This is a genomic window from Polaromonas sp. P1_F6 (genome assembly GCF_056405695.1).
Genome location: NZ_JBFUBQ010000005.1, coordinates 114,742 through 225,194 on the forward strand (window position 1 = coordinate 114,742; position 110,453 = coordinate 225,194).

Genomic DNA, 110,453 nt, shown 5'->3' on the forward strand with positions numbered 1-110,453 from the left:
GGCGTGATGCAGTGGTTTATGGCCAGCTATCTCGGCAAGCAGGCCGGTGCGGACAAGCATCCTGACTTTGCCTTGCTGGACTCAGGGGGCCTGGCGAACCTTCCCGCCACCTGGGTGGCCACCATGGGCCACGACCCGTTGCGTGACGAAGGCCATGCCCTCGCACTGCGCGTGGCCTCGACCGGGGTGGAGGTGGCGCACCGGCACTACCCGGAGGCGATTCATGCCTGTATCCATTTCACTGCCGTATCGCCTGTCGGTTTGCGGGTCATGACGGACCTGGCGCAGTGGTTGCGCGCGCGGGTGTGAACCGCCTGCTCAATCCCGTCGATCACCTGCGGCACGCTTTTGCGCGAAAGCCACGTACCAGTCCAGGCAACCGGGGTTGGCCATCGCGTCGCGGTTCACCACCTTCTCCAGCGGCTGGCCCAGCAGCAGTTTCTTGATCGGCAATTCCTGCTTCTTTCCCGAGAGCGTGCGCGGAATTTCCGGCACGGCGAAGATGTCGTTGGGCACAAAGCGCGGCGACAGCGCGGTCTTGACGGCCTGGTTGAGTTTGGCTTTCATCGCGTCATCCAGCTCGTGGCCGGGACGCAGTACAACGAAGAGCGGCATGTAACTTTCACGGCCCAGGTATTCAAGGTCGACCACCATGGAGTCCAGCACTTCGGGCAGCGCCTCAATCGCGCTGTAAAGCTCGCTGGTGCCCATGCGCAGGCCGTGGCGGTTGATAGTGGCATCGCTGCGGCCATAGATGATGCAGCTGCCCGAGGGCGTAACCTTGAGCCAGTCGCCATGCCGCCACACGCCGGGGTAGGTGTCGAAGTAGCTCGCGAGGTAGCGTTGGTTGTCCTTGTCGCCAACGAAGTAAAGCGGCATGGACGGCAGCGGCTGCGTGCAGACCAGCTCACCGACTTCATCGACGACGGACTCGCCCTTGTCGTTCCAGGCCTCGACCGCGCAGCCGAGGATGCGGCATTGCATTTCGCCGGGAACCACGGGCAGTTCGCGGTTGCCGCCTATAAACGCACCGGCGAAATCAGTCCCGCCGGAAATATTGCACCACCATATCGGTGCCCCCACGCTTTTCACTTCGTGTAATACGCTGCCCCCCGAGGGGGCTGCCTGGCCTTGGGGCGGCCCGGCGGTCAGGCGTCTTCGGTTTTCCCGATCACGTAGCTTCTCGAACTGCGCGGTTCCCCATCGCTGCGTGTCCTCACTCAGCGGTGATCCCGTCGTGCCCAGCGTGCGCAGCCGGCTCAGGTCTCCGCACTGTGCGAGGTCAATGCCCGCCTTCATGCAGTTGGCAAAGAAGGCCGCGCCCGCTCCGAAGAAGGTAGCGCGGGTGTTGGCGACAAAGCGCCACAGTGTGGTCCAGTCAGGTGCGTCCTTGTTCGTGCCCGCCGGGTTGCCGTCGTAGATGCAACAGGTCGTGCCGTTAAGCAGGCTGGCGGCCTGCACGTTCCACATGATCCAGCCGGTGGAGCTGTACCAGTGAAATCGTTCCGGATTGGCCGGGTCGGCATAACTGGGTGCCAGGTCGTTGTGCAGGCGCAGCAGCGCCAGCCCCACCAAGGCCACGCCACCATGGCCGTGGACGATGGGTTTGGGCAAGCCGGTGGTGCCGCTGGAATAGACGATCCACAATGGGTGGTCAAACGGCAGCCAGAGTGGCTCGAAGGCCGCTGTTTGTGCATCGTTTCGGGCTGTGGCGCTTTGCAGGTATGCGCAACCAGCTATCAAATCAATAGCATTTGAATTGCCGGGCAGCACCTCGTGAAGGATCACGTGCGTGACGCTGGGCAACGCCGCAACCAGCTCCGCCACCACGCTGCGGCGGTCGATGTCCTTTCCGCCGTAGTGCACGCCGTTACAGGCAATCAGCACCTTGGGCTCAATCTGGCGAAAACGGTCCAGCACAGCGGGCGTGCCCATGTCGGGCGCGCACACGCTCCACACGGCGCCTATGCTGACCGTCGCGAGGAAGGCGACCATGGTCTCGGGCGTGTTGGGCAAGTAGGCGGCCACGCGGTCGCCGGGCTGTACGCCCTGCGCCTTCAGGTGCAAGGCCAGCGACGCCGACTGCCGGCGCATCTCGGCCCAACCCAGTTCCCGCGCTGCTTCGCCGTTCGCCAGGCTGGCTTCACCGTGACTGACGATGGCAGGCACGCCCGCCGCGTCGGCCGCGGCCGTGTGGCGGAACACCTGCTGCGCGTAGTTGCCCTGCGCACCGGGAAACCACTCAGCCCCCGGCATGCTGCGCCGGCCCAGCACGGCCGTGTGCGCGGTGGGCGACTGCAGTTCGAAGTAATCCCAGATGCTTTGCCAGAAGGCGTCGAGGTCGGTGACCGACCAGCGCCACAGCGCGTCATAGTTGTCGAATGACAGGCCGCGTGTGGCCTGCAGCCAGTTTTGGTACTTGCGTATCTGGAACATGGCCGTAACCATAAACCAGGACGAGGCGGATGCGACCCGGTGGTATCCCCGCCATGGCCTATATTGGCTGACTCCGCATGAAAGAAGTGCTCATTGAATAGCGCCCCCTGGATCATCTACTGCGACGGCAGCGCCGTGCCGAACCCTGGCCGTATGGGCCTGGGTGCAGTCGTTACCGGGCCGGACGGCAGCCGGCATCCGCTGTCTATCACCGCGGAAGGCCGAGGCTGCAACAACGAAGCGGAGTTGCGTGCGCTGATGGCGGCCATGCAGTACGCCGGGCAGCAGGGTGCAACGGCGCTGCTTGTTCACTGCGACAACAGCGTGGTGGTCCAGCAGCTGGCGGGAACTGCCACGGAGCCATTCCTGCGCCTGGCTCCGCTGTTCGAAGAGGTGCGCGCCGTGCTGCACTCCTTCGCGAGCGCGCGGCTGGTGTGGATACCTCGCCACCGCAACCGGGAGGCCGATACGCTGGCCCGGGCGGCGGTGGGGCTGATGCCCAAAGGCCCGACGCCAACGATCAGGCGTCGCCGTTAGCCGCAGGTGTGAATGCTTCGTTCCCGCGCGAAGCAAAGAAGTGCCGTAGCCGCGTACAAATGTGGATGTACCCGCATCACCCCGCACACCCTGCCCAGGAGCAACGCATGGCCAAAGAGATTATTCGCGTCGAGCCCCTTTCAACCTGGCTCGAGCGGTGGAAGGCGCCCACTTCGGTCATGACGCGCCATGGCGATACGGTCTATGTCTCTGGCCTTCCGCCGTTTGATCCCGCCACGGGTGAGGTCATCAATGCAAGCCTCGAACGCCAGACCGAGCTGGTGCTGGAGCAGATGAAGCTCTGCCTGGAAACAGCGGGTTCGTCGCTGGACCAGGTGCTGAAGTGCAACATCTATTGCACATCGGTCGAGAAATTTGCAACGGTCAATGCTATTTACGCCCGCTACTTTCCCCAGGATCCACCGGCCCGGATTTTCATCTGCGTGCCGGCATGGCCAGGGCACTTTGACATCGAGATCGATTGCGTCGCCGCCTGCTAGCCCTGCGCGGAAGATCCGAAACCCGTGACGCGGTGAGGGGATTGCACTTTCGCACAATCGTGCTAATATTCGCCGCATGGACGCCAAAACCCAGAAAAGCGAAATGACCCGCGCCGCCATCATCGGCGCAGGCATTGACCTGGCTGCGGCGGAAGGTCTGGAAGCCATCACCTTGCAGGCTGTGGCCGACCGCATCAGTATTTCCAAGAGCGGCGTGTTTTCACGCATCGGCTCGCGCGAGGCTTTGCAGAAGGCCGTGATCGAAGAGTTCGGCCGGCGCTTCATTGCCGACGTGTTCGTGCCCGCCATGCAGCAGCCCAAGGGCCTGCCGCGGCTGGAAGCCATCGTGCAGCGCTGGATTGTGCGCACGCGCGATGTGGAAGCCAAGTCAGGCTGTATTTACACGGCGGGCGCCTTTGAGCTGGACGACCGCGAAGGCGAGCTGCGCGACCTGCTGTTCAGCGAGGTCACCCGCTGGCGCGCCACGTTGCGGCGCACCGTGCTGCAGGCCATGGAGGCCGGTCAACTGAAGGCCGACACCGATGCGGAACAGCTGGTCATGGAAATCAGCAGCATTGCCATGGGGATGTTTCACGATGCCCGTTTTCTACGCGATGCACGCGCGGCTGAACGGGCCCAGGCAGCCTGGGAGCGCCTGATCAAGAGCTACCAGACCGAGACAGTCACCAAAAAGTAAGAGACAAACTGGGCGGAAAGGGCAGCCATGCCATTTTCGATGTGTTGGCAAGTTTTAATTTCGCACGACTGTGCGGAGAAATGAGGAAATCATGTTGATCCTGATCATTGGCTTTGGCATTTATTTTGGCGTTCGCGCCGTGATGGCGGTGCAGGCTTCGCTGCGCACACTGCCGCGCAGCAATGAAGACTGGGTCTGGTACTGAAAACCGCGGAGACAGCAGACCATGACACGCACATCGCTCCAGGCCACCGCGGCCTTTTATAACGCCAGCCCCCTGACACGCATTTTCCGCTGGGGGCTGGGCGCTTCGCAGCAGCTCTGGCCGGCGCTGGCTGTGCGGGCGGCTTACCGCCTGTTCGGCACACCGCTGCCGCCCAAGTGGGTGAGTCGCCGCAGAAAGTGGAGCCCCGACTGGCACATTGAGCAATGGCCTTTTGAAGACGCCAGCGTGACGATGTACAGCCGCCCCGTCGCGCCTGCCGGCCCGGTGGTGCTGTTGGTGCACGGCTGGGGCGGACACGCCGGGCAGATGCTGGCGCTGGCGGAGGTCTTGAGCGCGCAAGGCTTGCGGCCCGTGATTGTTGAGATGCCGGCGCATGGCCGCAGCAGCGGCTCGGTCACCAACCTGCCGCAGTTTGCGCGCGTGCTCGAGTACGTGACCGCACGGCTGCAGCAACAGGGCCATACGCTGCGCGCGGTGGTGGCGCATTCGCTGTCGGCGAACGCCGGCGCTTATGCCGCCAGCCGCGGGCTGGCGGCCGGCCGGCTGGTGTTGCTGGCGCCGCCTGCCTCGCCGCTCGAATACACGCGGCTGTTCGCCCACGTATTCGGCCTGCGCGAATCCACGCGCGCGGCCATGCAGCGGCGCATCGAGGCGCGCGAAGGCATTTTGATGCCGCAGTTCGAGCCGGCGATGGTCGGCCCGCGCATCGCCCTGCCCACGCTGGTGGTGCATGACCGGCAGGACAGCATCAACCGCTTTGCCGACGGCGTGGCCTATAGCGAGGCGATCGCCGGCGCACGCCTGGTGGCCACCGAAGGCCTGGGCCATCGCAAAATCCTCAAGGATGATGAGGTGCTGCGCGAGGTGGCCGCCTTCCTGGCCTGAGAACCTGTTTATCTCCATACGGCACCGCTCTTGTGCGGCGCGCGCATTCCCCCTAGCATTGCCTCACTTTTATAACAAGGAGACATGATGGGAATGCTGGACTGGACAGAAAAAAGCAGCGCGGTATTGCAGCAGGGCGGCGTCATCGGGCCCGACGAGCGCCTGCCGTGGCCGCAGACCGCGGTGATGGGCGTGCAGCACGTGATCGCGATGTTCGGCGCCACGGTGCTCGCACCCATCCTCATGGGCTTTGACCCCAACATCGCCATCCTGATGAGCGGCATCGGCACGCTGATTTTCTTCGTCATCACCGGCGGAAAGGTGCCCAGCTACCTGGGTTCGAGTTTTGCCTTCATCGGTGTGGTGATTGCCGCCACGGCCTACGCCGGCAAGGGGCCGAATGCCAACCTGGGCGTGGCCCTGGGCGGCATCATTGCCTGCGGCGTGGTGTATACGCTGATCGGCTTCATCGTGCAGTCCATCGGCACCGGCTGGATAGAACGTTTCATGCCGCCCGTGGTCACCGGCGCCGTGGTGGCGGTGATCGGCCTGAACCTGGCCAGCATTCCCATCAAGAATATGGCGGCCGGCAATTTCGATTCATGGATGCAGGTGGTGACGTTTGTGAGCGTCGCCCTGGTGGCCGTGATGACACGCGGCATGGTGCAGCGGCTGCTGATCCTGGTCGGCCTGATCGTGGCGAGCGTGATTTATGCAGTGCTGACCAACGGACTGGGTCTGGGCAAGCCGATGGACCTGTCGGGCATTGCCAATGCCGCCTGGGTCGGCCTGCCGGGCTTCACAGCACCGGTGTTCAGCGCCAATGCCATGCTGCTGATTGCGCCCGTCGCCATCATCCTGGTGGCGGAAAACCTCGGCCACATCAAGGCGGTGACGGCCATGACGGGCAAGAACCTCGATGTCTACATGGGCCGCGCCTTCATCGGCGACGGCGTGGCGACCATCGTCTCGGGCAGCGCGGGCGGCACCGGCGTGACGACTTACGCCGAGAACATCGGCGTGATGGCGGCGACCAAGATCTATTCCACCGCCGTCTTCGTGGTGGCGGCGCTGATCGCCGTGGTGCTGGGCTTCAGCCCCAAGTTCGGCGCGCTGATCCAGGCGATTCCGCTGCCGGTGATGGGCGGCGTGAGCATCGTGGTGTTCGGCCTCATCGCCGTGGCCGGCGCCAAGATCTGGGTCGACAACAAGGTGGACTTTTCGGACAACCGCAATTTGATTGTTGCCGCCATCACGCTGGTGCTCGGCACCGGTGACTTCACGCTGAAGTTCGGCCAGTTCGCACTGGGTGGCATCGGCACCGCGACCTTCGGCGCCATCCTGTTGTACGCCTTGCTGAGCCGCAAACCCTGATCAACGAATCGCTATCTATTTGATAGCTGCTAGCGCAAGTGCTGATTGGGCTTCAGCTTCTTTTTAATGCCAAGAGCCCCGGTTGACCCAACAACCGGGGCTTTTTTCTGGCTGGCGGCAACAGGCGCTGCCAGCCAGGATCAATGGTCCATCAGCCCAGGAAACGTCCACCTGCGCCGAGAACACCCAGTTCGACAAATTTCGAACCCGCGAACGGCGGCGCGGCATAGTCGACACTGAAACCGCCGAGGTCGAACTTCTGCAGGCCGGCCAGTGCGGTGCGCAGCTTGGCGCGCGTCAGGTCGCGGCCGGCGCGCTCCAGACCCGCGGCCATCACGTGGGTGTTGATGTAACTCTCCAGGCTGCCGAGCGAGAACTCCTGCTGGCCGATGGCGCGCATGGCGGCCTGGTACTCACGCACCACCTCGAGCCTGGCGCGATACGGGTCGGGGAACACCATGGTCAGCGCCAGGCCGGAACCGGCCGCGCCCAGCGCCTTGATGCCTTCGCCTGACAGCGTGACACTCAGGCCCGCGATGGGCAGCATGGGCGAAACTTTCTTCAGCGCGGCAATCACGCCGACCGAAGCCGAGCCGGCGGTCCCCAGCAGCACGGCGCCGGGCTTGCCCGCGACGACCTGGCTGACGACGTCGTTGAGGTTCTTGCCGTCGACGGCGAGCGCCACCTGCGCAGCGGCCTTCGCGCCCTGCGCCTGGAGTGCGCGATTGACGTCGGCCAGCACTTCCTTGCCGTAGTCGTTGTCCAGATAAACGACGGTAAGGTCCTTCATGCCCATGCTCACGAGCCGCTGCACCAGACGCTGGGTTTCGTCGGTGAAGCTGGCGCGCACGTGGAACACGTTGCGCATTCCGGGCTTGCGCAGCGACGAGGCGCCCGAGCGCGGCCCGACGTAAGGCAGGTTGGACTCTTCAATCACCGGCATGATGGCGGCGTTGTTGGGCGTGCCGACGCAGGACATCAGCGCAAAAATGCTGCCGTCACCGATCATCTTCTTGACGTTGTCGGCGCTGCGCTGCGGCACATAGGCGTCGTCCATCATCTGGAACTGCAGCATGCGGCCATTCACGCCGCCCTTGGCGTTGATCTCGCCCATGGCGGCATCGACGCCCTGCTTCAACTCGGCGCCCACACCGGCCAGCGGGCCGCTGGTCGCGCCCGTGCTGCCGATGGTGATGGCCTTGGCCGTCAGGCCTTCCTGGGCGTAGGCGTTGCGGATGAAGGCAGGGGCGGCGGCAAGGGCAGCCATTTGAGGGGCAAACGAAAGGAAGCGGCGGCGAAGCATCGCAAATCTCCAAAAGGTGGGGTAGCCGTGAAGGCCAAAAGACAAGGCCGAGTGACCTTGCAGGGTAAAAACCGCTCGCCAACCGGCGCACAGCAGCGCGCCAGAAGGGCAAAGCAAATCATTTAGGATTAAATGATTCTAGGGGTAAACCCTTACCAATTGATGACAAAGCGCAGGCAGCTGTGAAATTGCCGGGGCATGGCCCGGCTTATCGCCGGCAAAGCCGGTTTAGCCGGTTTAGCCGGGATTACTTGGCCTGGGGTTGGCCGGTAGCCCTGGCAAGGGCCGCCTTGGTTCTGGCGAGTTCGCGTTCCAGGTCGGCACGCTCGCCGATTTCCTGTTCCAGGGTTTCATTGACCTGCGCGAGGTCTTCAGCGGATTCCTGGATGCGGGTTTCGAGGGCGTCGGTTTTCTGCAGGGCCTGAGCCACTTCGCCGGCTTGCACATGCGGCGGGAGTTCCTGCTTGAGCACCGTATTGATCACCAGCAGCTCGGCGGCCGATTGCTCCACGGTGTCCTTGACGGCTTCGTTTTGCCCGAGCGCGCGCTCCAGGGGAGTCGATGCGGTGGTGGAAGCGGCAGACTGCTGCTGTGGCATATCGATGGCCTTATGGTCGGTTGATGCGGGTCGTTGAAACGTGGGTATCCGCAAAAAATGATGGTGTTGGCTTGCGCTGCTTCAGCGGGATTTTAACCACCTGCGGCAAATTCAGAGGGCCAGAAGCTCAGCATCGGATGTGGGTATTGACGGCAACCGGACCCGCCGGGCGCAGTTGATGGATCGGACCCTCAGCGCGATTTGGGCGGTGCGGCGGGTGCCTTGCCGCTGCGCGCCGCGCTGGCAGGCTGCGCCGGGCCCGGGCTGAAAATCTTGCCCAGTGTGGAGCCGATGCGGGCCCCAATGGCCGTGCCAACACCCGGCAGTACCGCAGTGCCCACCACGGCGCCCGCAATGGCGCCGCCCGACACGGAGAATTTGACGTTGTCGAGCGGGCCGCTGACCGTCAGCGGGATGCCCACTATGCCGTCCACCAGGTCAACGGCAAACTCGCCCGCGATCTGCCGGTTGGCAATTTTGGCGTCACCCGAGGCGGTGAGCGCACCGGAGCTGGCCCTCACGCCGGTGTAGGTCACCACCATACCCTCGGGCGTGTTCTGCGTGTCGAGCTGACCCGTGATGGTGTCCAGCGGTGTCTGGCCGGCGTGTTCCTTGCCGGCCGTGCGCACGGCCTTTTCCAGGTCAAAGCGCAGCAGCATGGACTTGCCCACCGTAAAGGGGGTTTTGGTGTGCAACGACTGCGCCAGCTCGGCCACCGTGTCGCCGTTGGCCGACAGTGTGGTTTCGCCAGAGGCCCGACCTGCAACGACAGACCGGCGATTGAAAGCAGCCAATGCACTTTCAACTTCGATATCGCGGGGCTGCAGGGTGCCTTCGAGATGCATGCGCCCGTTGGCGCGAAACTCGAGCCGGACTTCCCCATCGGCCGTGCCGCCGCCCACCCGAATGCGTGTATCCCAGCGGTCTTCCTGGCCCTGGCGTGTCAGGCTCAGCTGGGTGGTGGGCTCGACATTGGGACGCCTCAGCGCGGCCTTGCGCGGACGCCAGCCGGGGTCAAAATCAACCTCGCCGTCATACACCACAGAGATGCCGCGGCGCGAGATCCAGGTCACGTCGTGAAACACAAAGCGCGCCAGCGGCAGTTCATCGCCGGCCATCTCGTCTTTTTTTTCACGCTGTTTCCCCAATCCGCGCAGCGACAGCTGGGGCACCACGGCACCTTCCAGATCGGCGCGGTCAATTTTCACGCGGCGTTGCCACAGGGCGAAGAGGTCCGGATAGACGGTGAGTTTTTTAATCAGGATCGGCTGGGGCTGTTCCGTGCTGGCCTCTTCAATCACCACCGCCGGCGAAGGCAGCAAACGCCAGTGCAATGCACCGACACGGACCTTGACGCCCAATTGCGCCTCAAGCTCGGTGGCAGCACGCTGCGCGAGTTCCTCGTCACTCGGCAACAGCCGGAGTGCGGCGAACCACAGCAAGCCGAGGGCCAGTGCGACACCCAGCAGCCCTGCCAGCCATTTGTGCGAACGTGTCATCGGCCCGATGGAGCCGGGCAGCCCCGGTCCCGGTAATCCAGGTTCATGTATTCCGTGTGTCTCATACGGCCAGCTTAAGCCCGGCCGCCGCTGCAGCCTACGCGACAAGGTGCCCAAGCGCTGTAGGCCGCAACCTTATAGTGAGGGGGTATCAGCCCTGTGAGAACCCTCATGCGCATCTGGAAACAGCCCATCTCCGTCGAACTGCTCACGCACCACAATGCCGACAGTGCGGTCACCCATCTGGGCATCGAATTCCTGGAGGTGGGTGACGACTTCATCCGTGCCCGCGTGCCGGTGGACCGCCGCACGGTGCAACCCTATGGCTTGCTGCATGGCGGCGTATCGGTGGTGCTGGCGGAGACCCTGGGCTCTTGCGGCGCGGCCTATGCGGCACCCGAAGGGCACCGCGCTGTCGGGCTGGACATCAATGCCAACCACCTCAAGGGCGTCACCAGCGGCTGGGTCACCGGCACCACGCGGCCCGTGCACATAGGGCGCAGTACGCAGGTTTGGCAAATCGAGCTCACCAATGACGCGGGCGAACTGACCTGTGTCTCGCGCATCACGATGGCGATGCTGCGGCCGGGGTGAGGCGATTCGAAGGGTGATAGGTGTAATGGCGCACCCACCCTTGATGGCTACGCACAAGCTGCATATTTACAAATAGCAACAATTCTCCCGCGCCAGATATCCACCCTGCACTTTGCCTGGCCAGGCGCACATTCACGGCCACGGTTATCGGTGTTTTCAGGGGCTGTGATGAGGCCTTCCCTCCGAAAGCCGCGCCAGAGGCCAAATCTGCTCATAACGACAGGGGTCAGCTCCATATTTTTTTCGTCTCAAGAGATGGTTTGAATCGTATTTGATCTTATAGATGCGCATTTGTATCGTTCGCCGACAAGAAGACGAAAGGTAACAAATGGACACAAAAACTGTAAGTCGATGGGCCACAGCGCTGCTGGCAGCCGTCCTGTGCGGCGCGGGACACGCACAGATTTTGATCGGCCAGACAGCCGGTTTCACGGGTCCCGTGGCCGCGGGCGTCAAGGAAAACACCGACGGCGCACGACTGTGGCTGGACGCGGTGAACGCGCGGGGCGGGATCGCGGGCCGGCAGCTGGAGCTGGTGTCACTGGACGACAAGTTCGACCCCAAGCTCGCCGGCGAGAACGCGCAAAAGCTGGCCGAGCGCGGCGCCGTCGCCTTGTTCCTGACGCGCGGCACGCCCCCCACCGAAGCCGTGTTGCCCGTACTGCTAGCCAACCACATGCCGCTGGTCGGCCCCTCCACGGGCGCGATGATCCTGCACCAGCCGGTCAACCGCTATGTCTTCAACGTGCGCGCAACCTACCAGCGCGAGGCCGAGAAGGCCATCGAGCACCTGCACACGCTGGGCATCCAGCGTATCGCTGTGGTGCATGCGGACGACTCCTTTGGCCGTGACGGGCTGGAAGGGGCCAACAAGGGCTTTACGCAGGCGAAGCTGAAGCCCACCAATATCCTGAAAGCGGACCGCAGCAAGCCCGACTACAACCAGCTTGTTCCACCCATTCTGGCAAGCGATGCACAAGCCGTGCTCTGGATCGGCTCGAGCAACGCCGTGGCGGAAGGGGTGCGGGCCCTGCGCGCCACCAAGTCGTCCGTGCGCGTGGTCACCTTGTCCAACAATGCATCGACGGGCTTTATCAAGGCGCTGGGGGAGTATTCACGCGGCGTCATCGTCACGCAGGTCTACCCGGCGGAGCGCTCCTACGCCTACACGATGGTGCAGGAAGCCAACGACCTGGCCAAAGCCAAGGGGATAGCGCTGTCGCCGGCGATGCTGGAAGGCTATGCCGCTGCCAAGGTGCTGGTGGAGGGCCTGCGGCGCGCGGGCAAGAACCCGACGCGGGAGACGCTGCAGGCGGCCCTGGAAGGCATGAAACGCTTCGACCTGGGCGGGCTGGAAGTGAGCTTCAGCCCCGACGACCACACGGGCCTGGACTTCGCGGACCTCTCCATCGTGAGCCTCGAGGGCCGCTTTGTGCGCTGACGCCCAGCTGTATCGAGGCCCTCCACATGAGAAGACCGCCATGGCATGGATGAAGTCGCTGCACAGCCGGCCGCATGAAAGTGCCCTGGAGCCATCGACGCTGGACCTGGACCAGCTGCGCCATCAGCTCCACGATACGCTGCAACGATGCGAAGGGCCCATGTGCGAACGCATGCACTGGCGCATCGACGAGGCGCACACCGCACAGCACCTTTGGCAGCTGCGGGGAGAGATCTTCCAGCTGGTCGCCCGCCAGTTCTATCAGGAGGAGGCAGCGCGGCGCATCAATGCGCTGCTGCCCGCCTTCTCCGGCTGGCTGCCGGCGCACATGCTGACGCGGGTCTAGAAGCGCCATTTTTTTGGCCAGAACCCGACGGCAACTTGAGATCAAGATGTTTTAGTGCTGCAACGCTTGATGATCGCGCGCAATACGCTATCTTATTGATAGCAGAACCGCCAGCTCCAACCGCACCCGAACGGGACCTGTTTACAGACAACGGCTGGCAGGCATGGCTGCAGTTCACGCGGAGAACACCGCGCAGGCCGTTGTTGTTATTTCGTACCGGCGGCCTGTGCCATGCGTTCGCTCTTCCAGTACACGTCGTCACCGCCGTTCATGCGGTTGAGTACGCGCGACAAAACGAAGAGCAGATCGCTCAGGCGGTTAAGGTAGTGGCGCGGCGACTCCTTGACCGGTTCGGCCGCACCCAGCGCGACCACCGATCGTTCGGCACGGCGCGCCACCGTGCGGCACACATGCGCAAGCGACGCGGCACGCGAGCCCGCCGGCAAGATAAATTCCGCCAGGCGCGGCAGCTTCGCATTGTGTTGGGCCAGCGCGTCGTCGAGCAGCGCCACGGCTTCGGGCTTGAGCAGTTCAAAGCCGGGAATGGAGAGTTCGCCGCCCAGGTTGAAGAGCTGGTGCTGCACCTCCACCAGCAATTCGCGCACGCCCGGCGGCAGCTCTTCGCACAACAACACGCCAATGTGCGAATTCAGTTCATCGACATCGCCCATGGCATGCACACGCAGGCTGTCCTTGGACACACGCGTGTTGTCGCCCAAGCCGGTGGTGCCGTTATCGCCGGTGCGCGTTGCGATCTGTGAGAGTCTGTTGGCCATGGTCTGAGACGCGGTGAAGCGCGGTGAAAGTGCATGAAGCTCCAAGCGTTACGCCGGGCAAGAAAATGTGTCGTCGTACGCCATCATGTGAGTGAGGAAACACCCTGCAAAACTGCTGGCCGCAACGGACAGGCTGGGTTGCAATGGTTGCTTGTTCACTCCTTGAAAGACTCTTCGCATGACCATGCACACGACAGCAACACAGCATACAAAACATTCTATTCCCGGCTTCGAGTTGCGCAGCGTGCTCCTGGTGGCCGCACTGGCCGTGGGTGCAGCCGGCGCCGCACGGGCGCAAACTGCAACGCCCTCGCCCGCCAGCCCCAACAGCCCTCCTGCGCAGGTGGCGCCTTCATCCCCGGGTACGGGCGGCGCAGCCGGCGCCGTGCCGCAAAACCGTGTGACCAGTAAAGACATTGAAGCGGCTTTCAACCGTGCGGACGCCAACAAGGACGGCAAGCTGGACCGCCAGGAAGCCGAGCACTTTCCCGCCGTGGCACAGCGCTTCGAGCAAATCGACACCAACCACGACACCTTTATCTCGCTGGGCGAGCTGATCAAGGCAGCAAGTTCCTGACCGGCGCCGCGCCGTCACCAAGGGGGTTTTCACCGGGTCAATGGCTGGCAGGAACGACGGACACGTCGTAAACTGTGCCACCGACCCGGAGACACCATGAACGCCCCCCTGCCCACGCACCTGCTTCCCGAAATCTGCCAGCGCGAAACCCCTGCCGCGCTGATCGACGCGCTGAAAGCCCGCTTTGCCGAGCGCTGCTCCACCGCCCTGGTGGTGCGCGAGCAGCATGGCCGCGATGAGTCCTCCTTCGCCGCGCCGCCGCCTTCGGCCGTGGTGTTTGCCGAAAGCACGCAAGACGTGGCAGATGCGGTGAAGCTGGCCGCCCGGCACAACGTACCGGTGATTCCTTTCGGCGTGGGCACATCGCTGGAAGGCCACCTGCTGGCCGTGCAGGGCGGCATCAGCATCGACGTGAGCCGCATGAACAAGGTGCTGTCCATCAATGCCGAAGACCTGACCGTTACCGTGCAGGCGGGCGTGACGCGCAAGCAGCTCAATGAAGAGGTCAAAAGCACCGGCCTCTTCTTCCCCATCGACCCGGGCGCCGATGCGACCCTGGGCGGCATGAGCGCCACGCGCGCCAGCGGCACGAATGCGGTGCGCTACGGCACCATGCGCGAGAACGCGCTGGCACTGGAGGTCGTCACCGCAGACGGCAGCGTCATCCGCACCGGCACGCGCGCCAAGAAATCATCGGCGGGCTACGACCTCACGCGCCTGATGGTGGGTAGCGAAGGCACGCTGGGCGTGATCACCGAAGTCACCGTCAGGCTGTACCCCCTGCCTGAAGCCATCTCCGCTGCGGTGTGCTCCTTTCCGAGTATCGAAGCCGCCGTGCGCACCACCATCGAAATCATCCAGCTGGGTGTTCCGATTGCGCGCGTGGAGCTGATCGACCACAACACGGTGCGCATGGTGAATGCGCACTCCAAGCTCACGCTGCGCGAAGAGCCCATGCTGCTGATGGAGTTTCACGGCTCACCCGCCAGCGTGAAAGAGCAGGCCGAGCTGGTGCAGGAGCTCGCCAGCGGCCACGGCGGCAACGCGTTTGAATGGGCCAGCACACCGGAAGAGCGCACGCGCCTGTGGACGGCACGGCACAACGCCTACTTCGCGGCCATCCAGTCGCGTCCCGGCTGCCGCGCGATTTCCACCGACACCTGCGTGCCGATTTCGCGCCTGGCCGATTGCCTGCTGGAGTCGGTGGCCGAAGTCGATGCCAGCGGCATTCCCTACTTCCTCGTCGGCCATGTCGGCGACGGCAACTTCCACTTCGGCTATTTGATCGACCCGACGATTCCCAAGGAGCGCGAAGTGGCCGAAGCGCTGAACCACAAGCTGGTCACCCGCGCGCTGGCGCTCGAAGGCACCTGCACCGGCGAGCACGGCGTGGGCCTGCACAAGATGGACTTTCTGGTAACCGAAGCCGGTGACGGCGCAGTCAACATGATGCGCACCATCAAGCGCGCGCTCGACCCGAAGAACATCATGAACCCGGGCAAGATTTTCTCGCTGTGAAGCGAGCTCTACTGCGCGTTTGCAGTGGATGTGAAAAGCCCGCTAAAAAGCGGGCTGTTGAACTGAGGCCCTCTTCACCAGCTCGTGCCGTGCGATCTATAACCACCCCCGTCCGGGCTCACTTCGTGTAGCCCGTTCCCCCTCGAGGGGGCGGCGCCTGCGGTCTGGCAAAGCCAGTCCCGCGGCCCCCGCTTGATAGTGCCCAAAGAATTCTTCAACCCAGCATGAGCCCCGGAACCGGCTTTGCCGGGCCGGAGGGCGGGCGGCCCCCTCGGGGGGCAGCGACCCACACGCAGTGGGGGAGCGTGGGGGCTCAATTATTTCTGGATATCGCTCATCTTGCAGCCTTTGGCCAGGAACACGCCAGTGAGATGTTCCTTGCGGCCCTGCGCCTGCTGGCTCTGCAGGGCAATGGCCTGTTGCTGCGCGGTTGCGGCCTGCTGCTGGGCGACGCCACTGTTGGCGGCCTGTTGGGCCGTATTGCCTGCCAGCTGCTGCACGATGCCGCCAAACATGCCGCCCAGGCCGCCGCCGAATCCGCCAAAGCCGCCGGCGTTTTGCGCCGCCGTATTGGCCGCTGCGGTGGCCAGCGCAGTTTGCACCACCGCTCCGGCAACCTGACTACCTGCATCTGTGGGAGCCGCAGTGGCCGGTGCCGCGGTGTACTGGGCGGCGCGCGTGACCACGCTGTCCATCTGTCCGATCTCGCCATAGATCTGCTGGCACGTGAGGTCGTTGTCCGTCATCCTTACGCGCTCGATGGTTTGCGCAGATGCGGTGGCAGCCACCAGGGAAAGCGCCAGCGCGGCGGCAAGGGAGTGTTGTTTCATGACCGGTCCTGCAGTAGGTAAGGTTGATGGAGGTTGGGGGAAACGGGGGTAAAAAATTGGGGGCTACTTCTGCATTTCCGAGAGCTTGCAGCCCCTGGACAGGAACAAGCCAGTCAGGTGATCCTTGCGCGCCCTGGCCTGGGCCCCCAGACCAGCACCAGCCGCCTGAACTGGCGCCGGTACGGTGGCGGTGGCGGCAGCTGCGGCACCGGTGCGCGCCAGCAAGGAGCCCAACATCCCTGCGCCCAGCGCACCGGCCAGGCCGCTGGGCTGCGCGGGCGATGGCGCAGCGGAATTGCGCCCGTTTTGCTGGGCCGCCGCCATGTTGTTGGCGATTTGTTGCTGGTACTGGGTCGAAAGCCCCTGCTGCGTGGCCAGCGCGGCGGTCGGCGCATGCATTTGCGCCAGCGTGAGCGCGCCACCGGGCACGACGGCAACGGGCGTGGCAGTGGCCGCGGGCGCTGCGCTGACAACCGCCAGGGCCGGGCCCGCCAGGGCCATGGTGGTGTCCATCTGCTGCGCCTCGGCGTACATCTGCTGGCAGCTGAGGTCGTTGTCCGTGAGCTTGACGCGCTCAATGGTTTGCTGCGCCTTTGCGGCCTGAGGCGCCAAGGCCATCACCACCGCAAGGGTGGCGCAGGCGCCAAGGCCGGCAAACCCTTCTCGCCAGCCTGGCTTGATCCAGTCTGTCATGTCGGAGACGGTGGTGACGCCGAACCGGGCCAGGTGAGCGCTACGGAAAGAACGATTCGCCAGGTAATTCATACGCAAACACACAAATAATTACATGTAGTAACAATAAGCATGTGGGCGCCAGCCGTCACCCGCTTTCTGGAGAAAGCCTTGTAAGAGTCACAAAAGTCGTGAATTAGTTCACATTTTAACTATCACCACCCGATTCATCGGCGAAAAATAACCCAAACAGTCTATTTATTGCCACGCAAGCGTTCGATCAGGCCGTTGAGTTCGTCCATCGATGAGAACTGGATCGCCACCTCGCCCATGTCTTCGCGCCGGCCGTTGCGCTTGACCTGTTTTTTGATGCGCACTTCCACATTGGCCATCAGCAGGTCGGCGAGTTCTTCCTCCACGCGGCGGGTGTCGCGGGACTTTTCCTTGGTGGCTTTTTGCGGCTTCAGTGAAAACTCAGCGCTGAGTTTTTTGACCAGGCTTTCGGCCTCGCGCACCGACATTTTTTTGGCCGATATCTGGTTGGCCGCGGTGATCTGTGCCGCACGGTCCAGGCCCAGCAAGGCGCGCGCGTGACCCATGTCCAGGTCGCCCGCCATCAGCATCGTTTGCACCGGATCAGCCAAATTCAAAAGCCGCAGCAGGTTGGAAGCAGCACTGCGCGAGCGGCCGACGGCCTGCGCGGCGAGCTCGTGCGTGAGGCCGAATTCCTTGACCAGGCGCTGCAGGCCGTGGGCCTCTTCGAGCGGGTTCAGGTCTTCGCGCTGGATGTTTTCGATCAGCGACATCGCGGCGGCCGACTCGTCGGGCACGTCGCGCACCAGCACCGGCACCTCGTCCAGCCCGGCCAGCCTGGCCGCGCGAAAGCGCCGCTCGCCGGCGATGATTTCGTACTTGCCGTCGTTGGCGCCGCTGGTCAGCCGGCGAACCAGGATGGGCTGCATGATGCCCTGCACCTTGATGGACTCGGCCAGCTCATAGAGCGCGCCTTCATCCATGCGGGTGCGCGGCTGGTACTGGCCCGGGACCATATCGGACAGGCGCAGCGACGCCGGCAAGCCGGGGCTGTTGGCCGTGCTGCTGGCGTTTTCCGCGTCGGTGGCGGTCTCGCTGACCTTGGGGCCGAGCAGTGCTTCGAGCCCGCGGCCCAGGCCCTTGGGTTTTTTGGTGACCATGGTTTTTTTCTTTCTTTCAATTCGTCATTGCGAGCCGGGCGTGAGGTCCCCGCCCAGTGATTGCAGCACGCCGCGCCAAAGGGCGTCGCGCTCTTCATAAGGTTGCGCATCCTGTTTGCCGCCGGCCTGTTCCCACACCGAGGTGAGCACCATCACAATGCCGGTGGACGGCTGCACATATACCGTCTGGCCGTGGATGCCCTGCATGGCAAAAGTGCGTGCCCGCAGCGGCATGAGCCAGAACTGGTAGCCATAACCAAAGTAAGGCGTGGCCTTGCGCGGCTTGAACGCGGGCGGCTGGCGCGCCGGATCCGTGGCGTCCAGCAGGTAGTCCAGCGGCAAGACCTGCAATGCGCCGGGTTTGCCGGTGGCCTTGTCGATGGCACGGCCGTCATTGGCCAGCAACTGGCCCAGCCGCGCCCAGTCGCGCAGGGTGGCGTTGAAGGCTCCGTAGGATTGCTCCTGCCCGTCGGCGGAGACACGCCAGAAGGCATCATGTTCGGCGCCCATGGGCTTCCACAGCCACTCCGTGGTGAGCTCGGACATGTTCCTGCCGGTGGCGGCCACCACCACGCGGCCCAGCACGTCGGTCTCGGAGCCGGCGTAGACAAACTTTTCGCCGGGGGGTGAATGCCGGTCGGTGATGGACTTGAGCACATCCAGCGGCATGCCCGCACCAGGCGTCCCGAACGAGGCGCGCGACAGGCGCGCGATGTCGTCCTTGCCATCGTAACGTTCGGTAAACGTCAGCCCTGAACTCATGCGAAGCAGCTGGCGAATCGTAGTGGCGCCATAGGGGCTGCCGGCAAGGTCTCTTGCGTATTTTTCGGTGGGGTCGTCGAGCGAGGCAATCAACCCGAGCGAGAGTGCCTTGCCGACCAGCAGCGAGGTCACGCTCTTGGCCATGGAAAAAGATAAAAACCGCGCGTCGTCCTTACGGCCGTAGCGGTAGTGCTCGGCGACGATCTCGCCGTTTTTCAGGATCAGCAGGCCAGTGGCGCGCTGGCGGTCCAGGTAGTCGGCCAGCGTGTAGTTCGTGTTCTTGTAGCGGTAGCTGACCGCCGCCGGGCTGGCTGCGCGCGGCAAGGGGCTGGCCTCGGCCGGGTGCCCGACCACGCGGATCCGCACCCCGGGCACTTTGTCGAGCGCCGACCAGGAGCCAACGCGAAAAGGGTTGAGCTGCCAGTTGTTCACGTTGCCCAGCGGATAATTTTGCGATTTTCCAAGCAACTCTTCATCAGGCTCGGCATGCAGAGAGGCACTCGCCCCTGTCGCCAGCACTATCAGGGCGAGTTGCAGGTAGCGCGCGCGCGTGCGTTGATAAAAAAATGAGGTCATAGGCCAGGGGTGATGCCGGGTGAAGGTTCAATGGCCGGCGAGGTCAGGTCCTTGAGCTGCAGCAGCCGCAGGTACGCTTCGGGCCAGCCGCCCAGGCCGCTCTCGGCATTCAGGTGCCCGCAAGGTCCGGTGTCCACAAAGGTAGAGCCCCACGCGGCCGCGAATTGCCGCGCCCGCTGGATCGCGCAGAAAGGATCGTCAATGCTGGCAAACAGCGCGCTCTCAAACGGCAGTTTGTTCAGCGGCACTGGCGACCAGCTGGGCAGCAGCTCACGCACGTCTTCGCGGTCGACGTCAGGCGGGGCCACCAGCAGCGCACCTTTGACGCGGTGAATGTTCCTGGAGTGGCTGGCCCAGGCCGCCACCAGCATGCAGCCCAGGCTGTGCGCCACCAGCACCGCAGGTTCGTCGCAGGACAACAGCACCTCTTCCAGGCGCGCCGTCCAGTCGCCGCGCAGTGGGTGCATCCAGCTGTGCTGCTCCACGCGGGTGTAGCCGTCGACCTCCTCCCACAGCGTTTGCCAATGGCCGGGGCCGCTGTTTTTCCAGCCGGGAAGAATGAGGACGTTGTCGGGTTTCATGAAAAGAAGAATCAGCTTGCTATGATTTTAATAGCTGCTTGCGCCCGTGCTTATTGGTCTGCAGGCATTTTTGCTTACAGAACAGCACTTGTGCGGTTCACATCGCCTTGATGCGCCCCACCATTTCTTCGGCAAACGTGACGAAAGCCTGCGCGCCCCTGGAGGCCGGGTCAAACACGACGCCCGGCAAGCCGTAGCTGGGCGCTTCGGCCAGGCGCACGTTGCGCGGGATCACGGTGTTGAACACCTTGTCGGCAAAGTGTTCCTTGAGCTGGTCGCTCACCTGCTGCTGCAATGTGATGCGCGGGTCGAACATCACGCGCAAGAGCCCAATGATCTGCAGGTCCTTGTTGAGGTTGGCGTGCACCTGCTTGATGGTGTTGACCAGGTCGGTCAGGCCTTCGAGCGCAAAGTATTCACACTGCATGGGCACGATCACGCCGTGCGCGCAGCACAGGCCGTTGAGCGTCAGCATGCTGAGCGACGGCGGGCAGTCGATCAGCACGAAGTCGTACTGGCTGTCGACCTCGGCCAGCGCCAGCTTGAGGCGCTTTTCGCGGCGCTCGACATCGACCAGTTCGACCTCTGCGCCGGCCAGTTCGCGATTCGCGCCCAACACGTCGTAGCCGCACTTCTCGCTGTGCACGCGTGCCTCGGCCACCGAGGCCGATTCCAGCAGCACGTCGTACACCGTCATTTCCAGCTTGCGTTTGTCGACGCCTGAACCCATGGTGGCATTGCCCTGCGGATCCAGGTCAATCATCAGCACACGCTGGCCGACTTTGGCCAGGCCTGCGGCCAGGTTCACCGTCGTTGTTGTCTTCCCTACCCCACCCTTTTGGTTGGCTATGCAGAATATTTTGGCCATCAAAGAGCCCCCACGCTTTTCACTGCGTGTAAGGCGCTGCCCCCCGAGGGGGCTAATTTTTCTAGGGGCGGCCCGTCGAAAAATTGCATTTTGTTATTCATGTGATTTTTGTTATTCATTTGGAGACCGCGAGCTTGAGGCCGAAGCCGATCAGGAAAACGCCGGCCAGCTTGTTGAGGGCCGCCGTGATTTTCGGGTTGGCGCGTATGCGCTCAGCCAGGTGGTAGGTGATCATGACCGAGGTCAGGCCATACAGGAAAGTCAGGCCCGCAATCGTGGCCGCCATCACGGCAAAAGTCTTCAGCCCCTGGTGCAGGGCCGGGTCGACAAACAGCGGGAAAAAAGCCATATAGAACACGATGGCCTTGGGGTTCAGCAAGGTGATCATCATCGCCTGCTGAAAGTAGTGGCGCGGCTTGATATTGAGCAAGGGCGCGTCACCGGGCTTGGCCATCAACATCTTGATGCCCAGCCAGGCCAGGTAAATGGCACCCGCCCACTGGACGATATGAAAAGCCGTCGGGTAGGCCGCCATGATGGCCGACACCCCCGCGACCGCCGCCCAGAGCAAAACCTGGTCGCCAGCAATCACGCCAAAGGTTGCACCCAGGCCGCCCGCGATGCCACCCTTGCTGGTCGAGGTGATCAGCGCCAGGTTGCCCGGACCGGGAATCAGCAAAAAGACAATGATGGCGACGACAAAAGCGCCGTAGTCGGCCACACCAGTAGTAGCGACGAATGAGCCCAACATGGAGGTTCTCCAGAAAGTAGAGAGAAGTGAGGCTGTGAGTTTACGACAGGGGTGTGCCGCAGAAATGCCAAACCAGCCCGATCAGGGCTGATTCAGTGTCCGCAGAGGTTTCTTTTTGTGCCCGAACAACGGGCTGAGGCGCTCGGCCCCGGTTTTCAGGCCGGGCTGGCGGCGGCTTTCGCCTGCATCCAGACAATGCAGCGCTCGGCGTCCAGCCCCGGAACTTGCAGTTGTTCCACGTGAAACACTTCAGCGCCGGCTGGCAGGGCGGCAATTTCGTCGGCCGGGTGTTTGCCCTTCATGGCCATCCACACACCTTGCGGTGCCAGCGCGTCGGTCGACCAGTTGGTGAAATCGACCAAGGACGCAAAGGCCCGGGAGCAAATCACGTCAAAAGGGGCGGTGATGGTTTCGACCCGGGCGTGCAGGCCGGAGAGGTTGGGTAGCTTCAAAGCCAGCGCCGCTTGCTTGATAAACGCGGCTTTTTTGGCCACCGTATCCACGCAAGTCACCGCTACATTGGAGCAGCAAATCGCAATAACGACACCCGGAAGGCCGGCGCCGGAACCCACATCCAGCAAGCGAGCACCCTGCTCCAGCCCGGCTTTTTTCAGTTGCCGGCGCAGCGGAAGCACCGCCGCCAGGCTGTCCAGCAAATGGTGGGTCAGCATTTCAGCCGGGTCGCGCACGGCCGTGAGGTTGTAAACCTTGGTCCATTTGCCGATCAGGTCCTGATAATCCAGCAACTGGCCGACTTGTGCATCGCTCAAGTCCAGCTGCAGCGCCTTGAGGCCGGCGCGCAAATCCTGTTCACCGCCCCGCATCAGGCTTGGGCTTTTTCGGTGGAAGCCCCGGCCGCCTGGAGCGGCGTCGTGTTTTTCCAGAGGTTTTTCTTCAGGTGCACCAGTAGCAGGGAAATGGTGGCGGGCGTGATGCCGGAAATCCGGGAGGCCAAACCCAGAGTTTCGGGCCGGTGTTTGGCCAGGGTCTGGCGCGCCTCAAAGCTCAGGGCGGGCACCTGCAGGTAATCCAGATCCGTCGGGAGTTTCAGGTTTTCGTAGTGCGCGGCCCGCTCGACCTCGGTCTTTTGCAGGTCGATATAGCCGGCGTACTTGGCCGTGATCTCGATCTGCTCGATCACGCTTTTGGCCATGTCGTCGCTGGCCGCTGCTTCGGCGGCCAGTTCGGGGTTGGCGTACTTGCCCTCCTCCAGTGACATCAGTCCGGCGTAGTTCACATCCGGGCGGCGCAGCAAGTCGAGCAGGTTGTACTCCCGCTCGATGGACTTGCCCAGAACCCGCTCAGCTTCGGCCACCGGCAGGTTGTTGGGGTTGACCCAGATTGCCCGAAGCCGGGCTGTTTCACGTGAAACAGTGTCGCGCTTGCGGTTGAAAGCATCCCAGCGGACGTCGTCTACCAGACCCAGTTCCCGGCCCTTTTCGGTCAGGCGCATGTCGGCGTTGTCCTCGCGCAGCATCAGGCGGAACTCGGCCCGGCTGGTGAACATGCGGTAAGGCTCGGTCACGCCCTTGGTGATCAGGTCGTCGACCAGTACGCCCAGGTAGGCTTCGTCGCGCCGCGGCAACCAGGCTTCTTTCTCCTGGCATTGCAGTGCGGCGTTGATACCGGCGAACATGCCCTGGGCCGCCGCCTCTTCATAACCGGTGGTGCCATTGATCTGGCCGGCAAAAAACAGCCCGCCAATGGCGCGCGTTTCAAAGCTGGATTTCAGCGCCCGCGGGTCAAAGTAGTCGTACTCGATGGCGTAGCCGGGTCGCAGGATATGGGCGTTTTCCATCCCCGCCATGGAACGGACCAGGTCGTACTGGATGTCAAAAGGCAGGCTGGTCGAAATACCGTTGGGGTAGATCTCGTGCGTGGTCAGGCCTTCCGGCTCCAGGAAAATCTGGTGGCTGTCCTTGTCGGCGAAGCGGTTGATCTTGTCTTCCACACTCGGGCAATAGCGCGGGCCGACGCCGTCGATCTTGCCGGTGAACATGGGGCTGCGGTCAAAACCGGAGCGGATGATCTCGTGGGTGCGCTCGTTGGTATGGGTGATCCAGCACGGCATTTGCCGCGGATGGGCAATGCCGCCACCCATAAAGCTGAACACCGGCACCGGGCCTTCAGTGCCGCCCGGCATGCCGTCGCCGGGTTGTTCGGTGCATTTGCTGAAGTCGATGGTGCGGCCGTCGATGCGCGGAGGCGTGCCGGTTTTGAGCCGGCCTTGCGGCAGCTTGAGTTCCTTGAGCCGGGCCGAAAGCGATACCGCCGGCGGGTCGCCCGCCCTGCCCGCCGAATAGTTATTGAGCCCAACATGGATCTTGCCGTCCAGGAAAGTGCCGGCCGTCAGCACCACGGTGCGCGAACGAAAGCGAATGCCGACCTGCGTCACCGCCCCGACAACCCGGTCGCCCTCGACCATCAGGTCGTCGACCGCCTGCTGGAAGAGCCACAGGTTGGGCTGGTTCTCAAGCTTGCGGCGAATCGCCGCCTTGTACAGAATGCGGTCGGCCTGCGCGCGGGTGGCCCGCACGGCCGGGCCCTTGGAGCTGTTCAGGATGCGGAACTGGATGCCGCCTTCGTCGGTGGCCAGTGCCATCGCGCCGCCCATGGCGTCCACCTCCTTGACCAGGTGGCCCTTGCCGATCCCGCCGATGGACGGGTTGCAGCTCATCTGGCCCAGGGTCTCGATGTTGTGGGTCAGCAGCAAAGTCTTGCAGCCCATGCGTGCGGAAGCCAGCGCGGCCTCGGTGCCGGCATGGCCGCCACCGACCACGATCACGTCAAATTCTTGCGGGTAAACATAAGGCGAGTGCATCACGCCTCCTTCGGGTAAAGCGGCTTTCAGGCTGGGGCGCCTGCATGCCATGGAGCGGTCCGGTGTCGATGGTGGCCAGGCCTGCCGCAGCCGCACGGCACGCCATGCGGTGCCCTGGCCCATCGGTCCCCACAGGACGAAGGCGTGATTTTATCAGGCGAGGCCTGATTTGTGCGGCCCGCCGGAGGGCATGGCCTTGCTTGGCCTCAGGGTTTAGCTATCAAATTAATAGCTGCCCGCGCTTTCCCTGCTTGGGCTGCAGACCCAAAAGACTTCTGAAAGACGATTGTGTGCGGCAGAGGGCCCAAAGCCGGCACCCTAACGGCCACAATAGCGGGCATGAAACTACTCGTCTTTGCTGGCAGCACCCGCCAAAACTCCTTCAACCGCAAACTCGCCCAGGTGACCGCCACACTGGCGCGCGCCAGCGGCGCCGAAGTCACCCACATCGAGCTGGCCGACTTCGACATCCCCATGTACAACGCCGACCTGGAGGCGCAGGGCACGCCGCCCGACGTGATGAAACTCAAGCAGCTCATGTTTGAACACCCGGCGTGGATCATCTGCTCGCCCGAGTACAACGGCAGCTACACCGCGCTGCTCAAGAACACCATCGACTGGGTCTCCAGCCCCGTCAAGAGCGACCCGGCCTGGCACGAAGGCTTCAAGTCTTTCACTGGCAAAGTCGTGGGCGTTCTCAGCGCCTCGCCCGGTGCGCTGGGCGGCCTGCGTTCGCAAAGCCATCTGGTGCCGTTGCTGCTCAACGCGCAGTGCTGGGTCGCGCCCAAGGCTTTTGCCCTGGGCCGCGCCGGCACCGCTTTTGACGCGGACGGCAAGCTGCTCGATGATGCGCACCTCAAAAATGTGCAGGCGGTGATCGACCAGGTGCTGTTTGCCAGCGCCCGGCTGGCGACATAACTTAACGGGTTGAGGCCAAGGTGCGGGCGCGTTCCATCGCACCGGCCCTGGTCGCCGCCAGTTCTTCGGGCGGCACCAGCGTCGGTGCGGCGCTGATTTCCGCCGTCACCGCAATGTCCAGGAAACGCAGCCAGCGCCGCATGTATGGTTTCTGGAAATCGGATTCATCTTCCTCGGGCCGCAGCAGATACGCGCCTGCGCTTGAATACACCAGCGTCGCACTCTTGCCTGGCAGCAGCGCCTTATAACCGGCCTCTCTTGACCAGCTCCAGTTCTGCCCCGGCAAGGTCACTACATCGATGAAATGCTTGAGCCGATAGGGAATGCCGAAATTCCACATCGGCAGGCTGAAGAGATACCGGTCCGCCGCATTGAAGCGCTGCGACACCTCCACTGCCCGCGCCCACAGCGCCTGCTGCGGCGCTGTCGCATTCTGCGCGCGCAACACGGCAAACTTGGCTGCGATCATGTCGGCGTCAAAAGGCGGCAGGTCGATGTCCCACACGTTGATCGTGTCCACGGTGACGTCTGGATGCGCCTGGCGATAGACGTCCAGCCAGGCGGTGGCGACGGAAGTTGAAGTGGATGCCGCCTGCATCGGCGAGGCTTCGATATAAACCAGATGGGTCATGCGTTTCTCCGTGCGATGGGTTGATCAAACAGTGCCATCCAGCAAGCGCAGGCCCACCATGCCGGCCACGACCAACGCCACGCAGGTCAGGCGCAGTGCCGAGGCGCTTTCGCCCATCCAGAGAATGCCAATCAGCGTCACGCCGACCGAGCCGATGCCCGTCCAGATCGCGTAGGCCGTACCCACCGGCAAGGTCTTGACGGCATGCGTCAAAAAGAAAATGCTGGCGCCGGCCGCGGCCACCCCCAGCACGCTGGGCCACAGGCGCGTCCAGCCTTCGGAAGATTTCAGGAACAAAGCCATTGCGATTTCGACAATGCTTGCAGCGAGTAAATAGAGCCAGGCCATCAGGGGACTTCTTTCAGGAACAGGGTTAATCGGTTGAAGAGCCACCAGCTTAGGTTTACGATTACCCATAGGCAAGTACGCACCTTCTGGTAACCATGACAATTCCCGGCGACCCACCCACCGACGCTTCAAATGTGTTTAGCCAGGCCTGCCCGTCGCGGCAAGCGCTGGAGCTGGTGGCCAGCAAGTGGGCTTTGCTGGTGATCCCGGCGCTGGCTGACGGCCCGGTGCGCAACAACGAACTGATGCGCCGCATCGAAGGCATCTCGCAAAAGATGCTGACGCAGACACTCAAGGAGCTGGTGCGCAATGGCCTGGTGCTGCGCTTTGACCGCCAGACCGTGCCGCCCCATGTGGAATACCAGCTCAGCGCGCTGGGCCAGTCGCTCAGCGAAACATTGATCCCGCTGGACAACTGGGCCGAGCGCAACCACCAGAACCTGAAGGCCGCGCGCGAACGTTTCGACGCATCCTTCATCTAGCGCATGGGGGTTAGCCTCATTAGCGGAATCACGTAGCGCCGCACCTCATGTTCGGTCCTATATTGGACCGACACGCCGGCGATGAAAACGGCGGCGACCACAACATGGAGACACATCAGATGAAACACCTCAACACGCGCCGCGGCGCATTGCAGTTTGGCCTCAAGGCCGGCAGCGCCGCAGCCGCTGTCTCGGCCTTCCCCGGCCTTCTTCTCGGCAGCGCGCACGCGCAAAGCACCTGGCCCAGCAAACCCATACGCCTGCTCGTACCCTTCGCGCCCGGCGGCAGCTCGGAAATCGTTGCGCGCTCAGCGGCCAACGAACTCACCAAGAGCCTGGGCCAAACCGTGTTTGTGGAAAACAAGCCCGGCGCCAGCGGCAACATCGCCATGCAGGAGTGCGCAGCCTCCACCGACGGCCACACCATCATCCTGGGCCACATCGGGACCATGGCGGTCAACCCCTTCATCTTCGACAAGCTGCCCTTCGACACCAACAAGGACTTCAAGCCCATCTCGCTGCTGGCCAAGGTGCCCAGCCTGTATGTCGTCAATTCCAGCGTGCCTGCGAACAACCTGAAAGAATTCATCGCGCTGGCCAAGGCCAAGCCCGGCCAGCTCAACTACGGCTCGGCCGGCAACGGCAGTGCCGGCCATCTGGCGTTTGAATATTTGAAGATGGCCACCGGCATTTTTGTGCTGCACGTGCCCTACCGCGGCACCGGCCCGCAGCTGACCGACCTGCTGGCCGGGCGGCTCGAAGCGGCGAGCGTAGGTGCGCCAGCCATATTGGCGCACATCAAGTCAGGCAAGCTGCGCTGCATTGCCACCGGCACCAAGGAGCGCCTGCCCCAGCTGCCCGACGTGCCTACCGTGGCGGAAAGCGGCTACCCCGGTTTTGAAATGACGCAGTGGTATGGCCTCAATGCGCCGGCCAACATGCCGCAGGCCAACATCGACCGCATCGCCGAAGCCTGCAACAAGGCCATGCGCAATCCGCAGGCCACCGAACGCCTGCGCGGCGACACCGCCCAGCCGATCGGCGACACCCCGGCGCAGTACGGCGCTTTCATCAAGACCGAGCAGGTGCGCTGGAAGGAAGTGGCGGCACGGGCAAAAATCAAACCCGACTGATTTTTGCCCCACAAACGGCCCCACAGGCCTTTTTTGAGCATCAAATACGGCTCCAGCCCAATAGAAATCTGCGCGAGCAGCTATATTTTTCATAGCAAACCACCAGCCATGAACTGCCGTCCCGGCTGCGGCGCCTGCTGCATCGCGCCCTCCATCAGCTCCGCCATACCCGGCATGCCGCACGGCAAGCCGGCCGGCGTGCGCTGCGCGCAGCTGGACGATGCCAACCGCTGCCTGATTTTCGGCCAGCCCGAACGGCCTGCGGTGTGCGGGCAGCTCATGGCGTCTGCCGAGATGTGTGGCGCCGACGCGGGAAGCGCGATGGTCTGGCTGACCCGGCTGGAAAACGACACGCGGCCCGGCCGGCATTGAACCCGCCCTAGCGCGATACGTTGCCCAACGCCTCCAGCCGCGCAGGCGAAACAATTTCAATGCAGCGGTAACCGAGCGCGATGGCGCCACGCTGCACCATCACCTTGAGTTCCACCGACAGCGTCTGCCGCGAGATGCCCAGCATCATGGCCAGCGCCTCCTGCGAAACCCGCACCACCGGCCGCGCCTTCAATGCCATCGTGGCATCGCCGCGCGCCAGCAACAGCAGGCGGCGCGCCACCCGGGCGCGCGTCGAACGCAGCGCGGCGTCTTCCACCATGCCGTAGAGCGAGCGCACGCGCGCGGCCAGCAAGCCAGCAATGGCCCGCGCAAACGGCGCACCCTGCATCAGCAGGGTAAAAGCGGCCTGCGGCACCACCAGCACCTCCACCGCCGACAAGGCCGTGGCATCGTGCGTGCGCGGCTCGCCGTCCATCAGCGAGATCTCGCCGATCCAGTTGCCCGCCTCCAGCACCACCAGAATCGCCTCGCGCCCATCCTCCCGCAGCGAGGAGATCTTCAGCAGGCCGCCGAGCAGGCCATAAAAGCCGCCGGGTGCATCCCCCTGGCGAAACAGCATTTCGCCGGGCCGCAGGCGCAGCACCTCGGACGACGCCAGCAGCGCCTGACGGTCCGCCGCCGGCAGCGCACCGAACCACGGGTTGGCCGACATGCGGGCAAGCAAGGATGGCGGTGAGAGCGGTGAAAGGGGCGAAGGTGTCTTCGGAACGACAGGCATGCGGTCAATTGTCAAATTTTTGACAGTTCCCCGTCAAGCACCCACGTATCGTGGGCAGTTCATGCCGCAGAGCACCTTTATTCATACACACCACGGAGACAACCCTCATGCACATCCCCTCCCTCAAGGAAGTCGTCAGCGCCGAAGAATGGCAACTGCGCTGCGACCTCGCCGCCTGTTATCGCCTCGTCGCGCTCTACGGCTGGAGCGACCTCGTCTTCACCCACATCAGCGCCAAGCTGCCTGAGACCATTTCCGGCGCCGGCAATCACCATTTCCTGATCAACCCCTACGGCCTGATGTTCGACGAGATCACGGCCTCCAGCCTGGTCAAGGTCGACGGCCAGTGCAACAAGATCATTGATACGCCCTTCCCGGTAAACCCGGCCGGTTTTGTGATCCACAGTGCGGTCCACGACGCGCGCGCCGACGCCGGCTGCGTGCTGCACACCCACACGCGTGCCGGCGTGGCCGTGAGCGCGCAAAAGTGCGGCGTGCTGCCCATCAGCCAGCAGTCCACCTTCGTGCTGGCGTCCCTCGCGTACCACGCGTACGAAGGCGTGGCCTTCCGCGACGATGAAAAGCCGCGCCTACAGGCCGACCTGGGGCAAGCCAACTTCCTGATGCTGCGCAACCACGGCCTGCTGGTAGTGGGCAAAACGATTGCCGACGCTTTCCTGAGCATGTACACCTTCGAGAACACCTGCCGCATCCAGCTCGACGCCCAGGCCGGCGGCGAACTCACCGAAGTCAACCCGCTCATCGTCAAGGGTGTGGCCGAGGCCATGCGCGTGCAGACCGGCGGCCTGGGTGGTGCTTTTGTCTGGCCCTCGCTGATTCGCAAGCTCGACAAGCTCGACGAAAGCTACAAGTCATGAGCGGCGGCTCACCTGTCGTCGCGCAGCTGCTGATCGCGGCACTCGCGCTGGTCATGCTCGGCCTGGGCATGACCCTGAAGGTCGAGGACTTCACCCGCCTGCTCAAATACCCCAAGGCCGTGGCGGTGGCACTGGTGCTGCAGGTCATCGTGCTGCCCGTTGCCTGCTACGCGATCATCGTCCTGCTGAATGTGCCGCCGCTCTTTGCGGTGGGGCTGATGCTGCTGGCCGCCTCACCCGGCGGTATTTCGGCCAACCTGTTCAGCCACCTCTTCGGCGGCAACGTGGCCATGAACATCTCGCTGACCGCCATCAACACGCTGCTGTCCATCGTCACCATGCCGATCATTGCCAACTGGGCCATCAACACCTTCGCCAAAACAGGCCAGGTGGTGCCGCTGCAGTTTGGCAAGGTGGTGGAGGTGATCGTCATCGTGCTGGTGCCGGTGGCCATCGGCATGTGGCTGCGCACGCGCAAACCCGCCTGGGCCGCGCGTAGCGAAAACCCGACCAAGGTCTTCAGCATCATCGTGCTGGCCGTGGTGGCCGTAGGCGCAGTCGTCAAGGAGTGGCAGGCGCTTGCCAGCACCTTTGCGGCCGTCGGCCCGGCGGTATTGGCTTTCAACCTCGTGAGCCTGCTGGCCGGTTACTACGTCTCGCGGGCCACGGGGCTGGACAAGCCCATCTCAACCGCCATCAGCTATGAGATCGGCATTCACAACGCAACGCTGGCCATTTTCATCGCGCTGGCCGTGCTGAACAACTTCCAGCTGGCCCTGCCGGCGGCGATTTACTCCTTCAGCATGTACATCACGGCCACGCTGTTCGGGCTGCTGGTGCTGAAGCGCCGCAACGCGCCAGCCATAGCGGCGCCCGCTGGCTAGACCGTGACCACGGTCAGCGCGGGGGAATGCACGCCGGTCGAAACGCCGGGCAGGATGTCTCCCTCGGTGATCGAGAGTTCCTTGCGCAGCATCTGCACACCGCCAAAAATGGTGGCAAAAGCCACGTCCTTGGCGTCGCGGCCTGTGCCCACGCGCACCAGGCGGTCGATAGGCGCCATGCGTGTCGGGTCGAAGATCACCCATCGCCCCTCCAGCCAGGCTTCAAACACGGCATGGAAATCTTCCGGCGGCTCGTCAAAATGCACATACCCCACCACCAGCCGCGCGGGAATGTTCAAGGCCCGGCACAGCGTGATGCCCAGGTGTGCAAAGTCGCGGCAGACACCGGCGCGCTGCACAAACACCTCCTGCGCGGTCGTCGTGGAATTGCTGAAACCCGGCAGGTAGCCAATCGAGTCGTGAATCCAGGCCTCGATGGCACGCACCCTGCCAATACCCGGCGGCAAGTGGCCAAACAGCTGCTGCGCGGCCCGGCTCATGACGTCGGATTCGCAATAGCGGCTGGGCATCAGGTAGCGCAGCACTTCATCCGGCACCGCCGTCACGGGGGTTTCGTCCAGGTGCAGGGGCACCGGGGCCGGGTGCAGCTCCACGCGCGCATGGTAGTTCACCGAAAGCACGCCCTTGGGAGCGTCCAGGCGGATAAAGCGGTTGCCGCTGCGCTCATCCGAAAAGTTCCGCACCTTCATGCTGGGCGTGATGGTCAGCCGCTCTTCCACAACATGATGGCCTTCGTGAAAAGCCGCCTCGATGTGAAACAGGAAATGGGCAGGATGAGTGACCTCGTATTCCAGCAGCAGGTCAATAAGGGTGGTGTGCATAAGCCTGAACCGGTGAAAAGAAACCTTGTGGATGCGTGACGTGCAGTAGCGGCACGGTTTGCAGGAATGTGCGTCAGGCGGCCGCGCAGTCAGAGACGTGTGCGGTGGCTGACTTCCCGGTTCTCGGCCGGTGCAAACCAGTTTTTGCAGGTCACAAACACAATGCGGGCCGCGCGCTCCAGCACATCGGCAGACGGTGCAGCCGGCCGGCGCGCACGCAAGCGGTTGATCAGTAAAAACTCGGCAATGCTGGCCTGGAAACCCAGCGGCCGTTTGGGCGCCACACCGGCAGGCGACGCAGGCAAGCGCGCAGCCTCATTGCCCGGCTGTCGCCACGGGTGGAACAGCCGCTGCCGGAACCGCGCGGCCATGGTGCTGGCCGGCATGTCGGTGCTCGCAGCCATCTACTTCAGCGCTTTCTTTGCAGCGCCTACACCCAGCGCAGCCAGCACGATGAAGATAACCGCGAGGATCAGGAACAGGCCGAACAGGATTTTGGCAATGCCTGCTGCGCCCGCTGCCACACCACCGAAACCGAGGGCAGCGGCAACCAATGAAATCAGCGCAAAAATAATCGCGTACTTGAGCATGATGGCCTCCAGAAAGTGGCCTCTTGCGCGAATGCGCAGGATGAGGCGTTACGGCGTTACGCACGTCATGGGCATCAAAGTGTGAAGTCAAGGTGAGTCAACGCAGCCCATGACCCATAAGCCCATGCTAAAAGCAGGCGACGATTTTCCGAATCAGCAGCGCCCGCATGGCCCTGTAGGACAAGGACGCAGCGGCTCAGCACAATTTCAGGATCGCTATGCCTTTAGGAGCAGTCAAGCGCCTGTTGACGCGCCCAACCGGAGAGTGCCGGGCCTACTTGCCAAAGATGCCCCGCAGGCTTTTACCGACCTTTTCGCCCACACCAGCGCCGGCCCCGGTGCCCACGCCAGGCAGCAGCACGGTGCCGATGGCGGCCCCCAGCAGCGCCGCGCGTGACAGCGTGACTTCCGGGTTGTCCAGCGTGCCGCCCACCACCAGCGGCACCCCCACGGCGCCACCAATGGCACTGCCGATCTTGCTGTCGCCGGCCAGGGTCACACTGACCTGCCCGCTCAGGGCTTTCGCGGATGAGACCGCCACATTGCCGGTGGCGCTCAATGCCCCGGAGCTCGCCACCAGGTTGGTCAATTGCGCCGACCGCCCCAGGGTGCTGACCTGCCCGGCCAAGGTATCCAGCCGGGTCTGGCCACCACGGCTCAGCCCCACCGTCTTGACCGCCTTGGCCAGGTCCAGCCCGTTCACCACTGCATCGCGCACCGTGAAGGTGGTGTGGCTCTGCAGCGCATCCACCAGCGCAGCCGTGGTGGCGGCGCGCGCATTGAGCGTGGTCGTGGCGTCAAGCTGGCCGGTCAGGGCCTTGGCGGGCGCCGTCAGTGCGGACACCTCGACACCGCTGGTTTTCAGCTGGCCCTGCAGCACCAGTTCTTCCGCCGAACGCGCCACCGGCGGCGCCTTGGCGCCCGGCTTGGCGGCGGCCGTTGCTGCTGCGGCCGCCACAAAACCGCGCTGCAGGCCCAGGCGGCCTTCCAGCTTGCCGCCGCCCACCTTCACAAGCAAGTCCCACTGTGCGGCACCGCCGGCCTCGCCGGCTTGCGCTTCCACGCGTTGCAGCGTTGCCTCCAGACCCTGGAGGTTGCCTTCTGTCAATTTGATCGAAGCGTTCTCCGGCAGGCCATCGGCGCCCAGGCTGGCCTCGCCCTTGACCGTGGTGCGTGCGCCGGTGGTGTTCACCCAGGTAACCTCGTCCAGCACCGTGCGGCGCGGCAACCAGTCAAGCCGGTTCATTTCCGGGCCCGTGTTGGCTGCAGACGCCGGTGCGCCCGGTTTGACAGGCACCGCCTGCTTCTTCTTTTGCAGCAGCAGGAGCAGCGCGTCAATGCCCTGCTGCGGCAACACCGCCCGGCGCACCCGCAGGGTGGCCACTTCCAGGCGCCCCTGCAACAGCGGGCGCCATTCGGGCCGCACTTCCACGCGCTCCAGCGTCAGCGGCGGCTTGCTTTGCACGGAAATACCGCTCAGCGCCACAGCGGGCAAAGGCCAGATGTCCACCGCCACCCGGTCCAGGGTCAGGGGAACGCCCAGCGCGGCCGACGCCTCCCGCTCAACGCGCTGGCGGAAGTCGTCCGTGCTGACCCAGCGGTGCAAGGTGTAGGCCACCACGGCCAGAAGCACCATCAAGCCGAGGGCCAGGAACACCAGCCATTTGAAAAGTTTTGCCATGCGGCTATTGTGGCGCGCCCGGCCAGCAATAATCCGCTGTTCCGGCTAGCATGAGGGGCTGTGCGACATTCCCGCCACACTCCCACCGCACTCCGCTACCCCACAAAGGACAAGACACCATGAAACTTTACTACTCCCCCGGCGCCTGCTCCCTGTCACCCCACATCACGCTGCACGAGTCGGGCCTGAAGTTCGAGCATGTGCTGGCGCCCACCAAAACCCACCAGCTGGAAGACGGCACCGACTACTACACCATCAACCCGCTGGGTTATGTCCCGCTGCTGGAGCTGGACGACGGCACACGCATCGCCGAAGGCCCGGCCATCGTGCAGTACATCGCCGACCAGGTGCCGGAGAAGAAACTCGCACCCGCCAACGGCACGCTGGAGCGCTACAAGCTGCAGTCCTGGCTGACTTTTGTCGGCACCGAACTGCACAAGGGCTTCAGCCCGCTGTTCAATGCCGCCACACCGGCCGACTACAAGACCATCGTCATCGACAAGCTGCTGTCGCGCCTCAAGTGGGTGGACAGCCAGCTCGCCGGCAAGCAGTACCTGATGGGCGATGCCTTCAGCGTGGCCGACCCTTACCTCTTTACCGTGACCAACTGGGCGCCGCGGGTCGGGGTGGATATTTCGGGGTTTGCGAACATTGCTGCGTTTCGGGAGCGTGTTGCGGCTCGGCCAGCTGTGCAGGCGGCCATGAAGCACGAGGGTCTGCTTAAATAAGTTAAGTGGCATGCCGGACGCTGATGTTGATTTGCGGTCCGGGGCCGGGGGTTGCCCGGCGGCAACTCACTTTTCTTTTGCTTCGCCAAAAGCAAAGTAAGCAAAAGAAAAGGCGACCCTGCTGTCTGCGTCCCTGCGCTTCGCTACGGGCAACCTGCGGTGCTCGGTCCAGCCGGGGTCAAAAACAACTCGCCTGCGGCTCAAACAAGTTTTTGCCCTGATCCGTCTGGCCCTCCGCTCCTCGGCGCATACAGAAGGGGGTGGGGAAGGAATACCGAACAGCCAAGCAGCCGAAGACAAACTCGAATGCACAAAGACCAAGGACACGCCATGGCGTGTCCTTATGGGTCGGTCAATAGCATGAAACGAGCAACCCGTGTTGGGCGGGCCAATCCAAACAGGGCCAAACTGGCCCTGTTTTCATTTCCGCAGCTTTTGACCTTCAGGACCAACCATGCCCACCCTATTCGACTCCAACAAAGCCGGTGACCTGGCCCTTGCCAACCGCATCGTGATGGCGCCGCTCACGCGCAACCGCTCACCCAACGCCATCCCGACCGACATCGCGCAGATTTATTACGGCCAGCGTGCCAGCGCCGGGCTGCTGATCACCGAGGCCACCGCCGTCAGCCATCAGGGCCAGGGCTATGCCGACGTCCCAGGGTTGTACGGCAGCGAGCAGCTCGACGCCTGGAAGGAAGTGACCCGTGCTGTACATGCCAAGGGCGGCAAGATCGTCGTGCAACTCTGGCATGTCGGCCGGGTTTCACACACCAAACTCCAACCTGACGGTGGCAAGCCGGTCGCGCCTTCGGCCATCACCGCCAAGACCAAGACCGTGCTGATCGAGGACGGCGTGCCGACCTTTGTTGAAACCTCTGAACCGCGCGCGCTCACGGCAGCTGAAATCCCTGGCATCGTGCACACCTTTGCGGCAGCGGCGCGTAACGCCGTCGAGACGGCCGGTTTTGACGGCGTCGAAATCCACGGCGCCAACGGCTACCTGCTCGACCAGTTCCTCAAAGACGGCAGCAACAAGCGCACCGACGACTACGGCGGCAGCATCGAAAACCGCGCCCGCCTGCTGCTGGAAATCACCCGGGCCGTGACGGATGCCGTGGGCGGCGGCCGCACCGGCATTCGCCTGTCACCCGTCACGCCCGCCAACGATGTGCACGACACCGACCCACAGCCCTTGTTTGACTACGTGGTCAAGCAGCTTGCCACACTCAATCTCGCCTACATCCACATCATCGAAGGCGCCACCGGCGGCCCGCGCGAAATCGACGACCGTCCGTTCGACTACAAGGCACTCAAGGCCGCCTACCGTCAGGCCGGCGGCAAGGGCGCATGGATGGTCAACAACGGCTACGACCAGGTGCTGGCTGAAAAAGCGGTCGCCAACGGCGCCGACCTGGTCGCCTTCGGCAAGCCCTATATCGCCAACCCGGACCTGGTGGAGCGGCTGCGCGCTGGCGCGCCGCTCAACACGCCGGACAAGGCCACCTTCTACGGCGGCCGCGAAAAGGGCTACACAGACTACCCGACGCTATCAAATTAATAGCTGCTTGCGCCCGTTCAGATTGCCTGAGCGGGCCTTTTCATCCATGAACCCGATCTAGGCCCGGTTCGGTGCCGCCAGGCGCAGGCCGTGCAGCGCGGCTTCCTGCGGGTCGACTGCCAGCGTCACGGCGCTCACCACAGCCACGCCGCCCACGCCACACGCCATCACGCCGGCGATGCGGTCCAGCGAGATGCCGCCTATCGCCACCACCGGGTAGGGCGACGCCCGCAAGGCCCAGTCGCGCAGCTGCTCCAGCCCCACCGGCTCATAAGGCATGACCTTGAGCGTCGTCGGGTAAACAGGGCCAATGGCCAGGTAAGACGGCTGCACCGCATGCGCGCGCGCAAGTTCAGCCGGCGTGTGGGTGCTCAGGCCCAGCCGCACACCGCCCTTGCGCAGCGCATCCAGGTTGGCCGTGTCCAGGTCTTCCTGGCCCAGGTGCACCCCATACGCGCCGAAATCCAGCGCCAGCTTCCAGTGGTCGTTGATAAAAACCTGCGCGCCCTTGATGCCGCGCCCTGCTTCAATCGCCGCCTGTACTTCGGCGGAAATCTCCGCAGACGTGTGGTCCGCCGCCTTGATGCGCAGCTGGATCGTGCGCACGCCCCAGCCCAGCAGGCGTTTGACCCAGGCTGCGTCGGGCACCACGGGGTAAAAACCAATTGGGCCGGTCAATGGGGCAAAGGCGGGGGTTTTCATCGGAAGTCCAGTCAGGGTGCGTGCCAGAAGGGTACGCCAACGGTCGGCGTGGAAGCCTGCGCGGCAGCCCGCTCCGGCATGGGTGTCGACTCATAAGCGGCGCGGCCGGCGGCCACGCCGTCGGCAAAAGCGCGCGCCATGCGCACCGGGTCGCCGGCCTGCGCCACCGCGGTGTTCAGCAGCACCGCATCAAAGCCCAGCTCCATCACCGCCGCCGCATGCGAAGGCCGGCCGATGCCGGCATCAACCACCAGCACCGCATCGGGCAGGCGGCGGCGCATGGTTTCCAGCGCATAAGGGTTCAGCGGCCCGCGGCCCGTGCCAATGGGCGCTGCCCAGGGCATCACGGCCGCGCAGCCCGCATCACGCAGGCGCTGGGCTATCACCAGGTCATCCGTCGTGTAGGCAAACACGGCAAACCCGTCTTTGGCCAGCACCGTTGCGGCGTGCAGGGTGGCGTGTGTGTCGGGCTGCAAGGTGTAGTCGTCGCCGATCACCTCCAGCTTGATCCAGGTCGTGCCGAAAATCTCGCGCGCCATCTGCGCCAGCGTGATCGCCTCTTCCGCGCTGTGGCAGCCCGCCGTGTTGGGCAGGATGTGGCAGCCCAGCGCCTGGATACGTTGCCAGAAACTGTTGCCGCCGCCACTTTCCGGCTGCAGGCGGCGCAGGCCCACCGTCAGCACTTCGCACCCGCTGGCACGCACCGCATCGCTCATGACTTGCGGCGAGGGGTAATGCGAGGTGCCAAGGAAGAAGCGGCTGGACAAAGTCTTGCCACCGACCTTCAGGGGCTGGCCGTGGGCGATAGAAGGTAATGCAGGTGTTGTCATATCAAGCGTTCCGCAAAAGTATCGCGATGCCAGCAGACGCCGCGGAACTGGCTCCGCCAGGCCGCCAGCGTCGCCCCCTGCAAGGGGGGAAGGTGCTACACGCAGTGAGCATCCGACAGGGGTGTGTCATGTCTATCCCCCTGTAATCGGGGTCACCACATCGATGCGATCACCATCCTGTAGCGCGCGCTCCGGCCACTGCGGCCGCGGCACAAACCCATTGTTGATGGCGCAGGCAAAGGCGCTCTTGAAGTCGTAGCCCCGCGCCTGCAGCAATGCCTGCAGTGTCGGCGCATCGGTTTCCATGCGTTCACCGTTCAACGATATTTCCAATGTTGTCGTCGTCATGTCATTCATTCTCCGTACCCAGGAGTTTATGGACAAGCCCATCCACCAGCGCGGGCGCGCACAGATACCCATGACGGTACAGGCCATTGATGTGCCAGACACCGTTGCGCAGCGCAATCGCCGGCCGGTGGTCGTCCAGCGCAGGCCGCAGTGCAGCCGCCAGGCGCAGCACCCTGGCCTCGCCAAAAGCCGGGTGCAGGCTGTGCAGCGCGCTGGCGAGCTCGAGTGTGGAGCGCAAGGTCACCGGCCCGCTGTCTTCCGATTCCAGCTCGGTCGCGCCCACCACAAAACGGTGGCCGGGCCGCGGCGCCACATACAGCTGGTAGCGCGGATGCATCAGGCGCACCGGGCGCTGCAACGTCACGCCGGCGCATTCCACCGTCAGCACCTCGCCGCGCACGCCGCGCAGCTGCGGCCAGCCTTCCTTCGCACCCACACCGCGTGCGTCCACCGCAACATCCACGCCATGGGTTTGTCCGGCGCAGACAATGCGGCCCTCTTCCACAGCGTTGACTGCCTGGCCTTCGAGCCAGGTGCCGCCCAGCCTGTCGATCTCCACCGCCAGCGCGGCCATCCACTGGTCATTGGCCAGCTGGCCTTCGCCCTCCAGCAACAGGCCGCCGCCAAAGCGCCCGGCAAGCGCGGGCTCGGCCCGGCCCAGCGCAGCGGCATCAAGCGCCTGCACCTGCGCACGTGACGCATCAGGCAGCTTGTGCATCAGCAGGCGGGTGAAATGTTCCAGCGAACTCTGGTCGGGTGCATGGGCCACCACCAGCGTACCTTCGCGCCGGAAATACACCGGCAAGCCTGCAACCTCCAGCTCGGCAATCCATTGCGGCCATAGCTGCATCGAGCGCTGGCCCAGGGCAAACACGGCCTCGTCAGCCACCGCCAGCTCCGCCAGCGGCGAGAGCATCGCCGCCGCCGTCATCGAGGCCGTGGCCAGATCGTCACGCGCCCGCGCATCGAACAGGCTGACGCGGCAGCCGGCGCGCAGCAGGCGCCAGGCCAGCGTGCGTCCGGCCAGGCCTGCGCCCGCGATGCCGATGTGCAAAGTGCTCATGTCAGGGACGGCTCCGAAACAACTCAGGAATAAATCTCGCTCCCGCCTTCGCGAAACTCCTTGGCCTTTTCCTCAAAGCCGGTGGCGATCTGCTTGATGGGAATTGTCGTGGTGGCCGACGCCAGCGTGGTGGTGGCCGGGTTGAGCCGCGCAAACTCGCGCACCTCCTGCGAGATTTTCATCGAACAGAACTTCGGCCCGCACATCGAGCAGAAATGCGCCACCTTGGCGTTCTCTTTGGGCAGCGTTTCGTCGTGATACGCCATCGCCGTGTCAGGGTCGATCGCCAGGCGGAACTGGTCTTCCCAGCGGAACTCAAAGCGCGCTTTCGACACCGCGTTGTCCCACATCTGCGCGCCAGGGTAGCCCTTGGCCAGGTCGCCCGCATGCGCGGCGATCTTGTAGGCGATCAGGCCCTGCTTCACATCGTCGCGGTTGGGCAGGCCCAAATGCTCTTTCGGCGTCACGTAGCAGAGCATGGCCGTGCCGTACCAGCCGATGTTGGCCGCGCCCATGGCCGAAGAGATGTGGTCATAGCCCGGCGAAATGTCGGTGATCAGCGGGCCCAGCGTATAGAAAGGCGCTTCAAAGCAGGCTTCGAGCTGCTTGTCGACGTTTTCCTTCACCAGCTGCAGCGGCACGTGGCCGGGGCCTTCGATCATCACCTGCACATCATGCTTCCAGGCGATCTGTGTGAGCTCGCCCAGCGTGTGCAGCTCGGCAAACTGCGCTTCGTCGTTCGCATCGGCAATCGAGCCGGGGCGCAGGCCGTCGCCCAGCGAGAAGCACACGTCATACGCCTTCATGATCTCGCAGATCTCGTCAAAGCGTTCGTACAAGAAGCTTTCCTTGTGGTGCGACAGGCACCACTTGGCCATGATGGAGCCGCCGCGCGAGACGATGCCCGTCAGGCGATTCGCCGTGAGCGGCACATAGGCCAGGCGCACACCGGCGTGGATGGTGAAGTAGTCCACGCCCTGCTCGGCCTGCTCGATCAGCGTGTCGCGGAAGATTTCCCAGGTCAGGTCTTCGGCCTTGCCGTTGACTTTTTCCAGCGCCTGGTAAATCGGCACCGTGCCGATGGGTACCGGCGAGTTGCGCAAAATCCATTCGCGTGTTTCATGGATGTTCTCGCCCGTCGAGAGATCCATCACGGTGTCTGCGCCCCATCGGATCGACCAGACCAGCTTGTCGACTTCTTCTTCGATGCTCGAGGTGACCGCCGAGTTGCCGATGTTGGCATTCACCTTGATCAGGAAGTTGCGGCCGATGATCATCGGCTCGCTCTCAGGGTGGTTGATGTTGTTCGGAATGACGGCGCGGCCGCGCGCCACTTCGTCGCGCACAAACTCGGCCGTGATCTGCTCCGGAATCGCGGCGTTGAAGGAGTGCCCTTTTTTCGGCATGCGTTCGGTGGCCAGGCGCTCAGCCAGCTGCGCGCGCACCAGGTTTTCGCGCACCGCGATGTATTCCATCTCGGGGGTGATGATGCCTTTGCGCGCGTAATGCATCTGCGACACATTGGCGCCGGCCTTGGCGCGTCGCGGCACGGGCGCATGCGCCATGCGTAGCGCGGCCAGGGCCGGATCGTTCAGGCGCTCACGGCCGTAGGCGCTGCTGATGCCGGGCAGGGCTTCGGTGTCCTGGCGCTCGTTGATCCAGGCGCCGCGCAGCGGCGGCAGGCCGCGCGTAATGTCGATGGGCGAGGCCGGGTCGGTGTAGACACCCGAAGCGTCATACAAACGCAGCGGCGGGTTGGCCTCGCGGCGCGGCTCGCCGGCGCCTTCGTGCACCAGCGTGTCGGTCAGCGTGACTTCACGGAACGGAACGCGAATGTCGGGGCGCGAGCCTTCAATATAGATTTTTGCGGAGCCCGGAAAAGGCGCGCGCGTGATGCGACTGGTGAGGTCTTGGGTGTCAACGGTGAGTCGGGTTTTGGCCATGTGGTTCTCCAGAAGGTGGGGTGCCTGCTGGGGAGCCGGGGGTCCATCGGTGGCATGTGGGATGCCGCTGCGGAGTTCCGGAGCCAATTGCGTTGTTCCCTACGCGGGGATAATCCCGATCAGGTTCAGCGGGTCTCGCATACTGCGATCTCAGCCTCGAAAGCCTCCTCACGGAAACATCCTTGGCACCCCGACAAGCTGAGGCCATTGTAGGCACCCCGGACGGCGATGGCAATTGACCGCAGTCAATTACGCCAACCAAGCCAGCAGGGGCCGCGGAACTGGCTTCGCCAGGCCGCAGGCGCCGTCCCCTGGAAGGGGAAAAGGCGCTACACGAAGTGAGTGCCGATAGGGGTGAATCTTTACCTTTCGGCAACGCCAGGGAAACAGACGGCCCGCACACTTGCTTTCAACCTGAAGCCAAAAGCCGTATGTCACGACTCAATGGAACTCAGGCATCTTCTCCTGAAAGGAAGTTCCCCATGAAATTCGCATTCAACCGCCCTGCTTCCCTCAACAGCCTCGTACTGGCCGGCCTGCTGGCAACCGTTGGCGCCGGTGCCATGGCACAAACGCCTCCTGCACCACCCGCCGGATCGCCGCCCGCCGCAGGCAAGCCTGCCGGCCCCCACGAAGGCCGCATGGGCCGCCACGACCCCGCCAAGATGCAGGCCATGATCGCCAAGCACCAGGCCGAACTGAAGGCCAAGCTCAAGCTCACGCCTGCCCAGGAAGGCGCATGGACCAGCTACACCGCCTCCATGCAGCCGCCCGCACACGGAGCACGTCCCACGCCGGAGCAACGCGCCGAGTTCGACAAGCTGACCACGCCTCAGCGCATCGACAAGATGAAGGAAATGCGCACCCAGCGCATGGCCGAAATGAACGCGGCGATGGACAAGCGCGGTGAAGCCACCAAGACCTTCTACGCGGGGCTCACACCCGAGCAGCAAAAAACCTTTGATGCCGAGCACAAAAAGCACGGCATGCGCCATGGCGGTCCTCGCGGCCACGGCCCGGCCCCACAAAAAGGTTGAGCCATAACTGCGACACGCTGAACTGAAGCGGTGTCAGGCCCGCACGGCAGCCCCAACGGCTGCGTGCGGGCTTTTTTGTGGCCAGTTCACATTTCTCATTAGCTATTATTTTGATAGCTGTCTGCGCTGCTTACATAAGGATTACAGGCCATTTTTACCAAAAACCGCAGCTCGCCAGACGGCGCCGAAAGCCCGCGTAGGACGGCATCGAAACCCCCGGTTCAAGCCCTGCAGGGTCACTAGACTCGGCAGATGACCACGGTACGCAAAGGCCAGGCACCGGCCGTCCTTTCACGCGACGCGTTCCACGAACGCTTCATGCAATCTTTTGTCGACCCGGCATTCCGGCAGGAAGACGAAGCCCTGGCCCGGCTTGAAGGCGTGGCCTGGGATGCCTACCAGGAGGGCCGCAAGGCGCCCCACACGCGCAAGGCCGGGGAAGAATTTTCCGACCCCGACTACGACCTGTCCGTCGAATGGCTGGAAACCCGCGAACGCCTGGCCAAAGCGCAGGCGGCCTGGAAAGACCCGGCCACGCCTTCCCGCGTGCTGCTGGTGTGCGGCTCCGCCCGCAACGACGGCACCTGCCCCGGCGAAATCTCCAAGACCTGGCGCCTGCTCAACAGCGCGAAGACCACCCTCCAAGAGGCAGGCATGAATCCCGATGTGCTGGACCTCAGCCTGCTCACCTCCAGCTACCGCCTCAACATCCACCCCTGCAAAGGCTGCGTGTCGACCGCCATGCCGCTGTGCCACTGGCCTTGCAGCTGCTACCCCAACCATGCATTGGGGCAAACCAGCGACTGGATGGCCGAGATCTACGAACGCTGGACGGCTGCGCATGCCGTCATCATCCTCACGCCCGTGTACTGGTACCAGTCACCCAGCCCGCTCAAGCTCATGATCGACCGCCTGGTGTGTGCCGACGGCGGCAACCCCGACCCCACCACCACCCACGGCAAAAAGCCTGAGGAAGCCAAGGCGCTGGAGATGAAAGGCTGGGACTATCCCAAGCACCTGGCCGGCCGCGCGTACGGTGTCGTGGTGCATGGCGACGTGGCCGGGATCGAGGGCGCGCGCCGAAGCCTGTGCGACTGGCTGGACTGGATGGGTCTGATTGACGCAGGCAGCCCGGCCCGCCTGGACCGCTACATCGGCTACTACGAACCCTATGCCAMCAGCCACGACACGCTGGACGCAGACAAAGCCCTGATGGAAGAAGTCCGCAACGTGGCCAGGGCGGTTGCCACCGCTGTCACCGAACTCCGGGCCGGGAAGCTACCCCAGCCCGGCAAGGGCTTGCAGCAGCCCCGGCCCAAATAACGCAGGCGCGAAAAAAGCCGGGCAGGTAGAACCCCGTGCCCGGCTTTGTGGCGGTGCAACTACCTTGCGGCGATTACACCCGCACCTTGCCTGCCCTTACTTCGAAGTGCCGCCGACGGCCGCATCACCCTGAACACTGCCCTGGACACGGGCACTGCCCGCAGCGCTATCCAGCTTGTTGTAGGTGCGCTTGGCGCCGCTCTTCACGGCGTTGCCGGTGCGGGCTACAGCCCGGCCGGTGCTGCGGGCAGTGTTGTCCACCGCGGCCGCGGCCCTGCTGCCTGCGGAGGTGTCCCCCTGGGCTGAGCCGGAGACATTGGCGCCGGCACCGAGCCTGCCGCTGGAAGATCCCGAGGAGGGCCCGCTGGAGTCCGAGGTAGCGCCTGCCGCGGCATTCGCGCGAACACCGGCGTCGATATGGGTGTTCTGGCCGGCCGAGACGCCGACCCCTACACCGGTGCCGACACCCACACCGAGGCCCTGTGCAAAGGCGCCGGCAGAGCCGAACAACGTGACTGCGGTCAACGCAGCGGCCGCAGGAATGGAACGCATAAAGTACTTGGACATATCAAACTCCTTCAAAAAGGGTGATGGCAACGCGTCAGCGCACCTTCAACCTGAAACTGTCATGGCGCCAAGGCAGCGCCTGGCCTTACTTGCTGGTACCGCCCGAATCCGTGGGGGCAGCGCCTGCAGTGGCGGCTTTACTCTTGCGTGCAGCGCGTTTGGCGGCCTTGACCTGCTTCTTGTCGGATTTCGCTGCCTGTTTTTCGGACTTGGCGGCGTCACGCTGCTCAGGCGTCTTGGCCGTTGCACCGGTGGAGACCGAACCCGAGCTGTCGCCTGGTTTGCCCGCAGGATCGGTCTGCGCGTGTGCAGCTGCGCCAAACATCAGTGCGGCCGTCATGGCAGCTGCAAGGGAAAGGGTCTTCATGGAAGAGGGGGTTTTGAACATGGGAGTAGTTCCTTGGGTTGTGCTCGTAGGCTGGGTTGAAAAAACACGCCTGCCACTTCATCGGGGCTAACGTTGAATTCAATCTAGCGGGCCGGGCCCGCCGGCCTTATCGGAGAGGCCCTCCGCGCCATGTAGGACACTGCGCCCGCGGGCTGTGGCCAAAGGCACGTCCCAGGCGCTTGCGTACGCCGCGCCCTGCCGCAAATAAGTTACTGTCCTACAGTCACTCCCCGGGCGCAGAATAACAATGGGTGCCAAGGCCTGTCCTGCGCCCTTTCCGCCTGCCTGTCTGGGCCTACTCGCTTATCTTTCCTATGCCGACTTCCACACCCGAATCCCCTTCGCCATCGCCTTCTTCAGCTTCGCGCCGCGGGCCGGATGCCCTGTCTGTCGCCGTGCCCACCCGCTCTCCTGAAGCCGCCACGCTGATCGACATGGAGGCCGTCGAGGCCGACACGCAGACTGCACTTGCAGCGGTCAGCCCCGAATCTTCGTTCTCGTTCAAGGTACTCACGGTCAACATCCACAAGGGCTTTACCTTTTTCAACCGCAAATTCATCCTGCCCGAGCTGCGCGAAGCCGTTCGCGGCGTCGGGGCGGACGTGGTGTTTTTGCAGGAAGTAACGGGCAACCACGTCAAGCACCAGGACAAGTTCGACAACTACCCGGAAACGCCGCACTACGAATTCCTGGCCGACACCATCTGGCCGCAGTTCGCCTACGGCCGCAACGCGGTCTACACCAACGGGCACCACGGCAATGCCGTGCTGTCCAAGTTCCCCATCGTGCGTTTTGAAAACCTCGACGTGTCCATCAGCGGGCCCGAGCGCCGCGGGCTGCTGCATTGCGAACTGCAGATACCCGGCCGCAGCGTGAACGTGCACGCCGTCTGCGTGCACCTGGGCCTCATGGAAGCGCACCGCGAGCAGCAAATGGACATGCTGTGCGAGCTCGTGCGCAACAACATTCCGCCGCACGCGCCCGTCGTGGTGGCCGGGGACTTCAACGACTGGCGGCACCGCGCCCATGCCCGGCTGGAAAAAGGCGCAGAGCTGCATGAAGTGTTTGTGCAGGCCAACGGCAAGGCGGCGCGCACCTTTCCCGCACGCCTGCCCCTGCTGCGGCTGGACCGCATCTATGTGCGCAACGCCATCGGCCACGCACCGGTGGTGCTGCCTCTGCGGCCCTGGTCACACCTGTCAGATCACGCGCCCCTTGCGGCAGAAATCGAGCTCTGAACATGAGTCGTTGGGTAAGCGGCAACCAGTTCCAGCTGCTTGAAAACGGCGAGGAGTTTTTCCCGCGCGTCTTTGAGTGCATTGCCGCGGCCAAACGCGAGGTGGTGGTGGAAACCTTCATCCTGTTTGAAGACAAGGTCGGTGAAGAGCTGCACGCGGCCCTGCACCAGGCGGCGCGGCGCGGCGTGCAAATCGACCTGACGATCGACGGCTACGGCTCTCCGGACCTGTCACCTGAATTCATTTCCACCCTGACGCGGGCCGGCGTGCGCGTGCATGTGTTTGACCCGGGGCCCAGGCTGTGGGGCTGGCGCACCAACCTGTTTCGCCGTATGCACCGCAAGATTGTGGTCGTCGATGGCGAACGTGCTTTCGTCGGCGGCATCAACTATTCGGCGGACCACCTGGCCGACTTCGGCCCGCAGGCCAAGCAGGACTATGCCGTCGAGATTGAAGGCCCCCTTGTCGCCGACATCCACAGCTTTGTGCGCAGGGCCCTGGCGGCGGGGCAGCGCAATGCCGGCGCCGAGCCGCCCACGGGCTTGCGTGAACGTTTTTCCGAACGCGCCCGTTCCGTGGCCGGCACCTGGCGCAGGGACGACGTGCCCGCGCCGGCGGGCGACGCCGCGGCGCTTTTTGTCACGCGCGACAACCGCAAACACACCAACGACATCGAGCGCCACTACCGCGCCGCCATCCGCACGGCGCGCCAGCGTGTCGTGATCGCCAACGCGTATTTCTTTCCCGGTTACCGGCTGCTCAGGGAAATGCGCCACGCCGCGCGGCGCGGTGTGGACGTACACCTCATCCTGCAGGGCGAGCCCGACATGGCGATCGTCAAGACCGCCGCCAGCATGCTCTACCACCACCTGCTGGACGCGGGTGTGCGCATTTACGAATACTGCGACCGCCCCTTGCACGGCAAGGTGGCCGTGATCGACGACGAATGGGCCACCGTGGGCTCCAGCAACCTGGACCCGCTGAGCCTGGCGCTCAACCTCGAGGCCAACGTCATGATCCGCGACCGCACCTTCAACAACGACCTGGGCACGCGGCTGGACCACCTGATGCAGCACAGCTGCAAAGAGATAGGCCGCCAGGACCTGGTGAAGCCCACGTGGTGGCGCACGCTGCGCAGCTACTTTGTCTTTCACCTGCTGCGCCGCTACCCCGCCTGGGCCGGCTGGCTGCCGGCGCACGCGCCACGCATCACGCCCGCCGAAGTGGCCACGCCCGATCAGCGCGAGCCCCAACAGCACCAGGCCAGACCCATTTGAGCGCGTGATGGCCGAAAGCCGCACCTTGCCCACGCCCCATCCTCCCCGCCCGCCCGGGCGGCACGGCAAGCCCCAGCCCGCCGTGCCGAAAAAAAAAGCCTGGTGGCCATGGCTCAGGCACGGCGCCACCGCCGCGTTCTTTCTGCTCATCGCCAGCCTGCTGTTCTCGCAGGCTCGCAAGATTGAATGGTCCCAGGTCCTCACCGCGCTGGAGGACTACCCCCTCACCGCCGCCTGGGGCGCCGTGCTTTTAGCCGTGGCCAGCTTCACGCTTTACAGCACCTTCGACCTGCTGGGCCGCCACTACACCCGCCACCCGTTGCGCGCCCCCACCGTGATGGCAGTGACCTTCGTCAGCTACGCCTTCAACCTCAACCTCGGCTCCCTCGTGGGCGGTGTGGCTTTTCGCTACCGCCTCTATTCACGCCTGGGCCTGGGCAACGGCGCCATCACCCGCATCATGTCGCTGAGCATGTTGACCAACTGGATGGGGTACCTGCTGCTCGCCGGCGCGGTGTTTGCCTTGCAGCCGCCCACCCTGCCCCTGGACTGGCCTGTCACCACCAACTCCCTGCGTCTGATCGGTGCGGTGCTGCTGGCGGTTGTTGCGGGTTATCTCGGCATTTGCGCGTTTTCCCGCCGGCGCATGCTGCGGCTGCGCGGCCATGAGGTGGTGTTGCCCTCCGTGCGGCTGGCCGGCCTGCAGCTGCTGATGGGCGCCGGCAACTGGCTCATCATGTCGGGCATTATTTTCATCCTGCTGCAGCACCGCATCGAGTTTTCCGCCGTCGTCAGCGTGCTGCTGCTGGCGGCCATTGCCGGCGTGATCACCCATGTGCCGGCCGGCCTCGGCGTGCTGGAGGCCGTGTTCGTCGCCCTGCTGTCGCACGAGATGCCGCAGTACGAACTGCTGGCCGCGCTGGTGGCTTACCGCGTGATCTATTACCTGGTGCCGCTGACCGCGGCCGTTGTGGCGTATCTCGCCATGGAAACCCACGCCAAAAAGCTGCGGCGGGCCCACAAAAAGCGCTGACGCCACCCCCGTCCAGGTCAAAAAGCGCACGCTGCAGCACGTTTGGCACCGTTGCCGCCAGCCAGACCCTTTTGGGCTGGGTTCAGGCTGATTTAGGCGACAAAGCCACAAAAGGCCCGGGATTTTTGCCTCACTTTCACACCTGAATCACCAAAACACTGTATATTAATACAGTGAATTCGGGCTTTCTGTCCTGGCAATGCGCCGCCCGCACCCAGGAAGACGGCTCTTTTGCCTACACCCGCCACGGTGGCCGCCGCCGCACCATGGGTGCTTGAACCGTGAAGAAAGGATGTGTCCATGGGCGTGATGAATGACCTGCTGACGAACGACCTCTTTCCACAAGCCATGCTGCCTGTCACGCTGCAGGGGCAGACGGACCTCGAGGGCTTTCGCCGTGCCGCACGCGGCCTGCTGGCACAGAACATCCTGCCTGGGCAAGTCATCTGGCATTGCAGCACCACGCCCGCTGAAGGCGTGCCGCCCACCGGCACGGCGCAGAGCCCCGCACTCAGCGACGCACCCACCGTCACTGTCCCACCCGAATTTCTCACCCTGTGCCAGGCCGTCATCCTGCACAACAACCCGCAGCGCTTCAGCCTGCTCTACCGCCTGCTGTGGCGTCTGGTGCATGAGCCCGAACTGCGGCACAACCAGCTCGACACCGACATGGCGCAGGCCCGGCAAATGGCCGAAGAAGTGCGCCACGACATGCAGAAAATGAAGGCCCAGCTGCGCTTTCACTCGGTGCAGGACGACACCTTCAAAACCCGCCCGCAAGGCGGCCCGCTGCACGTGGCCTGGTTCGAGCCGGAACACCACATCGTTGAAGCCGTGGCGCCGCTGTTTGCCCGCCGCTTTGCCCACATGCGCTGGGCCATCCTCACGCCCCAATGCAGCGTCGAGTCCGACTACCTGGGCCCGCAGGCTTCCGGCCACGGCCGGCACGCTGCGCCGGTGCTGCCCCCGGAAGAAACACGACCAGGCCACAAGCCGGCCGACGCCCCGGCTTCACTGCGCTTCGGCCCCGCCGCCGACAGGCAGACCGCCCCCTCACCCGACGCCAGCGAACAGCGCTGGCTCACGCAGTACGAACAGGTCTTTCACCCCGCGCGCCTGCGCCGCCGGATGATGCAGAAAGATTCGCCGCAGCGTTACTACCGGAAGAACCGCAGCTCGGCCGGCGCCCGCAAGGCGCGCACACCGAAGGCTGCCGCCGGTCAGCCACTATCAATTTAATAGCTGCTTGCGCTTGTCCCTGTTGGGCCAGGGCGTCATTTGGCATTCATCCCTGATGCCACGCCATACCGCTCACGGGCTATAAACAGGCAGCAAATCCGCCTCAGGGCTTGGCAAGAGGCGGCCGCGTTGGCGCAGCACCAGGCGCAGGTGTCGCATTCGGCGAGGGCGATACCGCGTCACGGCCGTCGTTGCCGGGCGGCGCCACCGGACGGATGGTCGAGTCACGCGGATCCGGCGGCGGGGGCGGCGCTTCGGGTTCAGACGCCCGGCGCGCCGGGTTGCGGTTCATCGGATTCCTCAAGGGAGCCGTCGGCACTGCGGTATCGGGTGCCGCGGCCGGCTGTGTGGTTTGCGATGTCTGGGCTACCGCCTGTGGTCCTGTGAAAAGCGTCAGGGCCATTGCCAACACAACGCCCGGCAGGGCGACGGAAGCGACGGAAAAGGGTGATTGTTTCAACATGAACATGCCTCCTTGATACTGGGTGCTGGTAGGTTGCGTGCGTGGTAATGCGCTAACACCACTCTACGCCTGTCCTCCACGCCCGCCATGGCCATGACGCCAGCACGGCTGTCAGGGCCGGCCTACAGACGCGGTCTACTTTCAAGACCAGGGCGTTGCCGGCTTCGCCACCAGTTCCTTGAACCCGGTACGCGCGTCATGCTCACGCGCAAACACCCAACCCTGCAACGACACCAGCACAATTTCAGCGGTCGTCCGCACCACACAACCCGGCATCACATGGCCGCCACACATCTCTCCCCGCGCATTGGCCACGCTGGCATGCAGGTGCGCACCGTCCGGGCTCAACGTGCCCGACAGCGTGATCAGTTCCAGCGGTTCCACCAGCACCGTCCCCTGCGGCTCGGCCGCATAGCGCAGCACGGCGCGAGACAGGCTTCCCACCGCAGAGATGACGCAAGCCGCGCGGGTGTTCTGCTCGGCCTGCAGCTGGGCGAATGCTGCATCCAGGGCTGTTCGCAGGTCGTCGCCTGGGTTCAGGCGGAGGGTTAGGGTTTGGGGCATGGGTGGAGGGTAGACGATGTTGCTGTTGTTGTTCAAGCTGTGTGCTCTTGCTGAGGGCTGCTGGCCGGGGGTTGCCCGGCAGCTACTCACTTTTCTTTTGGGTCGCCAAAAGAAAAGTAAGCAAAAGAAAAGGCGACCCTGCTGTCTGCGTCCCTACGCTTCGCTACGGGCAACCTGCGGTGCTCGGTTCAGGCGGGGTCTCGCTCGAACTCGCTACGTTGCACTTCGCTCAGACAATCGCGATCCCTGATCCGCCTGAACCTGTGCTCCTCGGCGCATACAGAAGGGCTAATCGGGAACGGGGACTGAAGACAAATACCAACTCCAATACCAACAAGGACACGCCATGGCGTGTCCTTGTTTCTTCAGGTGTTCGGGTTCTGGTATTCGGTTGTTGGCTGTTCGGTATTCCTCTCCCACCCCCCTTGTGGATGCGCCGAGGAGCGGAGGTCCAGACGGATCAGGGCAAAAACTTGTTTGAGCGAAGCGAGTTGTTTTTGACCCCGGCTGGACCGAGCACCGCAGGTTGCCCCGGAGCGAAGCGCAGGGGACGCAGGAACCAGGGTCGCCTTTTCTTTGCTTACTTTCTTTTGGCGAAGCAAAAGAAAGTGAGTTGCATGCCGGGCAACCCCCGGCCAGCAACACTCTGCAAAGAGCACGCCCACAAAACCAACAACAACCCCAAAAGAGGCCGCTATCAATTCAATAGCTGCTTGCGCTCGTTCCCATTACTCAGAACCACCAATCAACACAACCTCACCCCACCACCAACCTCAAAAAAGTAATCTCCGAAGGCGCCCCAAACCGTTTGGGCGGCCCCCAGTACCCCGTCCCGCGGCTCGTATAAACCCACAGGTTCTGCAGCTTGTGCAAACCCGCCGTAAACGGCTGCTGAAACCGCACAAACAAATTCCACGGATAAAACTGCCCGCCATGCGTATGGCCCGACAGCTGCAGGTCAAAGCCGGCTTTGGCCGCCGCCGCCGCACTGCGCGGCTGGTGCGCCAGCAACACGCGCACGGCCTCCAGCGGCGCACCACGCAGAGCCGCCTCCGGGTCACTGCGATGGGCTGGGTCAAAATGCCCGCCGCTGTAGTCCGTCACACCCGCCAGCACCAGCGGCGTGGCGTCCTGGCCCACAGCAAGAAGTGGCGGTCGAATCACCACATGCTGGTTCAGCAGCACCGTCAGGCCCAGCCGGCGCAGCTCGTCAATCCAGGCATGCGCGCCCGAGTAGTACTCATGGTTGCCCGTCACAAAATACGTGCCGTGGCGCGACTGCAGCTCCGCCAGCGGCGCCACGTGCGAGGCCAGCTCGCTCACCTTGCCGTCCACCAGGTCGCCGGTGATGGCCACCACATCGGCATCCAGCGCATTGACCTTGTCGACAATGCGGCGCAAATACGCCTGCTTGATGGTCGGCCCCACATGGATGTCGCTGATCTGCGCCACGGTAAACCCCTGCAGTGCGGCGGGCAGGCCCTTGATGGGCACATCCACCTTCACCACGGCGGCTGTGCGGCGCGCATTCAGAAAACCCAGCACGGTGATCAGCCCGCCCAGCAGCGGCACCGCCTCGGCCGACACCGTGCGCAGCCACGCCAGCGGCAGGTGGCCGGGCGCCACGGCATCGGCCAGCCACAGCGCCAGCAGTGCCGCATCACGCGCCACCGTCAACACCAGCAGCGACGAAAACAGGCCCATGAAAAGCAGGCCTGCCCAGGTCAGCACATCGGCCAAAGGCTGTTTGGCTACACGGCCGGCCATCAGCCCCAGCGGCATGACGAAGGCCGACACCAAAAGGAGCGCGGCAAACAGCCATTGCCCCGCGGGATACGCCCCCAACCCGGGGAGAAGGCGTGCACCAATGTAAACATGGAGCAGCGCGGTTACAAGCGCCAGCGGCAGGAAGTTCATGAAATGTCCAGGGTAATGACGAGCTGATGAGCCTTGCACATGGGTACGGGCCGCGCGCATTCAATGCCAGGGGCCGCTTAAAGCGGGGCTGCCGCACCGTGCAAACACCGCCACTCACGCGCCACAAATTGCCGGCCGGCGTTTCATACGCTCACAAGTGCGACAAAGCGTGCGGGCGAATCAGCCGCTTCGCACGCTACCCTCGGCCATCTTTCTTCGCCCTCATTTTTCGCACCGGTCGCCCGTTGTCCTTCTGCCCATGACTTTCCACCCATGACTGTTGCCATACAGGCCACCACCCCCGCCACCTTCGAAATCAAAAGCGCCAACCTGCCCCTGGTGGCCTTGCTGCTCAAGTCCACCGACCTCGTCGCCCTGGCGCAAGAGTTGCAGGCCCGCTTTGGCGACATTCCCGACTTTTTCGACCAGGACGCGCTGATGATCGACCTCTCGCCCCTGCAGTCCGCCGCCGCGCGCAGCGGACGGGCGGTGGGCGACATCGACTTCCCCGCCCTCATCACCCTGCTGGGCAGCTACCAGCTGGTGCCGCTTTCCGTGAAGGGCGGCAACCCCGCGCAAATGGCGGCAGCGCTGCAGGCCGGGCTGCTGCCCGTGCCCGACGCCCACCTGCTGCCCGACCGCCCCACCGCAGCAGCACCCGCACAGCAGCAACAGCCAGCACCCCCCGTGGTGGTGGCCGCGCCCGCCGCCGCCCCGCTGGGCGCCCTCGTGGTCGACAAACCCCTGCGCTCGGGCCAGCAGGTGTATGCACGCGGCCGCGACCTGGTGGTGCTGGCCATGGTCAACGCCGGCGCCGAAGTCATTGCCGACGGCCACATCCATGTGTACGCGCCGCTGCGCGGCAAGGCCATGGCCGGCGCACGCGGCAACACCGAGGCACGCATTTTTTCGCTGGCGCTGGAAGCCGAGCTGATTTCGATTGCCGGCGTGTACCGCACCGCCGAACACCCGCTACCCGAAGGCCTGGCAGGCCAGCCCACGCAAGTGCGGCTGGTGCCTGCCGAAGAGGGCCAAGAGGGCGACCGGCTCGTCATGAACGTGCTCGCAGCCTAGCAATATGGCCCCCACGCTTTTCACTCCGCCTTCGGCTACGTGTAATGCGCTGCCCCCCGAGGGGGCGCTGCGCCTGCGGCCCGGCAAAGCCGGTTCCGCGGCCCCGGCTGAAATATCTATCGCTTTCAAAAGGACTTTTATCTGATGGCAAAAATCATTGTGGTCACCTCCGGCAAGGGCGGCGTGGGCAAAACCACCACCAGTGCCAGCTTTGCAACCGGTCTGGCGCTGCGCGGGCACAAAACCGCGGTCATCGACTTCGACGTCGGCCTGCGCAACCTCGACCTCATCATGGGCTGCGAGCGCCGCGTGGTGTACGACCTCATCAACGTCATACAGGGTGAAGCCACGCTCAACCAGGCGCTCATCAAGGACAAGCAGTGCCACAACCTCTTTGTGCTGGCCGCCTCGCAAACCCGCGACAAAGACGCACTGACAAAAGCCGGCGTGGAGAAAGTGCTGAAAGACCTGGGCGAGATGGACTTCGAGTACATCGTCTGCGACTCCCCCGCCGGCATTGAAACCGGCGCGCTCATGGCCATGCACTTTGCCGACGAAGCCCTCATCGTCACCAACCCCGAGGTCTCCTCGGTACGCGACTCCGACCGCATCCTCGGCATGCTTTCAAGCAAGACCAAACGCGCCATCGACGGCGGCGACGCCATCAAGGAACACCTGCTCATCACCCGCTACAACCCCGGCCGTGTCGACCAGGGCCAGATGCTGTCGCTCGAAGACATCCAGGACATCCTGCGCATCAAGCTCATCGGCGTCATTCCCGAATCCGAATCCGTGCTGCAGGCTTCCAACCAGGGCGTGCCGGCCGTGCACATGAACGGCAGCGACGTGTCCGAAGCCTACAAGGACGTGGTCGACCGTTTCCTCGGCGACAAGGACAAGCCCATGCGTTTCATCGACGCGCAAAAACCCGGCCTCTTCAAGCGCTGGTTCGGGGGGAAATAAAACGATGGCGTCCTTCCTGTCCTTTTTTCTCGGTGAAAAGAAAAAAACTGCCAACGTCGCCAAGGAGCGGCTGCAGATCATCCTGGCGCACGAGCGCACAGGGCGCGGCCATGAGCCCGACTACCTGCCCGCGCTGCAGCGCGACCTCATCGCCGTGATCGCCAAATACATCCGCATCGACCCCCACGACATCAAGCTGCACCTGGAGCGGCAGGACAACCTGGATGTGCTGGAAGTGAAGATCGAGCTGCCCGACAAGAAGGAAAAAACCGGCGCTTCCGCCGCAGCAGCCCGCAAATAGCACCCGCCAGAAAACCCGCCGCACTTGCCCCGCAATTGACAAAAGGCAAGCCCGGCAACACAACTCAGGGCTATCATCATTCGATGTTGATCGAGACCTTCGGTGCTGCGCGCGACATGGCACGCCTGGCGGAAATCGCCGGTGTGCTGATTCGCCACGGCTTTGGCGACAGCGTGCGGCGGCTCGGCCTGGCCGACAAGCTCGAGCGTGCCGGCCATGCGCTGCACTGGGGCCATGTGGCAGACCTTGCCCGCATCAGCCCGCCCGAACAGGTGCGCCTGGCGCTTGAAGAGCTGGGCCCCACCTTCGTCAAGCTCGGGCAGGTGCTTGCCGGCCGCGCCGACCTGTTCGGCCCCGAGTGGATCACCGAGTTCGAAAAACTCCACAGCCATGTTCCGCCCGTGCCGCTGGCGCTGTTGCTGCCGCAGCTGCGCGAAGACCTGGGTGGCGAGCCTGAGGCTGTCTTTGCCCGCTTTGACACCACGCCGCTGGCCGCCGCCTCGATTGCGCAGGTGCACCGTGCGCAGCTGCATGACGGCACTGAAGTCATCGTCAAGATCCGCCGCCCCGGCATCACTGAAGTCATCGACGCCGACCTGCGCCTGATGGACCGGCTGGCCTCGCTGGCCGAAGCCGAGCTGTCCGCGCTCAAGCCCTACCACCCGCGGCAGCTGGTGCGCGAGCTCGCCAAGTCGCTGCGCCGCGAGCTCGATTTAGCCGCCGAATGCCGCCATGCCGAGCGCATCGCCCTCAACATGGCATCGCTGCCCTACATCGTGATCCCGCGCGTGCACTGGGCCCACACCGGCCTGCGCATCAACGTGCAGGACCTGGTCGACGGCGTGCCCGGCAGTGCGCTGGACCAGCTCACGCCCGAAGCCGGCTTTGACCGCAGCGAACTTGCCCGCCGCGGCGCCCACGCCGTGCTGAAGATGATTGTGGAAGACGGCCTTTTCCACGCAGACCCGCACCCCGGCAACGTGTTTTACCTGCCCGGCAACGGCATCGCCTTTATCGACTTCGGCATGATCGGCCACCTGACCGAGCGGCGGCGCGAAGAGCTGCTGCAACTGCTGCTGGGCCTGGTCGAACGCCAGCCGCAGGCCGTGGCCGACGTGCTGCTCGACTGGACGAGTGACGAGCATGGCACCAACCTCTCCCAGCTGGAGGGCGAGATTGAAGCCTTTGTCGACCAGTACCACAGCACCCCGCTGGCCCAGCTCAGCCTGGGGCAAATGCTGTCCGACGTCACCGCCATCCTGCGCGATCACCACCTGGGCCTGCCGCCCGACCTGGCGCTTCTGATCAAGGCTTTTATCTCACTCGAAGGCATGGGTCGCGGTCTGGACCCGGGCTTTCACATGGCCACCGAAGCCACACCGCTGCTGCAGCAAATGGTGCGCGCGCGTTACGAACCCGCGGCACTTGCCAGCCGCGGCTGGCAAACACTGAGCCGCGCGATGGCGCTGGCCGGCCAGCTGCCGCACGACTTGACGCGCCTGCTGCGCAACGCGCGCCGCGGCCGCGTGCAGGTAGGCATTGAACTGGCCCACCTCAAACGCGTGGGCGACCAGCTCGACCGCGCCGCCAACCGGCTGGCCATGGCCCTGGTGATTTCGGCGCTCATCATCGGCTCGTCCATCGTCATGACCGTCAAGGGCGGCCCCACGCTGTTTGGTTTGCCGGCGTTCGGGTTTGTCGGTTTTATGGGCGCCATGGCCGGCGGCCTGTGGCTGGTGCGGGCCATCTGGCGCAGCAGTCGCGGCCGCAACAGCGACGACGAGAACTGAGCAGCGCTATCTTTTCAGGAGCTGCTCGCGCACACTCCTAAAGGCTTACAGGCCTTTTTTACTCAAGAAAGCGCGCCTTGCCGCCCGCGGGGAAGCTACAGCTTGAGCTGCGCCGGCAGGTACTTCGCCATCAAATCGTCGTAATACGGTTTGAGCTCGGCCAGCACCGGCGGCCTGTCGTTCTTCGAATAGAGATCGTAGGGGTTGAACTTCTGCACCCATTCCATATGCGCCGCATCCTGCGCATCCGTCAGGTGGCCGTACTGACCCTCGCGGTGCCAGGCGTAGAACGAGTGGTAGCGAATCATGTACAGCGCCGGCATCGGCAGGTGCGTTTTCAGCAGCTGGTACAGGTATTCGTCATGCCCCCAAGACATGTGCACCGCGTCCAGCCCGCAGCCGGGGGCATACACGCCGTACTCGCTGTTGTAGCGCGCATCCGTGCTGTCGGGGTTCAGCGCAAAGTATTCGGGGTAGACGATGCGGTCTGAAAATTTGCAACCCACCGGAAAGGTGTCGCCCACCACGGCCCACTGCGGCTCGCCGAACAGGCACAGCACCTTGCCCAGGTCGTGAATGAAACCCGTCAGCACAAACCAGTCGGGGTGGCCGTCGGCGCGAATCGCTTCGGCGGTTTGCAGCAGGTGGCTGATTTGCGGCAGCTCGATGTCCGGGTCCGACTCATCGACCAGCGTGTTGAGGAATTCCAGCGCGGCCCAAGGCGTCATCTCGCGCTGCGAAAACGCCAGCCACTCGGCTTTTTTGCGCTGCACAAAATCGTAGGTCTGGTTCTGGTGGTTGTTGCGGTAGAAGGTCCGCACGCGGTCCAGCCCGGGCTGTGCGTAGTCGCGGTAGGCCGCACGGGCAGGTTCACTGGCCAGCAAGGGCGTTGCCGGGGCGTTGGGGGTGGTTTGCGGCATGACGGCGTTCATCGTGCCATTGTAGGAAGCCCGGCCCCTGCGTGCAAACCCGGCTGTCGCAACGGTTTGCCGCGGGTATATTGGGCCCGACCTCGATCCAACCCGCCCCACCCGCCACCGCCCGAAAGGCTTTATGCACCGCAGACCGTTCCACCGCCTGATGGCCATCGGCCTTCTTTTTGCGTCAGCCCTGCTGGCCGGCGCCGTCCACGCACAAGACGGCAACCCCAAAATCGGCGTGCTCATGCTGCACGGCAAAAACCCCGGCAGCAACAACGACCCCAATATGAGCCGCATCAAGCCGGTGCTGGAAGGCGCAGGCATGGTGGTGCTTTTCCCCGACATGCCCTGGTCGCGCACCCGCTACCTGGACGGCAACTGGGATAAGGCCATGGCCGAAATGGCCACGCATGTCAAAGCCCTGCGCAGCCAGGGCGCAACGAAGATCGTGATCGCCGGCCACAGCATAGGCGTGCCCGCCGCCATGAGCTTTGCCGCGCGTGGCGGCGACGTGCAGGCCCTGGTGCTGCTGGCGCCCGGCCACGTGCCCGTGAGCTACTACCGCGTCCTGCAAAACACCACAGTGCGCGAAAGCGTCGACGAAGCCCGCAAGCTGGTGGCCGACGGCAAGGGCGATTCGCGCGAACGCTTTACCGACATCAACCAGGGCAAGCAGCTGCCCGTGGCGGCCACCGCCAAAGACTATTTGAGCTACTTCGACCCCGCCTCTGACGCCGAAATGGGCGTGACCGCGCCCCGCATCCCGCCCGGCACGCCGGTGCTCACGGTGGTGGGCGACGAAGACTGGATCAGCAAATTCGCCAAGACCTACTTTGCCGACAAGCTGCCCGCCAATCCCAAAAGCCAGTACCTCGAAGTCAAGGCCAACCACCTCACCACACCGGTCGTGGCCAGCGAAGCCGTGGTGCAGTGGATCAAAACCGCGACAGCACCATGAAGCGCAGGAACGCCAGCAGCGCTCACCATTCATGCTATTAGTTTGATAGCTGCTTGCGCACGACCTGATTGGGTTTCAACCCTATTTTTTTTAAATAAATCCCGGAACGCCCTCACACAAACCCAACCATGACACCGCATTCATCCGCACGGTACCTGTGGCTGCGCCAGGCACTGCCCGCTTTCCTGCTGGTGTGCATAACCGTGGCCGGGAACGCACAGGCGCAAAGCACACCCCGCGTGGTCGACATTCCCACCCGCCCCGGCATCACCCAGCGCTTTGTCTACATTCCGCCGGTCAACTCCACCACGCCTAACTCCGCGCCCAAGGCCTCCGTCATCCTGTTCGCCGGCGGCCATGGCGGTTTGCAAATCAATGACAACGGTGGTTTCACTCGGGGCGGCAACTTCCTTGTGCGCACGCGCCAGCAGTTTGCAGACGCCGGTTTTGCGGTCACGGTGATTGACGCGCCGTCAGACAAGCAGTCGCCGCCCTTCCTGGCTGGCAACAGGCAAACTCCCGAACACACGGCCGACGTGCTGGCCGTCATCGCCTGGCTCAGGCAGCAGGCGCCCGTGCCCGTGTGGCTGGTGGGCACCAGCCGCGGCACGCAGTCAGCCGCCTACATCGCCACGGAGGCGGCACCGGCGCAAGGCGGCCCCGACGGCCTCGTGCTCACGTCCACCATGCTGACCGACAACACCGGCCGCGCCGTGCCCAAAATGCCGCTGGAGAAACTGACGATTCCCGTGCTGGTCGTGCACCACGAACAAGACGGCTGCAAGCTCTGCGCCTTCAGCGACATGCCGCAGCTGATGAACAAGCTCGCCAAAACACCCAAGGCCGAGCTGCTGACCTTCACCGGCGGCCAAAGCCGGGGCGACCCCTGCGAGGCCATGGCGTACCACGGCTATAACGGCATCGAGGCCGAAGTGGTCGGCAAGATCAGCCGCTGGATGGCTACGGCCAGGCCCTAGGGCGTTACGACCGCTTGGGCCGCATTCAAGCCTGTTCGGGCTGGTCCAGCAGCTTGCCGTTCGGGCTGTTGCCCGCGGCGGTTTGGTTGAGTGACAAGCTCACGCCCGCCCGCTTCTGCACCGTGTCTACCGCATCCGGGTCAGGCGCCACGCTCCAGGCCATGGCGGTGGTCAGCACCACCAGCGAAGGAATGGCCCGCAAATAGCGCGGGTGAAACAGGAAGTCGGCGATCTTTTTCATGGCGGGCCTTTCCGGGCGATGTCTGCAGGTGGTTGCCCCGCAGAAAAAAACAAGCGTTCATCCTGCGCCGCCAAACTTAGGGCCATGCGTCTGCCACGTTGCGGTTTGTAAGGAAATGCCTCAACGGCAGGTAAAGACGCGAACAGCGCCGTTGCCGGGAATGCCAAGCGCTATGGTATTGATAGCCGCTCGCGCAAGCACTGCTTGGGCTGCAACCACTTTTCGTAATGAAAATGGCCGTTATTTCATTCCAGAAACCGGTTCACGCACGCCATCACCCCTTCGGCCTGGTCCTTGTGCGCCTCATGGCCGGCAAACGGAATGTTCAGCAGCTTCGCGCCGGGCACCTGTTCCGCCAGCTCAAACACACTGGCGCGCGACACCAGGTGGTCTTCATCACCACGAATCGCCAGCAAGGGGCAACGGATCTGCTTGACGCACTCGCCCGGGTAGCCGCTGGGGCCGTCGTCCAGCCACATCGGCACGACGGCATCGATCAGCGCCCCAAAGTCGGGCTGCGGGTTGACCTCGTTGTACAGCGCCACCGACTCAGGGAATTTTTTCGTCCAGCTTTGCGCCGTAACCCCGCCCAGTAGCTTGCGCACCGGGTCGTCGGCCTTGAGCATTTTGTCGGTGCCAATGGCAACCAGTTTGTCGATCCGTGACGCAGTTTGCGCAGCCATGCGCAACGCCGTGATGCCGCCGTCGCTAAAACCCACCACGCAGCAGCGCTCAATGCCCAGGTGCTTCAGCACAGCAGCGGCGTCAAGCGCCAACCGCTGGTAGGTCACGCCCGCCGTGCCCAAGGTTGACTTGCCGTGGCCCCGGCTGTCGATGCCGATCACGCGGAAGCGCTTCTGCAGCAATGGCAAGACGCTATTGAAGTCCTTCATCGTGCCCAGCCCGCCGTGCAGAAACAGCAGCGGCGGGTCGGCATCATCACCGTGAACTTCATAGTAGATCTTCGCGCTGTCCAGCGTCAGGTGGTCGCCGCTGTGGTGATCAAATTCGCCGGCCTTCACCCCCGCCGCGCGGCTGAACGTGTCGGCAGCCACGTCAGCGCCCCGTGCTGCCGCGGCGCGACTGCAGCTGGTTGCTGCCGCCCACATGCGACTCCCGGTCGCTGCGGCTGTTGGCCGTGCGCTGGCCTTCGTTCTTTTGCGTGGGCTTTTGTTCACCCATCTGGTTGAAGTCGTTTTCAACCTTGCCGCCGTGGCCGGATGCTTTGGGTGTGCCGTCTTGCTCCATCGCGCCGCCGGCCTGGTTGCGGGCGTCCTCAGGCGCGAGTTGTTTGCTCTGCTTGTTTTTTGCGTTCTGTTTGTTCGGCATGGTCTGTCTCCAGATAAAGGGGTTAAACAAGGGCCAGCGCGCAAACAAAGGCAACACCAACCCGCGTAACAACCATTCTGAAAACCCCCAACACCCACCCATGTCAGACAGCGCCCCGTACCCAAGCGCGACAAGGCGAAGGAAAAGCAACCAGGCTTGCTATGAATTAAATAGCTGCTCGCGCACGTTCTGCTTGGCCCAACGGTCCATTTGGCTTAAGGCCAGCGTTACATCAACCCGCAGATGTATCCGAAAACTGCGCCTCAATCTTGTGGCCATCCAGGTCGCGCACAAAGCAGCCGTAATACTGCGGCCCATACAGTGGCCGTGGGCCTGGCGCACCATCACCCTGCCCACCCAGTTCCAGCGCCTTGGCATAAAACGCATCCACCTGCGCCTTCGACACAGCCAGAAAACCAAAGTGCGAGCCATTGCCCACATGCGCCTTGCCGCCGTCATGCGGCACACCCACCCAGAACTCTGGATACGCCCGCCCAAAAGCTGCGGCGCCGGGGTGCTCCATCACCTTGCGAATCCCCAGCGTGCCCAGCACCGCCTCATAAAAGGCCTTGGCACGCGCGAAGTCATTGGTGCCAATTGAGACGTGGGAGATGATGCTTTCGGGGAGGGAGGGGGTGTTGGGCATAGGCGTTGGTCCTTGTTGATTGGAAAAGAAAAGCTTAGCGACGCTGATATAGCTTGGCAATGATTCGGCCCCGTGAAGCCTATGGCTACAGATCACCATGCATCCAAAAGCAAAGGCTGCTAAGCTAAAAATCATGACTCCTCGATCGAACCACGACCACCTCGCCACAGAGCGCGCACGACTAGGAGTACGACATGGTTGACGTTGTTGATCAAGCGACACGCAGCCGCATGATGGCCGGAATTCAAGGCAAGGACACCAAGCCGGAAATCCTCATCCGCAAAGCCCTTCATGCAAAAGGATTCCGATACACCCTCCACGCTAAGGGCTTGCCTGGCAAACCAGACATCGTGATGCCCAAATGGCGAGTCGTAATTTTTGTCCACGGCTGCTTCTGGCATTTACACGGCTGCGCGTTGTCAAAGATGCCTTCAAATAACGCCGAATTCTGGGCCACCAAGTTAACCAGAAACAAGCACCGTGACGACTCGGTAAAACAACAGCTGAGCGCCTTGGGATGGCGTACTGCAACCGTTTGGGAATGTGGCACACGCGGTAGCGTCGCGCTAGTGCATTTCCCAAAATTGATCGATCACCTGGCAGATTGGATCCGCAACCAGGCAGAATCACGTTATTTGGAATTAGGCGCGACTACCTCGCCTCACAACCCCACTTTTCACCCTGCCAACCTTCATGACATTCAAATTAATAGATCTGTTCGCTGGCCCCGGGGGCCTCGGTGAGGGCTTTGCATCTTTAAACAAGGGTGAAACCTTCGAGATTGCTATTTCAGCGGAAATGGAAAGCAGCGCTCACAAGACGCTGACCATGAGAAGTTTCTTTCGCCATGCCAAAAAAGACTCCAAAGCATTGGCTGCGTACTACAAATTTTGCAACAGCGCTGCAGCACCTCACCCTAAAGATGTTTGCAAAACACTTTGGGCGCTGGCATCAGACGAGGCTCGACAACTAACCTTGGGAGAACCAAGCGACAACGCAACGCTGGACGAAGCGATCAAGCAGAAAAAACTAATTGAGGGAAATACAGTGGTTATCGGCGGGCCGCCATGCCAAGCCTACTCACTGGTGGGCCGCTCTCGCAACATGGGCAAAGAAGAATATGTGGCCGAGGAGGACCATCGACATTTTCTCTATAGGGAATATCTTCGAATCCTGCACAAGACAAAGCCCGCGGTCTTCGTAATGGAAAACGTAAAAGGCATCCTGTCGGCAAAAATCAACGGCGACCTAATCTTCCATGACATTCTGAAAGATCTCTCTGACCCTGGAAAGGCTTTGAAAAAAGACGACCGTGTCCGCTACAAGATTTACTCCTTGGTTACCGATACATGCTTTGAACCAGGCATGGATCCCACGACTATTGACGCCAGAGACTTCATTATTCGAGCCGAGCAATATGGCATTCCTCAGGCTAGACACCGGGTAATTCTTCTGGGGGTCAGAACGGATCGCAATTACGGTGGTGGGCACTACTTGACAAAGGTCGCACAGCGAAACGTGGATGATGCAATCGGCGACCTTCCAAAACTAAGAAGCAAGTTAAGTCGCGATGACAACCCGAAGGAATGGCGAAAGGCAGTCGCAAATATTGCTTCGGCGCTAATTGAAGAGGCTCAGAAAATTAGCGATCCCTCCTTGGTTGAACGAATGCAACTGGCCGTTCGAAATCTTTCGCCCGCCCTAGATATCGGATCATTGCGGTACTCTAAAAAACCTCCAACCGCAGGGGGCGATCTATACGCAAAATGGGTCCGTGACAACGAGATTACGGTATGGCTAAATCACGAAGCCCGCTCGCATATGTCCGCAGACTTGGGAAGATACTTTTATGCGGCAGCCTTTGCCGGCGAGTATGGGTATTCGCCCAAAGGTCACCAAGAGTTCGCGTTGAAAGGTCTCGCTCCCGCGCATGCAAATTGGAAGACGGGGAAATTTGCCGACCGCTTTCGAGTCCAACGCTATGAATCTCCCAGCACGACCGTCACAAGTCATATCTCCAAAGACGGACATTACTTCATACATCCAGATCCCTCACAGTGCAGAAGCCTGACAGTTCGCGAGGCTGCGCGGCTGCAAACGTTCCCTGATAACTACTTTTTTCAAGGCAATAGAACACAGCAGTTTCATCAGGTCGGCAATGCGGTCCCGTCGCTCTTAGCAAATCAAATCGCGTCACTTGTGCGCGATGTGCTAACAAGTTTCACTAGGTAGAGCTGATAAAAAAAACAGTATTGTCATTGAACTCTTTGTTGCCTACATTCATTTACACCTCGTATACGAAGAACAACAATTGAGTCTTAAGAGGCAAAGACAGCGTGCAGCTCTTAGCCTAATAACTAAGGCGGGCGACGAGATCTACGGCCCGGTCTTACTTTCCACTACTTGCTTATCGGCACACACATGTGCGCCAACAATGGTTTGTGCCTCAGGCGAAAATTAGATGACTTGCGAAGCTTAAGCATATATATCGGTTATTCAAAAAAAATCCCAGGAGGTCGCAAATGCCGGAAGTGAGATTTTTAACAAATGAAGCGAGCAAGGTAGAGGGGCTAGCTTACGCTGGGTTCGAAACATTCAAAGGTTCCCCATATACGAGCTGCGCGCGCGAAACCGGTCAAAACAGTCGCGACGCAGCAACGACGAAACCCGTTTGCGTCCACTTTAGTCTCCTCGTTCTCAATCGCGATGAAGTTCCCTTTGCCGACGAGCTTGAACACGCGATCAAGTGTTGCCTAAAAAATCCTCACGACGACAAGACGAAGCTACATCTAGAACGAGCGCTTCAGACAATTAGTTCGTCTCAAATCAAAGTGCTCAAAATTGCTGACCGGAATACGACCGGTCTCACCGGTCCGACCACAGACCCCAAGTCTATTTTTGCCGCCCTTGTAAAGGGTGATGGCGTAACAAACAAGCCCGACGTAACCTCTGCGGGCTCCTTTGGTATTGGAAAAAATGCTGCGTTCGCTGTATCGGACCTGCAGACGGTAATCTATTCGACCGTATATGAGGACATCAGCAAAGGCTCAAGTGGTTCGTTGCTATTTGCCGCCCAAGGTCGCCTTCGCCTAATCTCGCATACTGATGGTGCTAGAAATTTGTCAGCGGAAGGATATTGGGGACTCCCCAATTTTCACGCCATAGAAGATATGTCGGCAGCCCCAGAGTGGATACGGCGAGATGAGGTTGGTACATCCATCTTTTCTGTGGGGTTTCGCGAGCAAGACCATTGGATAGAGCGAATGTCTCTGTCCCTAGCAACGAATTTCTTCCTAGCAATTCATCGCAGAGAGATCGAATTTGCGGTCGGCTCAGACACTCACATAAATCATGGCTCGTTGAGATCCACACTTAATTCGTCTGTCTTGGAAGAAACGGCCTCTGCCGCTGACCAGTTAGAGGATTTGCGGAGAGCTAGAAGACTGATGGACTGCATCGAATCCGAAACGGCCACGCAGCATGAGATTGAAGTCCCGGGCTTGGGCGATTTCACCCTCCATCTCCTAATTAAAGAGGGAACTCCACGGGAAGTACATGTGCTTCGAAACGGCATTTACATCACTGATAACTTCGGGAAATTCTCTGAGCCAATGCGTAGGTTTCCTGGCGTTCGAGAATTTACTGCCCTTCTAGAACCATCAATAAAAAAGAACGGCAATGAGCCAAGTTCTCTATTAAAGCAGCTTGAAAACCCAGCGCACGACGCTTTTGAGCCTGATCGAATCGTTGATGAACAACTCCGTGAGGAGGCCAAGAAACAGATAAAGCTTTTACTTAAAAAAGTGAGAGAAATTATCCGCGCCAACGCAAAAATTGAAGATCTGAGCAGTAGTCATCTCGATGAACTCTCCTACCTTTTTGCCGATAGCGGATCGGGGACAAAAAAGGACCATGAGGAAGATCCTGGGCGCTTCGTCTACGGAGATGCACGCCGCGGGAGACGAGCGCCACCGCCGGGTGCGGCTCGCGGTAAAGGCGGCAAGGGCGGCGGCGGAGGCGTCCGAGAGAAGCGAGGTGTCAAATCTACCAAAAAGCCGCATCCCGCTGCCGCCCTACAAGGACTACGTTCGACCCTTCCCAACACGTCCGATTTGCGTAAACGAAAAATATTCTTCACACCTGGCTGCGATGGAGAAATACAGCTAGCGGTAGCCGCCGTGGGACTTAGCGGCGACGTAACGCTTTCCGTAGCGAGCTCATCACTTGGTGTCACGGCCGACGGGAACGTCACGGTTCCAGTTAAAACAGGCCTCCGTGTAGAGCTTGAGGTAACTTTGATAGATCCCTATCCTGGCCCCATTGAACTTATCGTTTTAAGTGCAAAGACCGGAGCGTCTAAAAATGAAGATTAGTGAAACTACAAGCTTTCCATTTCCGGTGCTTGCGCCGTGGTCTGACGACATCGAGGGTGCCACGATCTCAGCCGAGATAAAGTTTCGTGAGGAAAGAGAAATTAGCCAGGTAACATTGCATTGCGCCGCAATTGTTACCCAGCCTGAAATTGCTGAACTGATTCACAAGGGCGTAGCTACTTTTGGCTGCTATGTGAAGTGCATTGAAACAGGAGTACGACGCCTGCAACCAATGAGTTTTCCCACCGGATTGCATGATTTCGCACCAGGTGCGCTACTTGGACATGTTCACATACGACCAATGGTGTGGACGGTTTCTAACCTGCATGGCTATAAACCAACGGGGCTCCACCCCGAGTACCTTGGTGATTTTGATATCGGTCCCGGTGTGATATTAGCGCTAGACGAAGAACAAATAATCGAGGTCAGCAGGCCGCCATTGCCGAGCGTCGAATCAATATTCGAAATCAAATCATCCGCGGAAATTGCTGAAGGCAAATTTGAAATAGATTCGGCTTCAGATCGAGTAATCGTTCGAATGAACCCAAAAACCTACGATCTTGTTCAGAGGCTACGACACTTTGATGAAGCAACTCGCGTCGTTATTAAAAACAGCCTATACATCCCGATGGTTATGCAGGTACTGTCCGATCTTTCCGAGACAGGTTTCGAGTCTTTCGAAAAGTACCGATGGCTGCACCCATTCCGCACCAGATGTGAGCAACTTAGGATAGATGTGGAAAAGCTCGACCTACTTTCAGATGCTCAAGCATTGCTTGAAAATCCCTTTGCGACGCTAGCAATGCTAGCTGAAGACGGGGAAGAACCATCAGATGAGGCACAGCATGATGCGGCCACTTAAATTTTTATCTAGCGGAATGGTTGATAAGCTTTCCACCGATATATCACCAAACTTAGATCGATACATTGACACAGACTTTCTCGACTTGACCGCGGAAAGCGGGTGGGCCTTGGAAACAGACAAGGCTTTTGTAAATGAAGAACTGCTTGCACAATTGAGTCCGGAAACAACTCCGGAGGCGGAAGCAAAAAACTCTCTGAAGGTTTATCAAGCTCTTGCCGGTTTCACGCCGGCGATGGCGAGAGACGAAAGAATTTGGGCAAGGCTATGTCACGTTGAAACACTGAACTACGTAAGGGCTCGTTGGCTTAAATCCGGCAACCTGGAGTCACGAATCAGAAGTCACTTCTTTGCAACTGGAATTCCTGGTTGCCGTGATGACAATGCCATTGGACGGCTTTGGTGGAATGCTCACGTCGCCAAACTTGCATGCCCAGACAACCTCGAACTCGGTCTCTCTCGGCTTCTATCGCGGGCAAATATACGACTTCAAATTATCGACCGTGCTGATACGGCGTTTCGTCAGCCCCTTGTCGCTGGAATTTTTCGAAAACTAGCCGATGGATGGTTCCAAAGCTATGACGCGGCAATTGCTGACTTCATGCTTGAGGTCAACAAATCTAGTGGGGGCATCATTTTTGAAGCATTAAACACGGAGCAAATAGACGCTCATCTGAACTTCTGCTTAGACACAGCCCAACGTAAGAAGGAAGCCACTTAGCATCCTGCGCTACCCACCTAGCAAGTGAGTGCGGCAGTATCCATTGAGCCGAGCTACGTCAAAAGCTTTGTTCAATGCATCAAGCGCTAACCACAACTCACTAGTTGCACTTCAGCGTCGCGGCTACTTGTTGACTCAACGAAATTCACCCCCTGAGCGGAAGAGTTCCTAGTCAAACGCTTTAAATCTGCGTCACACCGCATGCCGAGCAATAAACGCAGAAACCGCGGGCTTTGCACATCGTTGCAAGCCCATAAGTACCGAATGATCCGTTTTTGCAAAACGGTGCCGAGTCCGCAAGTCAAGCTGAATCTGCCCCAACAAAGAAGCCGCCATCTCTGCATCAGTCATCGCCCTGTGCGCGCGACCTGCTTTCGGCAGGCGGTGATAGTCCACCAGCACACCGAGCTTGTGGCTGGGTGCCTGGGGATACAACCTTCTCGCGACTAGCATGGTGCAGGCGAAGGGTTGAGTGGCCTGCTCTCCCGCACGGTTGAGTTCAGCCTCCCAGAATCTGCGGTCAAACGAGGCATTGTGGGCCACCATGGGTGCGTTGCCTACGAAGCGGTTGGCTTCTGCCATTACTTTCTCGGCTGCGGGTGCGGCAGCGATCATTGCGTTGCTGATGCCTGTCAGGCTTTCGATGAAAGACGGGATGTAGCGCCCTGCATTCATGAGGCTTTGAAACCTGTCGACCACCTGGCCGTGCTCGACCAGCACGATGGCAACTTCGGTCGCGCGGTCACCCATCGCGGGTGACAGGCCTGTGGTTTCAAAGTCGATGACGGCGATGCGGCTCATGGGTTTAATGACTTAAGTGACTGCTCCAATGAAAAACACCATGAAGTTCACCCGCGGGAGGTTGAAGCTTCATGGTGTTGATCAATACCAGGTTAAAGAGTGACGGACCTGGCGAGCATTCACTGATTCACTTATTTGTAAAACGACTCAACACGCCCTTTGAGCTTGATCATCAGCGGGTTGCCCTTGCGGTCGACCTTGTTGCCGACGGGTACCTTGATCCAGCCTTCGCTGATGCAGTACTCGGCGACGTCGTTGCGTTCTTTGTCGTTAAAGCGGATGCCGATATCGTGCTCAAAGATCGCTCTGACGAAGTGCGGGCTTCGCTCGTCAGTAGAGAGGTGGTCGGGCAGCGCCGGGCGCTCTGCTGTTTTGATTTCTTCGGTCATGGTGTCAAGTAAGAACTGAGTGGTCGCTTAAACGTCGATGTTGGCGGCGCGCAGGGCGTTCTGTTCAATGAACTCGCGGCGTGGTTCCACTTCGTCGCCCATCAGCATGGTGAAGACGTGATCGGCTTCGATGGCGTCGTCGATCTGTACGCGCAGCAGGCGGCGCACGGTCGGGTCCATGGTGGTTTCCCACAGCTGGGCGGGGTTCATCTCGCCCAGGCCTTTGTAGCGCTGGCGTGCGGTGGCGTTTTCAGCCTGGCCAATCAACCAGGCCATGGCCTGGCGGAAGTCGCCAATCTTTTCTTCCTTCTGGCGCTCGCCTTCGCCGCGCATGACTTTCGCGCCTTCGCTGATCAAACCGCGGAAAGTGGCGGCTGCATCGGCCAGGGTGGAATAGTCGGCGCCGTGCACAAAGTCTTGTGTCAGCACGCTGCTCTTCACGTTGCCGTGGTGGCGGCGGCTGATGCGCAAGATGGGTTTGTCGGTGCGGGTGTCAAACTCGCCGGCCACTTCGGCGGGGGCGCCGGTGGTGTTGAGCTCGCGCAGCTTGGCCTGTAGTGTCACGGCCGACACTTCAGCGTCGGCCACAGTGTCGAGGTTCAGGCTCACGCCGTCGGCAATGGCGCGCAGGGCTTCTGCGTCCATGAAGCCGCGCAGGCGGGCAATTACCGATTCAGCCAGCTGGTGCTTGCGGGCTAGTTCGGCCAGCGTCTCGCCCGTCAATACCGTGCTGCCTTCAGCGCCGGTTTGCACAGACGCATCTTTCAGCGCAATGCGCAGCAGGAAGCCGTCAAGCGCTGCGGTGTCTTTGAGGTACTGCTCTTCCTTGCCGGCCTTGACCTTGTACAGCGGTGGCTGCGCAATGTAGATGTGGCCGCGCTCAACAAGCTCGGGCATCTGGCGATAGAAGAAGGTGAGCAGCAGCGTGCGGATGTGGGCGCCGTCAACGTCGGCGTCGGTCATGATGATGATGCGGTGGTAGCGCAGCTTGGCGACGTTGAAGTCGTCGGTGCCTGGCGTGCCGCCAATGCCGCCGGCCTTGCCGATGCCGGTGCCGAGCGCGGTGATCAGCGTCAAGATTTCATTGCTGGTCAACAGCTTTTCGTAGCGGGCTTTTTCAACGTTCAGGATCTTGCCGCGCAGGGGCAGGATGGCCTGGAACTTACGGTCGCGGCCCTGCTTGGCGGAGCCGCCGGCGGAGTCACCCTCGACCAGGTAGATCTCGCACATGGCGGGGTCTTTTTCCTGGCAGTCAGCGAGCTTGCCGGGCAGGCCCATGCCGTCGAGCACGCCTTTACGGCGCGTCATGTCGCGCGCCTTGCGGGCGGCTTCGCGGGCACGGGCGGCTTCAATGATCTTGCCAACGATGATTTTTGCGTCGTTGGGGCGCTCTTGCAGGTAGTCGTGCAGCAGGCGGCTCACGATGTCTTCAACCGGGCCGCGCACTTCGCTGGAAACCAGCTTGTCTTTGGTCTGGCTGCTGAATTTTGGCTCTGGCACCTTCACGCTCAGCACGCAGCACAGGCCTTCGCGCATGTCGTCGCCGGTGACTTCAACCTTGGCTTTCTTGGCCAGTTCGCTGTCGTCGATATATTTGTTGATGACGCGGGTCATGGCGGCGCGCAGACCCGTCAGGTGGGTACCGCCGTCGCGCTGGGGAATGTTGTTGGTGAAGCACAGCACTTGCTCGCTGTAGCCGCTGTTCCACTGCATGGCGACTTCAACACCAATGTTGGTGCCCTGGTCGCTCTGGCGGTCGCCCATGGCGTTAAACACGTTGGGGTGCAGAACCGTCTTGCCTTTGTTGATGAACTCAACAAAACCTTTCACACCGCCGGCGCCGGCAAAGTCGTCTTCCTTGCCGCTGCGCTCGTCTTTGAGGCGAATGCGCACGCCGTTGTTCAAAAAGCTCAACTCGCGCAGGCGTTTGCTCAAGATTTCGTAGTGGAAATCGTTGTTCTCTTTGAAGATGTCGGTGTCGGGCAGGAAGTGGACTTCAGTGCCGCGCTTGTCGGTGTCGTCCATGACTTTCATCGGCGACACATCAACACCGTTGACTTGTTCGATGATGCGGTTTTGCACAAAGCCGCGTGAGAACTCCATAACGTGCACTTTGCCGTCACGGCGAATCGTCAGGCGCAGCATCTTGCTGAGTGCGTTGACGCAGCTCACGCCCACACCGTGCAAGCCGCCTGAAACCTTGTAGCTGTTCTGGTTGAACTTGCCGCCGGCGTGCAGCTCGGTCAGGGCTATTTCAGCAGCCGAGCGCTTGGGCTCGTGCTTGTCGTCCATCTTGATGCCGGTCGGGATGCCACGGCCGTTGTCGGTGACGCTGACGGAGTTGTCGGTGTGGATGGTGACGACGATGTCGTCGCAGTGGCCGGCCAGTGCTTCGTCAATCGAGTTGTCAACCACCTCAAACACCAGGTGGTGCAGGCCGGTGCCGTCAGAGGTATCGCCGATGTACATGCCGGGGCGCTTGCGCACGGCCTCCAGGCCTTCCAGGATCTGGATGGAGCCTTCGCCATAGGCTTCGGACGCGCCGGCCTGGTTGGTATCGATCTTGGGCTGGAAATTGGAGCTTCCCTCGCCTGCGGCGCCGTCGTTGACGTTTACCTGATCGGCTTCGTTCGGTGTGTTTTCTTCAGTCATAGCCAGCTTTATTTCCGATCTTTTCTCGAATTGCTTCGATTTCTTCAATCTCTTGAATGACCAAACCCGCGGAGAGTCGCGGGTCTGGTTGTTGGTTAGCGTGTGGTCAGCGCATTAAATGCGCATCGGCATCACCACGTATTTAAAGGCTGCATCGTCGGGGATGGTCAGCAGCGCGGAGCTGTTGGAATCAGCCAGTTCGATCTTCACCATGTCCTGGTCCATATTGGCCAGCGCGTCGATCAGGTAGGTGACGTTAAAGCCGATTTCGATGGCGTCACCGCCGTAGTCGATGTCGAGCTCGTCGACGGCTTCTTCCTGCTCGGCATTGTTGGAAGCCACGCGCAGGGTGCCGGGTTCGATGTTCAGGCGCACGCCCTTGAACTTCTCGCTGGTCAGGATGGCGGTGCGCTGCAGGCTGGCCAGCAGGGGCACACGGCCCAGGGTGATGATGTTTTTGTGGTTCTTGGGAATCACGCGGTTGTAGTCGGGGAACTTGCCTTCAACCAGCTTGGTGACAAATTCCATGCCTTCAAAGCTGAACTTGGCCTGGTTGCCGGCAAATTGCATTTCGATGGCGCCTTCCTTGTCGCTGAGCAGGCGCTGCATTTCCAGAACCGTCTTGCGCGGAAGGATCACTTCCTGCTTGGGCACTTCAACGTCGAGCGTGGCTGAGGAGAAGGCCAGGCGGTGGCCGTCGGTGGCGACCAGGCTCAGCTGCTTGCCTTCAGCCACAAACAAAATGCCGTTGAGGTAGTAGCGGATGTCATGCACCGCCATGGCAAACGAGACCTGGTTGAGCAGCTCTTTCAAAACCTTTTGCGGCACCGAGAAGCTCGGGCCGAAATTGGCGGCTTCCTGCACCAGGGGGAAGTCTTCAGCCGGCAGGGTTTGCAGGGTGAAGCGGCTTTTGCCGCCCTTGAGGATTAGCTTGTTCTGCGACGACTCGAGCGAGACGGTCTGGTCGCTGGGCATGGAACGCAGGATGTCGATGAGCTTGCGGGCACCCACGGTGGTGGTGAAGTTGCCGGCGTCGCCGTCGAGCTCGGCGGTGGTGCGGATCTGAATTTCAAGATCGCTCGTGGTGAGCTGCAGCTGCGCGCCAGTTTTGCGGATCAGCACGTTGGCAAGGATGGGCAAGGTGTGCCTGCGCTCAACGATGCCGGCCACCGACTGCAGTACCGACAAAACTTTATCCTGGGTTGCTTTCAGAACGATCATGACTTCCTCTGTATATATCTTTAATTCTTTAATTCAAATTAGTAGTAGTAGATAAGGGTGGCGCCCATCTGTGGATAGTGCCATTTTCCCCTTTTTGATCAACCACTTGGCGTTTGTTTAACCATGTGTTCAGACGCCCCTGAACTGCACTGCTGAATATGAACAACTTTCGATTGTCATCTGCTTCTGTGGATAAGCCATGGGTTGTTCAAAAGTTGTCCCCAAAGTTATTGTGAGGGTGGCTGGGCTCTGTAAAACACCGTGAAAACCGGGCGCAAGAGGGTTCGTGGGGTTCATGGGACGCATGGAGGCTGTTCCTCAGCCTTTCAGGGTCTGTTCAAGCACATGCAGCTGCTGGTTGAGCTCTGTCATTTGCTGGCGCTCGGCAGACATCTTGCGCACGGCGTGCAGCACGGTGGTGTGGTCACGCCCGCCAAAGAGTTCACCGATCTCAGGGAGGCTCTTTTGCGTGAGTTCCTTGGCCAGGTACATGGCAATCTGCCGCGGCCGCGCAATGCTGGCGGGCCGCTTCTTGGAATACATGTCGGCCACTTTGATCTTGTAATAGTCGGCGACGGTCTTCTGGATGTTCTCGACGCTGATCTGCCGGTTCTGTATGGAAAGCAGGTCACGCAGGGCCTCACGGGCCAGCTGGATGGAGATTTCCTTGAGATTGAAGCGTGAGTACGCCAGGATCTTGCGCAGGGCGCCTTCGAGCTCACGCACGTTGGAGCGGACGTTCTTGGCGACGAAGAAGGCGACTTCTTCGGGCATGGAGGCGCCTTCGGCTTCGGCCTTGCGGATCAGGATGGCGACACGCATTTCGAGCTCGGGCGGCTCGATGGCGACGGTGAGGCCGGAATCAAAGCGCGAGACCAGGCGTTCGTGGATATCCGTCAAACCCTTGGGATAAGTGTCGCTGGTCATCACGATGTGCGACTTTTTGGTCAGCAAGGCCTCGAAAGCGTTGAAAAACTCTTCCTGGGTGCGGTCCTTGTTGGCAAAGAACTGGACGTCGTCAATCAGCAGCAAATCGAGCGAGTGATAACGCTCCTTGAATTCATCAAAAGTCTTGCGCTGGTAAGCTTTAACCACATCTGAAACAAATTGTTCAGCATGGATGTAGAGAACTTTGGCGGCGGGGTTGTCCGACAGTAATTTATTGCCGATGGCGTGCATTAAATGGGTCTTGCCCAAACCGACGCCGCCGTAGATAAAAAGCGGGTTGTAAAGCTGGCCCAGGCTGCTGGAAACATGCAGCGCCGCGGCCCGGCCCATGCGGTTGGCCGTGCCTTCAATCAGGGTGTCGAAGGTCAGCGCGCTGTTGAGCCGATTCTTGAACGGCGCGCCGGCGGCTTCTTCGGGAACGCCCAGGCCGACGGGCTCAGGAACGCCGGAGCCTTCAAAGCTGCGAACCAAAGATGAAGATTTGGCGGGCGCTTCGCGCGGAGCAAGTGCTAACTCAAGAGGGATGCTTTGCCCGGAAATCTTCTCAAGCAGGGCCGAAATACGGCCGGCATATTGGGCGCGAACCCAGTCCAGTTTGAACCGGTTGCCTACTAAAACGGTGACTTTGGTGAGGTCGGGAGCGACCTCGACAAGCAGGGGTCGGATCCAGGTATTGAACTGTTGTTCAGGTAATTCCTGGGCCAGGTGGTCGACGCAGCTTTGCCACAAGTCCTGGTTCAGGTTTTGGACGGATGCCTCACTCATGGCTGGTTTTGGCTGGGTTGCTGGCCTGGCAAGAGGCGCCCGGCAGCGGTGAGCTGCTTGTGGATATTGTTAATTTTGAGCACCGGCAATTGTAGTCCGGACGGGGAGTTATCCACAAAATAATTGATCCGGGTTTCAACCTATTTTCGGCACTGGTTTGGGGTATGTAGCGACCCGGTTCGCCGCATCTCAGCCTTTACCCCAAATGGGCAGGCTAACTTGTTGCCAGCGTTAGGAAATCTGCGATAATCATGGGTTTCCCTGATTCGCGGCGGGTTTTGCCTGCCTTGAAGACTTGCAGAGATGGTTGTGTTGTACGGCCACCAAGATCATTCGAATCGCCCAAAGCAGTGTGTCTTATAACTAAGGCACGGTAACGGCAAAGGGGAAAGCTTTGTAGCTGACCGGCTAGTAGGACTCAATCATGAAACGCACATACCAACCATCCAAAGTCAAACGCGCTCGTACGCACGGCTTCCTGACCCGCATGAAAACGCGTGGCGGCCGCGCAGTGATTGCTGCACGCCGCGCCAAAGGCCGCAAGCGCCTGGCCGTATAAGCCTGTTTTCTGCTGGCCATTCGCAGTTTTTTAAACTGACGCCTGGCGCTCGTGCAACGGCTTCAAACCCGACCCCAGTTCCAGGCAGTTCTTGCCGGCGCCATTGTTGCAAAGACAACGCACTTCGCATTGCACCGCAATGCGCTGGACGCAAAGCCCGTGCAAGCTGAGCCAGGCAAGCTGGCGGACGTGCTCGCGGCAAAGCCGCTGTTTCCCGTACAGGATGTCTGGCTTGGGGCCATGGTTCCCAAACGCTGGGCCAAACGCGCCGTCACACGTAACGCCATCAAACGACAGATCTACACCGTGAGCGCTGATTTTTCGCATCAGTATCCTCAGGCTGCTTTTGTGGTCCGCTTGCGGCGTGATTTTTCGCGCAAGGAATTCATCAGCGCGACGTCCGAGCAGCTCAAGCTGGCGGTACGCACCGAAGTGCTGGCGCTGATGCAGGCAGGAGCCAAGGCGCCATGAGTTCCGCTTTTGCCGCGCTGGCACCACTTTTCCGTTTGCCGCAAACCCTGCTGATCGGCCTGGTCAAAGGCTACCGTTTGTTGCTCAGCCCGTGGCTGGGCTCAGCCTGCCGGTTTGAGCCGACGTGTTCCGTCTATTCACTGCAGGCCCTGCAGCAGCACGGCGCAACAGTCGGCAGCTACCTCACCTTGCGCCGGCTGGTACGCTGCCATCCCTGGTGCGATGGCGGGCACGACCCGGTGCCGCCTGTTCCCCTCTTTTCCCGCCTGGCCACCCCTGTGGCCTCCACCCCTTCTAAAAAGACGCCGTCATGAACGACATCCGCCGCACCATCCTGTGGGTGATTTTTGGTTTTTCCATGGTCCTTTTGTGGGACCAATGGCAGGTTTATAACGGCCACAAGGCGACCTTTTTCCCGTCAGCAACGCAAAGCGCCAAGGCGCCGGCCGCTGGGTCTGCCGCTTCTGCACCCGCTACCGGCGCAGCAGCTTCTTCGGTACCGGCGCCTCAGGCCGTCGGTGCAACAGCCACCCCAGGCGCCGTGCCTGGCGGCGCACCATCCACCGCAACTTCGGCGACCAAAGAGCGCGTGCTGGTGAACACCGACGTGCTCGCGCTGACCTTTGACAGCGAAGGCGGCACCCTGGTGCATTCGGCCTTCAGTAAGCTCAAGGACATGGCCAATAAGGAAGAGGGCTTTGTACTCCTGGATGAAAGCGCCAAACGTGTTTACGTCGCGCAAACCGGCCTTATCGCCGGCGCCACGGGCGGCAGCAGCTTCCCGACCCACAAGACCCCGATGAAGGCAGTTCCTGGTGAGCGTTCGCTCAAGGAAGGCGTGAACGAGTTGGAAGTGAAGTTCGAATCGGCCGACGTCGGCGGCGTCAAGCTGGTCAAGACCTACACGCTCAAGCGCGGCGTCTACGACATTGCCGTGCGCCACGAGATCGTCAATACAGGCACAGCCGCGGTCGCTCCGCAGCTTTACCTGCAGCTCGTGCGTGATGGCAACCCACCACCCGGCGAGTCGTCGTTCTACTCGACCTTCACCGGCCCGGCTGTCTACACCGAAGCACAGAAATTCCAGAAGGTCGAATTCAAGGACATCGAAAAAGGCAAGGTTGATGTTGAAAAACAGGCGACCAACGGTTTTGTGGCCATGGTGCAGCACTATTTCGCCACAGCCTGGATTCTGGGTGACGGTATCAAGCGCGACCTGTTCTTCCGCAAGGTGGACACCAATCTGTATGCCGTGGGCATGATTACGCCACTGGATAGCATTGCCCCTGGCGCAACCAAGACGGTTGACTCGATCTTTTTTATCGGTCCGCAGGAAGAAAAGTCGCTGGAAGCCTTGGCGCCCGGGCTGGAGCTGGTCAAGGACTATGGCTACTTGAAGATCCTGGCCAAGCCCTTGTATTGGCTACTCGACAAGTTGCACGGTTTTATCCAGAACTGGGGCTGGTCCATCGTGGCGCTCGTGCTGCTGCTCAAGATTGCGTTCTACTGGCTCAACGCCAAGGCGTATGCCAGCATGGCCAAGATGAAGGCGATCAATCCCAAGATCATGGAAATGCGTGAACGCTTGAAAGACAAGCCGCAGGAAATGCAGCAGGCGATGATGAAAATCTACCGTGAGGAAAAAGTCAACCCAATGGGTGGCTGCTTCCCCATCATGATCCAGATCCCAGTGTTCATCGCGCTGTACTGGGTGTTGCTGTCCAGCGTTGAAATGCGCGGTGCGCCCTGGATTTTGTGGATTCATGACCTCTCGGCGCCGGATCCGTTCTTCATCCTGCCGGTGGTGATGACCCTGACCACCATGCTGCAAACGGCGCTCAATCCCGCCCCGCCGGATCCGATGCAAGCCAAGCTGATGTGGTTCATGCCGCTGATCTTCAGCGTGATGTTCTTCTTCTTCCCGGCTGGCCTGGTGCTGTACTGGATTACCAACAATATCCTGTCCATCGCGCAGCAGTGGGTGATCAACACGCGCATGGGCGTGCCGCCGCAGTTCAACCTGCCGAAATTCAAATAAGGCGGACACGGAATAAAAAATTGGGCCGCTTCGCGGCCCTTTTTCTTGGGAAACCGACTTTCGCGGCTGCGCTCCTTACCCAGGCGCCAAGATCTGGTTTGCCCCTTAACATCTACCACCATGCTGGCCCGACACCACGACCCCATCGTTGCTATCGCCACTGCGCCCGGGCGCGGTGCGGTGGGCATTGTGCGGGTGTCCGGCAAGCACATCGCGCCCGTCATCGAAGCGATTTGCGGCCGCCAGCTTCAACCGCGCCAGGCGACCTACCTTCCCTTCAGGGATGCACATGGCGTAGCCATCGACCAGGGACTCGCGCTGCATTTCCCGGCGCCTCATTCCTATACCGGCGAAGACGTGCTGGAGCTGCAAGCGCACGGCGGCCCTGTTGTGCTGCAGCTGTTGCTGGCGCGATGCCTCGAGGCCGGTGCTACACCCGACCCGGTGACAGGCTCGGCGGCCGTGCCGGGGCTGCGCGTGGCGCAACCGGGCGAGTTCACCGAACGTGCCTTCCTCAACGACAAGATCGACCTGGCGCAGGCCGAGGCGATTGCCGACCTGATCGACGCGAGCACTGAAACCGCGGCACGATCAGCCGCGCGTTCAATGTCGGGTGAATTCTCTCTGGCGGTCAACACGCTGCTGGAGCAGCTGATCCATCTGCGCATGCTGGTCGAAGCCACGCTGGACTTCCCGGAGGAAGATATCGACTTCCTGCAGAAGGCAGACGCACAGGGCCAGCTTGAGCGCTTGCAGGTGACGCTGGCCGGCGTGATGCAGCGCGCGGTGCAGGGCGCCTTGCTGCGCGAAGGCATCAAGGTGGTGATCGCTGGCCAGCCGAACGCCGGCAAAAGTTCGCTGCTCAATGCGCTGGCCGGCGCCGAACTCGCCATCGTCACGCCGATTGCCGGCACCACACGCGACAAGGTTTCGCAGCTGATCCAGATTGAAGGCGTGCCGCTGCACGTGGTGGACACAGCCGGCCTGCGGGACGCGCTCGACGAAGTGGAAAAAATCGGCGTTGAACGCGCGTGGGCTGAAATCGCCAGCGCCGACGCGGTGCTCTTCCTGCATGACCTGACCCGGCGTGCCGCCGATTACCTGGCCGCTGACGCACACATCGCAGAAGTACTGAGCCGCGAGCTGCCACGCAACACGCCCATCATCGATGTCTGGAACAAGTCGGACGCGGCTGACGCGGATGTGCTGGGCACAATCAGCGGCGGTGTTCTGATCTCCGCCAAAACCGGCGACGGCCTGCAGGCGCTGCGCAAGCAACTGCTGCACGTCGTGGGCTGGCAGGCCGCCCCTGAAGGTGTGTTCATGGCCCGCGAACGCCACGTGCATGCCCTGCAGCAGGTCGCCGAACAACTCGGGCGTGCCCATGCGCAGATTCGCGCGGGGCACCCTGCCCTGGACCTGCTTGCCGAGGATTTGCGCCAGGCGCAACTGCACCTCGGCGAGATCACCGGTGCGTTCACACCGGATGACTTGTTGGGCGAAATTTTTTCCAGATTCTGTATTGGAAAGTAGTAAACCGGCGACAGGCGGGCCTTGTCTGGGGACAAGCGGTTCCATGCCGCGAAAAATGCCCCAAAACAGTCAAAAATGGGGCTCTGTCGAGGGGAAATTACAACTCCGGATTTCCTGTATCAGGTGTAAGGGGCCGTTAACGTCTCTTGCGGGCTATGTAGTGCGAAGGTATCTTCCGTCCCACTATGAACGCTCCACTACCTGCCGCCATCCGTTTTGACATTCAGGGCCTTGCCCAGGCCATTCTTCACTGCCACGCCAGTGACGCATTGCGCTGTCAATTCAACCAGCCGCATTGGGACATCCTGGCCAGCTACATGCAGCCTTTCGCGCTCAACAGTGGTCAGGTGCTGATGGAACAGGGCGCGCTGGACCGCACGCTGTACTTTGTGGAGAGCGGCACGCTCAGCGTTCATTACGAAGATGAAAAGGCCCGCGTGCGAATGGCACTGGTGGGTGCGGGTACCGTGCTTGGTGAAGGCGCATTTTTCTCGCACATGCCGCGCAGTGCCACGGTCCATGCGTCGACGCCCTGCAAGCTTTGGTGCCTCACCCCGATGCGGTTCCTCGAACTGGCAAACCGCCACAGCCCCATTGCATTGGAGCTGACCATGGCAATGGGGTCGGTCATGGCCAAGCGACTCTATAACCGTCCCAAGCGCGTCGCCGTGACCTGAGCGTCGCCCCTCTCTCGGGTGTACTGGCATCATCAGACAACTGACTCCTTGCCGTAATACTTTTGGGCGTCACAGGCGTTCTCAAAAACGTGACGGGCGTGATTTTTTACCAGACAGTTGCATGGGTGATTCGATAAAGTCGGCAACAGGATTTGCTGCTAAACAACAGCTGAACCGTTTGCGATATTGCTTACAGATTCACTCCGTGCATTGACGGAAAATCAACATTCATCACGAGAACATTGCCCATGTCTTTCTTAAACTGGTTTTCCGACAAACCGCAGCAAGCCAGCGCGGCTGCGAATGACGAACAAAAACGCGCGTCCGTCGGACGCGACAAATTTGCTACGTCCGTACCCCAGCGACTCTCCCCCGAACACCCTGCTCCCGCGGATTCCGGCAAGCTCAAGCGTCACGCCCGCCGCGAGCAGCTGTACGTAGCAATTCGTGAGGCCATGACCCGCTCCGGCGTGCTTTCGGCCAGCTACAAATTCAAAGTTCTTTCGCTCGACCAGAGCGGCAATGAATTCCTGGTCATGATGGACCTGGCAAAAGCATTTGGCGGCACGTCCGAGCAATTGAGTGGAATTGAGGCATCGATCACACAGCACGCCAAAGCGCGCTTTGAGATCACGGTACCCGCTGTGTACTGGCGTCTGGAGGAAATGGCGGTCGTGGTCAAACAGGCCCCGACGCCACCGCAGGCCGTGCAAGCACCTGTTGTACCAGCACCCGTTGTACATGCACCCGTAGTAGCGCACGCTGAAGCCAATGTAGAAACCCGGGCGCCCGTCAAACCCGCCGCCCCGCGCTATGAGCCTATCCAGGCCGACGAGGTTGCCGCCTTCAAGCAAGCTTTGGTTGCTGCGTCTGCACAAGGCCCCGCAGTCGCGCCGGAAAAAGGGGTCAAAGTGCAAAGCGGCCCGCGCTCACGTTCATACACGCTGCTGACGGGCTTTGAAGACACCGAAATGCCGCCGGAATTCAGCACGTCACCAGCGCTGAGCAGCACGCAGTATGGCGATTTGAATTAGGCCGAGCCGGCTTTAAATTTAAGACAAATAGGCTTCAAACCCAATAGGGGCGGGCGCAAGCAGCTATAAAAGTTATAGCTGAACCCGTTCTCTCTCCGGGCAGTTTCCAGAACTGCATCCCGCGGCTCAATGCCCCGAAAAGTCGATCAAGGTGAACAGCGGCAGCCCTGCTGCCCGCAGTTTTTCCGAACCACCGAGTTCCGGCAGGTCAACAATCGCCGCACCTTCGGTGACAGTGGCGCCCAACTTCTCCAGCAGTTTCTTGCCGGCCATCATGGTGCCGCCCGTGGCGATCAGGTCGTCGATCAGCAGCACCCGGTCGCCGGGCTTGACCGCATCGGTATGCAGCTCCACGGTGGCGCTTCCATATTCGAGCTCATAGGTTTCCTGCACGGTCGTGAAGGGCAGTTTGCCTTTTTTGCGTATCGGCACAAAGCCAACATTCAACTCATAGGCGATGACGGCGCCAAGGATGAACCCGCGCGCATCCAGCCCTGCCACGATGTCGGGGCGGAGCTTGCCGTCCATGTAGCGGTGCACAAAAGCGTCGATCAGCACGCGAAAGACCTTGGGGTTCTGCAGCAGCGGTGTGATGTCGCGAAACTGCACGCCGGGGGCCGGCCAGTCGGGCACGGTGCGGATATGGTTCTTCAGGTACTGGCCGACGGTCTGGTGAGTGAGGCTGTGCAGATCAGGCATGGCGTGTCCAAGGTGGGTGGCGCCCATATTGTGCCGTCAGTACCCACGCTGAACGCTTCACGCGACGGGCGGCCCGCTGCTCAGTTGATACGGCCGCGCAGGAGCTTCTCTTCGGCCATGGCCAATGCCTCGGGCTTGCCTGACAGCACCAGCGTGTCCCCGCCCTCCAGCAATGTTTCGTCATGCGCGGCCACTGCCTTGCCATTGCTGCGGCGCAGGCTGACCACACGCACGCCGCCGGCGCCCAGTGCCACCGCACCCAGGGGTTTTCCGGCAGACCTGGTGCCCAGCGGCAATGTGACGTTTGACAGGCGCTCCTGCTCGAGCTCGTTGACGGTGTCGTCGTCGGCGCCGCGAAAGTAGCCTCGCAGCAGGTTGTACCGGGCGTCACGTTGATCCTGCACGACGCGGATCACACGGCGCATGGGCACCCCCACCAGCGCCAATGCATGGCTGGCCAGCATCAGGCTGCCTTCAATGGCCTCAGGTACGACCTCTGTAGCGCCGGCTGCCTGGAGTTTTTCCAGGTCGTGGTCGTCTACCGTCCGCACAATCACCGGCACTGTCGGCGCGTGGGCGCGCGTGTTGGCCAGCACCTTGAGGGCGCTGGCTGTGTCGAGATAAGTTACCACCACGGCGCTGGCCCGGGCCAGCCCGGCTGCCATCAGGGCCTGGAGCCGCACCGCATCACCGAACACCACCGAATCGCCTGCGGCTGCGGCCTGCCGTACCCGGTCGGGGTCGAGGTCAAGCGCCATGTACTGGATGCCTTCGCGCTCCAGCATGTGACCCAGGTTCTGGCCGCAGCGGCCATAGCCGCAAATGATCACGTGTTTGTTGGCATTGATGGACTTGCGTGCAATGGTCGTCATTTGCAGCGATTGCTGCAGCCACTCGCTGGAAACCAGCTTCATCACAATGCGGTTGCTGTACATGATGATGAAAGGCGTTGCCAGCATGGACAGCACCATGCTGGCCAAAATGGGGTTTAACAGTGCGGGTGGCACCAGCTTGCTTTGCTGGGCCAGCGTGAGCAGCACAAAGCCGAATTCGCCCGCCTGGGCAAGATACAGGCCGGTGCGCAGCGATACGCCGGCTGTTGCACCCAGCGAACGCGCCAGCGCGGTAACCAGCACCAGCTTGAAGAGAACAGGCAACGTCGTCAGCAACAGCACCAGCGGCCATCGTTCCAGCACTAGCCGCCAGTCCAGCAGCATGCCGATGCTGATGAAGAAAAGACCCAGCAAAACATCGTGGAAGGGCCGTATGTCGGTTTCGACCTGGTGTTTGTATTCCGTCTCGGAGATCAGCATGCCGGCAATAAAGGCGCCCAGCGCCAGGCTCAGCCCGGCGCGCTCGGTCAGCCAGGCCAGCGCCAGCGTGACCAGCAGCAGGTTGAGCACGAACAGTTCTTCGCTTTTGCGCCGTGCCACGATGGTGAGCCACCAGCGCATGATGCGTTGCCCGCCGGTGAGCAGCAGCCCCACCAGCACGGCCGCCTTCAGCCCCGCGATCGCCAGCGCCATCAGGAGCGCATCGGCGGGCGCGCCCAGTGCCGGAATCAGCACGAGCAACGGCACAACGGCCAAGTCCTGGAACAACAGCACGCCCATGACACGCTTGCCGTGTTCGGATTCGAGTTCAAGTCGCTCCGACAGCAGTTTGACCACAATAGCGGTGCTGCTCATGGCGATGGCACCGGACAGCGCCAGCGCGGTCTGCCAGCCCATCTTCCAGAGACCGGGGGCCATGCTGGCAAGGAACAGCGAGCCCACCGTGGCCAGCACGATGGTCAGCGTGACTTGCAGCAGGCCCAGGCCAAAGACGTGACGCCGCATGGAGCGCAGCTTGGGCAGGTTGAACTCAAGCCCGATCACGAACATCAGAAACACCACGCCGAACTCGCCCAAATGCCTGACGCCGTCGGAATTTTGCGCCAGCGCCAGTGCGTTGGGCCCGATGACCACGCCGACCGCCAGGTAACCCAGCATGGGCGGCAGCTTGAGCGAACGGCATGCCACCACACCCAGCACAGCAGCCAGCAGGTACAGCAGGGTCAGTTCAAGCGCGCTCATGCGTTGATGGTAGCCGAGGATATTGCATGGCCTTGACGATTTGCAGGCGGCAAAGGCCCATTCACGCGGCGGCAGGCCGGCAGGATGGGGCCTGCCCGCCTCTATAGAATGCAGCCATGAGCCTTGACGCCGTGAATTTTGATGCCGAACAGGTGCTGAGCCTAGCCAGGAAGACTTTTGAAATAGAAGCCGCCGCTGTGCTGGGCCTGGTGGGACGGCTGGGCGATGAGTTTGCCCAGGCCGTGGAGTTGATGCTGCAGTGCCGCGGCCGAGTGGTTGTCATGGGCATGGGAAAAAGCGGCCATATAGGCCGCAAGATTGCCGCCACACTCGCCTCCACCGGAACACCTGCCATGTTTGTGCATCCGGCTGAAGCCAGCCACGGCGACCTGGGCATGATCAAGGCCATCGACGTAGTACTCGCAATTTCCAACAGCGGCGAGAGTGCCGAGTTGACGATGATCCTGCCGGTGTTAAGCCGTCAGGGCGTACCGATGGTGGCAATTACCGGGGGCGCACAGTCCACGCTTGCCCGGCATGCACGGGTGACGCTCGACAGCAGCGTGGCGCAGGAAGCCTGTCCGCTCAACCTGGCGCCGACGGCCAGCACGACCGCGCAGCTCGCCCTGGGTGACGCGCTGGCCGTCGCCTTGCTGGATGCGCGCGGTTTCAAGGAAGAAGACTTTGCCCGCTCCCACCCGGGCGGTGCGCTCGGCCGCAAGCTGCTCACGCATGTCAGTGACGTGATGCGCAGCGGCGATGCGGTGCCGCAAGTGCTGGCTGATACCAGCTTCACCGATCTCATGCGTGAAATGAGCGCCAAGGGACTTGGGGCTTCTGCGGTGGTGGACGGCAGCCGGCGGGTGCTCGGTATATTTACCGACGGCGATTTACGCCGGCTGGTCGAAAAAGGCGTGGACCTGCGCAGCAGCAAGGCGGGCGATGTGATGCGCGCCAATCCGCGCACGATACAGCCGGATTCGCTGGCTGTCGAGGCTGTGGCATTGATGGAGCAGCACCGCATCACCAGCGTGCTGGTTGTGGACGACGCAGGGGTGTTATGCGGGGCGCTGAATACCAACGACCTGATGCGCGCAAAAGTGATATGACACTTGCACCCGTTATTTGGCTTGCGGTGAAACGATAGATGCTTACTCCAACACTGAGCTTTCCGCCTGAACTGCTGCTGCGCGCGCAAGGCATCAAGGTGGCATTTTTTGACGTTGACGGCGTACTCACGGACGGTGGCCTGTATTTTTCCGAATACCCCGACGGCCATGAACTGGCTGTGGCGTCAGGTGGTTATCGCGCTTCGGGTGAGATCGTCAAACGGTTCAACACGCTGGACGGCCATGGCCTCAAGTTGCTCCAGAGGGCCGGCATTACTCCCGCCGTCATCACCGGGCGCGATAGCCACGTGCTGCGCGCACGTTTGCAGGCACTCGGCATCACCCATGCCCATTTCGGTACGGAGGACAAACGCCCGGCCGCCGAGCTCACGCTGCAGGCCCTGGGGCTGGACTGGAGCGCTGCCGCAGCCATGGGTGACGACTGGCCCGACCTGCCTGTTCTGTCCCGTGTGGCATTGAGCTGCGCGCCGATCAATGCGCACGCGGAGGTTCGTGCGATGGCCCATCATGTGACACAAGCACCTGGTGGCCATGGCGCCGCACGCGAGTTCTGTGATGTGCTGCTGGTTGCCAGCGGACGCTATGCCGGGCTCCTTCAGGAGTACAGCCAGTGAGCACCGCGGCGAAGAACCGCGGCGCCCTGCTGCACCTGAAAAATGTGTGGCGACGCTTTCTGCGCGTCTGGGACAGCATGGCCATTTACATGCCGCTGGTGATGATGGGGGTGCTGGCGCTGGGTACCTACTGGCTTGTGCGCAACACCCCGATCTTCAGCACGCCGGAAGTGGCCAGGGAGGCGAGCCACGATGTGGACTATTTCATGCGCAAGTTCACCGTCAAGACGTTTGACGACGGGGGCCAGCTCAAGAGCGAAATTTATGGGACAGAGGCCCGGCATTTCGCCGACACCGACATCCTGGAAATTGACCAGGTGCGCATCCGCAGCATTAATGTGGAAAAGCGCATCACGACGGCTACGGCCAACCGGGCCTACACCAACGGTGATGGATCGGAAGTGCAGTTGACGGGCAATGCGGTAGTGGTCAGGGAGGCGAGCCAGGATGCGAACGGGAAGGAAACGCCGCGCATGGAATTTCGCGGTGAGTTTCTTCATGCCTTCCTGAATGACGAGCGCGTGAAGTCGCACAAACCGGTGCTGCTGATTCGCGGCACCGACCAGTTCACCGGTGACACTTTTGCCTACGACAACCTGGACCAGGTGGCCGATCTCAAGGGACGTGTCCGCGGCATTCTCGTCCCGCGTTCCGCGGCCAGCGCTGCAGGTGCTGGTACCTTGCCCACTCTCACGCCTGCACCACCCGTCAATCCGGCAAGCAACGCACCAGCGACCCGCTAACGCGACACTCTCTAATCAACGACTGCCCACCATGTCCAGACTCGTATTTATCACCGGCGCTTCCAGCGGTATCGGTCAGGCATTGGCACTGCGTTTTTATTCTGCAGGCTATCGGCTGGCGCTGGCTGCTCGCAGAACCGCCGAGGTCCAGGCCTGGGCCGAGACCCATGCCATCAGTGCGAGCCGCTACCAGGTCTACGGCGCAGACGTATCCGACATCGACAGCATTGTGTCCGCCGGCGAGGCTTGCATCGCCGCGCAGGGCGTGCCCGATGTGGTGATTGCCAATGCCGGTATCAGCATCGGCATGGACTCCGCGGTGCGTGCTGACCTTGAGGTCATGGCCCGGACTTTTGCGACCAACAATATCGGTGTCGCAGCCACCTTTCACCCGTTCATCGCCGGCATGGTTTCGCGAGGCACAGGAACACTGGTTGGTATTGGCAGCGTGGCCGGCATACGGGGCCTTCCCGGCCATGGCGCCTATTGCGCGAGCAAGGCTGCAGTCATCGCCTATTGCGAAAGCCTGCGCGGGGAACTGCGCCCCAGTGGCGTGAAGGTGGTGACGATTTGCCCAGGTTACATCGACACGCCGCTGACCCGCGAAAACCGCTATGCCATGCCGTTTCTGATGAAGGCCGAGGTATTTGCCGAAAAAGCGTTTGCCACCATCCAGGCGGGGTGCAGCTACCGGGTGATCCCCTGGCAAATGGGTGTGGTGGCCAAGCTGTTGCGTCTGCTGCCCAATGCGGTGTTCGACAAGGCTTTGTCTGGCCGCGCACGCAAGCATCGCCAGGGCGAGAGCTGAGAGCCGGGCGCTTTTGCGCGCTGCGCTATCAAAACAGGAGCTGCTCGCGCCCATTTATTGGGCACTACAAAGCAAAAAGGCTTCAAAACCGAAGTCTTGAAGCCTTTTAAGCGCTCTTCAACCAGAGGCTGAAGAGGGGGTTCTGCAGGGCTTAGTAGCCGCCGCGTCCACCACCGCCGCCACCACCGGAACGGCCACCGCCGCTACCGCCGCCGCCGTAGGGGCTGCGGAAACCGCCGTCGCCACCGCCGCCGGAGCGACCACCGCCGCCACCGCCGTAGCCACCACCGCCGGAACGGTCGCCGCCACCACCACCGTAGCCGCCACCACCRCCGCCGCCGCCGAAGCCGCCGCTACGTGGAGGACGTGCCTCCATGGGACGTGCTTCGTTCACGACAACGCTACGGCCGCCCAGAGGCTGGCCGTTCATGCCGTTGATAGCTGCCTGGGCTTCTGCATCGCTGCCCATTTCGACAAAGCCAAAGCCTTTGGAGCGACCGGTGTCGCGTTCCATCATGACTTTAGCGCTGGTGACAGCGCCAAATTGGCCAAAAGATTGTTGCAGGTCTTCGTCGCGGACCGAGTACGGCAGGTTGCCGACGTAAAGTTTGTTGCCCATGAAGGGACTCCTCTAAAACACAAAAACAAAAGCGATGGGGTCCCGAAAGCACAACAAATCTTGATACGTACCGCTGTAGCGCGCGAAACTGACCGATCACCTAACGTGTGCGAATAGTGACACTCGCACCGGCATATTATGCGTCAGTTATCAAAAAGACAACCAGCTGGCGTTACTGCCTGGGCCTCGCAAGCCCGCATAAACAGGGGCTTCCCGGGTTTGTTTACGATTTTTGTATCGACCTGCCCGCTGACTTGAAGGCCGCGGAGGGTAACCCAAAGCACTTCTATTGAAGATGGCACAACAAAAAGCCCGGGATGAGGTTTTCGCACCAGCTACGCGGGTGTTTAACAATAAAGCGCTATTAGTGGCCCGAATTTACGGCCCTGCTTAATAAGTTAGCGCCTACTGTTTATGGATTTACCAATGAATAGAGGCTACCGGCGCGAAGAAATCAGAGTCGTAAGTTCTCTCTGGACAGCCCTGATGCTGGAAGCGAGGATGTGTCCGTTAAAAGCCATAAGCAGGACAGTTGACGCGCGCGCGGAAGGAAAATAGTTACAAAAAATTGCAATGATTCAATCCGAATCCATATTTATTCGATGAGATGGCGACCGCCTTCGCTCGTTCGGCGGCGCGTTATTTGGGACGAATATCGGGCGGCAATTCGGTGGAGCCAGCCTCGGCAAGATCCGAATAGTTGCGCCACTGCGTCATCGCGGCGCGCATGGTCAGAATCTGGTTCTCAAACTTCGGGCAGGCATCGCAGGCCAGAAGATGCAGCTTGAGCGCAATGTGGTCGGGCAAACGGAGTGCGCGGTCTTCCCGCGCGATCAGCAATGCCGCAGCCTCGCGGCAGGTGCGTCTTAACAGGGTAATGTTGGGTTTCACGTTAAGGGCCGGCCGTGTCAGGTGCTGAGTTTGCCAAACCAGTGGATATTCAGGCACTCCTGCAGGCGCAGGCGTGCCCGATGCAACTGGACATACAGGTTGGTCGGTGTCAGTGAGAGTTCCTTACAGACTTCCTGCGAGGAAAGCTCCAGCCACTCACGCATCAGGAACAGCCGCCCCAGTGCAGGTGGCAGGCGTTCCATGCATGCGTCCAGTACCTGGAAGAACTGAACCTGCTGCAGGGTCTGGTCCGGATTGCCCCAGTCGTTGGGCGGCTCGGTGAAATGCCCGTCGGCCCGGAAAGAGAGCCGGTCGAGCTCGTCACCCTCTTCGTCGCCGTGGGCGTCCGGCACCGCCACCATGCGCGCATTGCTGCGGATCAGGTCAATGACCTTGTGCTTGAGAATGCCGACAAGCCACGTCTTGAGCTGGGAGCGGTTGCCGAAAGACTGCGGCTTGGATAAAGCCGCCAGCAACGTTTCCGACACGGCGTCCTCGGCCCATTCATCGTTGCGCAGCTGCAGGCGCGCAAAACGAAGGAGATAGACGCGGTGTTCAACCAGCTGCTCTTCAAAAGTAGGCATGGCCGGAAGTCTAGCCGCACGCGGCCGCCTTGCCAGAAAAAATCGGACGAAATGCGTAAGGACCGTGGCTGGGCTGCGACTACTACCCAATACACCACCGCCAAGGACATCGCCATGAGCCCGACCGAACACACGTTTTCCCAAACCGCCAGCCGCCAGCCCAACGGAATTTACGGGCGGGCCTTGCTCTTGTCTCTTGCGTCCCTGATGTCAATTGCATCAGCCATCGCCCAAGTCCCGGCAGCTGCCAGGGCCGCAAGCGCACCTGCCCCCGCGATGGTGCCCGCCGCCGTGCCGCAGATCGAGGGCAAGACGATTGAGGGCGCACCCTTCAGGCTGGCTTCGCTGAAGGGCAAGGTGGTGCTGGTGATGTTCTGGTCAACCGGCTGCGCTGTGTGCCGCGACAAGATGCCTGAGCTGCGAAACAACTACGAGGGTTGGGCAGGCAAACCTTTTGAACTTGTCGCCGTCAACACCGACTCGCGCATGCAGGATTTCCTCGATTACGAACGCATCATTTCCCGCACCATTCCCGTGAAGCAGCGGTTTGTGCAGCTGTGGACAGGTGACGGCGGCTACAAAGACAACATCGGCAAGCCCCTGCAGCTGCCGGCCGCATTTCTCGTCGACAAGACAGGTAATGTGGTCGAGCGCTATGTGGGCCGCATCCCTCCCGAAGCCTGGGATCGCATCGCCGATTTGCTGTAGCAAAAGCAGGCGTGGGCTAACGATCCGGTCCGGCGCAAAAAAATTTTTTGGCACGCGTAAGAAAACCGGAGCGGGTCAGACTAATTCGCAACCACACAGAAAAACAAAAAAATTCTGCCGTGGTTGTTTTATTCAACTTTCACACTTCACGAATTAACAGGAGCTTTCACCATGAACCAACGCGCCATGATTGCCGCCGCTGCAGCCTCCCTGCTGTCCACCATGTTCGTCGCAGCGCCCGCCGCCGCCCAGGAAAAAGAAAAGTGCTACGGCATCACTACCGCCGGGCAGAACGACTGCGCCAACCTGAGCGGCACGCACTCCTGCGCCGGCCAGTCCAAGGTCGGCGCCGATGCCAACGAATGGAAATATGTTGCCAAGGGCACTTGCGCCAGCATGAAGGGCATGACCGCAGAGCAGGCCAAGATGAAGGCCATGGAAAAGAAGAGCTGAGCACGCATCTTTGCCAAGGCAAAAAGTCGGGCATGCCGTGTAGCCGGCAGCCCCTCTAGATCCCTTCCGCCAGACCAGCACAGCATTCACCATGTCCCCCTCACATCACACGGGCACTGCCACCTGCGGGATCGGCTGGCGGCACCCCCATTACGGCGAGCTGCTGGAGTCCTTGCCTGATGTGGATTTCATCGAGGTCCATTCCGAGAATTTTTTTGCGGAAGGTGGTGCCGCGCTGGCCGTGCTGAGCCAGGCGCGTGAACACTATCCTGTCAGCCTGCACGGTGTCGGGCTGGCCCTGGGTTCGGTCTGCGGCATCGATGCCTGGCATCTCGATCAGCTGGCCCGCCTGGTGGCACGCATCGAGCCAATCCGCGTTTCCGACCATGCCTGTTTTGCGCGAGGCGCGTCGGCGGGCCGCGAGCTCCACGCCGCGGACCTGCTGCCCCTTGCCTTCAACAATGCGGCGCTGGACGTGATCTGCGCCAACGTGCAGCGCGTGCAGGACCGGCTGAAACGGCCGCTGCTGGTGGAAAACCTGTCGGCCTATCTGCACTTCAACAGTTCGGATCGCGAGGAGACCACATTTCTTCGTGAGCTGGTGGCGCGCACGGGTTGTGGCCTGCTGGTCGACGTGAACAATATCTATGTCAATGCGCTCAACGCTCGCCTTGCCGGCAACGAGGCCGACCCATTGGCCGCTTGCCTGAATTGGCTGGAGCAGATTCCGCCCGGCTGCGTGGGTGAACTTCACCTGGCCGGCCATCATGATGGCGGTGACATCGTGATCGACGATCACGGCAGCCGCGTGTGCGCCGACGTCTGGCAGATCTATCGTCGCGCCCGGCAGCGCTTTGGCAGCGTGCCGGCGCTGGTGGAATGGGACACCGACATTCCGCCGTTGCAGGTGCTGTTGGAGGAAGCCGTACACGCGCGAAGCATCACGGCAGGCGCTCCGCAGGCGGTGAGCGCATGAACGGAATCGACATGCTGGCCCGGCAACAGCAAGCATTGCTGCACGCCCTGCTGGGCGAGCGCGACGACAGCGGCCTCTGGTCTCACCTTCAGCCAGGAGGGGCTTATGCACCGCTGGCGCGCCGGGGTTTGCAGGCCTACCAGGCCAACGGGCTGGCGTTGGCGGAACGGGCGCTGGGCGCGGCCTATCCGGTGCTGGCGCAGCTGATCGGGGGCGAGAGTTTTGCGGCGCTGGCGCGGCATTTCTGGCTGCGCCATCCTCCCTGCCGGGGCGACATGGCTTGCTGGGGCGATGCGCTCGCGGCTTTCCTGGAGGCCGCCCCGCAACTGGCGGACGAACCCTACCTGGGCGACGTCGCCCGCGTTGAGTGGGCGCTGCACCAGGCAGCGACAGCCGCCGACGCCCGGCCCGATCCGCGTTCTTTTGCCCTGCTATCAGAGGCTGATCCTGCAGAGATCACGCTGACCTTGGGCGCCGGTGTTTTTCTGCTGGCCAGCGGTTATCCGGTGGCCAGCATTGTCAACGCCCACCTGCTGGGCGAGCCTGCGTTGGCTGAGGCGGCTGCGTTGCTGCGCGCCGGCGCGGCGGAGCACGCGCTGATCTGGCGGCAAGGCTTCAAGCCTCGTGCGTGCGCCGTCACTGCGGCTGAATATGCCTTGCTGGCGGCGCTTCAAGCCGGGCGCTCGCTGGAAGCTGTGCTGGGGAGTGCACTGGAATGTGCGCCGAGCGGCGCGATGGAATCCACAGCGGCGTTCAGCTTCGAAAACTGGCTGGGCCCGGCCGTGCAAGATGGCCTTGTCACGGGGGCGTACCGATTGACGCATCTGAATTCCCGGCCGGTTCGTGCCGCTTAGCGCAGTTCTTTTAATTTTCATAACAACCCAAGGGGAACATCCATGAACACCGTCAACACCGCCCATGCAAGTCGAGCAAGCGTTTTGCAGCGCGGCCTGGGCCTGTGGCGCCTGCTGACACGCTTGCTGGATTCGTTCCAGCCGCTTGCAGCCCTGCTGGCCCGGTTGTACATCGCGCAGGTCTTCTTTCTCTCGGGCCTGACCAAGCTGAGGGACTGGGAAATCACCGTAGCCCTCTTCACCGACGAGTACAAAGTCCCTTTGCTGCCGCCCGCTTTGGCCGCAGCCATGGGTACTGCAGGCGAGATCGCCTTGCCGGTTCTGCTCGTGCTGGGCCTGGGAGGGCGGTTTTCGCCCCTGGGGCTGTTCGTGGTGAATGCCGTGGCGGTGATCTCGCTCAGCGAGATTGCGCCGGCCGCCCTGCAGCAGCATGTGTTCTGGGGCTCGCTGCTGGCGGGGCTGGCCATTTACGGCCTGGGCCCATGGTCGCTGGACCGCTGGGTGGTACAACGCCTTCAACGCGGACATTAATAATGAAATAGGGCTCTCGCAGGGCTCTATCCCAGCTTCATCCTCTCACCAGTTGACTTCGCGATCCGGTGTGGCGCCAATGCGGTGGACGGACAAATCCGCACCTTCAAATTCTTCTTCCTGACTCAGCCTGAGGCCCATCGTGGACTTGAGGGCGCCATAGACAGTAAAGCCCGCCAGCAGCGCCCAGGCCACGCCCATGGCGCTGCCCAGCAGCTGGGCGCCAAAGCTCACACCGCCCAGCCCCCCCAGGGTCTGGTTGCCGAAGATGCCGGCCGCGATGCCACCCCACAGGCCGCACAAGCCATGCAGCGGCCAGACGCCCAGTACGTCGTCAATCTTCCATTTGTTCTGCGTCAGCGTGAACATCACGACGAACACGCCGCCGGCGACGCCGCCCGTCACCAGCGCGCCCAGCGGATGCATCAGGTCTGAGCCTGCGCATACCGCCACCAGACCGGCCAGCGGCCCGTTGTGCACAAACCCCGGGTCATTCTTGCCAAACACCAGGGCGGCGAGTGTGCCGCCGACCATGGCCATCAGGGAGTTGACGGCGACCAGGCCGGAGATTTTGTCGATGGTCTGTGCGCTCATCACGTTAAAGCCGAACCAGCCCACAGTGAGGATCCAGGCACCCAGGGCCAGAAAAGGAATGTTCGAAGGCGGATGGGCCGACACTGCGCCGTCCTTGCGGTAGCGGTTGCTGCGCGCGCCCAGCAAAATCACCGCCGGCAAGGCCAGCCAGCCGCCCACGGCGTGAACCACGATGGAGCCCGCGAAATCATGAAACTCCGCACCGGTCAGCGATTTGATCCAGGCCTGCACCCCGAAGTGCTGGTTCCAGACGATGCCTTCGAAGAAGGGGTAGACGAAACCGACGATGACGGCGGTCGCGATGAGCTGCGGATAAAAGCGCGCCCGCTCGGCGATGCCGCCCGAAATAATCGCTGGAATGGCTGCGGCAAAGGTCAGCAGGAAAAAGAACTTGACCAGCTCATAGCCGTTTTTGGCCGCCAATTGCTCTGCGCCAACGAAAAAATGGGTGCCGTAGGCTACGCCATAGCCCACCATGAAATACACCACGGTGGATACCGAGAAGTCCACCAGGATCTTGACCAGGGCATTGACCTGGTTCTTTTTGCGAACCGTGCCCAGTTCCAGAAAGGCAAAACCGGCGTGCATGGCGAGCACCATGATGCCGCCCAGCAGGATGAACAAGGCATCTGAGCCCTGTTTTAGTGCTTCCATAAGTCCCTCTTCAAATGAAATTGCTATTTATTGGTGCGATTCCAGAAAAATTCCCATAATCGCACCAAATACAAGCAAGAAATGCGCCTCAAGTGTGCGAGCGAACAACTGTGCGCACCATTTCAGTCTGAAAGCGCTTGGACGCCCGCCGATATAATGAAAGCTGTCATTGGGGAGTAGCCAGCCTTTCAATCCTGAAAGGGGCTTGCGTCAACAGACTTGTCCTTGGAACCTGTTCTTCTGGACATGGCGCAAGCGGTCTTCGGATCACGCGAGACCTTTGACTACACAGCCTCCGCTTCAGGCCGGGGATGCCGTGCAGTCATGGGTTTTCGGCCGGAGTTTTTTTGAATGGAAGCTTTCCTCGTCTCAACGGGCATCGTCGCCCTCGCCGAAATGGGCGACAAGACGCAACTCCTCGCGCTTATCCTCGCTGCCCGCTTCAAGAAGCCCTGGCCCATCGTCTCCGGTATCTTTGTCGCGACCCTGGTCAACCACGCATTGGCCGGCGCCGCCGGCGCCTGGGTCACCACGCTGATCGGCCCTCAAATGCTGCGCTGGATCCTGGGCGCCTCGTTTCTGGCAATGGCGGCGTGGATGCTGGTGCCCGACAAGCTGGACGCGGACGAGGAGGAAAAGCCGCCGCGCTACGGCGTGTTCTTCACCACCGTGCTGGTCTTCTTCCTGGCGGAAATGGGCGACAAGACACAGATCGCCACCGTGATGCTGGCCGCGCGCTACGACGCCATCGTCAGCGTGGTCGCGGGCACCACCCTGGGCATGATGCTGGCGAACGCGCCGGTGGTCTGGCTCGGTGAGCGCGTCACGCGCCTGGTGCCGCTGCGCGCTGTGCACATTGTGTCGGCGATCATCTTTGCGGGCCTGGGCCTGGCTGCGCTTTTGATGTGACCCCGGCTTGCTATACTGTCCACAGCGCCGATTTGCTCAGCTTGCGGGCGCTTAAAAAGTACAGCTAAAGACGACATCCAAAAACCCGGACTCGCTTTAGCGATGCCGGGTTTTTTGTTTTCAGCAGGTGATTTTTTGACACTTATTGCCACCCCGCTCAGCATGCATTTCGTTGAGGCGCTACCGCTGCAGAGCGGCGCGTCAATACGCGCCTACGACCTGAGCTATGAGACCTACGGCGAGCTCAACGCCGACAAATCCAACGCCGTGCTGATCTGCCACGCGCTCAATGCCTCGCACCATGTGGCGGGCGTGTACCTCGATGCGCAGGGCCAGCCGATAGCCAAATCCGAAGGCTGGTGGGACACCATGATCGGCCCCGGCAAGCCGGTCGACACTGACCGCTTCTTCGTCATTGGCGTCAACAATTTAGGCTCCTGCTTCGGCTCCACCGGGCCCATGCAGCCCAACCCCGACACGCAGGAGCTCTACGGCGCCGACTTCCCCGTCGTCACAGTGCAGGACTGGGTCAGCGCCCAGGCCCGCCTGCTGGACCGCCTGGGCATCCAGACCCTGGCCGCCGTGATGGGAGGCAGCCTGGGCGGCATGCAGGCACTGGCCTGGACGCTGCAATACCCCGACCGCGTGCGCCACGCCGTGGTGGTGGCCAGCGCGCCCAACCTCACCGCCGAGAACATCGCCTTCAACGAAGTCGCCCGCCGCGCCATCGTGACCGATCCCGATTTTCACGGCGGCCATTTCTACCGTCACGGCGTGCTGCCCAAACGCGGCTTGCGCATCGCCCGCATGATCGGCCACATCACTTACCTGAGCGACGACGTGATGAACGAGAAGTTCGGCCGTCAGTTACGGCAAGCGGTAGCCGAGACGGTGAATGCCGATGCCCCCTATAAATACACGACGCAAGACATCGAGTTCGAAATCGAAAGCTACCTGCGCTACCAGGGCGACAAATTCAGCGAGTACTTTGACGCCAACACCTATTTGCTGATTACCCGCGCGCTCGACTACTTCGACCCAGCCCGGGTGTATGGCGGCAACCTCACCCAGGCGCTGGCCCATGTGACGGCCAGGTTCCTGCTCGTGAGTTTCACCACCGACTGGCGCTTTTCCCCCGCGCGCAGCCGCGAAATCGTTAAGGCGCTGCTCGACAACCAGCGTGATGTGAGCTACGCCGAAATCGACGCACCGCACGGCCATGATGCTTTTTTGCTGGAGGATGACCGCTATCTCGGTGTGGTGCGTTCCTACTTCCAGAGCAAGGTGGCCGTATGAACCTGCCCGTCGAACTCAATGTGCAGCCTTCGGCCGATATGTTGTCGATCGCCCGGCTGGTGCCCCACGGCTCCCGCGTGCTTGACCTGGGCTGCGGCACCGGCGAGCTGCTGGACTACCTGATCCGTGAACGCGGCTGCTCGGGCTACGGCGTCGAGATCAACGACGCCAACGTCCAGGCCTGCGTGGCGCGCGGCGTCAACGTGATCCAGCTCAACCTGGAAGCGGGCCTGGCGCTGTTTGGCGACCGCTCGTTTGACGTGGTGCTGCAGATCGACACGCTGCAACACCTGCACAACGCCGAAACCATGCTGCGTGAAACCGCGCGTGTAGGCCGCGCCGGCATCGTCGTGTTTCCCAACTTCGGCCACTGGCCCAACCGCCTGGCTGTTGCGCGCGGCCGCATGCCGGTAACGAAGGTGTTGCCTTACCAGTGGTATGACACGCCCAACATCCGTGTCGGCACGCTGCAGGATTTTGAAGCGCTTGCGCTGCAAAACCAGTTGCAGATCCTGGATTCCTTCGGCTTGCAGGATGGCCGCGAAGTCCGCTTTTGGCCGAATGCCCGTGCCAGCCGGGCGGTTTTCAAGTTCCAGCGGAGTTAGGATTGGCGCAAGGACGCGCTCTGGTGTTAGTATTCGCGCATCGGGATTTCAGCCTCCCGAATCTTCACAGATAGACGGTGTCCCGTCCAAGCGCTGGCAACTCATTGGAGTACTCCGTGGACACCTCTACCCTTTCCGTTCCCTCCATTTCCCCCCAGGAACTCGCCGCCCGCATGGGCCGTGCCGATGCACCTTTGCTGCTCGATGTGAGGCGCAAAGGAAAATTCCTTGAAAGCCCCCGTCTAATTGCAGGTGCCCAGCGCTGCGCACCGGAAAATGTGGCGGCCTTTGCCGCGTCACAGCCGCCACGCGAAGTCGTGGTGTATTGCGTCTATGGACACAACGTCAGCGCGGATGCTGTCGCCGAGCTGCGCGCCGCGGGCTGGAATGCTTACGCGCTGGCCGGCGGTATCGAAGGTGGTGAAGACGGCGTTGATACGCCGCAAGACATCGCCCAATGGCGCGCGCAGCGCCCCGCCACCGTCTTTAAGCGGCCCGAATGGGGCGTCACCGGCGAGCAGCCCTCGCGCTGGATCACGCGTGAGCGGCCCAAAATCGACCGCATCGCCTGCCCTTGGCTGGTACGGCGCTTCATCGATGAGCGCGCGGAATTCTTCTACGTGCCGACTCTGCAGGTGCTGAGTGAAGCAAAACGGCTGGGTGCCGTGGCCTACGACATTCCTGGCGCGCCGGTCTCGCATGAAGGCGAGCTGTGCAGCTTTGACACTCTGATGCGGGCCTTTGGATTGACAGATCCCGCGCTGGCCACCCTGGCGCGCATCGTGCGTGGCGCCGATACAGACCGCCTCGAACTCGCGCCGCAATCGGCCGGCCTGCTGGCGTTCTCGTTGGGCCTGTCGCGCCTGCACGCGGACGACGACCACGCCATGCTGGAGGCTGCCATGCCGCTATACGACGCGCTCTACGCATGGTGCCGCAGTGCGCAAGGCGAGCCGCACAACTGGAAACCAGAAGCCATGACCGGAGCCGCCAAGTGACCACCGCCTTGCCCTCTTCCCTCCCTTTGCCCCATGAACGGCCGTCGGCCGTGTCTTTTGCCGACGCGCTCAAGTTCTGGCTCAAGCTCGGCTTCATCAGCTTTGGCGGGCCCGCCGGGCAGATTGCCATCATGCATCGCGAACTGGTCGAGCAAAGACGCTGGATCAGCGAGCGGCGCTTTCTGCATGCGCTGAACTACTGCATGCTGCTGCCCGGCCCCGAGGCACAGCAGCTGGCCACCTACATCGGCTGGCTCATGCACCGCACTTGGGGCGGCATCGTGGCAGGCGCGCTGTTTGTGCTGCCTTCACTGTTTATCCTGATCGCGCTCAGCTGGGTTTATGTGGCCTTTGGTGATGTGCCGCTGGTCGCCGGCCTGTTTTACGGCATCAAGCCGGCGGTCGCCGCCATTGTGCTGCAGGCGGTGCATCGCATCGGCTCACGCTCATTAAGAAAACCGGCCCAGGCCCCCGTTCTATGGGCGATAGCAGCTATCAGTTTTATAGCAATCTATGCGTTGAACCTGCCGTTTCCGCTGATCGTACTTGGCGCGGCGGTGGTGGGGTGGCTGGGGGCCCGCTTCTCGCCGGCACAGTTTTCCGGTGGCGCGGGGCATGGCGAGGCCAGGCTTGGATATGGGCCGGCGCTGATCGACGACGACACGCCGACACCGGAGCACGCCCGCTTCAAGCCTTCGCGCCTGGCCGCCGTACTGGGCGTGGGCGCGGTGTTGTGGCTATTGCCCATAGGGGCATTGATGGCGACACGGGGCTGGGATGCCACGCTGACGCAGATGGGCTGGTTCTTCACCAAGGCTGCGCTGCTCACCTTCGGCGGCGCTTATGCGGTCCTGCCCTATGTCTACCAGGGAGCGGTGGAGCAGTTCCACTGGCTGACCGGCCCGCAGATGATCGACGGGCTTGCGCTGGGTGAAACCACGCCCGGCCCGCTGATCATGGTGGTGGCCTTCGTCGGCTTTATGGGCGGCTGGGCCAAGCAGGTGTTGGGCCCGGACATGCTGTTTCTGGGCGCGGCGCTGGCAGCCAGCGTGGTGACCTGGTTCACCTTCCTGCCCTCCTTTCTGTTCATTCTGGCAGGTGGGCCGCTGGTGGAGTCCACGCACGGCAAGCTGCATTTCACTGCGCCGCTCACGGCCATCACGGCCGCGGTGGTCGGCGTGATCGCCAGCCTGGCGCTGTTTTTCCTGGCGCACATTGCCCTGCGCGCGAACACCGGTGGCCCCTGGCTGGCCCGGGTGGACTTTTATGCGCTGGCCATTACTTTGGGTGCCGCCGTGGCGCTGCTGCGCTACAAGCGCGGCGTGATTCAGGTGATTGCGGCGTCGGCGCTCGCCGGCCTGCTGCTGCGCTTGTCCGGCCTGGCCTGATCGCGGCGCTGGATGACCGGGGGCTGGGCGCGGTATGCTCAGGCCCTCGTGATGGAACCCTCAGCCCCCAGCGCATCCCGGCCGTCGATCCCGCTCCTGGAACGCCTTTTTGGCGACTGGGTGCGCGAGGTGTCGCCTGCTACTGTGCGGGCCGATGCGATGGCGGGTCTCTTGGGCGCAGTGCTGGTGCTGCCGCAAGGCATTGCCTTCGCAACGCTGGCCGGCCTGCCGCCGGCCTACGGCCTTTACACCGCTGTGATTCCCTGCATCATCGCCGCGCTTTTCGGTTCCAGCCGGCATGTCATGTCGGGGCCCACCAACGCCAACTCGCTGGCGCTGTTCGCCATGCTCTCGCCGCTGGCCATGGCCTTTAGCCCGCTCTACATTCAGCTGGCGCTGGCCGTCACCGTGATGGTGGGCGTCATGCAGTGGCTGATTGGCGCGTTGCGCCTGGGTGTGCTGGCCAACTTCATTTCACCGGCGGTGCTGTTTGGTTTTACTTCGGGCGCGGCGCTGCTGATCGCCGTGCATGCGTTGCCCGACCTGCTGGGCCTGCCGGCCGCGCCTGAGCACAGCGCGGCCGCGGTTCTTGGACATGTTCTCACGCAGATCACTTCCGCCCAGCCCATGGCGCTGGGTGTTGCGGCCATCACCCTGGGCGTCGCGCTGCTGCTGCGCCACCTGCGCCGCAACTGGCCGTACATGTTGATCGGATTGGCGGTGGCCACTGCGCTGGCCTGGGTGTGGAGCGGCCTTCTTCATCCCGGTGCCGCACCCTCCGCCTCGTTGCGTACTGTGGGCCAGATCCCCATACCCTGGCCGAGGTTCGAAGTGCCGCGCATCAGCTGGGCGCAGGCCGCCGACCTTATCGGCCTGGCGTTTGCGCTAACCATCGTCGCGCTGGGCCAGGCGATCTCGATCGCCAAGACGGTGGCGCTGCGCTCGGGCCAACGCATAGACGCCAACCGCGAGTTCCGCGGCCAGGGCCTGTCCAACATCGTTGGCGGGTTTTTCTCAAGCTACGTTTCCTGCGGCTCGATGAACCGCTCCATGCCCAACCTGGAGGCCGGTGCGCGCACGCCGCTGGCCTCGGTGTTTTCGGCTTTGTTGCTGCTGGCGCTGGTGGCGGTGAGCGCGCCGCTACTCGCGCAAATCCCCATGGCCGCGCTGGCGGCGCTGCTGGTGCTGGTGGCGTTCGCGCTGCTGGACTTCGCGCGCTGGCGCCAGCTGTTCACCTTGAGCCGCAGCGACTTCGGTGTGGCGCTGGCCACCATGGTGGCCACCGTCACGATACGGCTGGAGATCGCGATCTTGCTGGGCATGATTTTGTCGCTGATGTCTTTTCTCTACCGCACGTCAAAGCCCGCCATGCGCACCATGGGCTTTGACAGCCGCGGCCTGGACCGGCAGTTCGTGGTCGTTGACAACAGCGTTGACGCAGGGGTTGACGTCGTTCCCGCGCAGAAGGCCGACGCGTCGGTGGAAGCGACGCCCCAGGCCTTGCCAGAATGCCCGCAGCTCAAATTGCTGCGCATGGAAGGCGAGGTCTATTTCGGCGCGACCCAGCACGTGGCCGACATCCTGCACGCATTGCGCACCCAGTCCCAGCCGCAAAAACACCTGCTGGTCATGGGCAAGAGCATGAACTTCATTGACCTGGCTGGGGCCGAGCTCTGGGAGGCTGAACTCGCCGCACGCCGCGCCATGGGCGGCGATCTGTACTTTCACCGGCCGCGGCCCGAGGTGATCCGCATGTGGCGCAAGACCGGCTTTACCAGCGTGCTCGGGCCAGAGCACCAGTTCCCCGACAAGTTCACCGCCATCGCCACCATCTTCAACAAGCTGGATCCGGAGATTTGCCGCCACTGCACCGCGCGGATATTCTGGGAATGCCAGTCCGCGCCTGGCCCCGACACACCTAGCCCCTGAAACCCATGCCCCAATTTGCCGCCAACCTCAGCTGGATGTACACCGAGCTACCCATGGCCGAACGCTTTGCCGCCGCTGCGCGTGACGGCTTCACGGCTGTGGAGATCCTCTCGCCGTATGCATGGGAACCAGCGGCGCTCAAAGCCATCCTGCAGCAGCACGGCCAGCAGCTGGTGCTGTTCAACGCTCCGCCCGGCGGCGTGGATGTGGCCAGTATTGAAAAGGCCTGGGCCTCCTCGCAAAAAGGCACGGCCTGCCTGCCGGGCCATGAGACCGAGTTCCGCGCCGGCATCGCCATTGCGCTCGACTATGCGCAAGCGCTGGGCTGCCCGCGCATCCACGTGATGGCGGGTGTGTTGCCGGAGGGGATGGAGCGGGAAGCAGTGCAGCCCACCTATGTGAACAACCTGCGTGAGGCCGCCACGCTGGCGGCCAAGGTGAGTGTGGATCTTCTGATCGAACCCATCAACACGCGTGACATTCCGCGTTTCTTTCTGAACCGGCAAGACCACGCGCATGAAATCATCCGTGAAGTGGGCGCGCTCAACGTCAAGGTGCAGATGGACCTCTACCACTGCCAGGTTGTTGAAGGCGACCTGGCCATGAAGCTGCGCAAATACTTGCCCACGGGCCATGTGGGCCATCTGCAGATCGCCGGTGCGCCTGGCCGCAATGAGCCGGATGTTGGCGAGATCAACTATCCCTATCTGTTTGCGTTGCTGGATGAGCTGGGCTACAGCGGCTGGGTGGGGTGCGAGTACAAACCGCTGCGCGGCGTAGAAGCCGGTGCTACGCCGGCCGGTCTGGGTTGGTTGAAAAAATTTCGCGAACGCGCCTGAGCGCGTTCGGCCTGTTCAGCGCGCGCAGCGAAACGTCAGATTGATGCGCTGCCGGCCCAGGCGCGCATGCTCACCCTCGGCCAGCGGCGCCACGCCGTGATAGGCCAGCCGCGATGGGCCGCCCCACACCGCGACGTCGCCATGCACCAGGCGGTATCGCGCGGGGCGACCGCTGCGGTTCAAGCCGCCGAACAGGAACACGGCAGGCAGGCCCAGCGACACCGACACAATCGGTGCGTCCATGTTGCCTTCGTCTTTGTCCTGGTGCAGCGACAGCCGCGCGCCGGGTTCATAGCGATTGATCAGGCAGGCGTCCGGGCGGAAGTGGTCAAAGCCCGCTTCCGCTGCGGCGCGCAGAGCGAGTTCGGAGAAGCTGCCTGGCATCGTAGGCCAGGGCTTGCCAGAGAGCGGGTCTTTGGTGTCGTAGCGGTAACCGCTGCGGTCGGACACCCAACCCAGCGCGCCGCAGTTGCTCATCGCGACCGACATGGTGTAGCCGCCCGGTGTGACCAGATGGCGCAGTGGCGCGGCCGCGACCACGTCTTCCACGGCTTGTAGCAAGGCTTCATCCACCTCGCGGGCAAAGCCGCGCAGCAACACGGCGCCCGGCGCGATCAGCTCGGGCACCGCATAAGGTGTCGGCACTTCATCGAAAAGCCCCAAGGTCAAATCATTTCCTTTACTGCGCGTCATGAAAAATAATGCCCAGCGTATGCCGGTGCCCGCTGCGCACCGTGCTCACGCCGTGCCGCATATTGACCCGGTAAAACCCCCGGCTGCCTTGTACCGGGCGATGGTGCACGGCAAACACAACGGCATCGCCTTGCCGCAGCGGCACCACCTCGGGCCGCGACTGCATGCGCGGGCGTTGCTCGGTCAGCACAAATTCGCCGCCCGTGAAATCTTCGCCCGGGCGCGACAGCAGCACCGCGACCTGGATCGGGAACACGTGCTCGCCATACAGGTCCTGGTGCAGGCAGTTGTAGTCGCCGGGGCCATATTGCAAGAGCAGCGGCGTAGGCCGCTCCTGGCCGGCTTTGTGGCAGCGCGCGAGGAAGTCAGCATGGGCAACCGGGTAACGTACATCGACTCCCATGGCCTGGTTCCAGGCGTTGGCTACGCCGACCAACTGCGGGTAAAGCATGGTGCGCAGCCGCGCCACGATGTCCGGCAGCGGGTAATTGAAGTACTGATATTCGCCCTGGCCAAAGCCGTGGCGCTGCATCACCACGCGACTGCGGAAATGGCATGCATCGGCATACAGCCCGGCCACGGTTTTGCATTCCTGCGCGCTCAGCAGCTGTGGCAGCACAGCGCTGCCGTGGCGGTTCAGTGTGGCTGTGATGTGCGCCCAGTCATCCGGGCCAGCGCCGGCTTCAGTTGGGTCGGGCAACAGGATAGGTGTTTCAGAAACAAGTGGCATGCTGCAATTCGTCAGGGCGATGGAGCGTCCATCAACAGCTCAGGATAAATCCGACGGCTCGCTGACGCTCGCCAGAACCGGACATTTCATTCAGCCGCGATCAAGCCGCCAACTCGGTCAGGATAGGGCAGTCGGGCCGGCTGTTGCCCTGGCAACAATGCGCCAGGTGCCCCAGGGTCTGCTTCATCGCCTCCATCTCCGCGATGCGGCGCTCCAGATCGGCCATATGGGCCAGTGCGATGCGTTTGACGTCCGCGCTGGCGCGGCGCTTGTTCTGCCACAGCTTTAGCAGTTCGGTGATCTCGGCCATGCTGAAACCCAAGGTGCGGGCGCGGCGTATGAAGCGCAGCGTATGCACTTCTTTTTCGCCGTATTGGCGGTAGCCCGCGTCGGTGCGGTGCACCGTGGGCAGCAGGCCCAGCGACTCGTAGTGGCGAATCATCTTGGCGGACACGCCCGAGTGCGCAGCGGCCTGGCCGATGTTGAGCGGGCCTGTATCAATGGTGTCAGTCATGGGTGCTTCCTTTCCAGCGGCGCAACAGCAAGGCGTTCATCACCACGCTGGCGCTGCTCAGCGCCATGGCGGCGCCGGCGATGACGGGGCTGAGCAGCCCCAGTGCAGCCAGCGGGATGCCGACCACGTTGTAGATAAAGGCCCAGAACAGGTTCTGGCGGATCTTGGCGTAGGTGCGGCGCGAAATATCGATGGCGTCCGCCACCAGAGCCGGGTTGCCGCGCATCAGCGTAATGCCGGCTGCGTGCATGGCCACGTCGGTACCAGTGGACATCGCGATGCCCACATCGGCCGCGGCGAGGGCCGGCGCATCGTTGATGCCGTCGCCCACCATGGCCACACGCCCGCCTTGCGCTTGCACGCCAGCCTTGAGCTGGCCGATGATGGCGGCTTTGTCTTGCGGCAACACCTGGCTATGTACAAGGTCTATTCCGAGTTGCTGCGCCGCGGCTTCGGCGCTGCCGGGGTTGTCGCCGGTCACCAAAGCAGTTTGAATGCCCAATGCGTGGAGGCGGGCAATCGCCGGCGCCGCGCTGCTTTTGAGCGTGTCGCCAAACGCCATCAGCCCGAGAAGCCGCGGTGTTCCGGTGACTTCGGCCAGCCATGACACCGTGCGGCCTTCGGCTTCGAGTTCTTTTGCGCGAGCGTTCAGTGCGGCGAGGTTGTTCAAGTCCAGACCCAGCTCCTGCATGAAGCGCGGGCTTCCGAGTCGCAGTTCGCGGCCTGCCACCACGGCGGCCATGCCGCGGCCGGCGACGGCGCGCAACTCTGTCGCCGCGGGAATCTCAAGCTGCTGCTCCGCCGCGCGCCGTGTGACCGCGCGGGCGAGCGGGTGTTCGCTGCCCGACTGGATGGCGGCCGACCAGGCCAGCAGCTCATCGGCAGCGATGGCGCTGGGCTCCAGCGCCACCAGTTCGGGCTTACCCTCGGTCAGCGTGCCGGTTTTGTCAAAAGCCACTACCTTGACGCTGTGCGCCACTTCCAGCGCCTCCGCGTCCTTGATCAGGATGCCCTGGCGTGCGGCGGCGCCGGTGCCCACCATGATGGCGGTAGGCGTTGCCAGCCCCAGTGCGCAGGGGCAGGCGATCACCAGCACAGCGACCGCATTGAGGATGGCCGCCTCCCAGTCCTGCGTGGCCAGGCCCCAGCCCAGCAACGTCACCAGGGCAATGGTGATCACCACTGGCACAAACACCGCGCTGACCTGATCCACCAGCCGCTGTATCGGTGCTTTTTTGGCTTGGGCCGATTCGACCATGCGCACGATGCGGGCCAGCGTGGACTCCGCGCCTATGGCCGTGGTGCGCACCACGATCAGGCCTTCGGCATTGACCGCGCCGCCAGTCACGTGGTCGCCCGCATGCTTGGCAACAGGCAGGCTTTCGCCGGTGATCAGCGATTCGTCCACCTGCGTGGAGCCCTCGACGATCTCGCCGTCGACCGCGATGCGTTCGCCAGGGCGCACCACCACCAGGTCGCCGAGCTGTATGTCTTGCAAGGCTACGTCTTCGTCCCTTCCATCGCGCCGACGGCGCGCGGTGTCGGGGCGCAGCGCCTGCAACGCGCGGATGGCGGCGGTCGTTTGGTGTTTGGCGCGCGCTTCCATCCATTTGCCCAACAACACCAGTGTGATGACGACTGCCGAGGCTTCAAAATACAGGTGAGCCATGCCATGGCCGCCATGCCGCAGCAATTGATAGATGCTCAGGCCGTAGGCGGCTGAGGTGCCCAACGCGACCAGCAAATCCATGTTGCCGGTGCGGGCGCGCAAGGCGCTCCTGCCGGCGCGGTAAAAGCGTGCGCCCAGCCAGAACTGCACCGGCGTGGCCAGCAGCCATTGCCACCAGCCGCCCAGCATCCAGTCTTTGCCGAACAGCGTCCCGACCATGGGCAGCGCCAGCGGCGCAGACAGGACAGCCGCCAGCACGATGGGCCACCAGGCGGCGGCGGGTTTGTCCACGGGAGTGCCGGAAGCGGGGATTTCACACGCGTGGTAGCCGGCTTTGGCCACTGCCGCCATCAGCGCAGGCAATAAGGCGCCGTCGCCGGCCACGCTGACTTCCGCGGTTTCAGTGGCCAGGTTGACACTGGCCGACAGCACCCCGGGTACCTGCTTGAGCGCCTTCTCGACGCGCGACACGCAGGAGGCGCAGGTCATGCCGTCTATTTTGAGCCGCAAGGATTGTTCGGCCACGCTATAGCCGGCTTTGGCGACGGCGGTCCTCAGGGCGTGCATGCCGACACCGGCGCGCACCTTGACGCTGGCCTGTTCGGTCGCGAAATTGACGCTCACGTCCTCAACGCCCGGGACGTTGGCCAGCGAACGTTCCACACGCGCCACGCAGGACGCGCAGCTCATGCCCTGGACGGGAAACTGCCACTCGGTCAGCGCCGGCATGACGGGAGATGTTTTTAACGTGGATGGGGTGTTCATGCCTGTAGTCTCAACCTTACCACCATGGGAGGGTCAAGCGCCTTGGTGTAATAGCCCTGAATCGAGGCAGGACTTGCCGGGCTACGCTTGACCCTGCCCCCATGGGAAGGTTCAGACTTCTGGGTAATCCCTGTACCAATCTCTCAGACAGCTTCCAAGGAGTCTTTATGGAATTTAATATCCCCGCTATGAGCTGCGGCCACTGCGTTGGCGCCGTCACCCAGGCCATCAAATCGCTGGATGCAGCGGCGCAGGTCAGTGTGGACTTGCCCGGCAAAAAGGTTGTGGTGCAATCTTCGCAAGGCCGGCAAGCCGTGGCGGCTGCGCTGGCCGAGGCGGGTTATCCCGCACAGTAGCACGCCGATATCCGGCGGAAAAGACGTTTCGGCGTCGATAGAATGGCCCTTCCTCCCTCCATTCAAGCCGCCTAGTGTCCGACCGATTCGCCGTCCTCCCCCAATACCTGTTTCCCAAGCAGGCGCTGACCAACTTTGCCGGTTTTGTAGCTTCGCGCGAGCGTGGCTGGGTCACCACCGAAATCATCCGCCGCTTTGTCGCCAAGTACCAGGTCAACATGGACGAGGCGCTCAACTCCGACATTGCGAGCTATCTCACCTTCAACGACTTCTTCACGCGTGCGCTCAAGCCCGGCGCGCGGCCGCTGGCCAATGCCGAGCTGATTTCGCCGGTGGACGGTGCGATCAGCCAGTTCGGTGCGATCGAGAAGGACCAGATCTTTCAGGCCAAGGGTCACAGTTATTCGACCACTGCGTTGGTGGGCGGGGATGCGGCGCTGGCGGCGCATTACCAGGACGGCCATTTCGCTACGCTCTATCTGAGCCCCCGGGACTACCACCGCATCCACATGCCTGCAGGCGGTCGGCTGACGCGCATGATTTATGTGCCGGGCGACCTGTTTTCCGTCAATCCCGTTACCGCACGCGGCGTGCCGGGGCTGTTCGCGCGCAATGAGCGCGTGGTCTGCGTTTTCGAATCGGCGCGCGGGCCCTTTGTGCTGGTGCTGGTCGGCGCGACCATCGTTGGCAGCATGGCCACGGTGTGGCACGGCGTGGTGAACCCGCCGCGCGGCAAGGTGGTGCGGCAATGGGATTACCCCGACGAGCCAGCCTCCGCCATTCGCCTCAAGCAGGGCGAGGAAATGGGCCGCTTCCTGCTGGGCTCCACAGTCGTCATGCTGTTTCCCAAAGGGCCGCTGCAGTTCAATGCCGAGTGGGCGCCCGGCCGCGAAATACGGCTCGGCGAAGCCATGGCGGTCTATGGTTAGGCAGAAGGCGTGAAGCCCAGGCGATTTAAAAGTGCCATGGCCGCCGCCGGCGCCCTTTCCTTGGCACCGTTGATGAAATACACAAATACGTCGCGCGCCTTGCCCTGTGCCGGGGCTTCTTCCAGCGTCGGCAGGTCGGCCGGCGCGGAGCCGTCAGCCCATTGCCGCGCGCGCTCAACCCACGCGTTCAGCGCACTTTCCTCGTAGCCGGTCTCCAGCCCTGCTTCGCTCATCATGAGGCGGGCATAGGCGAAGTCACCCGTGAGGTCGGCGAAAGACGGAAATTTGTCAGAGTCGGTAAATACAGTGGCGACCTTGTAACGGCGCGCCAAGGCCAGGTAATCGGGCGACATAAAGCTCTCGTGGCGAACGTCGACGACATGGCGCAGCGCCCGGCCGTCCACCTGTTTGGGCAGCAGCGACAGAAACGCCTCGAAATCCCCTGCTTCAAACACCTTGCCGGGCATGAATTGCCAGACGACGGGGCCCAGCTTGTCGCCCAGCTCGCTGATGCCGCTTTCAGTGAAGCGCTGGATGGACTCGCCCGCCTCGGCCAGCACCCGGCGGTTGGTCGCGTAGCGCGAGGCCTTGAGGGAAAACATGAAGTTGTCCGGCGTCTCGTCGTGCCATTTCCTGAAGCTGGCCGGCTTGAGTGTGCCGTAGTAGGTGCCGTTGACCTCGATGGCGCTCAGCCGGCGGCTTGCGTATTCGAGTTCGCGGCTGTGCGCCAGGCCGGCTGGGAAAAAGTTGTCGCGCCAGGGCTCAAAGGTCCAGCCGCCCACGCCAGCGCGGATGCGGGAATCGGCTGCCGTGGAAGGCGTGGCGGCGGAAGATGGCGCGTGTGCGCGGCTTGCTGGTGTCATGGCGGCTCCGTGGCGTACTTGTCTGCTTTCTCGTCCAATTAGAGGAGTTATCTTTGCCCACGCCGCCTGCGAGGCGCTGTAGGTTGAGTTCTCCAATTGCGGGTCTTCCCTTGGCCGGTGGCACGGTCTGTGTCGGAAGCGTACAGTAGCAGGTGCGGCAGCAAAACGCTGTCCTAAAAAAGCCGATATTCCTGTTCCCGGAGCCTTTCCAATGAACGCCCCACTGCACTGCGAAATTCCCGCCAGCATCCTCAACGCCGCCCAGGCCCTGTCTCAGGTCACGGCCCAATGGGACGGCGACATCGTCAAACAGATCACCGACTACATCTCCATCCCAGCCAAGTCCCCCACGTTCGACAGCGACTGGGCGCAGCACGGCTTTATCGACACCGTCATGCGCAATGCGGCGGCCTGGGTCGAGGCGCAGAAGGTCGAAGGCCTCAAGCTGGAGATCGTGCGACTCGAAGGCCGCACCCCGGTGCTGTTCTTTGAGATCCCGGCCACGCGCGCCGATTCGACGCAAACCGTGTTGATGTACGGCCACCTCGACAAGCAGCCCGAGTTCACCGGTTGGCGCAATGATTTGAGCCCCTGGATGGCCAAGTACGAAGATGGAAAGCTTTATGGCCGTGGCGCCGCCGACGATGGGTATGCGGTCTACGCCAGCATTGCCGCGGTGCAGGCGCTCAAAGCGCAGAACGTGCCGCACCCGCGCATCGTTGGCCTGATCGAAACCTGCGAGGAAAGCGGCTCCTATGATTTGCTACCTTACGTCAATGCGCTGCGTGAGCGCCTGGGCGACGTCGCGCTGGTGGTGTGCCTGGATTCCGGCGCGGGCAACTACGACCAGCTGTGGCTGACCACCAGCCTGCGCGGCAACGCGGCGGGCGTGCTCAAGGTGGAAATCCTCACCGAAGGCGTGCACTCCGGCGACGCCAGCGGCTTGGTGCCGTCGAGCTTTCGCATCATGCGCCAGGTGCTGGACCGCCTGGAAGACAGCAAGACCGGTCGTCTGCTGCCGCAGAGCTTTCACTGTGAGGTTCCGGCCGACCGGCTGGTGCAGGCGCAGGCCACCGCCAAAATCCTCGGCGAAGAAATCTACAAGCGCTTTCCCTGGGCGCACTACGACTGTGAAGGCTCCAGCGCATTTGCCTTGCCCACCACGACCGACCCGGTGGAAGCCCTGCTCAACCGCACCTGGCGGCCGACGCTGAGCGTGACGGGTGCCGAAGGCTTTCCGGCCCTCAAGGATGCAGGCAATGTGCTGCGCCCCTACACCGCTTTCAAGCTCTCGCTGCGTTTTCCGCCGCTGATCGACGCCGGCGCCGCGGTGCAGGAACTCAAGACACTGCTGGAAGACAATGCGCCTTACCAGGCCAAAGTCACGTTTGAAAGCAACGGCGGCGCCACCGGCTGGAATGCGCCCAGCACCGTACCCTGGTTTGAGAACGCGCTCAACGATGCGTCGCAAAGCTTCTTCGGCGCGCCCTGCGGCACCATAGGCCAGGGCGGAACCATTCCGCTGATGAACATGCTGAGCAAGGGCTTCCCCAAGGCGCAGATGATGGTTTGCGGTGTGCTCGGCCCCAAGAGCAATGCGCACGGCCCTAACGAGTTCCTGAACGTGCCCTATGCGAAGAAGCTGACCGCCGCGGTCGCGCATGTGATGGCCCGTGTTCCCGGTTGATGCGGGTGAGCTACCCTTCTTTGCGCCGCGGTTTGCCGGCAGCGCTTGTTTCAAGCCAGGCTTTTGCTGCCGCATGCATTCCACCGTCCTAGCGCCTTTCACCGCCCGCGACGGCGAGAACCTGGCTCTCTATGAGTGGCCACTGGATGCTTTGGCCATCGAAGGGGGTCAACATGCGTTGCCGCCGCGCGCCATGGTGCTGCTGGTCCATGGCTTGGGCGAGCACGCCAGCCGCTACGACCATGTCGCCAGCCAATTGCTCGACTGGGGTTTTGCCGTGCGTGCCTACGACCAGCGCGGCCATGGCGAATCGGGCGGGGTCCGTGGTGTGCTGCCCAATGAGACTGCACTGCTGGACGACCTGGCCGAAATAGTCGACGACACGCGCCTGCGTTGCGTGCGCCTTCTGGAGGAGGTCAACGCGGACGGACGAAGCCCGCAGCCGCCTGCGCATCTTCCCCTGGTTCTGCTTGGCCACAGCATGGGCGGTCTGGTGGTGAGCCGGTTTGTCGCACTGGACATTCGCCCCGTGGATGGCCTCGTGATGTCTTCTCCCGCGCTGGAGCCGGGGCTCAACGTCTTGCAAAAGCTGCTGCTGGCCTTTATGCCGAGGCTGGCACCCGACCTGTGTGTGGGCAACGGCCTGGACGCGCGCTACATCTCGCACGATGAAGAGGTGGTCAAAAAATACTTCACCGACCGGCTGGTGCACGACAGAATCTCGCCACGCCTGGGCAAATTCATCGCAACAGCGGGTCCCGCGACGGTGGCGGCCGCCGCCCAATGGCGCACGCCTACGCTGCTGATGTATGCGGGTGCGGACCGGCTTGTCAATCCGGCCGGCAGCCGCGCTTTCTCGGAAAACGCGGCCCACTCACCGGCCGTGACCGCCGGTACGGTGACGTCGCGGTGCTTTGAGGGCCTCTATCACGAGATATTCAATGAAGTCGAGTCGGAGCCGGTGTTTGACACGCTCAAGGCCTGGCTGGACGCCCGCTTCTAGCGGTTAAGAAAATCTCAAGAGAAA

At 62.2% G+C, this 110,453-nt stretch carries 115 protein-coding genes and 2 riboswitches (1 of these 117 running past the window's edge); of the genes, 63 read left to right on the plus strand and 52 right to left on the minus strand.

Annotation, left to right across the window (positions count from 1 at the left end):
- On the plus strand, positions 1–309 hold the 3' end of the coding sequence (locus tag AC1DY9_RS15920; RefSeq protein WP_477667010.1) for an alpha/beta hydrolase. It extends 648 nt beyond the left edge of the window; the window shows 309 of its 957 coding nt (coding positions 649–957); the start codon falls outside the window, past its left edge; it ends in the stop codon at positions 307–309.
- 9 nt (positions 310–318) lie between these two features.
- Here AC1DY9_RS15920 and AC1DY9_RS15925 read toward each other — a convergent pair whose 3' ends face one another.
- Positions 319–2,436 carry an acetoacetate--CoA ligase gene (locus tag AC1DY9_RS15925; protein WP_457281825.1) on the minus strand — a complete coding sequence of 706 codons (2,118 nt, stop codon included), beginning with the start codon at positions 2,434–2,436 and terminating at the stop codon, positions 319–321.
- Positions 2,437–2,529: 93 nt separating this feature from the next.
- Between AC1DY9_RS15925 and AC1DY9_RS15930 the strand changes: the two genes are divergently transcribed.
- The 5 genes from AC1DY9_RS15930 (at position 2,530) to AC1DY9_RS15950 (ending at position 6,655) form a co-directional block, all read left to right on the plus strand.
- Positions 2,530–2,973, plus strand: coding sequence for a ribonuclease HI family protein (locus tag AC1DY9_RS15930; RefSeq protein ID WP_457281826.1), 444 nt, complete (start codon positions 2,530–2,532; stop codon positions 2,971–2,973).
- Positions 2,974–3,080: 107 nt separating this feature from the next.
- Positions 3,081–3,473: a RidA family protein gene (locus AC1DY9_RS15935; RefSeq protein WP_477667011.1), complete on the plus strand. Its 393-nt coding sequence runs from the start codon at positions 3,081–3,083 to the stop codon at positions 3,471–3,473.
- Positions 3,474–3,549: 76 nt separating this feature from the next.
- Positions 3,550–4,170: a TetR/AcrR family transcriptional regulator gene (locus tag AC1DY9_RS15940; RefSeq protein WP_457281828.1), complete on the plus strand. Its 621-nt coding sequence runs from the start codon at positions 3,550–3,552 to the stop codon at positions 4,168–4,170.
- 226 nt (positions 4,171–4,396) lie between these two features.
- Positions 4,397–5,281 carry an alpha/beta hydrolase gene (locus tag AC1DY9_RS15945; RefSeq protein WP_477667012.1) on the plus strand — a complete coding sequence of 295 codons (885 nt, stop codon included), beginning with the start codon at positions 4,397–4,399 and terminating at the stop codon, positions 5,279–5,281.
- Positions 5,282–5,368: 87 nt separating this feature from the next.
- On the plus strand, positions 5,369–6,655 hold the full coding sequence (locus AC1DY9_RS15950) for a solute carrier family 23 protein (protein WP_457281830.1): 1,287 nt from the start codon (positions 5,369–5,371) through the stop codon (positions 6,653–6,655).
- Positions 6,656–6,806: 151 nt separating this feature from the next.
- Here the strand turns inward: AC1DY9_RS15950 and AC1DY9_RS15955 are convergent, their stop codons facing one another.
- From AC1DY9_RS15955 to AC1DY9_RS15965, 3 genes are all read right to left on the minus strand, one after another.
- Positions 6,807–7,958 (minus strand): ABC transporter substrate-binding protein, encoded by a 1,152-nt coding sequence (locus AC1DY9_RS15955; RefSeq protein ID WP_457281831.1) that lies wholly within the window; start codon positions 7,956–7,958, stop codon positions 6,807–6,809.
- A gap of 247 nt (positions 7,959–8,205) precedes the next feature.
- Positions 8,206–8,556 (minus strand): hypothetical protein, encoded by a 351-nt coding sequence (locus tag AC1DY9_RS15960; protein ID WP_457281832.1) that lies wholly within the window; start codon positions 8,554–8,556, stop codon positions 8,206–8,208.
- A gap of 191 nt (positions 8,557–8,747) precedes the next feature.
- The gene (locus tag AC1DY9_RS15965; protein WP_477667013.1) at positions 8,748–10,055 is read right to left on the minus strand and encodes a hypothetical protein; all 1,308 of its coding nucleotides are present in this window, start codon (positions 10,053–10,055) and stop codon (positions 8,748–8,750) included.
- A gap of 171 nt (positions 10,056–10,226) precedes the next feature.
- Between AC1DY9_RS15965 and AC1DY9_RS15970 the strand changes: the two genes are divergently transcribed.
- From AC1DY9_RS15970 to AC1DY9_RS15980, 3 genes are all read left to right on the plus strand, one after another.
- Positions 10,227–10,649, plus strand: a complete 423-nt coding sequence (locus AC1DY9_RS15970; RefSeq protein ID WP_477667014.1) for a hotdog fold thioesterase — start codon at positions 10,227–10,229, stop codon at positions 10,647–10,649.
- Between the two features lie 328 nt (positions 10,650–10,977).
- Positions 10,978–12,090, plus strand: a complete 1,113-nt coding sequence (locus AC1DY9_RS15975) for an ABC transporter substrate-binding protein (RefSeq protein WP_457281835.1) — start codon at positions 10,978–10,980, stop codon at positions 12,088–12,090.
- 40 nt (positions 12,091–12,130) lie between these two features.
- A complete protein-coding gene (locus AC1DY9_RS15980; RefSeq protein WP_457281836.1) occupies positions 12,131–12,436 on the plus strand; it encodes a hypothetical protein in 306 nt (101 codons plus the stop codon).
- 206 nt (positions 12,437–12,642) lie between these two features.
- On the opposite strand, the gene AC1DY9_RS15985 is transcribed toward AC1DY9_RS15980, so the two are convergent.
- Complete coding sequence (locus AC1DY9_RS15985) at positions 12,643–13,212, minus strand: cob(I)yrinic acid a,c-diamide adenosyltransferase (RefSeq protein WP_477667015.1); 570 nt, start codon at positions 13,210–13,212, stop codon at positions 12,643–12,645.
- Between the two features lie 178 nt (positions 13,213–13,390).
- Between AC1DY9_RS15985 and AC1DY9_RS15990 the strand changes: the two genes are divergently transcribed.
- Together AC1DY9_RS15990 and AC1DY9_RS15995 are read left to right on the plus strand one after the other, a co-directional pair.
- Complete coding sequence (locus tag AC1DY9_RS15990) at positions 13,391–13,789, plus strand: EF-hand domain-containing protein (RefSeq protein ID WP_457281838.1); 399 nt, start codon at positions 13,391–13,393, stop codon at positions 13,787–13,789.
- A 96-nt stretch (positions 13,790–13,885) separates the two neighbouring features.
- Entirely contained in the window at positions 13,886–15,307 is a 1,422-nt protein-coding gene (locus AC1DY9_RS15995) for an FAD-binding oxidoreductase (protein ID WP_457281839.1), read from the plus strand.
- Positions 15,308–15,624: 317 nt separating this feature from the next.
- Here AC1DY9_RS15995 and AC1DY9_RS16000 read toward each other — a convergent pair whose 3' ends face one another.
- The 9 genes from AC1DY9_RS16000 to mnmG all read right to left on the minus strand — a co-directional run bounded on the left by AC1DY9_RS16000 (position 15,625) and on the right by mnmG (position 24,361).
- Entirely contained in the window at positions 15,625–16,137 is a 513-nt protein-coding gene (locus tag AC1DY9_RS16000; protein WP_477667016.1) for a hypothetical protein, read from the minus strand.
- A 63-nt stretch (positions 16,138–16,200) separates the two neighbouring features.
- Positions 16,201–16,830 (minus strand): hypothetical protein, encoded by a 630-nt coding sequence (locus tag AC1DY9_RS16005; protein ID WP_477667017.1) that lies wholly within the window; start codon positions 16,828–16,830, stop codon positions 16,201–16,203.
- Positions 16,831–17,063: 233 nt separating this feature from the next.
- Positions 17,064–18,002, minus strand: a complete 939-nt coding sequence (locus AC1DY9_RS16010) for a ParB/RepB/Spo0J family partition protein (protein WP_457281842.1) — start codon at positions 18,000–18,002, stop codon at positions 17,064–17,066.
- A 24-nt stretch (positions 18,003–18,026) separates the two neighbouring features.
- Positions 18,027–19,340 (minus strand): serine hydrolase domain-containing protein, encoded by a 1,314-nt coding sequence (locus tag AC1DY9_RS16015; RefSeq protein ID WP_477667018.1) that lies wholly within the window; start codon positions 19,338–19,340, stop codon positions 18,027–18,029.
- Complete coding sequence (locus AC1DY9_RS16020) at positions 19,337–19,921, minus strand: RBBP9/YdeN family alpha/beta hydrolase (protein ID WP_457281844.1); 585 nt, start codon at positions 19,919–19,921, stop codon at positions 19,337–19,339. Before AC1DY9_RS16020 ends, AC1DY9_RS16015 begins: the two co-directional genes overlap by 4 nt.
- Positions 19,922–20,018: 97 nt before the next feature.
- On the minus strand, positions 20,019–20,789 hold the full coding sequence (locus AC1DY9_RS16025) for a ParA family protein (RefSeq protein WP_457281845.1): 771 nt from the start codon (positions 20,787–20,789) through the stop codon (positions 20,019–20,021).
- A gap of 115 nt (positions 20,790–20,904) precedes the next feature.
- Positions 20,905–21,540, minus strand: coding sequence for a LysE family transporter (locus AC1DY9_RS16030; protein ID WP_457281846.1), 636 nt, complete (start codon positions 21,538–21,540; stop codon positions 20,905–20,907).
- A gap of 155 nt (positions 21,541–21,695) precedes the next feature.
- Positions 21,696–22,364: a 16S rRNA (guanine(527)-N(7))-methyltransferase RsmG gene (gene rsmG / locus AC1DY9_RS16035; RefSeq protein WP_457281847.1), complete on the minus strand. Its 669-nt coding sequence runs from the start codon at positions 22,362–22,364 to the stop codon at positions 21,696–21,698.
- Positions 22,364–24,361, minus strand: a complete 1,998-nt coding sequence (gene mnmG, locus AC1DY9_RS16040) for a tRNA uridine-5-carboxymethylaminomethyl(34) synthesis enzyme MnmG (RefSeq protein WP_457281848.1) — start codon at positions 24,359–24,361, stop codon at positions 22,364–22,366. Before mnmG ends, rsmG begins: the two co-directional genes overlap by 1 nt.
- A gap of 339 nt (positions 24,362–24,700) precedes the next feature.
- On the opposite strand from mnmG, the gene AC1DY9_RS16045 reads away from it, so the two are divergent.
- Positions 24,701–25,279: an NADPH-dependent FMN reductase gene (locus tag AC1DY9_RS16045; RefSeq protein ID WP_457281849.1), complete on the plus strand. Its 579-nt coding sequence runs from the start codon at positions 24,701–24,703 to the stop codon at positions 25,277–25,279.
- A gap of 1 nt (position 25,280) precedes the next feature.
- Here AC1DY9_RS16045 and AC1DY9_RS16050 read toward each other — a convergent pair whose 3' ends face one another.
- On the minus strand, positions 25,281–25,910 hold the full coding sequence (locus AC1DY9_RS16050) for an FMN-dependent NADH-azoreductase (protein WP_477667019.1): 630 nt from the start codon (positions 25,908–25,910) through the stop codon (positions 25,281–25,283).
- 24 nt (positions 25,911–25,934) lie between these two features.
- The gene (locus AC1DY9_RS16055) at positions 25,935–26,258 is read right to left on the minus strand and encodes a DMT family transporter (protein ID WP_457281851.1); all 324 of its coding nucleotides are present in this window, start codon (positions 26,256–26,258) and stop codon (positions 25,935–25,937) included.
- A 95-nt stretch (positions 26,259–26,353) separates the two neighbouring features.
- Between AC1DY9_RS16055 and AC1DY9_RS16060 the strand changes: the two genes are divergently transcribed.
- From AC1DY9_RS16060 to AC1DY9_RS16070, 3 genes are all read left to right on the plus strand, one after another.
- Positions 26,354–26,740 carry a winged helix-turn-helix transcriptional regulator gene (locus tag AC1DY9_RS16060; RefSeq protein ID WP_457281852.1) on the plus strand — a complete coding sequence of 129 codons (387 nt, stop codon included), beginning with the start codon at positions 26,354–26,356 and terminating at the stop codon, positions 26,738–26,740.
- A gap of 119 nt (positions 26,741–26,859) precedes the next feature.
- Entirely contained in the window at positions 26,860–27,873 is a 1,014-nt protein-coding gene (locus AC1DY9_RS16065) for a Bug family tripartite tricarboxylate transporter substrate binding protein (RefSeq protein ID WP_457281853.1), read from the plus strand.
- A gap of 108 nt (positions 27,874–27,981) precedes the next feature.
- Entirely contained in the window at positions 27,982–28,245 is a 264-nt protein-coding gene (locus AC1DY9_RS16070) for a YkgJ family cysteine cluster protein (protein ID WP_457281854.1), read from the plus strand.
- Between the two features lie 7 nt (positions 28,246–28,252).
- On the opposite strand, the gene AC1DY9_RS16075 is transcribed toward AC1DY9_RS16070, so the two are convergent.
- Positions 28,253–28,918 carry a Crp/Fnr family transcriptional regulator gene (locus tag AC1DY9_RS16075; protein ID WP_457282083.1) on the minus strand — a complete coding sequence of 222 codons (666 nt, stop codon included), beginning with the start codon at positions 28,916–28,918 and terminating at the stop codon, positions 28,253–28,255.
- A gap of 173 nt (positions 28,919–29,091) precedes the next feature.
- On the opposite strand from AC1DY9_RS16075, the gene AC1DY9_RS16080 reads away from it, so the two are divergent.
- A complete protein-coding gene (locus AC1DY9_RS16080) occupies positions 29,092–29,862 on the plus strand; it encodes a class II aldolase/adducin family protein (RefSeq protein WP_477667020.1) in 771 nt (256 codons plus the stop codon).
- Positions 29,859–30,746 (plus strand): bile acid:sodium symporter family protein, encoded by an 888-nt coding sequence (locus AC1DY9_RS16085; RefSeq protein WP_477667021.1) that lies wholly within the window; start codon positions 29,859–29,861, stop codon positions 30,744–30,746. The genes AC1DY9_RS16080 and AC1DY9_RS16085 overlap by 4 nt, the downstream gene beginning before the upstream one ends.
- On the opposite strand, the gene AC1DY9_RS16090 is transcribed toward AC1DY9_RS16085, so the two are convergent.
- The 4 genes from AC1DY9_RS16090 to AC1DY9_RS16105 all read right to left on the minus strand — a co-directional run bounded on the left by AC1DY9_RS16090 (position 30,743) and on the right by AC1DY9_RS16105 (position 33,859).
- Positions 30,743–31,588 carry a transglutaminase-like domain-containing protein gene (locus tag AC1DY9_RS16090; protein ID WP_457281857.1) on the minus strand — a complete coding sequence of 282 codons (846 nt, stop codon included), beginning with the start codon at positions 31,586–31,588 and terminating at the stop codon, positions 30,743–30,745. The genes AC1DY9_RS16085 and AC1DY9_RS16090 overlap by 4 nt on opposite strands.
- Before the next feature lie 89 nt (positions 31,589–31,677).
- Positions 31,678–31,992, minus strand: a complete 315-nt coding sequence (locus AC1DY9_RS16095; protein WP_477667022.1) for a hypothetical protein — start codon at positions 31,990–31,992, stop codon at positions 31,678–31,680.
- Complete coding sequence (locus AC1DY9_RS16100; protein ID WP_457281859.1) at positions 31,993–32,178, minus strand: DUF1328 family protein; 186 nt, start codon at positions 32,176–32,178, stop codon at positions 31,993–31,995. It lies immediately after the preceding gene.
- A gap of 274 nt (positions 32,179–32,452) precedes the next feature.
- Entirely contained in the window at positions 32,453–33,859 is a 1,407-nt protein-coding gene (locus tag AC1DY9_RS16105) for an AsmA family protein (RefSeq protein ID WP_477667023.1), read from the minus strand.
- 119 nt (positions 33,860–33,978) lie between these two features.
- Here AC1DY9_RS16105 and gstA point away from each other — a divergent pair, with 119 nt between their 5' ends.
- Positions 33,979–34,587, plus strand: a complete 609-nt coding sequence (gstA, locus tag AC1DY9_RS16110; RefSeq protein WP_457281861.1) for a glutathione transferase GstA — start codon at positions 33,979–33,981, stop codon at positions 34,585–34,587.
- A gap of 454 nt (positions 34,588–35,041) precedes the next feature.
- On the plus strand, positions 35,042–36,148 hold the full coding sequence (locus tag AC1DY9_RS16115; RefSeq protein ID WP_477667024.1) for an alkene reductase: 1,107 nt from the start codon (positions 35,042–35,044) through the stop codon (positions 36,146–36,148).
- A gap of 57 nt (positions 36,149–36,205) precedes the next feature.
- On the opposite strand, the gene thiE is transcribed toward AC1DY9_RS16115, so the two are convergent.
- From thiE to thiC, 5 genes are all read right to left on the minus strand, one after another.
- Positions 36,206–36,850 carry a thiamine phosphate synthase gene (thiE, locus tag AC1DY9_RS16120; RefSeq protein WP_457281863.1) on the minus strand — a complete coding sequence of 215 codons (645 nt, stop codon included), beginning with the start codon at positions 36,848–36,850 and terminating at the stop codon, positions 36,206–36,208.
- 11 nt (positions 36,851–36,861) lie between these two features.
- Complete coding sequence (locus AC1DY9_RS16125; protein WP_457281864.1) at positions 36,862–37,680, minus strand: thiazole synthase; 819 nt, start codon at positions 37,678–37,680, stop codon at positions 36,862–36,864.
- A gap of 132 nt (positions 37,681–37,812) precedes the next feature.
- Complete coding sequence (thiS, locus tag AC1DY9_RS16130) at positions 37,813–38,028, minus strand: sulfur carrier protein ThiS (RefSeq protein ID WP_457281865.1); 216 nt, start codon at positions 38,026–38,028, stop codon at positions 37,813–37,815.
- Position 38,029: 1 nt separating this feature from the next.
- On the minus strand, positions 38,030–39,091 hold the full coding sequence (thiO, locus tag AC1DY9_RS16135) for a glycine oxidase ThiO (protein WP_457281866.1): 1,062 nt from the start codon (positions 39,089–39,091) through the stop codon (positions 38,030–38,032).
- 23 nt (positions 39,092–39,114) lie between these two features.
- Positions 39,115–41,034, minus strand: a complete 1,920-nt coding sequence (thiC, locus tag AC1DY9_RS16140; protein ID WP_457281867.1) for a phosphomethylpyrimidine synthase ThiC — start codon at positions 41,032–41,034, stop codon at positions 39,115–39,117.
- 79 nt (positions 41,035–41,113) lie between these two features.
- Positions 41,114–41,237, minus strand: a riboswitch (TPP riboswitch).
- 279 nt (positions 41,238–41,516) lie between these two features.
- On the opposite strand from thiC, the gene AC1DY9_RS16145 reads away from it, so the two are divergent.
- The gene (locus AC1DY9_RS16145; RefSeq protein WP_457281869.1) at positions 41,517–42,071 is read left to right on the plus strand and encodes a Spy/CpxP family protein refolding chaperone; all 555 of its coding nucleotides are present in this window, start codon (positions 41,517–41,519) and stop codon (positions 42,069–42,071) included.
- A 252-nt stretch (positions 42,072–42,323) separates the two neighbouring features.
- Entirely contained in the window at positions 42,324–43,394 is a 1,071-nt protein-coding gene (locus AC1DY9_RS16150) for a flavodoxin family protein (protein WP_477667025.1), read from the plus strand.
- Positions 43,395–43,490: 96 nt separating this feature from the next.
- Here AC1DY9_RS16150 and AC1DY9_RS16155 read toward each other — a convergent pair whose 3' ends face one another.
- Positions 43,491–43,961, minus strand: coding sequence for a hypothetical protein (locus AC1DY9_RS16155; RefSeq protein ID WP_477667026.1), 471 nt, complete (start codon positions 43,959–43,961; stop codon positions 43,491–43,493).
- Positions 43,962–44,046: 85 nt separating this feature from the next.
- Positions 44,047–44,349 carry a hypothetical protein gene (locus tag AC1DY9_RS16160; RefSeq protein ID WP_457281872.1) on the minus strand — a complete coding sequence of 101 codons (303 nt, stop codon included), beginning with the start codon at positions 44,347–44,349 and terminating at the stop codon, positions 44,047–44,049.
- 434 nt (positions 44,350–44,783) lie between these two features.
- On the opposite strand from AC1DY9_RS16160, the gene AC1DY9_RS16165 reads away from it, so the two are divergent.
- The 4 genes from AC1DY9_RS16165 (at position 44,784) to AC1DY9_RS16180 (ending at position 49,136) form a co-directional block, all read left to right on the plus strand.
- Positions 44,784–45,587, plus strand: a complete 804-nt coding sequence (locus AC1DY9_RS16165; protein WP_457282084.1) for an endonuclease/exonuclease/phosphatase family protein — start codon at positions 44,784–44,786, stop codon at positions 45,585–45,587.
- 2 nt (positions 45,588–45,589) lie between these two features.
- On the plus strand, positions 45,590–46,864 hold the full coding sequence (gene clsB / locus AC1DY9_RS16170; protein WP_457281873.1) for a cardiolipin synthase ClsB: 1,275 nt from the start codon (positions 45,590–45,592) through the stop codon (positions 46,862–46,864).
- A 7-nt stretch (positions 46,865–46,871) separates the two neighbouring features.
- A complete protein-coding gene (locus AC1DY9_RS16175) occupies positions 46,872–47,897 on the plus strand; it encodes a lysylphosphatidylglycerol synthase domain-containing protein (protein WP_477667027.1) in 1,026 nt (341 codons plus the stop codon).
- A gap of 300 nt (positions 47,898–48,197) precedes the next feature.
- Positions 48,198–49,136 (plus strand): TIGR03915 family putative DNA repair protein, encoded by a 939-nt coding sequence (locus AC1DY9_RS16180; protein WP_477667028.1) that lies wholly within the window; start codon positions 48,198–48,200, stop codon positions 49,134–49,136.
- A gap of 103 nt (positions 49,137–49,239) precedes the next feature.
- Here the strand turns inward: AC1DY9_RS16180 and AC1DY9_RS16185 are convergent, their stop codons facing one another.
- From AC1DY9_RS16185 to AC1DY9_RS16195, 3 genes are all read right to left on the minus strand, one after another.
- On the minus strand, positions 49,240–49,599 hold the full coding sequence (locus AC1DY9_RS16185) for a hypothetical protein (protein ID WP_477667029.1): 360 nt from the start codon (positions 49,597–49,599) through the stop codon (positions 49,240–49,242).
- A gap of 141 nt (positions 49,600–49,740) precedes the next feature.
- The gene (locus AC1DY9_RS16190; protein ID WP_477667030.1) at positions 49,741–50,163 is read right to left on the minus strand and encodes a PPC domain-containing DNA-binding protein; all 423 of its coding nucleotides are present in this window, start codon (positions 50,161–50,163) and stop codon (positions 49,741–49,743) included.
- 756 nt (positions 50,164–50,919) lie between these two features.
- On the minus strand, positions 50,920–52,080 hold the full coding sequence (locus AC1DY9_RS16195) for a metallophosphoesterase (RefSeq protein ID WP_477667031.1): 1,161 nt from the start codon (positions 52,078–52,080) through the stop codon (positions 50,920–50,922).
- A 273-nt stretch (positions 52,081–52,353) separates the two neighbouring features.
- On the opposite strand from AC1DY9_RS16195, the gene minC reads away from it, so the two are divergent.
- The 4 genes from minC to AC1DY9_RS16215 all read left to right on the plus strand — a co-directional run bounded on the left by minC (position 52,354) and on the right by AC1DY9_RS16215 (position 56,208).
- Positions 52,354–53,154, plus strand: a complete 801-nt coding sequence (minC, locus tag AC1DY9_RS16200; protein WP_477667032.1) for a septum site-determining protein MinC — start codon at positions 52,354–52,356, stop codon at positions 53,152–53,154.
- 144 nt (positions 53,155–53,298) lie between these two features.
- Positions 53,299–54,117, plus strand: coding sequence for a septum site-determining protein MinD (gene minD / locus AC1DY9_RS16205; RefSeq protein ID WP_348046637.1), 819 nt, complete (start codon positions 53,299–53,301; stop codon positions 54,115–54,117).
- 4 nt (positions 54,118–54,121) lie between these two features.
- The gene (minE, locus tag AC1DY9_RS16210; protein WP_457281879.1) at positions 54,122–54,418 is read left to right on the plus strand and encodes a cell division topological specificity factor MinE; all 297 of its coding nucleotides are present in this window, start codon (positions 54,122–54,124) and stop codon (positions 54,416–54,418) included.
- A gap of 83 nt (positions 54,419–54,501) precedes the next feature.
- A complete protein-coding gene (locus AC1DY9_RS16215) occupies positions 54,502–56,208 on the plus strand; it encodes an ABC1 kinase family protein (RefSeq protein WP_457281880.1) in 1,707 nt (568 codons plus the stop codon).
- 95 nt (positions 56,209–56,303) lie between these two features.
- Here AC1DY9_RS16215 and AC1DY9_RS16220 read toward each other — a convergent pair whose 3' ends face one another.
- Positions 56,304–57,140, minus strand: a complete 837-nt coding sequence (locus AC1DY9_RS16220) for an inositol oxygenase family protein (protein ID WP_477667033.1) — start codon at positions 57,138–57,140, stop codon at positions 56,304–56,306.
- Positions 57,141–57,261: 121 nt separating this feature from the next.
- On the opposite strand from AC1DY9_RS16220, the gene AC1DY9_RS16225 reads away from it, so the two are divergent.
- Positions 57,262–58,086 (plus strand): alpha/beta fold hydrolase, encoded by an 825-nt coding sequence (locus tag AC1DY9_RS16225; RefSeq protein ID WP_477667034.1) that lies wholly within the window; start codon positions 57,262–57,264, stop codon positions 58,084–58,086.
- A gap of 128 nt (positions 58,087–58,214) precedes the next feature.
- Positions 58,215–59,063 (plus strand): alpha/beta hydrolase, encoded by an 849-nt coding sequence (locus tag AC1DY9_RS16230; RefSeq protein ID WP_477667035.1) that lies wholly within the window; start codon positions 58,215–58,217, stop codon positions 59,061–59,063.
- 25 nt (positions 59,064–59,088) lie between these two features.
- On the opposite strand, the gene AC1DY9_RS16235 is transcribed toward AC1DY9_RS16230, so the two are convergent.
- The 4 genes from AC1DY9_RS16235 to AC1DY9_RS16250 form a co-directional block, all read right to left on the minus strand.
- Positions 59,089–59,304 (minus strand): hypothetical protein, encoded by a 216-nt coding sequence (locus tag AC1DY9_RS16235; RefSeq protein ID WP_477667036.1) that lies wholly within the window; start codon positions 59,302–59,304, stop codon positions 59,089–59,091.
- 245 nt (positions 59,305–59,549) lie between these two features.
- Positions 59,550–60,359, minus strand: coding sequence for an alpha/beta fold hydrolase (locus AC1DY9_RS16240; RefSeq protein ID WP_477667037.1), 810 nt, complete (start codon positions 60,357–60,359; stop codon positions 59,550–59,552).
- 1 nt (position 60,360) lies between these two features.
- A complete protein-coding gene (locus AC1DY9_RS16245) occupies positions 60,361–60,552 on the minus strand; it encodes a hypothetical protein (protein WP_477667089.1) in 192 nt (63 codons plus the stop codon).
- A gap of 313 nt (positions 60,553–60,865) precedes the next feature.
- Positions 60,866–61,279 carry a VOC family protein gene (locus tag AC1DY9_RS16250; protein ID WP_477667038.1) on the minus strand — a complete coding sequence of 138 codons (414 nt, stop codon included), beginning with the start codon at positions 61,277–61,279 and terminating at the stop codon, positions 60,866–60,868.
- A gap of 194 nt (positions 61,280–61,473) precedes the next feature.
- Between AC1DY9_RS16250 and AC1DY9_RS16255 the strand changes: the two genes are divergently transcribed.
- The 5 genes from AC1DY9_RS16255 (at position 61,474) to AC1DY9_RS16275 (ending at position 67,235) form a co-directional block, all read left to right on the plus strand.
- Positions 61,474–62,022, plus strand: coding sequence for a very short patch repair endonuclease (locus AC1DY9_RS16255; RefSeq protein WP_477667039.1), 549 nt, complete (start codon positions 61,474–61,476; stop codon positions 62,020–62,022).
- A complete protein-coding gene (locus AC1DY9_RS16260) occupies positions 61,973–63,511 on the plus strand; it encodes a DNA cytosine methyltransferase (RefSeq protein ID WP_477667040.1) in 1,539 nt (512 codons plus the stop codon). Before AC1DY9_RS16255 ends, AC1DY9_RS16260 begins: the two co-directional genes overlap by 50 nt.
- A 290-nt stretch (positions 63,512–63,801) precedes the next feature.
- Positions 63,802–65,652, plus strand: a complete 1,851-nt coding sequence (locus tag AC1DY9_RS16265) for a hypothetical protein (RefSeq protein ID WP_477667041.1) — start codon at positions 63,802–63,804, stop codon at positions 65,650–65,652.
- Positions 65,642–66,514 (plus strand): hypothetical protein, encoded by an 873-nt coding sequence (locus AC1DY9_RS16270; protein ID WP_477667042.1) that lies wholly within the window; start codon positions 65,642–65,644, stop codon positions 66,512–66,514. Before AC1DY9_RS16265 ends, AC1DY9_RS16270 begins: the two co-directional genes overlap by 11 nt.
- Positions 66,498–67,235: a DUF6339 family protein gene (locus AC1DY9_RS16275; RefSeq protein ID WP_477667043.1), complete on the plus strand. Its 738-nt coding sequence runs from the start codon at positions 66,498–66,500 to the stop codon at positions 67,233–67,235. Before AC1DY9_RS16270 ends, AC1DY9_RS16275 begins: the two co-directional genes overlap by 17 nt.
- 192 nt (positions 67,236–67,427) lie before the next feature.
- Here AC1DY9_RS16275 and AC1DY9_RS16280 read toward each other — a convergent pair whose 3' ends face one another.
- The 5 genes from AC1DY9_RS16280 to dnaA all read right to left on the minus strand — a co-directional run bounded on the left by AC1DY9_RS16280 (position 67,428) and on the right by dnaA (position 74,011).
- A complete protein-coding gene (locus AC1DY9_RS16280; protein ID WP_477667044.1) occupies positions 67,428–68,036 on the minus strand; it encodes a 3'-5' exonuclease in 609 nt (202 codons plus the stop codon).
- A gap of 131 nt (positions 68,037–68,167) precedes the next feature.
- Complete coding sequence (locus AC1DY9_RS16285; protein ID WP_477667045.1) at positions 68,168–68,425, minus strand: DUF3297 family protein; 258 nt, start codon at positions 68,423–68,425, stop codon at positions 68,168–68,170.
- A 27-nt stretch (positions 68,426–68,452) separates the two neighbouring features.
- Positions 68,453–71,077, minus strand: coding sequence for a DNA topoisomerase (ATP-hydrolyzing) subunit B (gyrB, locus tag AC1DY9_RS16290; RefSeq protein ID WP_477667046.1), 2,625 nt, complete (start codon positions 71,075–71,077; stop codon positions 68,453–68,455).
- 114 nt (positions 71,078–71,191) lie between these two features.
- Positions 71,192–72,298, minus strand: a complete 1,107-nt coding sequence (gene dnaN / locus AC1DY9_RS16295; RefSeq protein ID WP_457281892.1) for a DNA polymerase III subunit beta — start codon at positions 72,296–72,298, stop codon at positions 71,192–71,194.
- Between the two features lie 318 nt (positions 72,299–72,616).
- Entirely contained in the window at positions 72,617–74,011 is a 1,395-nt protein-coding gene (gene dnaA / locus AC1DY9_RS16300) for a chromosomal replication initiator protein DnaA (protein WP_457281893.1), read from the minus strand.
- Positions 74,012–74,435: 424 nt separating this feature from the next.
- Between dnaA and rpmH the strand changes: the two genes are divergently transcribed.
- The 7 genes from rpmH (at position 74,436) to AC1DY9_RS16335 (ending at position 80,323) form a co-directional block, all read left to right on the plus strand.
- Positions 74,436–74,570 (plus strand): 50S ribosomal protein L34, encoded by a 135-nt coding sequence (rpmH, locus tag AC1DY9_RS16305; RefSeq protein ID WP_007862708.1) that lies wholly within the window; start codon positions 74,436–74,438, stop codon positions 74,568–74,570.
- A 51-nt stretch (positions 74,571–74,621) separates the two neighbouring features.
- Positions 74,622–75,041 carry a ribonuclease P protein component gene (locus AC1DY9_RS16310; RefSeq protein WP_457281894.1) on the plus strand — a complete coding sequence of 140 codons (420 nt, stop codon included), beginning with the start codon at positions 74,622–74,624 and terminating at the stop codon, positions 75,039–75,041.
- Positions 75,038–75,355 (plus strand): membrane protein insertion efficiency factor YidD, encoded by a 318-nt coding sequence (yidD, locus tag AC1DY9_RS16315; protein ID WP_477667047.1) that lies wholly within the window; start codon positions 75,038–75,040, stop codon positions 75,353–75,355. Before AC1DY9_RS16310 ends, yidD begins: the two co-directional genes overlap by 4 nt.
- Positions 75,352–77,079 (plus strand): membrane protein insertase YidC, encoded by a 1,728-nt coding sequence (yidC, locus tag AC1DY9_RS16320; RefSeq protein WP_457281896.1) that lies wholly within the window; start codon positions 75,352–75,354, stop codon positions 77,077–77,079. The genes yidD and yidC overlap by 4 nt, the downstream gene beginning before the upstream one ends.
- Positions 77,080–77,199: 120 nt before the next feature.
- Entirely contained in the window at positions 77,200–78,612 is a 1,413-nt protein-coding gene (mnmE, locus tag AC1DY9_RS16325; RefSeq protein WP_477667048.1) for a tRNA uridine-5-carboxymethylaminomethyl(34) synthesis GTPase MnmE, read from the plus strand.
- Between the two features lie 185 nt (positions 78,613–78,797).
- Positions 78,798–79,289, plus strand: coding sequence for a Crp/Fnr family transcriptional regulator (locus AC1DY9_RS16330; protein WP_122954706.1), 492 nt, complete (start codon positions 78,798–78,800; stop codon positions 79,287–79,289).
- A 248-nt stretch (positions 79,290–79,537) separates the two neighbouring features.
- On the plus strand, positions 79,538–80,323 hold the full coding sequence (locus tag AC1DY9_RS16335) for a hypothetical protein (protein ID WP_477667049.1): 786 nt from the start codon (positions 79,538–79,540) through the stop codon (positions 80,321–80,323).
- 126 nt (positions 80,324–80,449) lie between these two features.
- Here AC1DY9_RS16335 and AC1DY9_RS16340 read toward each other — a convergent pair whose 3' ends face one another.
- Both AC1DY9_RS16340 and AC1DY9_RS16345 read right to left on the minus strand, forming a co-directional pair.
- Positions 80,450–81,022: an adenine phosphoribosyltransferase gene (locus AC1DY9_RS16340; RefSeq protein ID WP_457281899.1), complete on the minus strand. Its 573-nt coding sequence runs from the start codon at positions 81,020–81,022 to the stop codon at positions 80,450–80,452.
- 80 nt (positions 81,023–81,102) lie between these two features.
- Positions 81,103–83,097, minus strand: coding sequence for a cation:proton antiporter domain-containing protein (locus tag AC1DY9_RS16345; protein ID WP_457281900.1), 1,995 nt, complete (start codon positions 83,095–83,097; stop codon positions 81,103–81,105).
- Between the two features lie 116 nt (positions 83,098–83,213).
- On the opposite strand from AC1DY9_RS16345, the gene AC1DY9_RS16350 reads away from it, so the two are divergent.
- From AC1DY9_RS16350 to AC1DY9_RS16365, 4 genes are all read left to right on the plus strand, one after another.
- On the plus strand, positions 83,214–84,206 hold the full coding sequence (locus tag AC1DY9_RS16350) for a KpsF/GutQ family sugar-phosphate isomerase (protein ID WP_457281901.1): 993 nt from the start codon (positions 83,214–83,216) through the stop codon (positions 84,204–84,206).
- A 38-nt stretch (positions 84,207–84,244) separates the two neighbouring features.
- A complete protein-coding gene (locus AC1DY9_RS16355) occupies positions 84,245–84,841 on the plus strand; it encodes a KdsC family phosphatase (RefSeq protein WP_477667050.1) in 597 nt (198 codons plus the stop codon).
- 77 nt (positions 84,842–84,918) lie between these two features.
- Entirely contained in the window at positions 84,919–85,584 is a 666-nt protein-coding gene (lptC, locus tag AC1DY9_RS16360) for an LPS export ABC transporter periplasmic protein LptC (protein ID WP_457282087.1), read from the plus strand.
- Between the two features lie 31 nt (positions 85,585–85,615).
- Positions 85,616–86,392, plus strand: coding sequence for an SDR family oxidoreductase (locus tag AC1DY9_RS16365; RefSeq protein ID WP_457281903.1), 777 nt, complete (start codon positions 85,616–85,618; stop codon positions 86,390–86,392).
- 151 nt (positions 86,393–86,543) lie between these two features.
- Here AC1DY9_RS16365 and AC1DY9_RS16370 read toward each other — a convergent pair whose 3' ends face one another.
- The 3 genes from AC1DY9_RS16370 to AC1DY9_RS16380 form a co-directional block, all read right to left on the minus strand.
- Positions 86,544–87,011 carry an RNA recognition motif domain-containing protein gene (locus tag AC1DY9_RS16370; RefSeq protein WP_477667051.1) on the minus strand — a complete coding sequence of 156 codons (468 nt, stop codon included), beginning with the start codon at positions 87,009–87,011 and terminating at the stop codon, positions 86,544–86,546.
- Between the two features lie 639 nt (positions 87,012–87,650).
- A complete protein-coding gene (locus AC1DY9_RS16375; RefSeq protein WP_457281905.1) occupies positions 87,651–87,902 on the minus strand; it encodes a zf-HC2 domain-containing protein in 252 nt (83 codons plus the stop codon).
- Between the two features lie 17 nt (positions 87,903–87,919).
- Positions 87,920–88,486, minus strand: a complete 567-nt coding sequence (locus tag AC1DY9_RS16380) for a sigma-70 family RNA polymerase sigma factor (RefSeq protein ID WP_477667052.1) — start codon at positions 88,484–88,486, stop codon at positions 87,920–87,922.
- Positions 88,487–88,537: 51 nt separating this feature from the next.
- On the opposite strand from AC1DY9_RS16380, the gene AC1DY9_RS16385 reads away from it, so the two are divergent.
- The 5 genes from AC1DY9_RS16385 to AC1DY9_RS16405 all read left to right on the plus strand — a co-directional run bounded on the left by AC1DY9_RS16385 (position 88,538) and on the right by AC1DY9_RS16405 (position 92,008).
- Positions 88,538–89,194: a peroxiredoxin family protein gene (locus AC1DY9_RS16385; RefSeq protein ID WP_477667053.1), complete on the plus strand. Its 657-nt coding sequence runs from the start codon at positions 88,538–88,540 to the stop codon at positions 89,192–89,194.
- A gap of 171 nt (positions 89,195–89,365) precedes the next feature.
- Positions 89,366–89,647 carry a BufA1 family periplasmic bufferin-type metallophore gene (locus AC1DY9_RS16390; protein WP_457281908.1) on the plus strand — a complete coding sequence of 94 codons (282 nt, stop codon included), beginning with the start codon at positions 89,366–89,368 and terminating at the stop codon, positions 89,645–89,647.
- A 91-nt stretch (positions 89,648–89,738) separates the two neighbouring features.
- A complete protein-coding gene (gene bufB, locus AC1DY9_RS16395) occupies positions 89,739–90,623 on the plus strand; it encodes an MNIO family bufferin maturase (RefSeq protein WP_457281909.1) in 885 nt (294 codons plus the stop codon).
- Complete coding sequence (locus AC1DY9_RS16400) at positions 90,620–91,477, plus strand: HvfC/BufC family peptide modification chaperone (protein WP_457281910.1); 858 nt, start codon at positions 90,620–90,622, stop codon at positions 91,475–91,477. The genes bufB and AC1DY9_RS16400 overlap by 4 nt, the downstream gene beginning before the upstream one ends.
- Positions 91,478–91,519: 42 nt before the next feature.
- Entirely contained in the window at positions 91,520–92,008 is a 489-nt protein-coding gene (locus tag AC1DY9_RS16405) for a DoxX family protein (RefSeq protein WP_457281911.1), read from the plus strand.
- A 45-nt stretch (positions 92,009–92,053) separates the two neighbouring features.
- Here AC1DY9_RS16405 and AC1DY9_RS16410 read toward each other — a convergent pair whose 3' ends face one another.
- Positions 92,054–93,256, minus strand: a complete 1,203-nt coding sequence (locus tag AC1DY9_RS16410; protein ID WP_457281912.1) for an ammonium transporter — start codon at positions 93,254–93,256, stop codon at positions 92,054–92,056.
- Positions 93,257–93,415: 159 nt separating this feature from the next.
- Positions 93,416–93,618: riboswitch (yybP-ykoY riboswitch) on the plus strand.
- Here AC1DY9_RS16410 and AC1DY9_RS16415 point away from each other — a divergent pair.
- The 7 genes from AC1DY9_RS16415 to otnI all read left to right on the plus strand — a co-directional run bounded on the left by AC1DY9_RS16415 (position 93,608) and on the right by otnI (position 101,220).
- Positions 93,608–94,165: a TMEM165/GDT1 family protein gene (locus AC1DY9_RS16415; protein ID WP_457281913.1), complete on the plus strand. Its 558-nt coding sequence runs from the start codon at positions 93,608–93,610 to the stop codon at positions 94,163–94,165. It overlaps the preceding riboswitch by 11 nt.
- A 135-nt stretch (positions 94,166–94,300) precedes the next feature.
- Positions 94,301–95,461, plus strand: a complete 1,161-nt coding sequence (metX, locus tag AC1DY9_RS16420; RefSeq protein WP_457281914.1) for a homoserine O-succinyltransferase MetX — start codon at positions 94,301–94,303, stop codon at positions 95,459–95,461.
- Positions 95,458–96,066 carry a methionine biosynthesis protein MetW gene (metW, locus tag AC1DY9_RS16425; RefSeq protein ID WP_457281915.1) on the plus strand — a complete coding sequence of 203 codons (609 nt, stop codon included), beginning with the start codon at positions 95,458–95,460 and terminating at the stop codon, positions 96,064–96,066. The genes metX and metW overlap by 4 nt, the downstream gene beginning before the upstream one ends.
- A gap of 116 nt (positions 96,067–96,182) precedes the next feature.
- Complete coding sequence (locus AC1DY9_RS16430; protein WP_457281916.1) at positions 96,183–97,064, plus strand: chromate resistance protein ChrB domain-containing protein; 882 nt, start codon at positions 96,183–96,185, stop codon at positions 97,062–97,064.
- Complete coding sequence (gene chrA, locus AC1DY9_RS16435; protein ID WP_457281917.1) at positions 97,061–98,452, plus strand: chromate efflux transporter; 1,392 nt, start codon at positions 97,061–97,063, stop codon at positions 98,450–98,452. The genes AC1DY9_RS16430 and chrA overlap by 4 nt, the downstream gene beginning before the upstream one ends.
- Before the next feature lie 51 nt (positions 98,453–98,503).
- Positions 98,504–100,381, plus strand: a complete 1,878-nt coding sequence (locus AC1DY9_RS16440) for a SulP family inorganic anion transporter (protein ID WP_477667054.1) — start codon at positions 98,504–98,506, stop codon at positions 100,379–100,381.
- Positions 100,382–100,386: 5 nt separating this feature from the next.
- Positions 100,387–101,220 (plus strand): 2-oxo-tetronate isomerase, encoded by an 834-nt coding sequence (otnI, locus tag AC1DY9_RS16445; RefSeq protein ID WP_477667055.1) that lies wholly within the window; start codon positions 100,387–100,389, stop codon positions 101,218–101,220.
- Positions 101,221–101,235: 15 nt separating this feature from the next.
- Here the strand turns inward: otnI and alkB are convergent, their stop codons facing one another.
- The 4 genes from alkB to AC1DY9_RS16465 form a co-directional block, all read right to left on the minus strand.
- On the minus strand, positions 101,236–101,889 hold the full coding sequence (alkB, locus tag AC1DY9_RS16450; protein WP_457281920.1) for a DNA oxidative demethylase AlkB: 654 nt from the start codon (positions 101,887–101,889) through the stop codon (positions 101,236–101,238).
- A gap of 10 nt (positions 101,890–101,899) precedes the next feature.
- On the minus strand, positions 101,900–102,643 hold the full coding sequence (locus AC1DY9_RS16455) for a 2OG-Fe(II) oxygenase (RefSeq protein ID WP_477667056.1): 744 nt from the start codon (positions 102,641–102,643) through the stop codon (positions 101,900–101,902).
- 100 nt (positions 102,644–102,743) lie between these two features.
- Complete coding sequence (gene cueR / locus AC1DY9_RS16460) at positions 102,744–103,157, minus strand: Cu(I)-responsive transcriptional regulator (RefSeq protein WP_477667057.1); 414 nt, start codon at positions 103,155–103,157, stop codon at positions 102,744–102,746.
- Complete coding sequence (locus AC1DY9_RS16465; protein WP_477667058.1) at positions 103,150–105,591, minus strand: heavy metal translocating P-type ATPase; 2,442 nt, start codon at positions 105,589–105,591, stop codon at positions 103,150–103,152. Before AC1DY9_RS16465 ends, cueR begins: the two co-directional genes overlap by 8 nt.
- Before the next feature lie 167 nt (positions 105,592–105,758).
- On the opposite strand from AC1DY9_RS16465, the gene AC1DY9_RS16470 reads away from it, so the two are divergent.
- Together AC1DY9_RS16470 and asd are read left to right on the plus strand one after the other, a co-directional pair.
- A complete protein-coding gene (locus tag AC1DY9_RS16470; protein ID WP_457281924.1) occupies positions 105,759–105,947 on the plus strand; it encodes a heavy-metal-associated domain-containing protein in 189 nt (62 codons plus the stop codon).
- Between the two features lie 74 nt (positions 105,948–106,021).
- A complete protein-coding gene (gene asd / locus AC1DY9_RS16475) occupies positions 106,022–106,876 on the plus strand; it encodes an archaetidylserine decarboxylase (RefSeq protein WP_477667059.1) in 855 nt (284 codons plus the stop codon).
- On the opposite strand, the gene AC1DY9_RS16480 is transcribed toward asd, so the two are convergent.
- Positions 106,873–107,739, minus strand: a complete 867-nt coding sequence (locus AC1DY9_RS16480) for a DUF72 domain-containing protein (protein WP_477667060.1) — start codon at positions 107,737–107,739, stop codon at positions 106,873–106,875. The genes asd and AC1DY9_RS16480 overlap by 4 nt on opposite strands.
- Positions 107,740–107,950: 211 nt before the next feature.
- On the opposite strand from AC1DY9_RS16480, the gene AC1DY9_RS16485 reads away from it, so the two are divergent.
- Positions 107,951–109,426: a M20 family metallopeptidase gene (locus tag AC1DY9_RS16485; protein WP_477667061.1), complete on the plus strand. Its 1,476-nt coding sequence runs from the start codon at positions 107,951–107,953 to the stop codon at positions 109,424–109,426.
- A gap of 73 nt (positions 109,427–109,499) precedes the next feature.
- Positions 109,500–110,429 (plus strand): lysophospholipase, encoded by a 930-nt coding sequence (locus AC1DY9_RS16490; RefSeq protein WP_477667062.1) that lies wholly within the window; start codon positions 109,500–109,502, stop codon positions 110,427–110,429.
- Positions 110,430–110,453: the final 24 nt, after the last annotated feature.

Excerpts from the sequence above, each read along its gene's own strand:
- AC1DY9_RS16195 (WP_477667031.1), bottom strand. The coding sequence starts at position 52,080 with ATGAACTTCCTGCCGCTGGCGCTTGTAACCGCGCTGCTCCATGTTTAC.
- AC1DY9_RS16345 (WP_457281900.1), bottom strand. The coding sequence starts at position 83,097 with ATGAGCGCGCTTGAACTGACCCTGCTGTACCTGCTGGCTGCTGTGCTG.
- clsB (WP_457281873.1), top strand. The coding sequence starts at position 45,590 with ATGAGTCGTTGGGTAAGCGGCAACCAGTTCCAGCTGCTTGAAAACGGC.
- rpmH (WP_007862708.1), top strand. The coding sequence starts at position 74,436 with ATGAAACGCACATACCAACCATCCAAAGTCAAACGCGCTCGTACGCAC.
- AC1DY9_RS15950 (WP_457281830.1), top strand. The coding sequence starts at position 5,369 with ATGGGAATGCTGGACTGGACAGAAAAAAGCAGCGCGGTATTGCAGCAG.
- thiC (WP_457281867.1), bottom strand. The coding sequence starts at position 41,034 with ATGGCCAAAACCCGACTCACCGTTGACACCCAAGACCTCACCAGTCGC.
- AC1DY9_RS16400 (WP_457281910.1), top strand. The coding sequence starts at position 90,620 with ATGAACGGAATCGACATGCTGGCCCGGCAACAGCAAGCATTGCTGCAC.
- AC1DY9_RS16010 (WP_457281842.1), bottom strand. The coding sequence starts at position 18,002 with ATGGTCACCAAAAAACCCAAGGGCCTGGGCCGCGGGCTCGAAGCACTG.
- AC1DY9_RS16095 (WP_477667022.1), bottom strand. The coding sequence starts at position 31,992 with ATGGCTGCGAGCACCGACATGCCGGCCAGCACCATGGCCGCGCGGTTC.
- thiS (WP_457281865.1), bottom strand. The coding sequence starts at position 38,028 with ATGACGACGACAACATTGGAAATATCGTTGAACGGTGAACGCATGGAA.
- AC1DY9_RS15985 (WP_477667015.1), bottom strand. The coding sequence starts at position 13,212 with ATGGCCAACAGACTCTCACAGATCGCAACGCGCACCGGCGATAACGGC.
- yidD (WP_477667047.1), top strand. The coding sequence starts at position 75,038 with ATGAGTTCCGCTTTTGCCGCGCTGGCACCACTTTTCCGTTTGCCGCAA.
- AC1DY9_RS15980 (WP_457281836.1), top strand. The coding sequence starts at position 12,131 with ATGGCATGGATGAAGTCGCTGCACAGCCGGCCGCATGAAAGTGCCCTG.
- AC1DY9_RS16330 (WP_122954706.1), top strand. The coding sequence starts at position 78,798 with ATGAACGCTCCACTACCTGCCGCCATCCGTTTTGACATTCAGGGCCTT.
- AC1DY9_RS16190 (WP_477667030.1), bottom strand. The coding sequence starts at position 50,163 with ATGCCCCAAACCCTAACCCTCCGCCTGAACCCAGGCGACGACCTGCGA.
- AC1DY9_RS16490 (WP_477667062.1), top strand. The coding sequence starts at position 109,500 with ATGCATTCCACCGTCCTAGCGCCTTTCACCGCCCGCGACGGCGAGAAC.
- AC1DY9_RS16090 (WP_457281857.1), bottom strand. The coding sequence starts at position 31,588 with ATGCACACCACCCTTATTGACCTGCTGCTGGAATACGAGGTCACTCAT.
- AC1DY9_RS15960 (WP_457281832.1), bottom strand. The coding sequence starts at position 8,556 with ATGCCACAGCAGCAGTCTGCCGCTTCCACCACCGCATCGACTCCCCTG.
- AC1DY9_RS16355 (WP_477667050.1), top strand. The coding sequence starts at position 84,245 with ATGCTTACTCCAACACTGAGCTTTCCGCCTGAACTGCTGCTGCGCGCG.
- AC1DY9_RS16260 (WP_477667040.1), top strand. The coding sequence starts at position 61,973 with ATGACATTCAAATTAATAGATCTGTTCGCTGGCCCCGGGGGCCTCGGT.
- metW (WP_457281915.1), top strand. The coding sequence starts at position 95,458 with ATGAACCTGCCCGTCGAACTCAATGTGCAGCCTTCGGCCGATATGTTG.
- AC1DY9_RS16335 (WP_477667049.1), top strand. The coding sequence starts at position 79,538 with ATGTCTTTCTTAAACTGGTTTTCCGACAAACCGCAGCAAGCCAGCGCG.
- minE (WP_457281879.1), top strand. The coding sequence starts at position 54,122 with ATGGCGTCCTTCCTGTCCTTTTTTCTCGGTGAAAAGAAAAAAACTGCC.
- AC1DY9_RS16415 (WP_457281913.1), top strand. The coding sequence starts at position 93,608 with ATGGAAGCTTTCCTCGTCTCAACGGGCATCGTCGCCCTCGCCGAAATG.
- AC1DY9_RS16105 (WP_477667023.1), bottom strand. The coding sequence starts at position 33,859 with ATGGCAAAACTTTTCAAATGGCTGGTGTTCCTGGCCCTCGGCTTGATG.
- minC (WP_477667032.1), top strand. The coding sequence starts at position 52,354 with ATGACTGTTGCCATACAGGCCACCACCCCCGCCACCTTCGAAATCAAA.
- AC1DY9_RS16215 (WP_457281880.1), top strand. The coding sequence starts at position 54,502 with ATGTTGATCGAGACCTTCGGTGCTGCGCGCGACATGGCACGCCTGGCG.
- AC1DY9_RS16030 (WP_457281846.1), bottom strand. The coding sequence starts at position 21,540 with ATGTTGGGCTCATTCGTCGCTACTACTGGTGTGGCCGACTACGGCGCT.
- AC1DY9_RS16185 (WP_477667029.1), bottom strand. The coding sequence starts at position 49,599 with ATGTTGAAACAATCACCCTTTTCCGTCGCTTCCGTCGCCCTGCCGGGC.
- AC1DY9_RS16440 (WP_477667054.1), top strand. The coding sequence starts at position 98,504 with ATGGAACCCTCAGCCCCCAGCGCATCCCGGCCGTCGATCCCGCTCCTG.
- AC1DY9_RS16405 (WP_457281911.1), top strand. The coding sequence starts at position 91,520 with ATGAACACCGTCAACACCGCCCATGCAAGTCGAGCAAGCGTTTTGCAG.
- AC1DY9_RS16350 (WP_457281901.1), top strand. The coding sequence starts at position 83,214 with ATGAGCCTTGACGCCGTGAATTTTGATGCCGAACAGGTGCTGAGCCTA.
- AC1DY9_RS16275 (WP_477667043.1), top strand. The coding sequence starts at position 66,498 with ATGATGCGGCCACTTAAATTTTTATCTAGCGGAATGGTTGATAAGCTT.
- AC1DY9_RS16080 (WP_477667020.1), top strand. The coding sequence starts at position 29,092 with ATGCACATCCCCTCCCTCAAGGAAGTCGTCAGCGCCGAAGAATGGCAA.
- AC1DY9_RS16340 (WP_457281899.1), bottom strand. The coding sequence starts at position 81,022 with ATGCCTGATCTGCACAGCCTCACTCACCAGACCGTCGGCCAGTACCTG.
- AC1DY9_RS16285 (WP_477667045.1), bottom strand. The coding sequence starts at position 68,425 with ATGACCGAAGAAATCAAAACAGCAGAGCGCCCGGCGCTGCCCGACCAC.
- dnaA (WP_457281893.1), bottom strand. The coding sequence starts at position 74,011 with ATGAGTGAGGCATCCGTCCAAAACCTGAACCAGGACTTGTGGCAAAGC.
- AC1DY9_RS16465 (WP_477667058.1), bottom strand. The coding sequence starts at position 105,591 with ATGAACACCCCATCCACGTTAAAAACATCTCCCGTCATGCCGGCGCTG.
- yidC (WP_457281896.1), top strand. The coding sequence starts at position 75,352 with ATGAACGACATCCGCCGCACCATCCTGTGGGTGATTTTTGGTTTTTCC.
- AC1DY9_RS16160 (WP_457281872.1), bottom strand. The coding sequence starts at position 44,349 with ATGTTCAAAACCCCCTCTTCCATGAAGACCCTTTCCCTTGCAGCTGCC.
- thiO (WP_457281866.1), bottom strand. The coding sequence starts at position 39,091 with ATGAGCACTTTGCACATCGGCATCGCGGGCGCAGGCCTGGCCGGACGC.
- cueR (WP_477667057.1), bottom strand. The coding sequence starts at position 103,157 with ATGACTGACACCATTGATACAGGCCCGCTCAACATCGGCCAGGCCGCT.
- AC1DY9_RS16225 (WP_477667034.1), top strand. The coding sequence starts at position 57,262 with ATGCACCGCAGACCGTTCCACCGCCTGATGGCCATCGGCCTTCTTTTT.
- AC1DY9_RS16100 (WP_457281859.1), bottom strand. The coding sequence starts at position 32,178 with ATGCTCAAGTACGCGATTATTTTTGCGCTGATTTCATTGGTTGCCGCT.
- AC1DY9_RS16270 (WP_477667042.1), top strand. The coding sequence starts at position 65,642 with ATGAAGATTAGTGAAACTACAAGCTTTCCATTTCCGGTGCTTGCGCCG.
- AC1DY9_RS16280 (WP_477667044.1), bottom strand. The coding sequence starts at position 68,036 with ATGAGCCGCATCGCCGTCATCGACTTTGAAACCACAGGCCTGTCACCC.
- AC1DY9_RS16410 (WP_457281912.1), bottom strand. The coding sequence starts at position 93,256 with ATGGAAGCACTAAAACAGGGCTCAGATGCCTTGTTCATCCTGCTGGGC.
- AC1DY9_RS16155 (WP_477667026.1), bottom strand. The coding sequence starts at position 43,961 with ATGTCCAAGTACTTTATGCGTTCCATTCCTGCGGCCGCTGCGTTGACC.
- AC1DY9_RS16070 (WP_457281854.1), top strand. The coding sequence starts at position 27,982 with ATGAACTGCCGTCCCGGCTGCGGCGCCTGCTGCATCGCGCCCTCCATC.
- AC1DY9_RS16075 (WP_457282083.1), bottom strand. The coding sequence starts at position 28,918 with ATGTCGGCCAACCCGTGGTTCGGTGCGCTGCCGGCGGCGGACCGTCAG.
- bufB (WP_457281909.1), top strand. The coding sequence starts at position 89,739 with ATGTCCCCCTCACATCACACGGGCACTGCCACCTGCGGGATCGGCTGG.
- AC1DY9_RS16365 (WP_457281903.1), top strand. The coding sequence starts at position 85,616 with ATGTCCAGACTCGTATTTATCACCGGCGCTTCCAGCGGTATCGGTCAG.
- rsmG (WP_457281847.1), bottom strand. The coding sequence starts at position 22,364 with ATGCGGGGCGGTGAACAGGATTTGCGCGCCGGCCTCAAGGCGCTGCAG.
- AC1DY9_RS16125 (WP_457281864.1), bottom strand. The coding sequence starts at position 37,680 with ATGACAACACCTGCATTACCTTCTATCGCCCACGGCCAGCCCCTGAAG.
- minD (WP_348046637.1), top strand. The coding sequence starts at position 53,299 with ATGGCAAAAATCATTGTGGTCACCTCCGGCAAGGGCGGCGTGGGCAAA.
- mnmG (WP_457281848.1), bottom strand. The coding sequence starts at position 24,361 with ATGCACTCGCCTTATGTTTACCCGCAAGAATTTGACGTGATCGTGGTC.
- AC1DY9_RS16085 (WP_477667021.1), top strand. The coding sequence starts at position 29,859 with ATGAGCGGCGGCTCACCTGTCGTCGCGCAGCTGCTGATCGCGGCACTC.
- AC1DY9_RS16000 (WP_477667016.1), bottom strand. The coding sequence starts at position 16,137 with ATGAAACAACACTCCCTTGCCGCCGCGCTGGCGCTTTCCCTGGTGGCT.
- AC1DY9_RS16470 (WP_457281924.1), top strand. The coding sequence starts at position 105,759 with ATGGAATTTAATATCCCCGCTATGAGCTGCGGCCACTGCGTTGGCGCC.
- AC1DY9_RS16060 (WP_457281852.1), top strand. The coding sequence starts at position 26,354 with ATGACAATTCCCGGCGACCCACCCACCGACGCTTCAAATGTGTTTAGC.
- AC1DY9_RS16250 (WP_477667038.1), bottom strand. The coding sequence starts at position 61,279 with ATGCCCAACACCCCCTCCCTCCCCGAAAGCATCATCTCCCACGTCTCA.
- AC1DY9_RS16025 (WP_457281845.1), bottom strand. The coding sequence starts at position 20,789 with ATGGCCAAAATATTCTGCATAGCCAACCAAAAGGGTGGGGTAGGGAAG.
- AC1DY9_RS16485 (WP_477667061.1), top strand. The coding sequence starts at position 107,951 with ATGAACGCCCCACTGCACTGCGAAATTCCCGCCAGCATCCTCAACGCC.
- AC1DY9_RS16065 (WP_457281853.1), top strand. The coding sequence starts at position 26,860 with ATGAAACACCTCAACACGCGCCGCGGCGCATTGCAGTTTGGCCTCAAG.
- dnaN (WP_457281892.1), bottom strand. The coding sequence starts at position 72,298 with ATGATCGTTCTGAAAGCAACCCAGGATAAAGTTTTGTCGGTACTGCAG.
- AC1DY9_RS16385 (WP_477667053.1), top strand. The coding sequence starts at position 88,538 with ATGCGTAAGGACCGTGGCTGGGCTGCGACTACTACCCAATACACCACC.
- AC1DY9_RS15975 (WP_457281835.1), top strand. The coding sequence starts at position 10,978 with ATGGACACAAAAACTGTAAGTCGATGGGCCACAGCGCTGCTGGCAGCC.
- AC1DY9_RS16455 (WP_477667056.1), bottom strand. The coding sequence starts at position 102,643 with ATGCCACTTGTTTCTGAAACACCTATCCTGTTGCCCGACCCAACTGAA.
- AC1DY9_RS16390 (WP_457281908.1), top strand. The coding sequence starts at position 89,366 with ATGAACCAACGCGCCATGATTGCCGCCGCTGCAGCCTCCCTGCTGTCC.
- AC1DY9_RS16380 (WP_477667052.1), bottom strand. The coding sequence starts at position 88,486 with ATGCCTACTTTTGAAGAGCAGCTGGTTGAACACCGCGTCTATCTCCTT.
- lptC (WP_457282087.1), top strand. The coding sequence starts at position 84,919 with ATGGCCATTTACATGCCGCTGGTGATGATGGGGGTGCTGGCGCTGGGT.
- mnmE (WP_477667048.1), top strand. The coding sequence starts at position 77,200 with ATGCTGGCCCGACACCACGACCCCATCGTTGCTATCGCCACTGCGCCC.
- AC1DY9_RS16045 (WP_457281849.1), top strand. The coding sequence starts at position 24,701 with ATGAAACTACTCGTCTTTGCTGGCAGCACCCGCCAAAACTCCTTCAAC.
- AC1DY9_RS16245 (WP_477667089.1), bottom strand. The coding sequence starts at position 60,552 with ATGGAGCAAGACGGCACACCCAAAGCATCCGGCCACGGCGGCAAGGTT.
- AC1DY9_RS16050 (WP_477667019.1), bottom strand. The coding sequence starts at position 25,910 with ATGACCCATCTGGTTTATATCGAAGCCTCGCCGATGCAGGCGGCATCC.
- AC1DY9_RS15940 (WP_457281828.1), top strand. The coding sequence starts at position 3,550 with ATGGACGCCAAAACCCAGAAAAGCGAAATGACCCGCGCCGCCATCATC.
- AC1DY9_RS16265 (WP_477667041.1), top strand. The coding sequence starts at position 63,802 with ATGCCGGAAGTGAGATTTTTAACAAATGAAGCGAGCAAGGTAGAGGGG.
- AC1DY9_RS16480 (WP_477667060.1), bottom strand. The coding sequence starts at position 107,739 with ATGACACCAGCAAGCCGCGCACACGCGCCATCTTCCGCCGCCACGCCT.
- AC1DY9_RS15965 (WP_477667013.1), bottom strand. The coding sequence starts at position 10,055 with ATGACACGTTCGCACAAATGGCTGGCAGGGCTGCTGGGTGTCGCACTG.
- AC1DY9_RS16015 (WP_477667018.1), bottom strand. The coding sequence starts at position 19,340 with ATGACCTCATTTTTTTATCAACGCACGCGCGCGCGCTACCTGCAACTC.
- AC1DY9_RS15945 (WP_477667012.1), top strand. The coding sequence starts at position 4,397 with ATGACACGCACATCGCTCCAGGCCACCGCGGCCTTTTATAACGCCAGC.
- AC1DY9_RS16230 (WP_477667035.1), top strand. The coding sequence starts at position 58,215 with ATGACACCGCATTCATCCGCACGGTACCTGTGGCTGCGCCAGGCACTG.
- gstA (WP_457281861.1), top strand. The coding sequence starts at position 33,979 with ATGAAACTTTACTACTCCCCCGGCGCCTGCTCCCTGTCACCCCACATC.
- AC1DY9_RS16115 (WP_477667024.1), top strand. The coding sequence starts at position 35,042 with ATGCCCACCCTATTCGACTCCAACAAAGCCGGTGACCTGGCCCTTGCC.
- AC1DY9_RS16165 (WP_457282084.1), top strand. The coding sequence starts at position 44,784 with ATGGAGGCCGTCGAGGCCGACACGCAGACTGCACTTGCAGCGGTCAGC.
- AC1DY9_RS16175 (WP_477667027.1), top strand. The coding sequence starts at position 46,872 with ATGGCCGAAAGCCGCACCTTGCCCACGCCCCATCCTCCCCGCCCGCCC.
- AC1DY9_RS16055 (WP_457281851.1), bottom strand. The coding sequence starts at position 26,258 with ATGGCCTGGCTCTATTTACTCGCTGCAAGCATTGTCGAAATCGCAATG.
- AC1DY9_RS16005 (WP_477667017.1), bottom strand. The coding sequence starts at position 16,830 with ATGACAGACTGGATCAAGCCAGGCTGGCGAGAAGGGTTTGCCGGCCTT.
- gyrB (WP_477667046.1), bottom strand. The coding sequence starts at position 71,077 with ATGACTGAAGAAAACACACCGAACGAAGCCGATCAGGTAAACGTCAAC.
- AC1DY9_RS15935 (WP_477667011.1), top strand. The coding sequence starts at position 3,081 with ATGGCCAAAGAGATTATTCGCGTCGAGCCCCTTTCAACCTGGCTCGAG.
- AC1DY9_RS16255 (WP_477667039.1), top strand. The coding sequence starts at position 61,474 with ATGGTTGACGTTGTTGATCAAGCGACACGCAGCCGCATGATGGCCGGA.
- AC1DY9_RS15955 (WP_457281831.1), bottom strand. The coding sequence starts at position 7,958 with ATGCTTCGCCGCCGCTTCCTTTCGTTTGCCCCTCAAATGGCTGCCCTT.
- AC1DY9_RS15995 (WP_457281839.1), top strand. The coding sequence starts at position 13,886 with ATGAACGCCCCCCTGCCCACGCACCTGCTTCCCGAAATCTGCCAGCGC.
- AC1DY9_RS16145 (WP_457281869.1), top strand. The coding sequence starts at position 41,517 with ATGAAATTCGCATTCAACCGCCCTGCTTCCCTCAACAGCCTCGTACTG.
- otnI (WP_477667055.1), top strand. The coding sequence starts at position 100,387 with ATGCCCCAATTTGCCGCCAACCTCAGCTGGATGTACACCGAGCTACCC.
- AC1DY9_RS16020 (WP_457281844.1), bottom strand. The coding sequence starts at position 19,921 with ATGAAACCCGACAACGTCCTCATTCTTCCCGGCTGGAAAAACAGCGGC.
- AC1DY9_RS15990 (WP_457281838.1), top strand. The coding sequence starts at position 13,391 with ATGACCATGCACACGACAGCAACACAGCATACAAAACATTCTATTCCC.
- AC1DY9_RS15925 (WP_457281825.1), bottom strand. The coding sequence starts at position 2,436 with ATGTTCCAGATACGCAAGTACCAAAACTGGCTGCAGGCCACACGCGGC.
- thiE (WP_457281863.1), bottom strand. The coding sequence starts at position 36,850 with ATGAAAACCCCCGCCTTTGCCCCATTGACCGGCCCAATTGGTTTTTAC.
- AC1DY9_RS15970 (WP_477667014.1), top strand. The coding sequence starts at position 10,227 with ATGCGCATCTGGAAACAGCCCATCTCCGTCGAACTGCTCACGCACCAC.
- AC1DY9_RS16180 (WP_477667028.1), top strand. The coding sequence starts at position 48,198 with ATGGGCGTGATGAATGACCTGCTGACGAACGACCTCTTTCCACAAGCC.
- AC1DY9_RS16235 (WP_477667036.1), bottom strand. The coding sequence starts at position 59,304 with ATGAAAAAGATCGCCGACTTCCTGTTTCACCCGCGCTATTTGCGGGCC.
- AC1DY9_RS16220 (WP_477667033.1), bottom strand. The coding sequence starts at position 57,140 with ATGAACGCCGTCATGCCGCAAACCACCCCCAACGCCCCGGCAACGCCC.